The organism is Porphyrobacter sp. THAI-01a (assembly GCF_056868655.1).
In genome coordinates this window covers 1362724-1474009 of the sequence record NZ_CP180579.1, presented here as the reverse complement: position 1 = coordinate 1474009, position 111286 = coordinate 1362724, and the positions used below count along the sequence as shown (strand labels likewise).

Annotated in this window: 107 protein-coding genes (2 of these 107 running past the window's edge); 36 read left to right on the top strand and 71 right to left on the bottom strand. The window is 68.2% G+C overall.

Features of this window, described 5'->3' with window-relative positions:
• The 4 genes from ACMX37_RS07170 to ACMX37_RS07155 form a co-directional block, all read right to left on the bottom strand.
• A protein-coding gene (locus ACMX37_RS07170; RefSeq protein WP_483148170.1) for an XrtA system polysaccharide chain length determinant crosses the window boundary here: on the bottom strand, positions 1-670 show its 5' portion. 851 nt of this gene lie to the left of the window's left edge; only the first 670 of its 1521 coding nucleotides appear in the window; the start codon lies at positions 668-670; its stop codon lies beyond the left edge, outside the window.
• A 15-nt stretch (positions 671-685) separates the two neighbouring features.
• Positions 686-1327, bottom strand: coding sequence for an XrtA/PEP-CTERM system exopolysaccharide export protein (locus ACMX37_RS07165; RefSeq protein WP_483148169.1), 642 nt, complete (start codon positions 1325-1327; stop codon positions 686-688).
• Positions 1328-1516: 189 nt separating this feature from the next.
• The gene (locus ACMX37_RS07160; RefSeq protein ID WP_483148168.1) at positions 1517-2743 is read right to left on the bottom strand and encodes a pyridoxal-dependent decarboxylase, exosortase A system-associated; all 1227 of its coding nucleotides are present in this window, start codon (positions 2741-2743) and stop codon (positions 1517-1519) included.
• Positions 2740-4281 carry an acyl-CoA ligase (AMP-forming), exosortase A system-associated gene (locus ACMX37_RS07155; RefSeq protein ID WP_483148167.1) on the bottom strand — a complete coding sequence of 514 codons (1542 nt, stop codon included), beginning with the start codon at positions 4279-4281 and terminating at the stop codon, positions 2740-2742. The genes ACMX37_RS07160 and ACMX37_RS07155 overlap by 4 nt, the downstream gene beginning before the upstream one ends.
• A gap of 80 nt (positions 4282-4361) precedes the next feature.
• Between ACMX37_RS07155 and ACMX37_RS07150 the strand changes: the two genes are divergently transcribed.
• From ACMX37_RS07150 to ACMX37_RS07135, 4 genes are all read left to right on the top strand, one after another.
• Positions 4362-5276, top strand: coding sequence for a GNAT family N-acetyltransferase (locus tag ACMX37_RS07150; protein ID WP_483148166.1), 915 nt, complete (start codon positions 4362-4364; stop codon positions 5274-5276).
• Positions 5277-5368: 92 nt separating this feature from the next.
• Positions 5369-5665: an acyl carrier protein gene (locus tag ACMX37_RS07145; RefSeq protein WP_483148165.1), complete on the top strand. Its 297-nt coding sequence runs from the start codon at positions 5369-5371 to the stop codon at positions 5663-5665.
• An 87-nt stretch (positions 5666-5752) separates the two neighbouring features.
• Complete coding sequence (locus tag ACMX37_RS07140) at positions 5753-6388, top strand: alpha/beta hydrolase family protein (RefSeq protein ID WP_483148164.1); 636 nt, start codon at positions 5753-5755, stop codon at positions 6386-6388.
• Complete coding sequence (locus ACMX37_RS07135) at positions 6385-7176, top strand: hydrolase 1, exosortase A system-associated (RefSeq protein WP_483148163.1); 792 nt, start codon at positions 6385-6387, stop codon at positions 7174-7176. Before ACMX37_RS07140 ends, ACMX37_RS07135 begins: the two co-directional genes overlap by 4 nt.
• Here the strand turns inward: ACMX37_RS07135 and ACMX37_RS07130 are convergent.
• The 7 genes from ACMX37_RS07130 to ACMX37_RS07100 form a co-directional block, all read right to left on the bottom strand.
• Positions 7173-8381 carry a class I SAM-dependent RNA methyltransferase gene (locus ACMX37_RS07130; protein WP_483148162.1) on the bottom strand — a complete coding sequence of 403 codons (1209 nt, stop codon included), beginning with the start codon at positions 8379-8381 and terminating at the stop codon, positions 7173-7175. The genes ACMX37_RS07135 and ACMX37_RS07130 overlap by 4 nt on opposite strands.
• A complete protein-coding gene (locus tag ACMX37_RS07125) occupies positions 8378-9769 on the bottom strand; it encodes an NAD(P)H-hydrate epimerase (protein ID WP_483148161.1) in 1392 nt (463 codons plus the stop codon). The genes ACMX37_RS07130 and ACMX37_RS07125 overlap by 4 nt, the downstream gene beginning before the upstream one ends.
• On the bottom strand, positions 9766-10143 hold the full coding sequence (locus ACMX37_RS07120) for a hypothetical protein (protein WP_483148160.1): 378 nt from the start codon (positions 10141-10143) through the stop codon (positions 9766-9768). Before ACMX37_RS07120 ends, ACMX37_RS07125 begins: the two co-directional genes overlap by 4 nt.
• A complete protein-coding gene (gene ilvD, locus ACMX37_RS07115; RefSeq protein ID WP_483148159.1) occupies positions 10130-11851 on the bottom strand; it encodes a dihydroxy-acid dehydratase in 1722 nt (573 codons plus the stop codon). Before ilvD ends, ACMX37_RS07120 begins: the two co-directional genes overlap by 14 nt.
• Before the next feature lie 41 nt (positions 11852-11892).
• Entirely contained in the window at positions 11893-12609 is a 717-nt protein-coding gene (locus tag ACMX37_RS07110; RefSeq protein ID WP_483148158.1) for an N-formylglutamate amidohydrolase, read from the bottom strand.
• A 112-nt stretch (positions 12610-12721) separates the two neighbouring features.
• Entirely contained in the window at positions 12722-13525 is an 804-nt protein-coding gene (locus ACMX37_RS07105) for a 4-(cytidine 5'-diphospho)-2-C-methyl-D-erythritol kinase (protein ID WP_483148157.1), read from the bottom strand.
• Positions 13526-13535: 10 nt separating this feature from the next.
• A complete protein-coding gene (locus tag ACMX37_RS07100) occupies positions 13536-15185 on the bottom strand; it encodes an electron transfer flavoprotein-ubiquinone oxidoreductase (protein ID WP_483148156.1) in 1650 nt (549 codons plus the stop codon).
• A 125-nt stretch (positions 15186-15310) separates the two neighbouring features.
• Between ACMX37_RS07100 and ACMX37_RS07095 the strand changes: the two genes are divergently transcribed.
• From ACMX37_RS07095 to ACMX37_RS07080, 4 genes are all read left to right on the top strand, one after another.
• Positions 15311-16123: a hypothetical protein gene (locus ACMX37_RS07095; RefSeq protein ID WP_483148155.1), complete on the top strand. Its 813-nt coding sequence runs from the start codon at positions 15311-15313 to the stop codon at positions 16121-16123.
• The gene (locus ACMX37_RS07090; protein WP_483148154.1) at positions 16123-17877 is read left to right on the top strand and encodes a lytic transglycosylase domain-containing protein; all 1755 of its coding nucleotides are present in this window, start codon (positions 16123-16125) and stop codon (positions 17875-17877) included. The genes ACMX37_RS07095 and ACMX37_RS07090 overlap by 1 nt, the downstream gene beginning before the upstream one ends.
• Before the next feature lie 15 nt (positions 17878-17892).
• On the top strand, positions 17893-18423 hold the full coding sequence (moaB, locus tag ACMX37_RS07085) for a molybdenum cofactor biosynthesis protein B (RefSeq protein ID WP_483148153.1): 531 nt from the start codon (positions 17893-17895) through the stop codon (positions 18421-18423).
• A gap of 108 nt (positions 18424-18531) precedes the next feature.
• Positions 18532-19617 (top strand): PA0069 family radical SAM protein, encoded by a 1086-nt coding sequence (locus ACMX37_RS07080; RefSeq protein WP_483148152.1) that lies wholly within the window; start codon positions 18532-18534, stop codon positions 19615-19617.
• 1 nt (position 19618) lies between these two features.
• Here ACMX37_RS07080 and ACMX37_RS07075 read toward each other — a convergent pair whose 3' ends face one another.
• Genes ACMX37_RS07075 through ACMX37_RS07065 form a run of 3 tightly spaced genes read right to left on the bottom strand, consistent with a single transcriptional unit; the run spans position 19619 to position 22171 of the window.
• Entirely contained in the window at positions 19619-20056 is a 438-nt protein-coding gene (locus ACMX37_RS07075) for a DUF1330 domain-containing protein (RefSeq protein ID WP_483148151.1), read from the bottom strand.
• Entirely contained in the window at positions 20053-20562 is a 510-nt protein-coding gene (locus tag ACMX37_RS07070) for a GNAT family N-acetyltransferase (protein WP_483148150.1), read from the bottom strand. The genes ACMX37_RS07075 and ACMX37_RS07070 overlap by 4 nt, the downstream gene beginning before the upstream one ends.
• A gap of 1 nt (position 20563) precedes the next feature.
• Positions 20564-22171: a long-chain fatty acid--CoA ligase gene (locus ACMX37_RS07065; RefSeq protein WP_483148149.1), complete on the bottom strand. Its 1608-nt coding sequence runs from the start codon at positions 22169-22171 to the stop codon at positions 20564-20566.
• 251 nt (positions 22172-22422) lie between these two features.
• Here ACMX37_RS07065 and ACMX37_RS07060 point away from each other — a divergent pair, with 251 nt between their 5' ends.
• Together ACMX37_RS07060 and ACMX37_RS07055 are read left to right on the top strand one after the other, a co-directional pair.
• Complete coding sequence (locus ACMX37_RS07060) at positions 22423-23556, top strand: OmpA family protein (RefSeq protein ID WP_483148148.1); 1134 nt, start codon at positions 22423-22425, stop codon at positions 23554-23556.
• Positions 23557-23709: 153 nt separating this feature from the next.
• Positions 23710-24855 (top strand): OmpA family protein, encoded by a 1146-nt coding sequence (locus tag ACMX37_RS07055; RefSeq protein WP_483148147.1) that lies wholly within the window; start codon positions 23710-23712, stop codon positions 24853-24855.
• A gap of 64 nt (positions 24856-24919) precedes the next feature.
• Here ACMX37_RS07055 and dnaE read toward each other — a convergent pair whose 3' ends face one another.
• From dnaE to ACMX37_RS07030, 5 genes are read right to left on the bottom strand one after another with little or no spacing between them, the layout of a single operon-like run.
• On the bottom strand, positions 24920-28420 hold the full coding sequence (dnaE, locus tag ACMX37_RS07050) for a DNA polymerase III subunit alpha (RefSeq protein WP_483148146.1): 3501 nt from the start codon (positions 28418-28420) through the stop codon (positions 24920-24922).
• 60 nt (positions 28421-28480) lie between these two features.
• Entirely contained in the window at positions 28481-28960 is a 480-nt protein-coding gene (locus ACMX37_RS07045; RefSeq protein WP_483148145.1) for a glutathione peroxidase, read from the bottom strand.
• A 19-nt stretch (positions 28961-28979) separates the two neighbouring features.
• The gene (locus tag ACMX37_RS07040) at positions 28980-29267 is read right to left on the bottom strand and encodes a hypothetical protein (RefSeq protein WP_483148144.1); all 288 of its coding nucleotides are present in this window, start codon (positions 29265-29267) and stop codon (positions 28980-28982) included.
• 55 nt (positions 29268-29322) lie between these two features.
• Positions 29323-30000: an ABC transporter ATP-binding protein gene (locus ACMX37_RS07035; protein ID WP_483148143.1), complete on the bottom strand. Its 678-nt coding sequence runs from the start codon at positions 29998-30000 to the stop codon at positions 29323-29325.
• On the bottom strand, positions 29993-31231 hold the full coding sequence (locus ACMX37_RS07030) for a lipoprotein-releasing ABC transporter permease subunit (protein WP_483148142.1): 1239 nt from the start codon (positions 31229-31231) through the stop codon (positions 29993-29995). Before ACMX37_RS07030 ends, ACMX37_RS07035 begins: the two co-directional genes overlap by 8 nt.
• Positions 31232-31437: 206 nt before the next feature.
• Here ACMX37_RS07030 and purF point away from each other — a divergent pair, with 206 nt between their 5' ends.
• The 3 genes from purF (at position 31438) to ACMX37_RS07015 (ending at position 34143) form a co-directional block, all read left to right on the top strand.
• Positions 31438-32937 (top strand): amidophosphoribosyltransferase, encoded by a 1500-nt coding sequence (purF, locus tag ACMX37_RS07025; protein WP_483148141.1) that lies wholly within the window; start codon positions 31438-31440, stop codon positions 32935-32937.
• Positions 32938-32943: 6 nt separating this feature from the next.
• Positions 32944-33663: an SDR family NAD(P)-dependent oxidoreductase gene (locus ACMX37_RS07020; protein ID WP_483148140.1), complete on the top strand. Its 720-nt coding sequence runs from the start codon at positions 32944-32946 to the stop codon at positions 33661-33663.
• A 132-nt stretch (positions 33664-33795) separates the two neighbouring features.
• Entirely contained in the window at positions 33796-34143 is a 348-nt protein-coding gene (locus tag ACMX37_RS07015; protein WP_088914472.1) for a PilZ domain-containing protein, read from the top strand.
• A gap of 19 nt (positions 34144-34162) precedes the next feature.
• Here ACMX37_RS07015 and ACMX37_RS07010 read toward each other — a convergent pair whose 3' ends face one another.
• The 3 genes from ACMX37_RS07010 to ACMX37_RS07000 all read right to left on the bottom strand — a co-directional run bounded on the left by ACMX37_RS07010 (position 34163) and on the right by ACMX37_RS07000 (position 37907).
• Positions 34163-35350 carry a serine hydrolase domain-containing protein gene (locus ACMX37_RS07010; protein WP_483148139.1) on the bottom strand — a complete coding sequence of 396 codons (1188 nt, stop codon included), beginning with the start codon at positions 35348-35350 and terminating at the stop codon, positions 34163-34165.
• A gap of 67 nt (positions 35351-35417) precedes the next feature.
• The gene (locus tag ACMX37_RS07005; protein ID WP_483148138.1) at positions 35418-36809 is read right to left on the bottom strand and encodes a cryptochrome/photolyase family protein; all 1392 of its coding nucleotides are present in this window, start codon (positions 36807-36809) and stop codon (positions 35418-35420) included.
• A 138-nt stretch (positions 36810-36947) separates the two neighbouring features.
• Entirely contained in the window at positions 36948-37907 is a 960-nt protein-coding gene (locus ACMX37_RS07000) for a metal-dependent hydrolase (protein ID WP_483148137.1), read from the bottom strand.
• A gap of 122 nt (positions 37908-38029) precedes the next feature.
• On the opposite strand from ACMX37_RS07000, the gene ACMX37_RS06995 reads away from it, so the two are divergent.
• Positions 38030-38980, top strand: a complete 951-nt coding sequence (locus tag ACMX37_RS06995) for an alpha/beta hydrolase (protein ID WP_483148136.1) — start codon at positions 38030-38032, stop codon at positions 38978-38980.
• A complete protein-coding gene (locus tag ACMX37_RS06990) occupies positions 38977-39459 on the top strand; it encodes an RNA pyrophosphohydrolase (RefSeq protein ID WP_483148135.1) in 483 nt (160 codons plus the stop codon). The genes ACMX37_RS06995 and ACMX37_RS06990 overlap by 4 nt, the downstream gene beginning before the upstream one ends.
• A gap of 5 nt (positions 39460-39464) precedes the next feature.
• On the opposite strand, the gene ACMX37_RS06985 is transcribed toward ACMX37_RS06990, so the two are convergent.
• The 5 genes from ACMX37_RS06985 to ACMX37_RS06965 all read right to left on the bottom strand — a co-directional run bounded on the left by ACMX37_RS06985 (position 39465) and on the right by ACMX37_RS06965 (position 45148).
• Entirely contained in the window at positions 39465-39965 is a 501-nt protein-coding gene (locus tag ACMX37_RS06985; protein ID WP_483148134.1) for a tetratricopeptide repeat protein, read from the bottom strand.
• 62 nt (positions 39966-40027) lie between these two features.
• Positions 40028-41206: an RsmB/NOP family class I SAM-dependent RNA methyltransferase gene (locus tag ACMX37_RS06980; RefSeq protein ID WP_483148133.1), complete on the bottom strand. Its 1179-nt coding sequence runs from the start codon at positions 41204-41206 to the stop codon at positions 40028-40030.
• A gap of 147 nt (positions 41207-41353) precedes the next feature.
• Complete coding sequence (gene guaB / locus ACMX37_RS06975; RefSeq protein ID WP_483148132.1) at positions 41354-42808, bottom strand: IMP dehydrogenase; 1455 nt, start codon at positions 42806-42808, stop codon at positions 41354-41356.
• Between the two features lie 82 nt (positions 42809-42890).
• A complete protein-coding gene (locus ACMX37_RS06970) occupies positions 42891-44399 on the bottom strand; it encodes a M28 family peptidase (RefSeq protein WP_483148131.1) in 1509 nt (502 codons plus the stop codon).
• Positions 44396-45148 carry a 3-hydroxybutyrate dehydrogenase gene (locus ACMX37_RS06965; RefSeq protein WP_483148130.1) on the bottom strand — a complete coding sequence of 251 codons (753 nt, stop codon included), beginning with the start codon at positions 45146-45148 and terminating at the stop codon, positions 44396-44398. Before ACMX37_RS06965 ends, ACMX37_RS06970 begins: the two co-directional genes overlap by 4 nt.
• A gap of 109 nt (positions 45149-45257) precedes the next feature.
• Here ACMX37_RS06965 and ypfJ point away from each other — a divergent pair, with 109 nt between their 5' ends.
• Together ypfJ and ACMX37_RS06955 are read left to right on the top strand one after the other, a co-directional pair.
• A complete protein-coding gene (gene ypfJ / locus ACMX37_RS06960) occupies positions 45258-46142 on the top strand; it encodes a KPN_02809 family neutral zinc metallopeptidase (RefSeq protein ID WP_483148129.1) in 885 nt (294 codons plus the stop codon).
• A 4-nt stretch (positions 46143-46146) separates the two neighbouring features.
• A complete protein-coding gene (locus tag ACMX37_RS06955) occupies positions 46147-46656 on the top strand; it encodes a hypothetical protein (protein ID WP_483148128.1) in 510 nt (169 codons plus the stop codon).
• Between the two features lie 28 nt (positions 46657-46684).
• On the opposite strand, the gene ACMX37_RS06950 is transcribed toward ACMX37_RS06955, so the two are convergent.
• Together ACMX37_RS06950 and ACMX37_RS06945 are read right to left on the bottom strand one after the other, a co-directional pair.
• Positions 46685-48376: a M56 family metallopeptidase gene (locus ACMX37_RS06950; protein ID WP_483148127.1), complete on the bottom strand. Its 1692-nt coding sequence runs from the start codon at positions 48374-48376 to the stop codon at positions 46685-46687.
• Complete coding sequence (locus ACMX37_RS06945; RefSeq protein ID WP_483148126.1) at positions 48373-48774, bottom strand: BlaI/MecI/CopY family transcriptional regulator; 402 nt, start codon at positions 48772-48774, stop codon at positions 48373-48375. Before ACMX37_RS06945 ends, ACMX37_RS06950 begins: the two co-directional genes overlap by 4 nt.
• A gap of 123 nt (positions 48775-48897) precedes the next feature.
• On the opposite strand from ACMX37_RS06945, the gene ACMX37_RS06940 reads away from it, so the two are divergent.
• Positions 48898-50508, top strand: coding sequence for an esterase-like activity of phytase family protein (locus tag ACMX37_RS06940; RefSeq protein ID WP_483148125.1), 1611 nt, complete (start codon positions 48898-48900; stop codon positions 50506-50508).
• On the opposite strand, the gene ACMX37_RS06935 is transcribed toward ACMX37_RS06940, so the two are convergent.
• The 7 genes from ACMX37_RS06935 to sdhC form a co-directional block, all read right to left on the bottom strand.
• Positions 50505-50894 carry a PaaI family thioesterase gene (locus ACMX37_RS06935; protein ID WP_483148124.1) on the bottom strand — a complete coding sequence of 130 codons (390 nt, stop codon included), beginning with the start codon at positions 50892-50894 and terminating at the stop codon, positions 50505-50507. The genes ACMX37_RS06940 and ACMX37_RS06935 overlap by 4 nt on opposite strands.
• Entirely contained in the window at positions 50891-51496 is a 606-nt protein-coding gene (locus ACMX37_RS06930; RefSeq protein ID WP_483148123.1) for a TetR/AcrR family transcriptional regulator, read from the bottom strand. Before ACMX37_RS06930 ends, ACMX37_RS06935 begins: the two co-directional genes overlap by 4 nt.
• Positions 51496-51954: a YiiD C-terminal domain-containing protein gene (locus ACMX37_RS06925; protein WP_483148122.1), complete on the bottom strand. Its 459-nt coding sequence runs from the start codon at positions 51952-51954 to the stop codon at positions 51496-51498. Before ACMX37_RS06925 ends, ACMX37_RS06930 begins: the two co-directional genes overlap by 1 nt.
• A gap of 87 nt (positions 51955-52041) precedes the next feature.
• Positions 52042-53049: a C13 family peptidase gene (locus tag ACMX37_RS06920; RefSeq protein WP_483148121.1), complete on the bottom strand. Its 1008-nt coding sequence runs from the start codon at positions 53047-53049 to the stop codon at positions 52042-52044.
• 124 nt (positions 53050-53173) lie between these two features.
• Entirely contained in the window at positions 53174-55042 is a 1869-nt protein-coding gene (sdhA, locus tag ACMX37_RS06915) for a succinate dehydrogenase flavoprotein subunit (protein WP_483148120.1), read from the bottom strand.
• Positions 55042-55428 carry a succinate dehydrogenase, hydrophobic membrane anchor protein gene (gene sdhD / locus ACMX37_RS06910; protein WP_483148119.1) on the bottom strand — a complete coding sequence of 129 codons (387 nt, stop codon included), beginning with the start codon at positions 55426-55428 and terminating at the stop codon, positions 55042-55044. Before sdhD ends, sdhA begins: the two co-directional genes overlap by 1 nt.
• Positions 55429-55440: 12 nt before the next feature.
• Complete coding sequence (sdhC, locus tag ACMX37_RS06905) at positions 55441-55821, bottom strand: succinate dehydrogenase, cytochrome b556 subunit (RefSeq protein WP_483148118.1); 381 nt, start codon at positions 55819-55821, stop codon at positions 55441-55443.
• Positions 55822-55929: 108 nt separating this feature from the next.
• Here sdhC and ACMX37_RS06900 point away from each other — a divergent pair, with 108 nt between their 5' ends.
• A complete protein-coding gene (locus tag ACMX37_RS06900) occupies positions 55930-56655 on the top strand; it encodes an SDR family NAD(P)-dependent oxidoreductase (RefSeq protein WP_483148117.1) in 726 nt (241 codons plus the stop codon).
• Between the two features lie 24 nt (positions 56656-56679).
• Here the strand turns inward: ACMX37_RS06900 and ACMX37_RS06895 are convergent, their stop codons facing one another.
• Positions 56680-57501, bottom strand: coding sequence for a hypothetical protein (locus tag ACMX37_RS06895; RefSeq protein WP_483148116.1), 822 nt, complete (start codon positions 57499-57501; stop codon positions 56680-56682).
• Between the two features lie 143 nt (positions 57502-57644).
• Here ACMX37_RS06895 and ACMX37_RS06890 point away from each other — a divergent pair, with 143 nt between their 5' ends.
• Complete coding sequence (locus tag ACMX37_RS06890; protein ID WP_483148115.1) at positions 57645-58565, top strand: 50S ribosomal protein L11 methyltransferase; 921 nt, start codon at positions 57645-57647, stop codon at positions 58563-58565.
• Here ACMX37_RS06890 and ACMX37_RS06885 read toward each other — a convergent pair.
• A complete protein-coding gene (locus ACMX37_RS06885; RefSeq protein ID WP_483148114.1) occupies positions 58558-59805 on the bottom strand; it encodes an RNA polymerase sigma factor in 1248 nt (415 codons plus the stop codon). The genes ACMX37_RS06890 and ACMX37_RS06885 overlap by 8 nt on opposite strands.
• Positions 59802-60155 (bottom strand): YciI family protein, encoded by a 354-nt coding sequence (locus tag ACMX37_RS06880; protein WP_483148113.1) that lies wholly within the window; start codon positions 60153-60155, stop codon positions 59802-59804. The genes ACMX37_RS06885 and ACMX37_RS06880 overlap by 4 nt, the downstream gene beginning before the upstream one ends.
• A 209-nt stretch (positions 60156-60364) precedes the next feature.
• Here ACMX37_RS06880 and ACMX37_RS06875 point away from each other — a divergent pair, with 209 nt between their 5' ends.
• A complete protein-coding gene (locus tag ACMX37_RS06875; protein WP_483148112.1) occupies positions 60365-61438 on the top strand; it encodes a phosphoribosyltransferase in 1074 nt (357 codons plus the stop codon).
• Positions 61439-61460: 22 nt separating this feature from the next.
• On the opposite strand, the gene ACMX37_RS06870 is transcribed toward ACMX37_RS06875, so the two are convergent.
• The 8 genes from ACMX37_RS06870 to ACMX37_RS06835 all read right to left on the bottom strand — a co-directional run bounded on the left by ACMX37_RS06870 (position 61461) and on the right by ACMX37_RS06835 (position 70253).
• Positions 61461-61955, bottom strand: coding sequence for a CinA family protein (locus ACMX37_RS06870; protein WP_483148111.1), 495 nt, complete (start codon positions 61953-61955; stop codon positions 61461-61463).
• Complete coding sequence (gene ligA / locus ACMX37_RS06865; RefSeq protein WP_483148110.1) at positions 61955-64114, bottom strand: NAD-dependent DNA ligase LigA; 2160 nt, start codon at positions 64112-64114, stop codon at positions 61955-61957. The genes ACMX37_RS06870 and ligA overlap by 1 nt, the downstream gene beginning before the upstream one ends.
• Positions 64115-64122: 8 nt before the next feature.
• Positions 64123-65022, bottom strand: coding sequence for an alpha/beta fold hydrolase (locus tag ACMX37_RS06860; protein ID WP_483148109.1), 900 nt, complete (start codon positions 65020-65022; stop codon positions 64123-64125).
• A complete protein-coding gene (recN, locus tag ACMX37_RS06855; RefSeq protein WP_483148108.1) occupies positions 65019-66686 on the bottom strand; it encodes a DNA repair protein RecN in 1668 nt (555 codons plus the stop codon). The genes ACMX37_RS06860 and recN overlap by 4 nt, the downstream gene beginning before the upstream one ends.
• Positions 66687-66780: 94 nt before the next feature.
• On the bottom strand, positions 66781-67548 hold the full coding sequence (locus tag ACMX37_RS06850) for a class I SAM-dependent methyltransferase (RefSeq protein ID WP_483148107.1): 768 nt from the start codon (positions 67546-67548) through the stop codon (positions 66781-66783).
• An 89-nt stretch (positions 67549-67637) separates the two neighbouring features.
• Positions 67638-68810: an aminopeptidase gene (locus ACMX37_RS06845; RefSeq protein ID WP_483148106.1), complete on the bottom strand. Its 1173-nt coding sequence runs from the start codon at positions 68808-68810 to the stop codon at positions 67638-67640.
• A 25-nt stretch (positions 68811-68835) separates the two neighbouring features.
• Entirely contained in the window at positions 68836-69087 is a 252-nt protein-coding gene (locus tag ACMX37_RS06840) for a hypothetical protein (protein ID WP_483148105.1), read from the bottom strand.
• A 371-nt stretch (positions 69088-69458) separates the two neighbouring features.
• Positions 69459-70253, bottom strand: a complete 795-nt coding sequence (locus ACMX37_RS06835) for an outer membrane protein assembly factor BamD (protein WP_483148104.1) — start codon at positions 70251-70253, stop codon at positions 69459-69461.
• 108 nt (positions 70254-70361) lie between these two features.
• Between ACMX37_RS06835 and ACMX37_RS06830 the strand changes: the two genes are divergently transcribed.
• The gene (locus ACMX37_RS06830) at positions 70362-71270 is read left to right on the top strand and encodes a hypothetical protein (protein WP_483148103.1); all 909 of its coding nucleotides are present in this window, start codon (positions 70362-70364) and stop codon (positions 71268-71270) included.
• A gap of 282 nt (positions 71271-71552) precedes the next feature.
• On the opposite strand, the gene ACMX37_RS06825 is transcribed toward ACMX37_RS06830, so the two are convergent.
• The 5 genes from ACMX37_RS06825 to ACMX37_RS06805 form a co-directional block, all read right to left on the bottom strand.
• Positions 71553-72242: a hypothetical protein gene (locus tag ACMX37_RS06825; RefSeq protein WP_483148102.1), complete on the bottom strand. Its 690-nt coding sequence runs from the start codon at positions 72240-72242 to the stop codon at positions 71553-71555.
• Positions 72242-72802: an AlbA family DNA-binding domain-containing protein gene (locus tag ACMX37_RS06820; RefSeq protein WP_483148101.1), complete on the bottom strand. Its 561-nt coding sequence runs from the start codon at positions 72800-72802 to the stop codon at positions 72242-72244. The genes ACMX37_RS06825 and ACMX37_RS06820 overlap by 1 nt, the downstream gene beginning before the upstream one ends.
• A gap of 236 nt (positions 72803-73038) precedes the next feature.
• Complete coding sequence (gene lepA, locus ACMX37_RS06815) at positions 73039-74856, bottom strand: translation elongation factor 4 (RefSeq protein WP_483148100.1); 1818 nt, start codon at positions 74854-74856, stop codon at positions 73039-73041.
• Between the two features lie 66 nt (positions 74857-74922).
• Positions 74923-77079, bottom strand: coding sequence for a putative bifunctional diguanylate cyclase/phosphodiesterase (locus tag ACMX37_RS06810; RefSeq protein WP_483148099.1), 2157 nt, complete (start codon positions 77077-77079; stop codon positions 74923-74925).
• 150 nt (positions 77080-77229) lie between these two features.
• Positions 77230-79962: an EAL domain-containing protein gene (locus ACMX37_RS06805; protein WP_483148098.1), complete on the bottom strand. Its 2733-nt coding sequence runs from the start codon at positions 79960-79962 to the stop codon at positions 77230-77232.
• Positions 79963-80168: 206 nt separating this feature from the next.
• On the opposite strand from ACMX37_RS06805, the gene ACMX37_RS06800 reads away from it, so the two are divergent.
• Together ACMX37_RS06800 and ACMX37_RS06795 are read left to right on the top strand one after the other, a co-directional pair.
• A complete protein-coding gene (locus ACMX37_RS06800; protein ID WP_483148097.1) occupies positions 80169-81866 on the top strand; it encodes a PHA/PHB synthase family protein in 1698 nt (565 codons plus the stop codon).
• A 132-nt stretch (positions 81867-81998) separates the two neighbouring features.
• Positions 81999-82859 carry an alpha/beta fold hydrolase gene (locus ACMX37_RS06795; RefSeq protein WP_483148096.1) on the top strand — a complete coding sequence of 287 codons (861 nt, stop codon included), beginning with the start codon at positions 81999-82001 and terminating at the stop codon, positions 82857-82859.
• A 19-nt stretch (positions 82860-82878) separates the two neighbouring features.
• Here ACMX37_RS06795 and ACMX37_RS06790 read toward each other — a convergent pair whose 3' ends face one another.
• Positions 82879-83160, bottom strand: coding sequence for a DUF427 domain-containing protein (locus tag ACMX37_RS06790; RefSeq protein ID WP_483148095.1), 282 nt, complete (start codon positions 83158-83160; stop codon positions 82879-82881).
• Positions 83161-83179: 19 nt separating this feature from the next.
• Positions 83180-84133: a glycerophosphodiester phosphodiesterase family protein gene (locus tag ACMX37_RS06785; protein ID WP_483148094.1), complete on the bottom strand. Its 954-nt coding sequence runs from the start codon at positions 84131-84133 to the stop codon at positions 83180-83182.
• Between the two features lie 102 nt (positions 84134-84235).
• On the opposite strand from ACMX37_RS06785, the gene ACMX37_RS06780 reads away from it, so the two are divergent.
• Positions 84236-86002, top strand: a complete 1767-nt coding sequence (locus ACMX37_RS06780) for an N-acyl-D-amino-acid deacylase family protein (RefSeq protein ID WP_483148093.1) — start codon at positions 84236-84238, stop codon at positions 86000-86002.
• Positions 86003-86009: 7 nt separating this feature from the next.
• Here the strand turns inward: ACMX37_RS06780 and ACMX37_RS06775 are convergent, their stop codons facing one another.
• The 6 genes from ACMX37_RS06775 to ACMX37_RS06750 form a co-directional block, all read right to left on the bottom strand.
• Positions 86010-87092 (bottom strand): DUF2855 family protein, encoded by a 1083-nt coding sequence (locus ACMX37_RS06775; protein WP_483148092.1) that lies wholly within the window; start codon positions 87090-87092, stop codon positions 86010-86012.
• 33 nt (positions 87093-87125) lie between these two features.
• Positions 87126-87758, bottom strand: a complete 633-nt coding sequence (locus tag ACMX37_RS06770; RefSeq protein ID WP_483148091.1) for a glutathione S-transferase family protein — start codon at positions 87756-87758, stop codon at positions 87126-87128.
• Positions 87755-88882, bottom strand: a complete 1128-nt coding sequence (gene dnaN / locus ACMX37_RS06765) for a DNA polymerase III subunit beta (RefSeq protein ID WP_483148090.1) — start codon at positions 88880-88882, stop codon at positions 87755-87757. The genes ACMX37_RS06770 and dnaN overlap by 4 nt, the downstream gene beginning before the upstream one ends.
• A gap of 167 nt (positions 88883-89049) precedes the next feature.
• Positions 89050-89811, bottom strand: coding sequence for a 3-oxoacyl-[acyl-carrier-protein] reductase (fabG, locus tag ACMX37_RS06760; RefSeq protein WP_088914518.1), 762 nt, complete (start codon positions 89809-89811; stop codon positions 89050-89052).
• Positions 89811-90749: an ACP S-malonyltransferase gene (locus ACMX37_RS06755; RefSeq protein WP_483148089.1), complete on the bottom strand. Its 939-nt coding sequence runs from the start codon at positions 90747-90749 to the stop codon at positions 89811-89813. The genes fabG and ACMX37_RS06755 overlap by 1 nt, the downstream gene beginning before the upstream one ends.
• 38 nt (positions 90750-90787) lie before the next feature.
• Positions 90788-91618, bottom strand: a complete 831-nt coding sequence (locus tag ACMX37_RS06750) for an LD-carboxypeptidase (RefSeq protein ID WP_483148088.1) — start codon at positions 91616-91618, stop codon at positions 90788-90790.
• A 57-nt stretch (positions 91619-91675) separates the two neighbouring features.
• Here ACMX37_RS06750 and ACMX37_RS06745 point away from each other — a divergent pair, with 57 nt between their 5' ends.
• From ACMX37_RS06745 to ACMX37_RS06735, 3 genes are read left to right on the top strand one after another with little or no spacing between them, the layout of a single operon-like run.
• On the top strand, positions 91676-93103 hold the full coding sequence (locus ACMX37_RS06745) for a Mur ligase family protein (RefSeq protein ID WP_483148087.1): 1428 nt from the start codon (positions 91676-91678) through the stop codon (positions 93101-93103).
• A gap of 35 nt (positions 93104-93138) precedes the next feature.
• Positions 93139-93393 carry a hypothetical protein gene (locus ACMX37_RS06740; protein ID WP_483148086.1) on the top strand — a complete coding sequence of 85 codons (255 nt, stop codon included), beginning with the start codon at positions 93139-93141 and terminating at the stop codon, positions 93391-93393.
• 28 nt (positions 93394-93421) lie between these two features.
• Positions 93422-94963 carry a class I adenylate-forming enzyme family protein gene (locus ACMX37_RS06735; RefSeq protein WP_483148085.1) on the top strand — a complete coding sequence of 514 codons (1542 nt, stop codon included), beginning with the start codon at positions 93422-93424 and terminating at the stop codon, positions 94961-94963.
• On the opposite strand, the gene ACMX37_RS06730 is transcribed toward ACMX37_RS06735, so the two are convergent.
• Together ACMX37_RS06730 and ACMX37_RS06725 are read right to left on the bottom strand one after the other, a co-directional pair.
• Positions 94960-95604, bottom strand: coding sequence for a glutathione S-transferase family protein (locus tag ACMX37_RS06730; protein WP_483148084.1), 645 nt, complete (start codon positions 95602-95604; stop codon positions 94960-94962). The two genes, ACMX37_RS06735 and ACMX37_RS06730, sit on opposite strands and share 4 nt — an antisense overlap.
• 10 nt (positions 95605-95614) lie before the next feature.
• On the bottom strand, positions 95615-96562 hold the full coding sequence (locus ACMX37_RS06725; protein ID WP_483148083.1) for a DUF808 domain-containing protein: 948 nt from the start codon (positions 96560-96562) through the stop codon (positions 95615-95617).
• 209 nt (positions 96563-96771) lie between these two features.
• Between ACMX37_RS06725 and rpsF the strand changes: the two genes are divergently transcribed.
• The 5 genes from rpsF to ACMX37_RS06700 all read left to right on the top strand — a co-directional run bounded on the left by rpsF (position 96772) and on the right by ACMX37_RS06700 (position 100311).
• Positions 96772-97137 carry a 30S ribosomal protein S6 gene (rpsF, locus tag ACMX37_RS06720; protein WP_104943415.1) on the top strand — a complete coding sequence of 122 codons (366 nt, stop codon included), beginning with the start codon at positions 96772-96774 and terminating at the stop codon, positions 97135-97137.
• Entirely contained in the window at positions 97137-97361 is a 225-nt protein-coding gene (gene rpsR / locus ACMX37_RS06715) for a 30S ribosomal protein S18 (protein WP_017665523.1), read from the top strand. Before rpsF ends, rpsR begins: the two co-directional genes overlap by 1 nt.
• 14 nt (positions 97362-97375) lie before the next feature.
• Positions 97376-97981 (top strand): 50S ribosomal protein L9, encoded by a 606-nt coding sequence (gene rplI, locus ACMX37_RS06710; protein WP_088914529.1) that lies wholly within the window; start codon positions 97376-97378, stop codon positions 97979-97981.
• Between the two features lie 138 nt (positions 97982-98119).
• The gene (locus ACMX37_RS06705) at positions 98120-99556 is read left to right on the top strand and encodes an AMP nucleosidase (protein ID WP_483148082.1); all 1437 of its coding nucleotides are present in this window, start codon (positions 98120-98122) and stop codon (positions 99554-99556) included.
• Positions 99553-100311, top strand: a complete 759-nt coding sequence (locus tag ACMX37_RS06700; RefSeq protein ID WP_483148081.1) for an SDR family NAD(P)-dependent oxidoreductase — start codon at positions 99553-99555, stop codon at positions 100309-100311. Before ACMX37_RS06705 ends, ACMX37_RS06700 begins: the two co-directional genes overlap by 4 nt.
• Here ACMX37_RS06700 and rimK read toward each other — a convergent pair.
• From rimK to ACMX37_RS06670, 6 genes are all read right to left on the bottom strand, one after another.
• Positions 100308-101213, bottom strand: a complete 906-nt coding sequence (rimK, locus tag ACMX37_RS06695; protein ID WP_483148080.1) for a 30S ribosomal protein S6--L-glutamate ligase — start codon at positions 101211-101213, stop codon at positions 100308-100310. The two genes, ACMX37_RS06700 and rimK, sit on opposite strands and share 4 nt — an antisense overlap.
• Positions 101214-101295: 82 nt before the next feature.
• The gene (locus tag ACMX37_RS06690; protein ID WP_483148079.1) at positions 101296-101751 is read right to left on the bottom strand and encodes an ATP-dependent zinc protease family protein; all 456 of its coding nucleotides are present in this window, start codon (positions 101749-101751) and stop codon (positions 101296-101298) included.
• Entirely contained in the window at positions 101748-102764 is a 1017-nt protein-coding gene (locus tag ACMX37_RS06685) for a YVTN family beta-propeller repeat protein (RefSeq protein ID WP_483148374.1), read from the bottom strand. The genes ACMX37_RS06690 and ACMX37_RS06685 overlap by 4 nt, the downstream gene beginning before the upstream one ends.
• On the bottom strand, positions 102764-104623 hold the full coding sequence (locus tag ACMX37_RS06680) for a M2 family metallopeptidase (RefSeq protein ID WP_483148078.1): 1860 nt from the start codon (positions 104621-104623) through the stop codon (positions 102764-102766). The genes ACMX37_RS06685 and ACMX37_RS06680 overlap by 1 nt, the downstream gene beginning before the upstream one ends.
• A 63-nt stretch (positions 104624-104686) precedes the next feature.
• Positions 104687-105439 (bottom strand): alpha/beta fold hydrolase, encoded by a 753-nt coding sequence (locus tag ACMX37_RS06675; protein WP_483148077.1) that lies wholly within the window; start codon positions 105437-105439, stop codon positions 104687-104689.
• Positions 105432-106088, bottom strand: a complete 657-nt coding sequence (locus tag ACMX37_RS06670; RefSeq protein WP_483148076.1) for a DsbA family protein — start codon at positions 106086-106088, stop codon at positions 105432-105434. The genes ACMX37_RS06675 and ACMX37_RS06670 overlap by 8 nt, the downstream gene beginning before the upstream one ends.
• Positions 106089-106182: 94 nt before the next feature.
• Between ACMX37_RS06670 and ACMX37_RS06665 the strand changes: the two genes are divergently transcribed.
• Genes ACMX37_RS06665 through ACMX37_RS06655 form a run of 3 tightly spaced genes read left to right on the top strand, consistent with a single transcriptional unit; the run spans position 106183 to position 109268 of the window.
• A complete protein-coding gene (locus ACMX37_RS06665) occupies positions 106183-106626 on the top strand; it encodes a MarR family winged helix-turn-helix transcriptional regulator (RefSeq protein WP_483148075.1) in 444 nt (147 codons plus the stop codon).
• Positions 106619-107692 carry an HlyD family secretion protein gene (locus ACMX37_RS06660; RefSeq protein ID WP_483148074.1) on the top strand — a complete coding sequence of 358 codons (1074 nt, stop codon included), beginning with the start codon at positions 106619-106621 and terminating at the stop codon, positions 107690-107692. The genes ACMX37_RS06665 and ACMX37_RS06660 overlap by 8 nt, the downstream gene beginning before the upstream one ends.
• Position 107693: 1 nt before the next feature.
• The gene (locus tag ACMX37_RS06655; RefSeq protein ID WP_483148073.1) at positions 107694-109268 is read left to right on the top strand and encodes a DHA2 family efflux MFS transporter permease subunit; all 1575 of its coding nucleotides are present in this window, start codon (positions 107694-107696) and stop codon (positions 109266-109268) included.
• A gap of 3 nt (positions 109269-109271) precedes the next feature.
• On the opposite strand, the gene ACMX37_RS06650 is transcribed toward ACMX37_RS06655, so the two are convergent.
• From ACMX37_RS06650 to ACMX37_RS06640, 3 genes are all read right to left on the bottom strand, one after another.
• A complete protein-coding gene (locus tag ACMX37_RS06650) occupies positions 109272-109838 on the bottom strand; it encodes an aspartate-semialdehyde dehydrogenase (protein WP_483148072.1) in 567 nt (188 codons plus the stop codon).
• Between the two features lie 5 nt (positions 109839-109843).
• On the bottom strand, positions 109844-110869 hold the full coding sequence (locus tag ACMX37_RS06645) for an aspartate-semialdehyde dehydrogenase (protein ID WP_483148071.1): 1026 nt from the start codon (positions 110867-110869) through the stop codon (positions 109844-109846).
• Positions 110870-110946: 77 nt separating this feature from the next.
• Positions 110947-111286, bottom strand: the 3' portion of a protein-coding gene (locus ACMX37_RS06640; protein WP_483148070.1) for a S9 family peptidase. Its footprint extends 1907 nt past the window's final position; only the last 340 of its 2247 coding nucleotides appear in the window; its start codon lies off the right edge, out of view; its stop codon occupies positions 110947-110949.

The following is a 111286-nucleotide window of genomic DNA, read 5'->3' as shown; positions in this document are numbered from 1 at the left end:
CATTGCGAAGCTCGGTGCGCGCCTGCTGAACCTTGTTCGACAGGCTCTCCGAACCGCCGACGAGATCGGGATACTGCGCCTCGAAGGCAAGGCGGCGCTGTTCGGCCTGTTCGAGCTCGAGCTTGCGCTCGTCGAGCTGGCGGTCGAGATCGCCGATCGCGGTGCTGATCCCGGTGCGGTTGCCGATCACGTGCTCCTCGCGCAGGATGTCGAGCAGCTTCTGCACCACATCGCGCGCCAGCACCGCGTTCTCGGCGTCGCCAAGGTCGCCACGGCCGATCTCGGCGGTGATCTCGAACAGGTTGTCCTGCTCGCTCGTCACCTTCACCTTCTTCTCCAGCTCGGCGATCGCGGCATCGAGCGCGCCGCGCTCGGTGATGCCCTCGCCGAGGCGCGTGGAGGTGATGACCTTCTCGAGGTTCTTGGCGCTCGAGAGCGTCTGGCGCACGCGCATGATCTCTTCCTTGCCGTCACCGGCAATACCGAGCTGCTTGGAGAGCACGTCCTGCACGTCGACATAGACGCGGGCCTTGGATTCGTACTTGTTGGGGATCATCGCGATCACCAGCCAGCCCAGCAGGCACACGCCCCAGGCGGTCGCGATCGCGATCCAGCGCCGGTGCCAGACCGACCACAGCGCGGCGCGCAACTCGTCGAAGATCTCGCTCATGCCCCCGCGTGCCCCTTAGAACCGGCTTTCGGGAATGATGATGGTGTCGCCGGGCTTGAGCATGACGTTGGCGCTGGAATCGCCTTTGCGGATGAGATCGGACAGGCGCAGGCGGTATTCGATCTGCGTGCCCTTCTCGCGGTCGAGACGGATCAGCTTGGCGCGGTTTCCGGCGGCGAACTCGCCCAGACCGCCGACCGCGATCATCGCGTCGAGCGCGGTCATGTTGGCGCGGAACGGCAGCGAGGCCGGCTGCGGGGTCGCGCCGATGACGCGCACCTGCTGGGTGAAGTTGCCTTCCGGCGTGTTGACGATCACCGAGACGATCGGCTGCTCGATATACTTCGACAGCTCGCCGGCGATGTAGTCCTGCAGCTGGGTCGCGGTCTTGCCCACGGCGGGGATGTCCTGGACCAGCGGGATGGTGAGGCGCCCGTCGGGGCGCACGCGCACCTTGTCGGCGCTCAGTTCGGGGTTGCGCCAGACATGGATGGTGATCTCGTCGAGCGGGCCGATGGTGTATTCCTCGGACGGCGCGACCGAACCGTCGCCGTAGCTCGCCGGGGGCAGCTGCTTGCCCCCGCCCGCACAGGCCCCGAGCAGGGCCGAAGCGAGCCCGAGAGCCGCGAGGTGCTTGAGAGGCGGACGATGCAACATCGGTAATGGATCCTTGGCCGTTCCTGGGGGGGGCCCCGTTAACCCGCAGGAGCGACCTGCGACACGAAAGCGCCCGGATATCGGGGCTCTTGTCGCCGGAAATGGTGAACATCTGGTTAGTTATACAGCGCCAAAACCGGCCCCATCCCGGATCGGGACAGCGCCCTTTCGGGAGTTAACAACGCGGGTTCAGACGAGCATTTCCGCAGCCGGACCGTGGCCCAGAAAGGCGCTCGGGGAGGCGCTCGCGCCATAGGCCCCGGCGCAGAACACCGCGACCAGATCGCCGACCTCGGCGCGGGGCATCATGGCATTGTCGGCAAGCCGGTCGAGCGGGGTGCACAGGCAGCCGACGATGTTCACTTCCTCCGTCGGCTCCGCCCCGTAACGCGTTGCAATGGCGGAAGGATAGTTGCGGCGCACCACGGTGCCGAAATTTCCCGAAGCGGCGAGCTGGTGGTGGAGCCCCCCGTCGGTGACGAGGAAGATCGCCCCGTGGCTCTCCTTGCGGTCGATCACGCGGCAGAGATAGACCCCCGCCTCGCCCACGAGGTAGCGGCCGAGCTCCATGCACAGCTCGGTATCGGCCAGTTCGGGCGGCAGGTCCGCGACCCGCTCCGCCAGCGCCGTGCCGACCCGCGGCAGGTCGACCGGGGTGTCACCCGGGAAATAGGGTATGCCGAGCCCGCCGCCCATGTTGAGCTTGGGACAGGCATGGCCGATCGCGCCCGTCAGTTCGGCGGCGAGCGCGAGGACGTTCGCCTGCGCCTCGATGATCGCATCGGCGGAGAGGGTCTGGCTGCCGGTGAAGATGTGCAGGCCCCGCCACTCGGCCCCTGCGGCGATGAGGTGGCGGGCAAGCGCCGGAACGCGCTCGGCATCGACGCCGAACTGCTTGGCCCCGCCGCCCATCTTCATGCCGGAACCGGTCATCACGAAGGAGGGATTGACGCGGATCGCGATGCGCGGGCGCACACCCAGACGCTCGCCGATCGCCAAAGCCCGCGCGCCCTCGCCCTCGCTCTCGCAGTTGAGCGTCACGCCGGCGCGGATCGCGGCTTCCAGCTCGTCGTCGCGCTTGCCCGGGCCGGCAAAGCTGATGCGGCGCGGGTCGATGCCCACGGCGATGCACAGCGCCAGCTCGCCCGCCGAGGCGATGTCGAAGCCGTCCACGAGCGGTGCCATGTGGCCGATCACCGCGAGATGGGGGTTGGCCTTGACCGCGAAATTGACTCCGACGCGCGCCGGCAGGGCCGCACGCAGCGCCGCCACCCGGGTATCGAGATGGGCGCGCGAATAGACGAACAGCGGTGTGCGCCCGGCTTCGGCGACAAGCTGGCTTGCGCGGCGTCCGCCGATGGCGAGTTCGCCTGCGATCGTCTCGTAACCGGCAGGGATCGGGCCGACGGGCTTCATTCGCCGAATTCCTCGTTGAGTTGGCTCTGCAAGGCGGTGCGGTCGATCTTGCCGTTCGGGTTGAGCGGCATGGCCTCGCGCCAGTGGATCTGCTGGGGCTGCATGAAATTGGGCAGGTCGCGCTGGAGCCGCTTCGTCAGCTCCTCGCCCCCCGCCGCATCGCCGCGCACGACCAGATGCACCGCCTGACCCAAACGCGCGTGCGGCACGCCGAGCGCCACCGCCTCGGCGACGAGACCGGTGGCGAGCGCGGCCTCCTCGATCTCCTGCGGGCTGATGCGGTTGCCCGCGCTCTTGATCATCGCGTCGCGCCGACCGGCGAAGTAGAGCAGCCCCTGCGCGTCGCGCTTCACCCGGTCGCCCGAGAACACCGCCATTCCGCCATAGGTGGAGGCCGACGGCGCGGGCTTGAAGCGTTCCGCCGTACGCTCCGGGTCCTGCCAGTAGCCCTGCGCCACCAGCGGACCGCAGTGGACCAGCTCGCCCTCTTCGCCATCGGCGGCGATCTCGCCCGCATCGTTCACGACGAGGATCTCGGCGAAGGGGATCGCCTTGCCCATTGAGGTCGGGTGGGTGTCGACCAGCGCGGGATCGAGATAGGTCGAGCGGAAGGCCTCGGTCAGGCCATACATCGGGAACAGCTGCGCCGCGGGGAACATGCCGCGCAGGGACCGCACCAGATCGGTCGTCAGCGCCCCGCCGCTATTGGTGAGCCGTCGCAGCGGCTTGCGCGCCTCCTCGGGCCAGTCGGTCTCCGTAAGCTGCACCCACAGGGGCGGCACCGCGGCAAGGGTCGTCACCCCATGCCTGGCGCAGGCCTTGGCGACATCCTTGGGGAACAGGAAATCGAGCGGCACCACACAGCCGCCCGCATACCATGTGCTCAGAAGCTGGTTCTGCCCGTAATCGAACGACAGCGGCAGCACGGCGAGCGTCACGTCGTCGTCCGCAAGGCCGAGGTAATGCGCCACGCTCACCGCACCCAGCCACATGTTGGCATGGCTCAGCATCACCCCCTTGGGGCGGCCGGTGGAGCCGCTGGTGTAAAGGATCGCCGCAAGCTCGGAAGGATCGGCCTCGGAGGGTGGCAGTTCCACCCCCGCCGCCTCGGCCGCTGCCAACGCCTCGGTCTCGCCCAGCGCCGCGCAGCCCGGGGGCAGATCGCCCGGCTCCAGCCCGGCAAGCCGCGAGCCCGTGCCGATCAGCAGCTTCGCTCCGCTGTCGGCGAGGATATGCGCCACCTGCGCGCGCTTCAGGAGCGGATTGACCGGCACATGCACCAGCCCCGCCCGCGCCGCGGCGAGCGGAAGGAGGCAGGTCAGCTCGCCCTTCGCGGCCCAGCTCGCCACCCGCGCGCCCTTCTCCGGCACCATCCGAGCCAGCCATCCGGCGAGCAGAGCAACACGCTGTCTTAACCGGTTGTGGTTAAGCGTGCCCTCGCGCAGCACCAGTGCCGGTGCCTCGCCACGCCCCGCCGCCACCGCCAGTTCGGCGAGGCTGTCGAGCGGACGCGGGAGAGGATCGGGAAGCTGCGGCATGATCGGGAGTGTTCTTTCAGGTGATCGAAGCGCGGTATCACGATAGCGTTAACGTCTTGCAAGCGCTGACTGCGCAAGGCGTGGCCGCGCCCTTCGACCGGGCGGAGTGGTTCGCGCTGCTCGCCGAGACCGGCCTCGTTCCCCTGATCGCGATGGCGGGCGACGGGGCCGATACCGCCGCTCTCGCCCTCACGGAGGCGGACGGGCGAATCACGCCCTTGCGCAACTGGTACAGCTTCACCTGGCGCGAACTCGCCCCGGCGGGTCCGGCGGGCGAGCGCCTGCTGGTCGCGATCGCCCGGCAGCTCAAGCAGCGCGGGTGGCGGGTCACGCTCGAACCCGTGCCCGGCGAGGACGGATCGGCGACACGCCTCGCCCGCGCCTTCCGCACCGCCGGCTGGCAGGTCGCGGTCGAGCCCTGCGACATCAACCACATCCTGCCAGTCAAGGGCCGCACCTTCGCCGAATACTGGGACAGCCGCCCCGGTCCCTTGCGCACCACGCTGAAGCGCAAGGCGAAGAAGGTCGAGACCGAGGTGCTGACCCGCTTCGATCCACAGGTCTGGGCCGATTACGAGGCAATCTACGCCGCCAGCTGGAAGCCGGCCGAAGACCAGCCCGCGATGCTGCGCGCCTTCGCCGAGGCCGAGGGCGCCGCCGGGCGGCTGCGTCTGGGGGTGGCGCGCGCCGACGGCGTGGCGGTCGCGGCGCAGGTCTGGACCGTCGAGAATTCCATCGCCTACATCCACAAGCTCGCGCATCTCGAAAGCCACAAGAACCTCTCCGCCGGCACCACGCTGACCGCGGCGCTGTTCGAGCACGTGATCGACACCGACAGGGTCGCGCTGGTCGATTTCGGCACCGGCGACCAAAGCTACAAGGCCGACTGGATGGAGGAGGTGCGGGAACGTTTCCGCATCGATTGTCTTGCTCCGGCACGCCCGCAGAGCTGGCTCCCGCTCGCCAAGCGGTGGCTGCGGCGCGCGGTGGGCTGACGCCTGCTCCCGCGCGCGGGCAATGCTTGCACGCGGCCCTGCGCATGGCTAAGCCCCGCCGCCACGGCCTGCAACAGGGATTTTGGGCACTGATGACCACCTCTTCGAACCTCGACAGCGACGCCGCAGGCAGCGCAATCGACAGCGAACTCAAGGCCCTGATCGCCGACGTGCTGGGCCTCGATCCGGCGCAGGCGGCGGGCTTCGGGCCGGACTCGGGGCTGTTCGGCCACTTGCCCGAACTGGATTCGATGGCGGTCGCAGGGCTGCTCACCGAGATGGAGGACCGGCTCGGCATCGTGATCGAGGATGACGACGTCGACGGCGAGATGCTGGAAACCTATGGCGGCCTCTTCGCCTTCGCCCGCGCGAAGCTCGAGGCGCGCTGACCTGCCGCCCGCCCCCTTCCGAGATCGCTCAGCGTGATTTCCACGTGGACCATTACGGCTGCCGGGGGGGCTGATACGGCCGAGGAAATGCTCCTCGCCTTCGACCGGGGCCGGACGCAGCGTGTGCTCGTCTGCCCCGCCTGGTTCGACGAGGCGAACAAGCTCCGGCGCTTCACGGTGGAGGTGATGCGGCGGTTCGATGCGGCCGGGATCGACAGCCTGCTGCCCGACCTGCCGGGCTGCAACGAGAGCACCGTCCCGCTTCAGGATCAGACGCTTGCAGGCTGGAGCGAAGCAATGGCGACAGCGGCGCAGCACCTCGGCGCAACCCATGTGCTGGCGATCCGCGCGGGCGCCCTGATCGCGCCTGCGAACCTTCCCGGCTGGCACTATGCCGCACAATCTGGCCCGAAACTGCTGCGCGGCATGATCCGCGCGCGCACCATCGCCGCGCGCGAGGCGGGAATCGCCGAGACTTCCGAAGGCCTGATGGACGAGGGCCGTGCGCGCGGGCTGGTGCTCGGCGGCTGGGCCATAGGGCCGGCGATGTTCGCCGCGCTGGAGAGCGCCGAGCCCGCCCTCGCCCCCGGCCAGTCCGACATTGCCCAGGCGCAGGTCGGCGGCCCCGGGCTGTGGCTGCGCGCCGAGCCCGACGAGGACGCAGGCCAGGCCGATCGTCTTGCTGCCCTGATCGTCCAGAACCTCGCGGATTCAGGCGCGTGACCCGCCTTTCCCACACCTTCGGCTGCGGCAGCCTGATGCTCGCCGGCACGCTCGACACCGCGCCGGGCACCACCGGCCTTTTGATCGTCAGCGGCGGCAACGAGATCCGTAGCGGGGCCTTCGGCGGGCAGGCCGACATGGCCGCGCGTATCGCGGCAGCAGGCTTCCCCGTCTTCCGCTTCGACCGCCGCGGGATCGGCGACAGCGAGGGCGATAACCGGGGTTTCCGTCATTCGGCCAAGGACATAGGTGCCGCACTCGACGCCTTCCGGGCGATGGCCCCGCAGGTCTCGCGGGTGGTGGCCTTCGGCAATTGCGACGCCGCCTCGGCGCTAATGCTGGCCAAGGGCGCCGGGTGCGACGGGCTGGTGCTCTCGAACCCGTGGACCATCGAGAGCGACGGCGACGGCATGGCGACGAACGGTACCCCGCCCCCGGCCGCAATCCGCGCGCGCTATCTAGAGAAGCTCACGAACCCGCGCGAAATCATGCGCTTGCTCGGCGGAGGTGTGGATCTACGCAAACTCGCGCGCGGACTGGTTCACGCCGTCAGCCCGCCCCCGCCGCCCTCGAGCCTCGCGCAGGACATGGCGGCGGGTCTCGCGCAATTCGCCGGCCCGGTGCGCATCCTGCTCGCCACCGCCGACCGGACCGCGCAGGTCTTCGAGAGCGCGTGGGACCGCAGCGACGCGCGCATCCGCCGCTGCGAGGGCGCGGGCCATGCCTATGTCGAGCCCGCGCACCGCGCATGGCTCGAGGCGCAACTCGTCGAAATGCTGCGCGCCTAGCGTTCGAACAGGCTGACCAGTTCGACATGGTTCGACCAGCGGAACTGGCCGACCGGGCGCAGCTTCGCGAGCCGGAAGCCCGCTCCCGCCAGCACGGCCGCATCTCGCGCCCAGCTTGACGGATTGCAGCTGACGTAGACCACCCGCGACAGCGTGCTGGCCGCGATTTCGGCCACCTGCGCCCGCGAACCGGCGCGCGGGGGATCGAGCAGCACCGCGTCGAAGCGGTTCAGTTCGGCCGGCTGTAGCGGGGCGCGGAACAGGTCGCGGTGAAGCGCGAGCACCTGCCCGCCGCTGCGCGCGCCCGCCGCCTTGCACGCCAGGTGCGCTGCCTGATCGGCCTCGACCGCCAGCACCTTGCGAGTTTCATGGCCCTTGGCGCGCAGGCCGAAGGCGAAAGTGCCCAGCCCCGCGAAGAGATCGGCCACCATGCGGGCATCGCCCAGCCATTCCGCCGCGTCGGCGACCATGCGGCTCTCGGCGTCCTGTGTCGCCTGGAGGAAGGCGCCCGGCGGCAGGCCGACGGGCACGCCGGCGAGGGTCACCGTCACCGGCTCGGGCTCCCAGACCGTCTCGGCCCCGTAGCCCTGATCGAAGGAAAGGCGCGCAAGCCCCTGTTCGCGGGCGAAATCCAGCGCCGCCTCGGTGGGGCCAAGGCCCTCCAGCGGGAAGTGCGCAAGGCTCGCCTCCACCCCCTGATCGGCCAGCGTGAGGTCGATCCCGACCATCGCCTTGGGCCCATGCGCCGCGACGAAGGCCCGCAGCGGCGCGATCAGCGCGGCGAGCTGCGGGTGAAGCACCGGGCACTCGGCAAGATCGACGATGCGGTGCGCCCCGCCCTCGCGATAGCCGAGCACCGCCCCCTTCGCCGTCCGCAGCCCGTGCAGCCCGGCGCGGCGGCGGGTGTGCGGGGGCGAGAGGTGGACGGGCAGCACCTCGCCCGCCTCCAGCCCCTGCCCGCGCGCTGCATTGACCACCCGGTCCGTGACGAAATCGCCGAGCGCGGCATCGTCGGCATGTTGCAACTGGCACCCGCCGCAATGCGCGAAATGGCGGCAGGCCGGCGCTATGTGGTGCGGACCGGGCGTGACCTCGCCCGCCTCGTCCACCAGATCGCCCGGCACCGCGCCTGCGACATGGCGGCCGGAGGGGGTGACGCCGTCGCCCTTGGCGGCGAGGCGGAGGATCTGTTCGGTGCTGCTCACAGGGAGGCCGCTAGCGCCTCGGGCACCCTTTCGGCAAGCTGCGAGGGTGTGAAGGCGGCTCCTGCCCGCCGCGCCGCCTCGCCGTGGAGCCAGACGGCCTCGCAGGCCGCCGCGAAGGGATCGCTGCCCGCAGCCATGCGGCTCGCGGCGATCCCCGCCAGCACGTCCCCGGTGCCCGCGACCGACAGCCAGCTCGGGGCCGGCGGCGCGAGCGCAAGGCGGCCGTCTGGGGCTGCGACGCAGGTGTCGGGGCCCTTGGCGAGCACCACCATGCCGCTGACCCTTGCGAGGGCCAGCGCCCGGGCGCGGCGTCCTTCGGCGATCACCCCGAAGCTGCGGCACAGGGCCTCGAGCTCGCTATCATGGGGCGTGGCGAGGATCGGCTTGCCCTCGGGGAGCAGCGCCGGGGCCAGCAGCACCAGCGCATCGGCGTCGATCACCAGCGCTCGCGCGTGCTTCAATGCCGCCGCAAGGGCATCGCGCGCGGGATCATCCCGCCCCAGTCCCGGCCCGACCAGCACCGCCGCCATGCGGGAGTCGGCAAGCGCCTCCGCCAGCGGGGCGCTGTCGGTCACCACGTCGGGAGGCGTGCGGGGATCGGGGCTTGCGGCGAGGAGCTTCACATAGCCCGCCCCTGCATGCTGCGCCGCCATCGCCGCCAGCAGGCTCGCCCCCGGCATCGCGCCAGCCACGATGCCGAGCAACCCGCGACGATACTTGTGGCTGTCGGCCGCAGGCGGAGCGAGGTGCGGCCGCCCGATCAGCTGCGCGGCGCCCTCGACGCCCGCGATCCCGATCGGCACGAGCCGCATCTGCCCCATCAGCGCGCGGCCCGGCAGGCTCCAGTGCGCGAATTTCCATGCCCCGAGCGCGAGGGTCAGGTCGAAGGCCGGCAGCCGCTCGCCCAGCACCGCGCCACTGTCACTGGCGATGCCCGAAGGCACGTCCACCGCGACCCGGTAGCGGTGGCGCGCGGCCAGATCGCGCAGCAGCAGCGCGTGCTCGGGCACCAGCGGGCGGGCGAGCCCGGAGCCGAACAGGCAGTCGACGAAGACCTCGCCCGGCCCCTTCGTCGCCCCGCTGGCGACCGGTCCGCCCCAGCGGCGCCGCGCCTCGCGGGCGGCATCGGTCGCGGGGTCGAGCGGGGCGATCACGGTGACGGCATTGCCGCTCTCGCGCAGGCGACGGGCGATGACATAGCCGTCGCCGCCATTGTTGCCCGGGCCGCACAGCACGGTGACGCTCCGGCCTGCAGCCACGCGGCGAATCCACTCCGCCGCACCGCCCGCGGCGATCTCCATCAGCTCGGAAACGCTCGTGCCGGCATCGAACAGCGCCTGCTCGGCGGCGCGCATCTCGGAGGCGGTAAGGACTTGCGCGGCGCTCACGAGGCGTTGAGGAGCGCGAGCGGGATGCGGTAGCGATCGCCCGCGATGCTGAACTGCACCGCATCCTGCGCGCCCTGCTCCATCACCACCGGCTCGGCCCCGTCGCGGGTGGCGAGCGCGCCGCTGGCGGGATCGCGGGTCAGCCGCCGGAAACCGCCGTCGGGATGGTAGAGGATGATCTCCGAGGTCCCCGCGACGCGCTCGACGAAGCAGCCCGGGGATAGCGAGGCGCCCGCCCCGATGGCGCAGGTCATCACCGCGCCCGAGGGCGAGGCCGAGGCGGAGGCCGCCGGCGAAGGAGGCGCGTCGCTGTCGGACCCGCAGGCCGTGAGCAGCGCCGCCAGGGGCAGGACAGTCGCGCTAGATGTCCGCAAACACATGGGTCTCCGCCTTCGCGCCGGGATGCGTGATCGCCCCGTAGCGCGCCTGTCCGACGACCTGTTGATAGCGCCAAAGCGCGCCCGACTGATAGTCGTTGGTGCGGGGCTGCCACGATTCGAGACGCTTGGCGAGCACCTCTGCGGGCACTTCGAGCTCGATCCTGCCGGTCTCGGCGTCGATGGAGATGATGTCGCCGTTCTCGACCAGCGCGATCGGGCCGCCGTCGGCGGCCTCGGGGCAGACGTGGCCGATGCAGAAGCCCCGCGTCGCGCCCGAGAAGCGCCCGTCGGTGATCAGCGCCACCTTCTCGCCCATGCCCTGCCCGTAGAGCGCGGCGGTGGTGGAGAGCATTTCGCGCATCCCGGGACCGCCCTTGGGCCCTTCGTAGCGGATGACGATCACGCAGCCCTCGGCGATGTCGCGGCTCTCGACGGCGGCGAAGGCGTCCTCCTCGCAGTCGAACACCCGCGCCGGGCCGGAGAACTGGAGGCGCGCCATGCCCGCGACCTTCACGATCGCGCCATCGGGGGCGAGGCTGCCCTTGAGGCCGACGACACCGCCTGTAGGGGTGATGGGGTTCTTCACATCGTAGAAGACCTTCTGGTCGGGGTTCCAGGTGATCTCCTCGAGGTTCTCGCCGATGGTCTTGCCGGTGACGGTGATCGGGTTCGGGTCGATGAAGCCGCCGTCGAGCAGCGTCTTCATCGCCATGTAGACCCCGCCCGCCTCGTGCATGTCCTTGGCGACATACTTCCCGCCGGGCTTCAAGTCCGCGATATAGGGCGTTGATTTGAAGACCTCGGCAACGTCAAACAGATCGAAGTCGATGCCGCATTCGTTGGCCATAGCGGGCAGGTGGAGTGCGGCATTGGTCGAGCCGCCGGTGGCCGCGACCACGCGGGCGGCGTTCATGAAGGCCTCGCGGGTGCAGATGTCGCGCGGGCGCAGGTTGCGGGCGACGAGCTCCATCACCTGGCGACCGGCCGCGACCGCGATATCGTCACGCGACCTGTAAGGAGCGGGCGCCATGTTACTGTTCGGCAGGGACAATCCAATCGCCTCGCCGACGCAGGCCATGGTGTTGGCGGTGAACTGGCCGCCGCAGGCGCCATGGCCGGGGCAGGCGACTTTCTCGAGCGCGATCAACTCGGTCAGCGGGCAATTGCCGGCAGCGAACTGGCCCACGGCCTCGAACACGTCGACCACAGTCACGTCGTTGCCGCGATGGGTGCCGGGGAGGATCGAGCCGCCATAGACGAAAATGGAAGGCACGTTCAGCCGCAGCATCGCCATCATCATGCCGGGCAGGCTCTTGTCGCAGCCCGCAAAGCCGACAAGCGCATCATAACAATGGCCTCGGACCGAAACCTCGATCGAATCCGCGATGATCTCGCGGCTGATCAGCGAGGATTTCATGCCCTGGTGGCCCATCGCGATGCCGTCGGTGACGGTGATGGTGTTGAACCGGCGGGGGGTGCCGCCGCCGGCGATCACGCCCTCGCGGCAGATATCGGCCTGCGCGTTCAGCGTCGTGTTGCAGGGGGCCGAATCGTTGCCAGCGCTGACCACCCCCACGAAGGGCCGCGCGATCTCCTCCTCGGTCATGCCCATCGCGTAGTAGTAGGAGCGGTGCGGCGCGCGCTCCGGCCCGACCGAGACGTGGCGGCTGGGGAGCTTCGACTTGTCAAACTTCTGCGACATAAGATTTCCCGATGAAGGCGATTTGCGACACGCCCTTGCCCTCAGGTGAGCGCCGACGCAACCCTTTGCGCAATTTTCGCCAACAGCGCGGCCCAGCGGGCGTGGTCGGCGGGAGTGGCGGTCAGGTCCTGCCTGAGCTCGATGCCGAGATAGGCGCGGCCCTCTGCCTCGGCGTGGCGGTTCATGGTGTAGTTGAGGTCGCGCCCCGAATAGGGGAGGTTGTCGCCGACCATCAGCCCCTCGGCTTCGAGCAGCGGGATGGCGATGCGCGCGGCGCGCTCGTCCCGGTTGTAGAGCACCCCCACCTGCCACGGCCGCGCGGCGTCCGAGGTTTCGAGGCGCGGTGTGAAGGAGTGGAGCGAGAGGATCAGCGCCGGTTGCGCGGCCTCCAGCCACGCGGCCAGCGCCGTGTGGTATGGGCGGTGGAAGCGGTCGAGGCGCTCCTCGCGGGACGCGCCGATATTGCCGGGGATGAGGTGCCCGTCGCTCGCTTCGGGGACAAGGCCGGGCGCGTCCTCCTCGCGGTTGAGATCGCAGACCAGGCGGCTGACGGCGGCGATGTGGGCGGGGATGGCGTGGTCGCGGGCGAGGATTTCCGCGATGGCCTCGGTGCCGATGTCGAGGGCGATGTGCTCGTGGAGCAGGTGCGCGGGGATGCCGAGGTTGATGTCGGCGGGCACGGTATTGGAGGCATGGTCGGCGACGAGCACGATGCCGCCGGGGACGGGCGTGCCGAGCTGGCAGAAGACTTCGTTCATGCCCCCACCTCCGTTCGCCCTGAGCTTGTCGAAGGGCCGTCCTTCACTTCGGCCGCAGGAAAGAAGAAGTGCGGTGCTTCGACAAGCTCAGCACGAACGGAGATTTGCGTGCTCACCGCAGCCGCCCTGTCATGGTCCACCAGCCCTCCGGCATGGCCGCCGCCGCCGCGTCGCGGGCCTCCGGCGTGTCGTAGAGCGCAAAGCAGGTCGCGCCCGAACCGGACATGCGGGCGAGCCATGGGTCGGTGTCGGCCAGCGCGGCCAGCACCTCGGCGATCGCCGGGCACAGGGATACGGCGGGCGCTTCGAGATCATTGCGCCCTTCCCGCGCGATCCGGCTGGCGGAGCCCGACGGGAGCGCGCCCCTGTCCTCCCCGTCCCACGCCTTGAACACGGGCCCTGTGCTGAGCGGCACGCGCGGGTTGACCAGCAGGACGGGGGTGCCGGCGAGGTCGTCTTCGACCGCAAGCTGCTCGGTGCCGGTGCCGAGGCCGATATGGGTGCGGCTGAGGACGCAGGCGGGCACATCCGCGCCAAGTTTTGCCGCGCGCGCCTGCCAGTCCTCCGGCAAGCCGTACAGCGCCTCGACCATGCGAAACACCGCCCCCGCATCCGCCGACCCGCCGCCGAGGCCAGCCGCGACGGGGAGGTTCTTTTCGAGGGTCACCGCAAGGCCCTGAGAGCGCGGGAGGGCGCCCAATGCGCGGGCCACCAGATTGTCGAAGGGATTGTCGAGCACCCCCGCGAACTCGCCCAGCGTGGTGACGCTATCCTGCGCGGCAAGCGTCGCCGTCAGGACATCGCCCGCATCGACGAAAGCGAACAGGGTTTCGAGCTCGTGATACCCGTCCTCCCGCCGTCTCCTGACATGCAGCGCGAGGTTGATCTTGGCGTAGGCGGTTTCGGCGAGGGTCAAAGCCCTCGCCTCACATATTCGGATAGTTCGGTCCGCCGCCGCCTTCCGGCGTCACCCAGTTGATGTTCTGGTTGGGGTCCTTGATGTCGCAGGTCTTGCAGTGGACGCAATTCTGCGAGTTGATCTGGAACTTGGGCTCGCCGGTCTTCTCGTCCACCAGCCATTCGTAGACCCCCGCCGGGCAGTAGCGCGCCGAGGGCCCGCCGAAGACGCCGAGTTCGCTCGCCTTCTGGAGTTCCAGGTCCTTCACCTGCAGGTGGCAGGGCTGGTCCTCGGCGTGGTTGGTGTAGCTGTAGGCGACGTTGGTGAGGCGGTCGAAGGTGATGACGCCATCTGGCTTGGGGTAGTCGATCTTCGGGTAGAGATCGGCGCGGCCGGTCATCTCGTAGTCGCGGTGGTGCTTCATCGAGATGGGCAGGCCGATCTTCAGCGTGCGCATCCACATGTCGATGCCCGCGAGCGCAGTGCCGATGTCGCCGCCGTACTTGGCGACCGCGGGCTGGGCGTTCTGGACCAGCTTCAGCTCGGTCGCGATCCAGCTGGAGCGCACCGCGGCGTCATAGTCCATCAGCTCGGTCTTTTCGTGACCGGCAGCAATCGCCGCCGCGATGCTCTCGGCCGCCAGCATCCCGCTCTTCATCGCGGTGTGGCTGCCCTTGATGCGCGGCACGTTGACGAAGCCCGCCGCGCAGCCGATCAGCGCGCCTCCGGGGAAGGCGAGCTTGGGCACCGACTGCCAGCCGCCCTCGTTGATCGCGCGCGCGCCGTAGCTCACGCGCTTGCCGCCTTCGAGATATTCGCGGATCGCCGGGTGCTGCTTCCAGCGCTGAAATTCCTGATAGGGCGAGACCCAGGGGTTCTTGTAATCGAGCGCGGTCACGAAGCCCAATGCCACCTGCCCGTTCGCCTGATGGTAGAGGAAGCCCCCGCCCCAGCTCTCGCTTTCCGACAGCGGCCAGCCCTGCGTGTGGATCACGCGGCCCGGCTTGTGCTTCTTGGGATCGATGTCCCACAATTCCTTGATGCCGAGGCCGTAGACCTGCGGCTGGCAGTTCGCCTCGAGGTCGTACTTCGCCTTCATCCGCTTGGTGAGGTTCCCGCGCGCGCCTTCGGCAAAGAGCGTGTACTTGGCGTGGATCTCCATGCCGGGCTGGTAGTCGCCCTTGTGGCTGCCGTCCGCCGCCACGCCCATGTCCTGCGTGATGACGCCCGCGACCGCGCCGTTCTCGTCGATCATCACGTCCGCCGCCGGGAAGCCGGGGAAGACCATCACGCCCAGCCCCTCGGCCTGTTCGGCGAGCCAGCGGGTGAGGTTGCCGAGCGAGCCGGTGTAGCAGCCGTGGTTGCTCATCAGCGGCGGCATGATCGCGTGCGGGAGCGAGGTCTTGCCGGTCTTGGAGAGCACCCAGTGCCAGTTGTCGGTCACCGGGGTCTCGGCCATCGGGCAGCCCTGTTCGCGCCAGTCGGGCAGCAGTTCGTCGAGCGCCTTGGGATCGACCACCGCCCCCGACAGGATGTGCGCACCGATCTCCGAGCCCTTCTCGAGCACGATCACTTCCAGTTCCGGATTGATCTGCTTCAGCCGGATCGCCGCCGACAGACCCGCCGGACCGCCGCCGACGATGACGACGTCGCAGGGCATCGATTCACGTTCGCTCATGGGGATTCCTGATCCTTGTTGGTTTTTGCCGCGCGGGCCGCACAGTCTGGCGATATGCCTTGTCCGTCCACTTGCTAACGGGGACAGGGACAGTCAAGACCCGCATTGGATAGCAAGACCCCCCGATGAGTTGGCCCGACCCCTCCCTAGCGCGCGAATGCGAAGCGGCGCTCGCCTGGTGGCACTTGGCCGGGGTCGATCACGACTTCGCCGATGACGCTACGGCGTGGTTGGGAGAAGCCGCTCCCGCCGCAGCAGGACAGGCCGAGGTCGCGGGTCAGGCTGCCGCAGCGCGGGCCGCCCCGGGCGATCACCGCCCGGTTGCGGACAAGCCGGGCCGCCACGCCGCCCCCGCGCCGGAAACGCCCCCTGCGCCCGCCGCGCCGCGCCGCAACCCGCTGGGCGATTCGCCCCCCGCCGACCTCGCCGCCTTCCGCCAGTGGTGGATGGAGGCACCCGACGCGGGCCTCGCGCGCGGTGCCCCCCGCGTGCCGCCGCGCGGGCCAGCGGGCGCAGCGCTGATGGTGCTCGTCCCCCAGCCCGAGGAAGGAGACCGCGAGGTGCTGATGAACGGGCCGCAGGGGCGGTTGCTCGCCAACATCCTCGCCGCGATGGGCCTGGACGAGAGCGCAGTCTACATCGCCGCGGCCCTGCCCTCGGTCATGCCGATGGCCGATCTGGCGGCGCTGGCGGCCGGCGGCCTGGACATGGTCACCGCCCATCATGTCGGCCTCGTCGCCCCTGCCCGCGTGCTCGCCTTCGGCACCGGCCTCGCGCCGATGCTGGGATTTGTTAACCGTGATGATTCAAGCGGGAATAACCATGACAATGTTAACCGACCGGTCATCATGAGCGAAACGCTCGAAGCCCTGATGGAAAGCCCCCGGCTCAAGGCCCGGTTCTGGCGGAGATGGATCGAATGGTCGGCCACACATTGATGCGCAAGGCAGTGCTTCTGGCAGGACTGGCGCTGGCGGCGACGGCAGCGGCGTCGCCGGCTGCGGCGCAATCGGGCGATCTGGTCGCGCGCTGGAACGGCGCGGTGCCGGGCGAGCGCGCGCTCTCCGCCGTCCTCGCTCCGGAGGAGCGCGAGCATTACCGCCAGCTCTTCGCCGCGATCGACACCGAGCAATGGGGCCTCGTCGAGAGCCTGCTGGCCCAGCGGCCCGCCGGCGTGCTGACACAGATCGCCCGCGCCGAATACTACACCCACGCCAAGAGCCCCAAAATCTCCGCCGAGCAGATCGCCGCATGGTTCAGCGCCGGCACTGATCTGCCCCAGGCCGAACAGCTCGCCCGCATGGGCGCCAAGCGCGGCCTGACGACCCTGCCGCCGATCCCGGGCGAACAGGGCTTCGCGCGCCAGCCCTATGCGCCCAAGCGCATCCTGCCGCGCACCGTGAACGACGGCACCATGCCGCCCGCCACCGCGACCGCGATCCTCGCGGCGATCAAGGCCGACAATCCGGGCGAGGCCCAGCGGCTGCTCGCCGAGGTCGACTGGCAGCTTTCGGGTGATGCCCGCGCCGAATGGCGCCAGCGCGTGGCGTGGAGCCACTATATCGAGAACAACGACAACGCCGCGCTCGAACTGGCGCGCACCGTCGCCGAAGGCACCGGCGCATGGGTGGCCGAGGGCGCCTGGGTCGAGGGCCTTGCCGCATGGCGCATGGGCCACTGCTCGCTCGCGGGCGAGGCGTTCGCGCGGGTCGCCGCGATCGCCTCCAACGTCGAACTCGCCGCCGCAGGGCACTACTGGGCCGCGCGCGCGGCGGTGCGCTGCCGCGAGCCGGGGCAGGCGCAGCAGCACCTTTCCGCAGCCGCGCGGATGGACGAGACGCTCTACGGGATGCTCGCCGCCGACCAGCTCGGGATCGAGCTGCCCCAGCACGCCCCGCCCGTGCCGATGAGCCGCGAGGACTGGAGCCAGCTTCAGCAGCGCCCCAATGTCCGCGTCGCCGCCGCGCTGATCGAGATCGGCCGGCCCTCGCTCGCCGACGAGGTGCTGCGCCACGAGGCGAAGATCGGTCCGGCCTACCAGTATGGCGCCCTCGCCCGCCTTGCGCGCGAACTGGGCCTGCCCTCGACCCAGCTGTTCATGGCGCACAACGCCCCCTACGGCACCAGCAGCGACCCCTCCCTTCGCTTTCCGGTCGCCTATTGGCAGCCGGTGGGCGGGTGGCAGGTCGACCCGGCGCTGGCCTTCGCCCATGCGCTGCAGGAATCGAACTTCCGGGCGGCCGCCGTCAGCCCCGCCAATGCCCGGGGCCTGATGCAGATCATGCCGGCGGCTGCCAAGGACCATTCCGGGCGCCTCAACCTCGGGATGAGTTATGCGGACCTCAACGATCCGCAGGTCAACCTCGCCTATGGCCAGCGCCATCTCGAGATGCTGCGCGACCATCCCGCAACGGGCGGCGCGCTGCCCAAGATCATGGCGGCCTACAACGCGGGCCTCGTGCCGGTCGGGCGCTGGAATGGCGAGATCAACGACCAGGGCGATCCGCTGCTGTGGATGGAATCGATCCCCTATTGGGAAACCCGGGGCTATGTCGCGATCGTGATGCGCAATTACTGGATGTACGAGCGCGCCGCCGGGGTCCCCTCGCAGAGCCGCCGCGCGCTTGCGCAAGGGCGCTGGCCCGAATTCCCGCGGGCTGCTACGACCCGTTCGGCACGGTTGGAGCCGTAGCGGGGAGCGGGCAAAGTGGCGATTGACGAAACGCGCGAATTCAAGCCTATAAACATCGCTGTTCTCACCGTTTCCGACACTCGCACGCCCGCGACCGACACCTCGGGCGACATTCTCGCAAGCCGAGTGACCGGCGCCGGGCATCATCTAGCCGCCCGCACCATCGTGAAGGACGATGCCGCGCTCCTTGCCGCGCAGTTCGAGGCCTGGATCGAGGATCCCGCCATCGACGCGGTGGTCAGCACCGGGGGCACCGGCCTCACGGGCCGCGACGTGACCCCCGAGGCGCTCGCCCGGATCGAAGGCGCGCGCGAAATCCCCGGCTTCGGCGAGCTGTTCCGCTGGCTGAGCTTCAAGTCCATCGGCACCAGCACGGTGCAATCGCGCGCGATGGCCGTGGTGGCACGGGGAACCTACATTTTCGCCCTCCCCGGATCGAACGGTGCGGTGAAGGACGGCTGGGACGGGATCCTCGCCGAGCAGCTCGACAGCCGCAACCGGCCGTGCAACTTCGTCGAGCTGATGCCGCGGCTGCGCGAAGTCTGACCCGGGTTCATTGCGCGCCCGTCGCTATGTCTTCGTCACGTCATAGCGGTGCGCTTGCCGATCAGCGCGGTGGACATGGGACTTGGCAGACGGGCTTTTGTTCCGTAAATGTTCCACGTGAAACATTCGCCGATCAAGGGGCGCGGTGCGCAATCGGGGCAGGTCCCCACCCGCTTCGGACTGGCCGAGCGCGAGATCGACGGCGACTGGCGCGACCATGTGGCGACACTGGACGGCCCGCCGGTGAAACTGCACACCACAGTCACCGAGGAGCGCCCGAAGTCGATCCTCACCTTCAACCAGTCCCCCGACGTGCCCTTCGACCGCTCGATCAACGCCTATCGCGGCTGCGAGCACGGCTGCGTCTACTGCTTCGCGCGGCCAACCCATGCCTATCACGATCTGTCACCCGGCCTCGACTTCGAGACGAAGCTTTTCGCCAAGCCGGAAGCGGCCGCTCTGCTGCGCAAGACATTGGCGAAGAGGGGTTATTCGCCGAGGCCCATCGCGCTCGGCACCAACACCGATCCCTATCAGCCGATCGAGCGCGACTGGCGGATCACGCGCCAGATCCTCGAAGTGTGCCGCGAAACCCGCCATCCGGTGACCATCACCACCAAGTCAGACCGCGTGCTGGATGATGCCGACCTGCTGGCAGAGATGGCCCGCGAGAAACTGGTGGCCGTGTCGATCTCGGTGACGAGCCTCGATCCCGTGCTGTCGGCAAAGCTCGAGCCGCGCTGTGCCGCGCCCGCCAAGCGGTTGGCGGCGCTGGGAAAGCTGGTGGAACGGGGCGTGCCGGTACACTGCTCCTTGTCGCCCGTCATCCCCGCGATCACCGACGAGTTCATCGAAGGCATCATTGCCCGCGTGGCGGAACTCGGGGTGCAGAGCGTCGGCTGGATCCCCTTGCGCCTCCCCCACGAGGTCGCCCCGCTGTTCCGCGAATGGCTGGCGGTTCACTTCCCCGAGCGGGCGGGCAAGGTGATGGGGATCGTCCGCGAGATGCGAGGGGGCCGCGACAATGATCCCAACTTCCACAGCCGCATGAACCCGCAAGGCGTGTGGCCCGACCTGATCCGCGCGCGGTTCCGGGTGGCGTGCAAGAAGGCGGGGATCGGCAAGCACCGCTTCGAACTCGATTGCTCGCGGTTCCAGGCACCGGAGGCGGGTGGGCAGCTCAGCCTGTTCTAGATCACCCGAAGCCCTCGCCGACCTCGCCCGGGGCGAAGCGCACCAGGCGGCTGTCGACCAGCGCGGCGCTGCGGTTGACGACGGCCTTCTGGTAATCCGGGTCCTTGATCATCGCGAAGAACGCCCCGGCGTTCGGGTATTGGGCGATGAAGGCGTCGTGCCAGCGCTCGCCCTCGGGGCCGGTCACCACGGTCTCGAACCGCCCGCGCCACAGGATCTGACCGCCGAGCCGCCGGAAGATCGGGCCGCTGGTGATCCCGTATTCCTCGTAGGCGCGCCGCCCGCTCCAGCCCTTGCCGGCGTGCTCGTGGCCCTCGGGATATTCGGCGAGATCCCGATAGAGCAGCATGTTGAGCATGTTGATCGGCGTGTCGCGCGGCAGGTCCTTGAAGGCTTGGAAGTTGACTGGCGATGGGTCGATATAGGTTTCGCAGGTCATGGGTTCGGTCCTCCTCCCGTGAGGTCGCATTGCATGTAGACGGTATCGAGCAAGCGCCCGAACTTCCTCCCGACATTGCGCATCCGCCCGGCGTGGACGAAACCGCAGCGGGCGTGGAGCGCGACCGAGGCCGGCTCGCCGCCGCCGATGACCGCGATCAGCTGCTGGAACCCGCTCGCCCGTGCGGCCTCGATCAGCGCGGGCAGCAGCACGCTGCCGATCCCGCCCCCGCGCGCGTCGTGGGCGACATAGATGCTGTCCTCGCAGGTATGGGCATAGGCGGCGCGGTCGCGGAAGCGGGCGGCATAGGCATAGGCGACCACCCCGCCTGCCCGCTCGGCGACGAGGAAGGGGAAGCCGCGCGCGGCGAAATCGGCGAGCTTTTCGGCCCAGGCGCCCGCATCGGGAGCGACGGTATCAAAGGTCGCCGTGCCGTTCGCCACGTGCCAGGCATAGATTGCGGCGATGGCCCGCGCGTCTTCGCAACGCGCAGGCCGGATCGTCACATCAGGCAAGCGTGTAGTCCGCAAAGCGGTCGCGCAGGTCCTTCTTGCTGATCTTGCCGGTGGCGGTGTGGGGAATGTCGTCAACGAATTCGACGGCATCGGGCAGCCACCACTTGGCGATCTGGGGCCTCAGGTGCTCGATGATGTCCTCGGACGTCACCTCGGCCCCGGCCTTCTTGACCACGAACAGCACCGGGCGCTCGTCCCACTTGGGGTGGTATATCCCGATGCAGGCCGCCTCGGCGACGCCAGGGTGGCCGCAGGCGGCGTTTTCCAGCTCGACCGAGCTGATCCACTCGCCGCCCGACTTAATCACGTCCTTGGTGCGGTCGGTGAGCTGGAGCGTGCCGTCGGGGTGGAGGATGCCGACATCGCCGGTGTCGAACCAGCCGTCATTGCCGACCGCGTCCTGCTCCGCCTTGAAGTAGCGCCTGATGATCCACGGCCCCCGGATCTGGAGCGCGCCGGAGGTCTTCCCGTCGCGCGGCAGTTCGGTGGTCATGTCGTCGAGCGCCACGGTGCGCAGCTGCACGCCGAAGATCGGGCGGCCCTGCATCGCGGTCTTCTCGACCTTCTCCTCGAGCGTCAGCTGGTCCCAGTCCCAGGTCGGGCCGCCGACCGTGCCGATGGGCGAAGTCTCGGTCATGCCCCATGCGTGCTGGACGCGGGTGCCGTTCTTGAGCAGCCGCTCGATCATGAAGCGCGGTGCGGCCGAGCCGCCGATGGTCGCGGCCTTCAAAGGCGGCAGCTCGAGCCCGTTGGCGTCGCAATACTGGAAATGCGCCAGCCACACGGTCGGCACGCCCGCGCTGTCGGTCACGCCCTCGCGGATCATCAGGTCATGCAGCACCGCCGGATCGTTCACGGCGGAGAACACGAACTTGATCCCCGCCATTGCGCCAGCATAGGGCAGGCCCCAGCTCGCCGCGTGGAACATCGGCACGACCGGCAGCATCACCGAAGCCGCGCTGAAGTTGAAGGCCGCGGATTGCAGCCCGGCGAGCGCGTGGAGAACGGTCGAGCGGTGCTCGTACTGCACGCCCTTGGGATTGCCGGTGGTGCCCGAGGTGTAGCAGATCATGCAGGGGTCGGTTTCGCCCCCGGTCACCCACTCAAAATCGCCGTCCTCGGCCGCGATCCAGTCCTCGAAGGCCGGGGCGTGAGCGCCGCTATCGTAGCAGATGTAGTGCTCGACCGTCGGCCAGCGGCTCTTCATGCGGTCGACGATCGGCTGGAAGGCCGCGTCGTAGCACAGCACGCGGTCCTCGGCGTGGTTGACGATATATTCGAGCTGGTCGTCGAACAGGCGCGGGTTCACCGTGTGGAGCACACCGCCCATCCCCGCTACGCCATACCAGCTGACGAGGTGGCGCGAATGGTTCATCGCGAGGCTCGCGACCTTTTCGCCCGGCTTGAGGCCCAGTCGCTGCAATGCCTGCGCCATCTTCAGCGCGTCGCGGCGGATGCCCGCCCAGTCGGTGCGCGTCTCGCTGCCGTCGGCCCAGCGGCTGACGATCTCGCGTCCGCCCGCCTCGCGCGCGGCGTGATCGATCACCGCGGTGACCCGCATCGTCCAGTCCTGCATTGCCCCGAGCTTGCCTGCGGCCATGTTTCATCTCTCCTGCGATTGCGTGTGGGTCCGCCGCGGTCGGTGCCGGGCGGTTCGGCCCGTTCATGCCTCTGGCGATACCGATTGGCAATCGCTTCGCCCAACGGCGGGCACGATTCGCCGCGAGCGGTTGAACCATTTGCATCTCCGCAGGCTTGAGCCTGCCGTCAACGGACCGGACTTCCGGCCGGTCCGGCGACGCCACGGCCTGCTGACCCAGCGGGTGGACACGAATGCAGGGAAAACAAGAAATGAGAAAAGCAGCATTTCTGCTCGTCGGCGCCGCGACGATCATCGCAGTGCCTGCTCAGGCGCGCGACGGCCGGGTCTATGCCGGCATCAACGGCGGGATCGTCTTCGAGGACCAGGCGGAGATCGAGAGCGAGCCCTTCCGCAGCGACACGCCCGGCAACCGCGCCCTCGTCAACACCGGCACGGGCTGGGAGGTGGACGGCGTCCTCGGCTACGATTTCGGCTGGTTCCGGCTCGAAGGCGAAGCGGCCTTCAGGAACCAGGACCACGACACGCTGATCATCACCAGCGCCAACAGCCTTCCCGGCCTCGTTCCGGGCCGCCGGTTCGGGCCGGACAGCACCCAGAAGACCTATAGCGGGATGCTCAACCTCCTGCTCGACTTCGGCAATGACGACGGCCTCCAGTTCTTCGTCGGCGGCGGTGCCGGCATCGCCCATGTCGATTTCGAGTTGAGCACGCCGGAAACGGGCCTGCTCGCAAACGACAGCGACACGACCTTCGCCTATCAGGGCCTCGCCGGCGTGCGCTACGCGCTCAGCGACAACGTCGATCTGGGCGTGAAGTACCGCTATTTCAGGGCCGACAACGTGAATGTCGACGGCTTCGGCGGCAATCCGCTCGAGATCGCGCTGGAATCGCATTCGGTTCTCGGGAGCCTGATCTTCAATTTCGGTGGACGGGCCGAGCCAGCGCCGGTCGCGGCACCCCCGCCCCCGCCGCCTCCCCCTCCGCCCCCGCCGCCGCCCCCACCGCCTCCGCCGCCGCCGCCGCAGGCGCAGTGCAACACCGGGCCCTACATCGTCTTCTTCGACTTCGACCGGTCGGACATCGGTGCGGAGGCCGCCAGCGTCCTCAACAATGCCGTCAGCGCCTATGCCAATTGCGGCAATGCGCGGGTGATGCTCGCCGGACACACCGACAAGGCGGGCAGCGCGCAGTACAACATGGCGCTGGCTGGCCGCCGCAACGAGGCGGTGCGCAGCTACCTGACCGGGCGCGGCATTCCGGCCGGGCAGATCAGCGGCGAGGCCTTCGGCGAGAGCCAGCCGCGCGTGCCGACCGCCGATGGCGTGCGCGAGGCGCAGAACCGCCGGGTCGAAGTGACCTACGGTCCCGGATCGGGGATGTAGTCGAGGCCGCAAGCCCCGCCATCCCGGACAGGTGCCGGCATCATCCGCCGCCGATCCCCACCTAGGTTGGGGCCGGCGCGGGCCGGGCCTGTCACACGCGCGAAACAGGATGTGCCTAGCTTCATCCGGAACCCAAGAAGAGGGACAAGACCCATGAAAAGAACAACAATCTGGCTCTGCGGAGCGGCCGCGATCATCGCCGCTCCGGCGCAGGCACGCGAAGGCCAGCCCTACATCGGCATCAACGGCGGCGTCAGCCTCAAGGATCAGGTGACGCTCGACATCGATAACGACCGCGCCGACGGCCGCCTGGAAAGCGCCGCGATTGCCGATACCAAGCTCGGGATCGATGCCGATATCGTGGTCGGTTACGATTTCGGCGCTTTCCGGCTCGAGGCCGAGGGTGGCTACAAGCGCAACGGCTATGACCGCCTGACCGTGGTGAATTCCGCCATCCTCCCCGGCGGACTCACGGTTGCACCGGGCACTGTCGTCCAGAACGAGGAAGACCTCGAGATCTGGAGCGGCATGGTCAACGCCCTCGTCGAGTTCGGCAGCGATGACGGCTTCCAGGTCTTCGGCGGCGGCGGGGTCGGCATTGCCCGGCTCAATCTCCCCGTCGAGGTCGCGGGCGTCGGGACGGTGATCGACGACGGCACCACCGATTTCGCATGGCAGCTGCTCGCCGGTGCGCGGGTCGCGCTGTCCCGCAGCGTCGATCTCGGGGTGAAGTACCGCTATTTCGTGATCGACAACTTCGAGATCGAAGCCGCCAACGGCCGCGATCTGCGGGCGGACTATTCGTCCCACTCGATCCTCGCGAGCCTGACCTACAACTTCGGCGGTCAGGCGGCACCCGCACCGGTCGCGGCACCCCCGCCGCCGCCGCCGGCCCCGCCGCCGCCTCCCCCGCCGCCTCCGCCCCCGCCTCCGCCGCCGCAGGCGCAGTGCAACACCGGGCCCTACATCGTCTTCTTCGACTTCGACCGTTCGGACATCAGCCCCGAAGCGGCGAGCATCCTCAACAATGCCGTCACCGCCTATGCCAATTGCGGCACGGCGCGCGTGATGCTGGCGGGCCACACCGACAAGGCGGGGAGCGCGCAGTACAACATGGCGCTGGCCGGTCGCCGCAACGAGGCTGTTCGCGGCTACATGGTCTCGCGCGGGGTTCCGGCGGGCCAGATCAGCGGCGAGGCCTTCGGCGAGAGCCAACCGCGCGTGCCAACCGCCGATGGCGTGCGCGAGGCGCAGAACCGCCGCGTCGAAGTGACCTACGGCCCGGGTTCGGGGATGTAAGGCTTACCGCCCGATGCAATGAAACAGGAGGGGCCGGAGCGATCCGGCCCCTTTTTCGTGGGCCTCAGGCAACCAGCCTGAGATTGCCGCGCTTCTTGAGGGGCACCAGCGCAACGCGGGAGATGCCCTCGACCGCAGCGAGCCGTTCGGCGAGTTCGCCGGTCAGCACGAAGCTGCGGCCCAGCCGCATCTCGGCCTGCCCGCCATCGGCCAGCGCCAGCCGCACCACCACCTCGCCCGCTCCGGTGGGCCGCTCGCCGCGCGCCGCCGAAAGCTCGATCTCGAGTTCGCGCAGGGCCTCTGCATGGGCGATGTCGGCGGTCAGTTCCATTGCCGTCGACCCGCTGACCGCCGCCAGCGGTCGCGCGCCGCGCACCGTGAGGCGCGGCGGTTCGTCGGGATTGGGCGAATCCAGTTCCACCGTCAGCAGAAGGCACTCGCCCGCCTGCGCCCAGCGTTCGAAATCGGGCACCAGCGCCTCCTCGAAGCAGGCGGCGGAGAACTGCCCCGATGCGTCGGAGAAATCCGCTCGAACGAAGGTGCCGCCCTTGCGGGTGCGCGCCTTGGTGATGCCTTCAACCAGCACCGCCATCACCGCCGACCCGCGCCCGCCCACCGGCGCCCCGGCCTCCATCAGGCTCTGATAGGTCCGCGCGCCGTTGGCCGAGGCAACATCGCGGTATTGCGCCACCGGATGGGCGGAGAAGTAGAAGCCGAAATTCTCGCGCTCCTTGGCCATGCGGTCGGTGCGCGACCACGCTTCGCAGGGCTGAAGGCGCAGATCCTCGGCAGGTCCCGCATCGCCCCCGAACAGGCCCGCCTGCCCGCTGCTGCGTTCGCGGATCGCGGCATCCGCCACCGCCATCAGGTGCTCGGCATTGGCAAACAGGAGCGCGCGGTCGGGCTCGAGCGCATCGAGGGCGCCGGCGCAGATCAGCCCCTCGAGCTGGCGGCGGTTCATGGTGCCCTGCGGCAGCCGCTCGAACAGGTCCTTGAGGCTGGCGAAAGGCCCATTCGCCTCACGCTCGGCGACGATCGCTTCCATTGCCTTCTCGCCGACATTGCGGATGCCCGCGAGCGCGTAGCGCACGGCATAGCCGGTGTCGGTCTGCTCGACGGTGAACTCGGCCTCGGAGGCATTGATGCAGGGTGCCAGCACCTCGACCCCGCCGTGCCCGTTCGGATAGCGCCGCGCATCGTCGACAAAGACATTGAGCTTTTCCGACTGGTGCATGTCGAAGCACATCGAGGCGGCGTAGAACTCTTCCGGGTAATGCGCCTTCATCCATGCGGTCTGGTAGGCGAGCAGCGCATAGGCCGCCGCGTGCGACTTGTTGAAGCCGTAGCCGGCGAACTTGTCGATCAAGTCGAACAGCTCGTTGGCGCGCTTGGCTTCGATGTCGGAGACCGCCTTGCAGCCCTCGACAAAGCGGCCGCGCTGGGCGTCCATCTCGGCCTGCACCTTCTTGCCCATCGCGCGGCGCAGCAGGTCCGCGTCGCCGAGCGAATAACCCGCGAGCACCTGGGCGGCCTGCATCACCTGTTCCTGGTAGACGAAGATCCCGTAGGTCTCGGCGAGGATGCCTTCCAGCTTGGGATGCGGATACTCGATCGGCACCACGCCCGCCTTGCGCTGGCCGAACAGCGGGATGTTGTCCATCGGGCCGGGGCGGTAGAGCGAGACGAGCGCGATGATGTCGCCGAAATTGGTCGGCTTCACCGCCTTCAGCGTCCGCCGCATCCCTTCGGATTCCAGCTGGAACACGCCGACCGTATTGCCTGTCTGCATGAGGTGGTAGACCTGCGCGTCGTCGAGCGGCAGCGCGCCGAGGTCGATGGCGATCCCCCGCTTCTCCAGCAGGTCGACCGCCTTCCTCAGCACCGACAGGGTCTTCAGACCGAGGAAGTCGAACTTCACCAGTCCGCTTGATTCGACATATTTCATGTCGAACTGCGTCACCGGCATGTCCGAGCGCGGGTCGCGGTAGAGCGGCACCAGTTTCGCCAAGGGCCGGTCGCCGATCACCACGCCCGCCGCGTGGGTCGAGGAATTGCGCGGCAGGCCTTCGAGCTGCATCGCGAGGTCGACGAGGCGCTTCACCTCCTTGTCATTGTCGTATTCGCGCTTGAAGTCCGCCGCGCCGTTCAATGAGCGCGGCAGGGTCCAGGGGTCGGTCGGATGGTTGGGCACCATCTTGCACAGCCGGTCGACCTGCCCGTAGCTCATCTGCAGGATGCGCCCGCAGTCGCGCAGCACCGCGCGGGCCTTGAGCTTTCCGAAGGTGATGATCTGCGCGACGTGATCGCCGCCATACTTGCGCTGGACGTAGCGGATCACCTCTCCGCGCCGCGTTTCGCAGAAGTCGATATCGAAGTCGGGCATCGAGACGCGTTCTGGGTTGAGGAAGCGCTCGAACAGCAGGCCCAGTTTGATCGGATCGAGATCGGTGATGGTGAGCGCCCAGGCCACCGCCGAGCCCGCGCCGGACCCGCGCCCCGGGCCCACCGGAATGCCCTGTTCCTTGGCCCACTTGATGAAGTCGGCAACGATCAGGAAGTAGCCGGGGAAGCCCATCTTCACGATCACGTCGATCTCGAACTCGAGGCGGTCGAAATAGACCTTCCGCTCCTCCTCGGTGAGATCGGGATAGGCGGCGAGGCGCGCTTCCAGCCCGGCGCGCGAATCCTCCGCCAGCATCCGCGCCTCCCCCGCCAGATCGCCTGCAAGGCTCGGCAGGATCGGCTTGCGATAGGGCGGCGCGAAGGCGCAGCGCTGGGCGATGACGAGCGTGTTGGCCGTCGCCTCCGGAAGATCGGCGAAGGCCTCCTCCATCATGCTCGCCGACTTGACGAAAGCCTGCGGGTTGGAGCGCGGACGGTCCTCCGCCTCGATCTGGGTCGAATGGGCGATGCACAGCATGGCGTCGTGCGCCTTGTGCATGTGCGGTTCGGCGAAGTTCGCGGGGTTGGTGGCGACCAGCGGCAGATCGCGGGCATAGGCGAGATCGACCAGCGCATCCTCGGCCCGCTCGCAGACCGGATCGCCCGCGCGCGCCAGTTCGATGTAGAGGCGCCCGGGGAACAGCGCCTCCAGCCGCTCGGCGAGACGCTCGGCGGCCTCCTGCTGCCCTTCAGCGAGCAACCGGGTGAGCCCGCCCTCGCCCGCGCCGGTGAGCGCGATCAGGCCGTCGGTGCGGCCCTCCAGATCGGCGAGGGTCACATGCGGATCGCGCTCGAGCGGACGATCGAGATGGGCTGCCGAGACGAGGTGGCACAGGTTGTCGTAGCCCGCATCGTCCTGCGCGAAGAGCGGCAGGTAGTCGACCGTCCCGCGGGTCTCGTCCCGCGCGACGCCAAGCAGCGCGCCGATGATCGGCTGCACGCCCTCGCCCTTGCAGGCGGCGGCGAAGGCCATGATGCCGTAGAGCCCGTTGCGGTCGCAGATCGCGATCGCCGGAAAGCCGCGCTCCTTCGCCAGCTTGGCGATGTCCTTCGGATCGATCGCCCCTTCGAGCATCGAATAGGACGACATCACGCGCAGGGGGACGAAGGGGGCGAAGGGCATGGGCGGGAATATGCGCACATGCCCCGTCAGCGCCAAGAGGCGCTTCCACAGGAAAGTCGGCTAGAGCAGCGCCTCGATATCCCTGGCGATGGCCGCGGGGGTGTCGGTCGGGCCGTAACGCTTCACCACCTTGCCGTCGCGGCCGATCAGGAACTTGGTGAAGTTCCACTTGATCGAGGTCGAACCCATCAGCCCCTTCTTCTCCGACTTCATCCAGTCGTAGAGCGGCGAGGCATTGGCGCCATTGACGTCGATCTTGGCCATCAGCGGGAAGGTGACGCCGAAATTGACCTTGCAGAACTCGGCGATCTCGTCGGCGCTGCCCGGCTCCTGCGCGCCGAACTGGTTGCAGGGGAAGCCCAGCACCTCGAAGCCGCGATCCTTGTAGGTCTGGTAGAGTTTCTCCAGCCCGTCGTACTGCGGGGTGAAGCCGCATTTGCTGGCGGTGTTGACCACCAGCAGCACGGTACCGAGCTTGCTCGACAGGTCAAGCGGCTCGCCCCGGTTGGTGGTGACGGTGAAATCGGCAATCGTGGTCATGCAGCCCCCGCTGGTTGGATCAACCGGGGTCTTGTGCGGGAAAATCGGGGCGGCTGGCAAGCGCCATCGCTTCCTCGGCGCTGTAGATGCGGTCGCCGGCCTTCTCGATGACGTAGCCCTGCCGGTCCTCCTCGGCGAGCAGGGCGATGCGGCGGATCATCTCGGCGAAGGTCCCGCGCAGCAGCACGATGCCGCCGCCGCCGAGCCTGTCGCTCTGGTCGGCGGAGACGATCCGCGCGCGGTCGTCCCATGCGTGTTCGCCCGAAGGATTGGTTTCGCTGCCGAAAGTGCTGGGATGGTCTGACATCGATAGGGCCTCCTTGCCGGGCATCCTGCGCCGCGAGAATGCCATGCGACCTAATCTAGATCAGCACGCCGTCCTTGAGGCGCACGACGCGGTCCATCCTCGCTGCAAGGCGCTCATTGTGCGTGGCGACCAGCGCGGCGCTGCCCTCGCCCCGCACCAGCTCGAGGAACTGGGCGAGCACCGCATCGGATGTGTGCTCGTCGAGATTGCCGGTCGGCTCGTCGGCCAGCACCAGCGTCGGCCGGTTGGCGAGCGCGCGGGCGACCGCGACGCGCTGCTGCTCCCCGCCCGAGAGCTGGCTGGGACGGTGCGTCAACCGCGCCCCGAGCCCGAGGCTCGAAAGCAGGCTGTCCGCCCGCGCCTCCGCCTCGGCGCGGGGCGTGCCGAGGATCATCTGCGGCATCACCACGTTCTCGCGCGCGTCGAAGTCGGGGAGGAGATGGTGGAACTGGTAGACGAAGCCGAGATGCTCGCGGCGCAGCGCCGTGCGCTCGTCCCCGGCGAGGTGTTCGGCCTGCTGGCCGGCGATGGTGATCGAACCCTCGAACCCGCCCTCGAGTAGCCCGATGGCCTGGAGCATGGTCGACTTGCCCGAGCCCGAGGGGCCAAGCAGCGCGACGATCTCGCCCGGCATGATCGCCAGATCGACCCCGCGCAGCACGTCGATGCGCTGCCCGCCCTGTTCGAAGGAGCGCCTCAGGCCGTGAAGGCTGACGATCGGCCCGCTATTCATAACGCAGCACCTGCACGGGATCGGTATTGGCTGCCTTGAAGGCCGGGTAGAGCGTGGCGAGGAAGCTCATCGTCAGCGCCAGCATCACGATCCCGAACACCTCCCACGGATCGGTGCGAGAGGGCAGCGTGGAGAGGAAGCGCACCTGGGGATCCCAGATCTCCTGTCCGGTGGCGAAGGCGATGAAATCGACGATCGGTTCGCGGAAGAACAGCACCACCGCGCCGAGCAGAAGGCCCGCCATCGTGCCGATCGCGCCCACCGTGGTGCCGGTGGTGACGAAAATCTTGAGCAAGGACCGCCGCGTCGCGCCCATCGTGCGCATGATCGCGATGTCGCGGGTCTTGGCGCGCACCAGCATGACGAGGCTCGAGAGGATGTTGAACGCGGCGACCAGCACCATGAAGCTGAGCGCGAAGAACATCGCCACGCGCTCGACCTGCAGGGCCTCGAACAGCGCCGAGTTCATCGTCTTCCAGTCGGCGATCACCGCGCGGCCCGTGAGCCGCTCGGCGACGGGGGCGAGGATTTCGCCGACGCGGTCGGGATCGGTCACGGTGACCTCGATCTGCGCCACCGAATCGCCCATCAGCAAAAGCTGCTGCGCATCGGCGAGCGGGAGCATCACGAACTTCTCGTCGAAGGTGAAGATGCCGACCTCGAAGATCGCGCCGACCTCGTAGGGCACCTGGCGGATGGTGGTGCCGAAGGGGGTGGAGCGGCCCGCGGGATTGATGATCGTGATCGTGTCGCCGACGCGGATGCCGAGGTTCTGCGCCAGCCGGCTGCCGATCGCGACCTTGCCCGATCCCCTGCCGAGCGTGCGGATGTCGCCGAGCAGCACCTTCTCGCCCAGCCCGGCGATGTCCTTGTCGGACTGGCCGCGCAGGAAGATCGCCTCGACATTGCCGTTGAAGCTCACCAGCAGCGGCTTCTCGATCATCGGCGAGGCTTCGACGACGCCTTCGGTCTTCTCGAGATTGGCGAGAACGCTCTGCCAGTTCTCCAGCCGGCCGCCATAGGCCTGCACCACGGCATGGCCGTTGAGGCCCGTGATCTTGTCGAGCAACTCCCCGCGAAAGCCGTTCATCACGCTCATCACCACCACCAGCAAGGCGACGGAGAGCGCCACCACGCCCACCGAGATGCCGGCGACCAGCGCAATGAAGGCCTCCCCCTTGCCGGGCCAGAGGTAGCGCTTGGCGATCATCCATTCGAAGGGGGAGAGCATGGGTGCGAGGAGGTGCCCGTTGTTGGCTGAATGCCGCCTGTAGTGCGGCAATGCCGCCCCCGCAATAGCTGCACCCGCGACCGCCTGTCACACTCCGGTCGGCAAAAAGGCGGGCACGCCGGGCCTGCTTGCCCTTGTAATTGATCCGTCACATCGCCATTGGGGCGGTGCACCGCAGGGGCCAACTTTCCGGGACTAGTCTGGTGATGCCGACGACACCGCTCAATGTGACCCACCCCTTCCTCGATGCCGATGGCGACAAGCTGCGGGAGGAATGCGGAATCTTCGGCGCGATCCGCGCCAACGATGCCGCCGCCACCACCGCGCTCGGGCTCCACGCACTGCAGCACCGCGGGCAGGAAGCGGCCGGGATCGTCAGCTTCGACGGGCAGGAATTCTACGCCAGCCGCGGTCTCGGCCATGTCGCCGAGAACTTCTCCTCCTCCGAGGCGATCGCCGCCCTGCCCGGCCACATGGCCGCCGGCCACGTGCGCTATTCGACCACCGGCGGATCGGGCCTCAGGAACGTCCAGCCGCTCTATGCCGATCTCGCCAGTGGCGGCTTCGCCGTGGCGCACAACGGCAACATCTCCAACGCGATGGCCCTGCGGGCGGACCTCGTCAGCAAGGGCTCGATCTTCCAGTCGACTTCGGACACCGAGGTGATCATCCACCTCGTCGCAACCTCGCGCTATCCCACCATCGCCGACCGGCTGGTGGACGCGCTGCGGCTGGTCGAGGGCGCCTATGCGCTCATCGTCATGACACCCGAGGGCATGATCGCCTGCCGCGACCCGCTCGGCATCCGTCCGCTGGTGATGGGCCGGATGGGCCCGGAAAATGGCGGCGCGATCCTGTTCGCCTCGGAAACGGTCGCCTTCGACGTGGTCGGCGCCGAGCTGATCCGCGAGGTCGAGCCGGGCGAGCTGGTGCTGGTCGACTTTGCCGGCGATATCCGCTCGGTGCGGCCCTTCGGCAGCCCGGCCCCGCGGCCCTGCATCTTCGAACACGTCTATTTCAGCCGCCCGGATTCGGTCTTCGCCGGCCGCTCGGTCTACGAGGCGAGGAAGGCGATTGGCACCCAGCTCGCCATCGAGGCGCCGTGCGAGGCCGACCTCGTCGTGCCCGTGCCCGACAGCGGCGTCCCCGCCGCGATCGGCTTTGCCCAGCAATCGGGCCTGCCGTTCGAGCTCGGCATCATCCGCTCGCACTATGTCGGGCGCACCTTCATCCAGCCGGGCGACGGCGCGCGCCATTCCAGCGTCAAGCGCAAGCACAACGCCAACCGCGCGCTGGTGGAGGGCAAGCGCATCGTGCTGATCGACGATTCGATCGTGCGCGGCACCACCAGCCTCAAGATCGTCGAGATGATGCGCGAGGCGGGCGCCAAGGAAGTCCACTTCCGCGTCGCCAGCCCGCCGACGGCGCATTCCTGCTTCTACGGGGTCGACACGCCCGAACGCTCCAAGCTCCTCGCCGCGCGCATGGAGCTCGAACCGATGCGCGAGTTCATCAAGGCCGACAGCCTCGCCTTCATCTCGATCGACGGGCTCTACCGCGCGGTCGGCAAGGAGAAGCGCGACAAGGCCTGCCCGCAGTTCTGCGACGCCTGCTTCACGGGCGAATATCCGACCTCGCTCACCGACCTCGCGCTCGCCGAGGCCAAGAGCGCCCAGCTTCCTTTCGCTGACCCCAAGGCTGCCTGACCCGCCATGACCGAAACCACCGCCAAGCCGCTTTCCGGCCAGACCGCGCTCGTCACCGGCGCAAGCCGCGGCATCGGTGCCGCCACCGCCAAGGCGCTCGCCGCCGCGGGCGCGCACGTCATCCTCGTGGCGCGCAAGGTCAAGGCGCTGGAGGCGGTCGAGGACGAGATCCACGGCCTCGGCGGCACCTCGACCATCGCGCCGATCGACCTGACCGAGCCCGACGCCGTCACCCGCCTCGCGGGCGCGATCGCGGGGCGCTGGCAGACGCTCGACATCATGGTGCTCGCGGCCGCCTACCTGCCCGAACTGACCCCGGCCTCGCAGATGGAGCCGAAGCAGTTCAACCAGGCGCTGCTCACGAATGTCGTGGCGACCCAGGCGCTGATCGCCGGGTTCGACCCGCTGCTGCGCCGCGCCGCGGCGGGGCGGATCATCGGGCTCACCAGCTCGGTCGGTGCCACCCCGCGGCCCTACTGGGGCGCCTACGGCGCGACCAAGGCCGCCTTCGAGAACCTTCTCGCGACCTACGCCGCCGAGGTCGAGCGCCTGTCGCCCTTGCGCGTTGCCATCATCGATCCCGGCGCGACCCGCACCGAGATGCGCGCGCGCGCCTATCCGGGCGAGGATCCCGAGACGGTCAAGCCGCCCGAGGTGGTCGCCGACCGGCTCGTGGCGCTGCTCGCCCAAGGCTTCGACGGGCTGCACCGCGAACGCATCGGCTGACCGGCGCAAGGCAAGGTTACCGCGCCGTTTACCTTGATCGCACACCTGTTCTTAAGGCTCATGGGCGCAGACCTGCGCGCGGACCAATCCGCCCCCGTGAGACCGCAGGCTTCGATTCCAAGGTAGACAGCGATGCCGCTGAATTCTGATCCCTATCGCGCCGCCGCGCAGGAAGACCGTTGCAGTCCGCGCACGCGGCTGACGATCCCTGCGACGCTGCGTGCCTCGGGGGGCCGCGCCTTCCAGAGCGTGGTCCACGACCTGTCGATCTCGGGCTTCTCGGCCGCCTCGATCAACCGCATGCACGAAGGCCAGATGTGCTGGCTGACCCTGCCCGGGCTCGAATCGCTCCAGGCCGAGGTGGTGTGGTGGGACAACTGCATCGTCGGCTGCGCCTTCTCCGAGCTGCTGAGCCCGATCGTGCACGACAACATCCTGCAGCGTTACAGCAATGTCGGGGTCTACCGGCAGGTGATCTGAGGCATTCCCGCCGCCGGGTTTACCTGACCTCGGCGGCGACCTTGCGGCTCAGATCGAGGAACTGGCCCCGCATCGGGCCGCCGCTCGCCTGTGCCCAGTTGCCGACATAGGCAAAGACCACCTTCCTGTCGGGGAAGATCGTGATCCCCTGCCCGAAGATCCCCTGCGCGCCATAGGTGCCCTGCGGGTAGGTCCACCACTGGTAGCCATAGCCGAAGCCGCTGTCGCCGAAATCGACCGCACTGCCGGTCGCCTCGGCGAACCAGCCCTCGGGGACCGTGCCCCTGCCGCCTTCAAGCGCGAACTGCCCCATGCGGGCATAGTCCGCCAGCGTGATGGACAGGCAGCACCCGCCGATGTTCCCGCCGCGCGGATCGACCATCCAGAACAGGTCGCCGGCAAAGCCCGCCGGATCGACGATCTTCGCCTTGGCATATTCGGCGAGCGGCTTGCCCACCGCATTCTCGACCAGGAGGCCGATGAGGTTGGTCTCGCCTGTCTTGTAGACCCACTTCGCCCCCGGCTCCGCCTCGCGCGGCAGCGCCTTCATCTGGGCGACGATCGCCTCGGGGCCATACTCGACCACGAAGCGGTTCATCTGGGCAACGTCGGACCTGGGATCGGTGTAGTCCTCGTTCCACTTCACCCCGCTCGTCATGGTGGCGAGCTGCTTCACCGTCACGCCCTCGTAGGCCGACCCGGCAAGGCCCGGGATATACTTGGTCACCGGATCATCGAGGCTGGCGATATGCCCGTCCTTCACCGCCGCGCCGAGCAGGGTCGAGGTGAAGCTCTTGGCGACCGAGAAGCTGGTCCAGCGGTCCTTCGGCCCCAGCCCGAGACCATATTCCTCGTGCACCACCTTGCCGTCGACCAGCACCATCACCCCGGCGGTGCCGGTGGATTTCATCAGCGCCGTGATCTCGGCCTGCAATCCGGCCGACAGCGCCTTGCCCCTCGGCAGCGCGCGCGGATTGGCGGCGGCGGGGACTTCGTGGCCGGCGAACCACTGCTCCATCGCCCGGAAGCGTTCGGCCCGCTGGGCATCGGTCCAGAACAGCACCTGGAGTTCGGCCTGATCGCGCCCCGGAGGCTGCACGAGCCGCGCGACCGGAGCCTCGGGCCCCTGCTCTTTCGCGCCCGCGCCGCCTGCTGCCAGCAGCACAGCCAGCGCCAGACCCGAAACCGCGCCCTTTACCACACCCATCTCTCACCCTCCGCTTGTCTTGTGAGCGGGTGCATAGGCGCACGCGGGCGGCGCGGGCAAGCCCTCCTCAGCCCTGCTTGATCGTCCGGAGCGCCGCCAGCGCCCGCTCGCGCGCGGCCTTGTGGGGGACGATCTTGCGCGGATAGCCTGCGGGCCTGCGGCCGAACTCCTCGGGATCGTGGACGTAGGGCTCCTCCAGCCCCTTCAGTTCGGGCACCCAGGTGCGGATGTAGCGCGCCGCGTCGAATTTCTCGGACTGCGAAAGCGGGGCCATGATCCGGCTGAACATGTTGCTGTCCACCCCTGTTCCCGCCGTCCACTGCCAGTTGGTGGCGTTGGAGGCGTAGTCGGCATCGCATAGCGTGTCCCAGAACCACTTTTCCCCTTCGCGCCAGTCGATCAGCAGGTGCTTTATGAGAAAGCTCGCGGTGATCATCCGCACCCGGTTGTGCATCCACCCGGTCTGCCACAGCTGGCGCATCCCGGCATCGACGATCGGATAGCCGGTGCGGCCCTGCTGCCATGCCTTGAGATCGCGCGCAGCGGCTTCGTCGGTGGCCGGATCGCGCCAGGGGAAGCGGTCGAAATCCTCGCGGTAGTTTTTCGTGGCATAGGCGGGGAATTGCAGGACCGCATTGGCCGAATAGTCGCGCCAGATCAGCTCGCCCTCGAAGGTGCGCCAGCCGACAGACGAGCGGTCCTTGAAGCGGTGCCAGATCTGGATCGGCGAGATTTCCCCGAAATGCAGGTGCGGCGAGAGGCGCGAGACCTTGCCCACCGAGGGGAAATTGCGCTTGTCCTCGTAGTCGTCGACATCGGCTTCCCATGCGGCGAGGCGCCGGTGGGCGGCCTCCTCACCGACCTCCCAGAACTCGCGCATTCCGCTTGCCCAGTCGGGCTTGGTGGGCAGGAGGTTCCACGCGGCGAGATCGTCCGAGGCGGGCCAGTGCGAGGGGGCTTCCAGCTTTTCGGGCACAGGAAGTTCGGGGCGCGGCGGGAACTCGGCCCGCACCGCGCGGCTGAAGGGCGTGTAGATCTTGTATTGCCCGCCGGTGCCGGTGGTGATGGAGCCCGGCGGCATGAGGTAGTTGCCGTGGTGGAGCTGGAGGTCGACGCTCTTCGCCAGCTTGCGCTCGGCATTGAGCCACCAGGGTTCGTAATGGCAATTGGCGTGGATGGCTGCGGCGCCGACCTCAGCCGCTAGCTTGGTGAGCACCTCCACGGCTTCCCCGCGCCGCAGGATCAGGCGGCTGCCGTTGGCCCCAAGGCTCTTGGCGAGGCTCGCAAGCGAATGATGCAGCCACCAGCGCGAAGCCCCGCCATAGGCGTGGTGCTTCGGGCTCTCGTCGTCGAGGACATAGACAGCGATAACGGGGCCAGCCTTGGCGGCGAGGTAGAGCGCGGGATTGTCGGCCAGGCGCAGATCGCGCCGCAGCCATACGATTTGAGGGGAACTCAAAAATTACCTCCGTTCGCCCTGAGCCTGTCGAAGGGCTGCACTTCTTTCTCACCCTCGGTCCCGAAGAAAGGACGGCCCTTCGACAAGCTCAGGGCGAACGGGTGTGGGGAGGTAATGCGCCTGACCCGATGTCGGTTCCTAGTTCAAGGGCTTGCACCGCACATCCGGCAGCGCCAGACTGAACCTGTCCCCCACGCGCGGGTCGGTGAAGCGCGCATCGCGCAGCACCACCGAGCCATCGGGCGCGCGGGTGAGGAAAGGCGCACGCGACCAGAAAAGGAAGGCGTCGAGCTGCGAATTGGTGCGGCGGGCCTCGGTCAGGTCGGGGAGCGTGCACATCTGTTCGTCGATCGGATCGAGTGCGGCATCGTCTGGGCCGATTGCGCGGCGGACGAACCAGCGGCCCTCGCCACCAAACAGCACCTCGCGCGCAAGAGGATTGAGTGGCACGGGGCTGCCGATGCTAGCGGCCTCGCCCGGCGGAAAGCCTCGCATCTGCGCGTATAGCGCGCCGTTCGCTTTAGCTGTGTGAGTGATCGCCCCATTCATCCCAATGTAGCCCAGCACCGCCACAATCCCCACTCGCGCAGCCCGCACCCAATTGCCTCCCGCCTTCTCCCGCCGCCGCGACCACCACAGGCTCGCGACCAGCAGCGCCCACAGCCACGGGTCGATGATGAACAGGGTGTCGCCGTAGAACCATTGCGAGGAAAACGGCTCCAGCAGCCGGATGCCGTAGACGTTGAGCCAGTCGACGAAGGGGTGACTGAGGCAGCCGACGAAGGCCATCGCGTAGAGCCAGCCGAAGCGCACCGGCAGCCGCGCCTTGGGCCGGGTGCCGCGTTTCGTCTGCCAGCGATCCCAGCCCCACAATATCCCCGCCAAAATCAAGGGCAGCAGCACCAGCGCGGGCGGGCCGTGAGTGATGCCGCGGCGGAAGGCTAGATGCTCGGTGCCCTCCAGCCAGAAGAAGCACGCCGCGTCCACGTCCGGCAGGTTCGCGCCGATGATCAGGGCAGGCATCGCTAGCCCGGTCGTGCGCTTCAGCCCCGCCTGCCCCAGCACCGCGCCGACCAGGCTATGTGTCAGATTGTCCATATGTTTCGAGGCTAGCGCGCCGCTTTGCCCAAGGGAACCGCAAATGCGACTGGAAATCGCGCTTGGAAGTTGGGGGCGCCCTCGCCTATCGCATCGCCGCAAGACCAAGGGAGAGAACCACGATGACCGACGCGCCATTCATCCGCCCCGACATGAAGGCCTTCCTCGACATGATGGCGCAGGTGAACGGGCCCAAGCTCGTCGACATGACGCTGGAAGAGGCGCGCGCGTCATACGTGGCGATGCACAACCTCGCCGATCGCCCGGCGCGCGACCTCGCCGTGATCCGCGACCTCGCCTGCCCCGGCCCGGCGGGGGACATTCCGCTCAGGCTCTACGATGCGCGCGAAAACCGCGATGGTGCAACACCGGTGATCGTCTTCTACCACGGTGGCGGTTTCGTGATCGGCGATCTCGACACGCACCATGCGCTGTGCACCGAAATCGCGGCGCTGATGGATCTGCCGCTGGTCGCGGTCCACTATGCCCGCGCGCCCGAAGCGCCCTTCCCCGCCGCGATCCTCGACTGCGAGGCGGCTACGCGCTGGGTGGCGGGCAGCCCCGCCGAACTCGGCCTTGCCGCAAGCGGCATCGTAACCATCGGCGACAGTGCCGGGGGCAATGCCACGGTGGTCGTTAGCCAGCTTCTCGGGGCCAATCCAGCCGCCGTGCCGGTTCTCCTGCAAGTGCCAATCTTCCCGCTGGTCGAGGACGCCATCGGCTCGGCAAGCATGGCGGCCTTCTCGGAAGGCTTCCTGCTGACCGCCGACACGATGGGCTTCTTCGACGCGGCCTATGGCGCCGACCGCGCCGACCCGCGCGGGTTCCCGATCCTTGCCGATCACAGCAACGCCCCGCCCACCATCGTCGTCACCGCCAGCCTCGATCCGATCCGCGATTCAGGCCGCGCCTATGCCCGCGCGCTGGTCGATGCGGGCCGCGACGTGGTGTTCCTCGAGATGCGCGGGGTCACCCACTCCTTCACCAACCTCAGGCAGATGGTGCCGAGCACCCAGAAGGACCTCGAACGCGTGATCGCCGCGATGCGCTTCATGCTGGAGAACCCCGCATGATCGATCCCGAGACCCTCCCCTATCGCCCCTGCGCGGGCTTCATGCTGTTGAATGCCGAGGGCCTCGTCTTCGTCGGCCAGCGCATCGACCCCACGGCCCACGGCTACTGGCAGATGCCGCAGGGCGGGATCGACAAGGGCGAGGACATCCGCGCCGCCGCTCTGCGCGAGCTCGAGGAGGAGACCGGGATCGCGGAAGGCCTCGTCGAGGTGATCGCCCCCGCATCGCGGCCGCTGCTCTATGACCTGCCGCCCGAGCTGCTGGGCAAGGTGTGGAAGGGGAAATATCGCGGGCAGGCGCAGCACTGGTTCCTCGGACGGTTCCTTGGCGAGGACGCCGACGTGAACCTCGAGGCGCACGATCCGCCCGAATTCAACGCATGGCGCTGGATCGACCCGGGCCTGCTGCCCGAGGTGATCGTGCCCTTCAAGCGGGCGGTCTACGAGGCGGTGCTGGCGGAGTTCAGGGACCTGATCTGATTCGGTCAGTTCGAGGTCGGCCCGCCGTCGGCCTTGCTCTCGACCGCCAGCCGCGCCGGAACGCCACGCGCGATGGTCGATTGCAGCGCCACCGTCTCGGGGCACTGATCGCCGCACAGCGATTGCAGCTTGGCGAGGTTGCGCTTCGCCTTCTCTACCGCGCCCTTCTCGACCAGCGCCGCCCCCTCGCCCGAGATCGCGGCGAAATTGCCCGGATCGCGCTCCAGCGCCTCGCGGTAATAGCGGATCGCCTTGCCCTGCAGCCCGCTCTGGCGCGCGGCTTCGGCGAGGTCGATGAAGATCGGGGTGTAGGCCGGGTCGACTGCCAGCGCGGCCTCGAAGGCGTCCACCGCCGCCTGGGTCTCGCCCGCGCTGAGCGCCGCCTGCCCCTGCGCGATCAGCGCCGCCGCGCGCGGATCGGGCTTTCCGACGGCGCCGGCGCTGGTGATGCTCGCAGTGATCGCGAAACAGAGCGAGAGAGCGGCAGCAGCGGGCGCGAAACGCATCAGGAGCTCCTTCAGGGCGTGAGTCCGGGAACCGGGAGGCTCTTGCATATCATGCGAGGCTATCATGGTGAACGCAAGCACGCGACGAAAAAACCATCCGTGCCGTCGCGGAGCGGTTCGAGACGGGTTCCTGCGCCCCGCGGCGCGCCGAGCGGGAGCACCAGTGGCTCGGCTCTCCAGCCGGGATGGCGCGCGAGAAACGCGGCAATGCGGTCGGGCCCTTCGGCATCGAGCACCGAGCAGGTGACGAAGGCGATGCTGCCGCCGGGCCGCACGAGCTGCGCCGCCACGTCCAGCACGTGATCCTGCAAGGCATTGAGCCGGGCGAGTTCCGGCGGGTCGAGCCGCCAGCGCCCCTCGGGGCTGCGCCGCCAGGTGCCGCTGCCCGAACAGGGCGCGTCGACCAGCACGTGATCGGCTCTGCCCGCGAAGGGTTGGAGTGCGCGCATCTCGCGGCCCGGATCGAGCAGCACGGTGTGGTCAACCGCCGCCCCGGCGCGCGCGGCGCGGGGGGCGAGATTGCCGAGGCGGCGCTTGTCGGTGTCGGCGGCGACGAGGCTCCCCGCGTTGCCGAGGCGGGCCGCGAGCGCGAGCGTCTTGCCTCCGCCGCCTGCGCACAGGTCGATGATCGTGTCGCCGGGGGACACAGGCAGCGCCTCGACGATCAGCTGGCTGCCGAGGTCCTGGATCTCGACAAGGCCCTGATCATAGGCCTCCCATTGTTCGACCGGCGTGCCCGAGGCGAAGCGCAGGCCCTGTGCACTGGCGAGGGGTTCACCCGTTTCGGGGAGCGACAATCCATCGCGGTCGGCCTTGAGCGCATTGACCCGCAGATCGAGCGGCGCGCGGTCGAGCAGCGCGGCAATCTCCCGCCCACCCAACCCCGAGGCCCGCAAGGCGGCGGCGAGCCACTTGGGGGCGAGGCCCGTGTTGGCCGCTTCCTCGCCCTCCCCACGCGGTGCGGGGCCGTGGGGGGAACCGTCGAACAGCGCGGCCACGGTGTCGTCCTGTCCCGCCACCGCCAGCATCGCCGTCCGGCCGCTGGCAGGCACCGGCCCGCATAGACGGATGGCGCGATAGACCAGATCGCGCACCGCGCGGCGGTCCTTGGAACCGGCATAGCGGCGCGCGCGGAAATAGTCGGCGATCAGCCGGTCGGCAGGCGCACCCTTGCTGCGCGCGGCGGCGATGATCGCATCGAGCAGCTCGATCGCCGCCTGAACGCGGGCGGCGGGGGTCATATCCTCCCCCACCGGGGGAGGGGGACCACCCGCAGGGTGGTGGAGCGGCAAGTGCGGCTTTCGAAAAGGCGAGCGGCCGGAAAGCCGCACGTGCCCCTCCACCCCGACCCTGCGGGTCGCGGTCCCCCTCCCCGTTCCGTGGAGGATTTAGCGCGTCGGGTAATTGGGGGCCTCGCGGGTGATCGCGACATCGTGAACGTGGCTTTCGGAAAGCCCGGCATTGGTTATCCGCACGAACTGGGCGCGGGCTTGGAGGTCGCCGATCGTTTCCGAACCGGTGTAGCCCATCGCTGCCTTGATCCCGCCAACGAGCTGGTGGACGACATCCGCCGCAGGACCCTTGAACGGCACCTGACCCTCGATCCCCTCGGGGACGAGCTTCATGGCGGAAACGTCCTGCTGGAAGTAGCGGTCGGCCGAACCGCGCGCCATCGCGCCGACAGAGCCCATGCCGCGATAGGCCTTGTAGGAACGGCCCTGGTAGAGGAACACCTCGCCCGGGCTTTCGGTGGTGCCCGCGAGCATCGAGCCGATCATCACGCTCGAGGCACCCGCCGCCAGCGCCTTGGCGGCATCGCCCGAGGTGCGCAGGCCGCCATCGGCGATCACCGGCACGCCGGACTTCGCAGCCTCTGCGGCGCTTTCCATGATCGCGGTCAGCTGCGGCACGCCCACACCGGCAACGACGCGGGTGGTGCAGATCGAGCCCGGGCCGATCCCGACCTTGACCGCATCCGCCCCGGCATCGACCAGCGCGCGGGTCGCCTCGGCGGTGGCGACATTGCCCGCGACGACCTGCACCGCGTTCGAGAGCTTCTTCACGCGTTCGACCGCGCGGGCGACCTCGATGTTGTGGCCGTGGGCGGTGTCGATCACGATCACGTCGACCTCGGCATCCACCAGCGCCTCGGTGCGCGCGAAGCCGGCATCGCCGACCGTAGTCGCCGCTGCCACGCGCAGACGGCCCGCGCCGTCCTTGGTCGCGTGGGGATAGTTCACGGCCTTCTCGATGTCCTTCACCGTGATGAGGCCGATGCAGCGGTAGGCCTCGTCGACCACCAGCAGCTTCTCGATCCGGCGGGCGTGGAGCAGGCGGCGCGCCTCTTCCTGCCCGGTGCCGAGCGGCACGGTGGCGAGGTTTTCGGTGGTCATCAGCTCGCGCACGGGCTGGAGCGGGTTCTCGGCAAAGCGCACGTCACGGTTGGTCAGGATGCCGACCAGCTTGCCCGCGCTGTCCGTCACCGGGATCCCGCTGATCCGGTGCGCCTGCATCAGCGCCTGCGCCTCGCCCAGCGTGGCATCGGGCTGGATCGTGATCGGGTTGACCACCATGCCGCTCTCGTAGCGCTTCACGGCGCGCACCGCGGCGCACTGCGCCTCGATGTCGAGATTGCGGTGGAGCACGCCGATGCCGCCCAGCTGCGCCATCGCGATCGCCATGTCGGCCTCGGTCACGGTGTCCATCGCTGCCGAGAGGACGGGGATGTTGAGCCGTATGTCACGCGTCAGCCGGGTAGAGGTATCCGCCATGCTCGGCAGCACGCTGCTTTCCGCGGGGCGGAGCAGCACGTCGTCGAAGGTCAAGCCGAGCGGGATATCCATGAGCGCCACTTCCTGATCAGAGAGGGTTCTCCTCTGGCGGGAGAATCGTGGCGGCCCATGTAACCGCAGTTGCCGCGCAGCGCTAGGGCCGCGCGGGCGCAGGTGCCGGATAGCGCGCGGGGTCGGCGATCCGGCGGACCAGCGCCTCGTGCAGCAGCAGGTCCTCGACCGCCCCGCCGAGCTCGACCTTGTCCGCCTCGTCGCCCGGCTTGTGGTAGCGCGCCACGAGGAAGGGATCGAGCACCGCGCGGCTGCCGTAGGTCCCCGAAAGCAGCACCGCCGGCACCCCGGCCTGGACCAGCGCCCAGCCGTCCTGCCTTTGCAGGAAGCTGTCGGCGAGCGCCTGGTCGCCGATCCGCCGCCCGCTCGCCGCCACCACTTCGAGGATCGCGGCATCGAGCGCCGGGTTCTGCCCGCGCCCGATGAAGCCGACCGGGCTGCCCGCCGGGGCAACCGCCATCATGTCGAGGTTGAAGGCGGCGACGATGCTGGCGAGCGGCATCGGCGGGTTGCGCACGAAGGACCAGGCGCCGAGCAGACCCGGCTCCTCGGCGGTGGTGGCGAGGAAGTAGATGTCCCGCTCCATCGGCGGCCCGGCCTTGAGTCGCCGCGCCAGTTCGAGCAGCATGGCGATGCCGCTGGCATTGTCCGCCGCGCCGTTGCAGATCCGGTCCGCAGCCTCCGGCGCCCCGCATTCGCCGAGGTGGTCCCAATGCGCCAGCAGCAGCACCGCACCCGAACCCGGCGCCTTGCCCGGGATCTTGCCGATGATGTTCTGGCTCGGAAACTCGCGCCGGTCGGAGGTCGCCTCGAGGCTGACCGAGAGATTGAGCTCGATCGGGGCGAAGGCGCTGTCGTCGGCCTCGCTGCGCAGGGCCTTCCAGCGCCGCGCGCCGACGAGATCGGCAAAGGCCTTGTCGGTGATGTAGGCGGCAAGATGGTCCTTCTCGTCGCTGGCGAGCTGGAGCCGCGGGCGCTCTTCGTGGCGGCGCACCCGCGCGAGTTCCTCGGCATCGGGCAGCACGGTCAGCACCGCGGTTGCCCGCTGGCGGAACAGCGCCTCGCGCCGGGCGGCGTCGCGGCCCGGATCAGCGAGCATCACCGCCACCGCGCCGGCCAGGGCATCGCCGAGCACCGACCCGTCGCCATAGCCGACGAAGACCACTGGCACGCCCGTGCCCGGCCCGCCGATCGCCAGCGCCCGGCGGCGCGGGGTGTAGACCGCGGCATCGCTCTCGGGCACCACCACCCGCCGCCGTCCCTGCGCCAGCACCAGCTGCGCGCTCTGCGGCTCGGTCTCGAGCAGGTCGACCGGCAGGCGCCAGTAGGACCCCGGGTCGTTGGTGCCTGACACGAGACCGATCTCGCCCATCCGCCGCTCGATATAGGCGTAGGTCGCGCGCCCGCCGGCCGTGCCCGGCTTGCGGCCCATCATGGCATCGTCGGCAAGGGCCGCGATGTCCGCCTCGAGCCGCGCGGCGATTTCGGCGCTGTCGTCGACCCGCACGTTCAGCGCCGGAGCGCGGGCGCAGCCGGCCAGCATCAGGCTCGCCAGCAGCAGCGCCAGCAGGGGCCGCCCGAACAGGATCATTCGGCGGTCCAGCCCCCGTCGATCGCGTAGTTCGCGCCGGTGATGTTGCGCGCCGCCTCCGAGCACAGGAACACTGCCATCGCCGCGACATCCTCGGGCAGGACAAAGCTCTTGGTGGGCTGCTTCGCCAGCAGCACGTCGTTCATCACCTGCTCGCGCGTCATTCCTCGCGCGGCCATGGTGTCGGGGATCTGGTTCTCGACCAGCGGCGTCCAGACATAGCCGGGCGAGATGCAGTTGGCGGTGATGCCGTGGGTGGCCAGTTCCAGCGCGATGGTCTTGGTGAAGCCGGCAAGGCCGTGCTTGGCCGCGACATAAGCGCTCTTGAACGGCGAGGCGACCTGCGAATGGGCGCTCGCGGTGTTGATGATCCGCCCCCATCCGCGGGCCTTCATCCCCGGCACCGCGAGGCGCGTGGTGTGGAACGCCGCCGAGAGGTTGAGCGCGAGAATCGCGTCCCACTTCGCAGGCGGGAAATCCTCGATCGGGGCGACGTGCTGCATCCCGGCATTGTTGACGAGGATGTCGACCGGGCCGACCTCCTCCATCATCGCGGCGATAGCCGCAGGGTCCATCAGGTCGGCCCCGTTGTAGGTCGCGCCGAGCTCGTCGCACAGGGCGGCGATGGCGGCGGAATCGCCGAGCCCGTTGAGAATCACCGTCGCCCCCTCGGCCGCCAGCGCGCGCGCTATCGCAAGGCCGATGCCCGAGGTCGAACCAGTGACCAGAGCACGCTTGTCCTTGAGCATTCGCCGCATCTCCTGCACGTTCGGGCTATTGGCGTTCGCTTTTGCCGTGGCAAACGCGGCTGTCCAGCAAATTGCTTTGGGAAAAGGGACGGCAGGGGGAGAATTTTTCATGCGTCTGGGGCCGTTCGACACCTCGCGGATCAATGTCCGTTCCAGCGCCGACGGCGGCGGGGGCGGCGGCGGCCTCGGCGCGGGCGGGATCGGCTGCGGGACGCTGGTGATCGCGCTGATCGGTGCGCTCGTCTTCGGGTTCGATCCGATGCAGACTATCGGCATGGTCGAGAGCGTCCAGCAGCAGTCGGCCCCGGCAGGCGGCGCGGGCGGCGGGCGGGAGCTGTCGGAGGAGGAGATCTGCACCAGCAGCGCCTATGCGACCGAGGCCTGCAACGCGCTCACCAGCCTCGATGCGACCTGGGAGGCGAGCTTCGCACGCGCCGGAATCCCGTTCGAGCAGCCCTTCCTCAACCTATACCGCACCGGCGTGGTCCGCACCGAGGGCTGCGGCAGCGCGTCCTCGGCGGCGGGGCCGTTCTACTGCCCGGCCGACAAGGGCATCTACATCGACACCACCTTCTACGACCAGCTCGCCCAGATGGCGGGCACCGGCGGGGATTTCGCGCGGCTTTACGTGATCGCCCATGAATACGGGCACCACATCCAGAACCTCACCGGTCTCGCGCGGCAGGTGCGCAGCGCGCAGCAGCGCAACCCGTCGCAGGCCAACCGGCTGCAGGTCGCGATGGAACTTCAAGCAGATTGCTATGCCGGGATGTGGGCGGGCAAGAACCGCCAGCTTATCGAACCGGGCGATCTCGAGGAGGGTTTGCAGGCCGCCAGCGCGATCGGCGACGATACGCTGATGCGCAATGCCGGCCAGTCGATCAATCCCGAGAGCTTCACCCACGGCACCAGCCGCCAGCGCATGGCCGCGCTCAGGCTCGGGCTGGAAGCGCGCGACGACAGCGCGTGCGATGTGTTCTTCGAAGGAGGCTGACCCGATGCGAACCCTGTCTCTCGCCCTTGCAGCCCTTGCGGCAAGCACGCCTGCCGCGCCGCTCGCCGCACAGGTCATGCCCGAACCCGATGCTACGGAGGTCGCCAAGACCCCTTTGCGCGATCTCAACATCGACGGGCGCGACATTCCCGAAGTGCTCAAGGCCGCCGCCGCCGATCCCTACGCCACGGCAGGGCTCGGCCGGTGCAATGCGCTGGTCAGCGCGATCGCCGAACTCGATACGGTGCTGGGCGCCGACTACGACATTGCCGTGGACGACGGCGAGAAGCGCTTCAGCGAGGGGCGGATCGGGCAGAGCGTGGTCGGATCGGTGATCCCCTTCCGGGGCATCCTGCGCGAGGTGACGGGCGCGGCCGGTAACGACCGCGCCCTGCGCGCCGCCTATACTGCGGGGATGGTCAGACGCGCATTCCTGAAAGGCTGGGGCCTGGGGCGCGGCTGCGCCTATCCCGCGCGGCCCAAGGCGGCGACGGCGGCGGCGGGCCGGAAATAGCGCCCGGGCGCCGCGCGCCGCCTCCCGATCAACCTTCCTTGTCCTTCCAGCGGGCGATCTGGCGGTCGAGCGTCTCGAGGATCTGCTTGCGGGTATCCTCGGGAATGTCCTTGTCGCGGGCGATCTCGGCGCGGGCTTCCTCGAGACCGTTGCGCGCCGAGGCCATGATTCGGCGCTGACAGATGCGGACGACCTGGGTGCCGTCCTTGCCGGTGGTCTCGCTGACCTCCTCGCCGCCGGGCGCGCAACCATGCTTGACCACGACACGCGGATGGCCGGCAGCGCGGGCGGCCTCGGCCTCCGCCCGCGCCTCGCCGATGATGCGCGGCAGATCGGCCAGCGCAAGGTCGGCCTCGGCGAGACCTGCGCGCAGCTCGGCCAGCATCTCGGCGCGCTCGGCCCGGTCGGCCGTGCGGACGCCTTCGAACCGGCGCGAGAGCACCTTGGCATCAGGGGCGTCGCGGAACACCATGCGCACGCGACGTTCCTTGCCTTCGCCATCGCGCCAGACGTGCTCGGTGACCTCGGTGCCACCATCGCCCTTGCGCTCGAGCATCATGATCGTCGGCGGCTCGGGCGCTTCCGGGGGCTCGGGAGCCTCGGGCGCCTCGGGGGCCTCCGGCGCGAGCGGCGGCGACGGGGGGGCAGGCGGTGCGGGCGGAGCGGGCGGTGCCGGCGGCTCGGGCGCCTCCTGCACGCTCTCGCTCGCGGCATAGGTGATGCTCGCGGTCAGCGGCAGCACCAGTAGCCCTGCGCCGAGGAGCGCACGGCCCGCCAGGCGGCGGCGGGGGGACAGGTCGGACATGGAGAGACTCCTCAGGCGGTGAATGATCGACTTCTCGCCCAGCACCGGACACGCCATCGGCGCGGTGAGAGCGGCATGGTGGGCGGTCCCCGGCGCGGCGGCGAAGCGGGCGATGAGCGCGGCGTAGGCGGCGCGCTCATGGGCGCTGCGACGGGCCATGACCCGCGCATCGCAGGCCGCTTCCTGGTCGCGCCGCAGCGCCAGCCAGCCATAGCGGCCGAGCGGGTTCCACCAGTGCAGCGCGAAGAGCGGCTGCACCAGCACGTTGACCAGCAGGTCCCCGCCGCGGTGATGGGCCAGCTCGTGCGCCAGCGCGAGATCGCGCGCCTCGCGGTCATGGAGCGCAAGGAAGCCCGGCGGCAGCACGATCACCGGATCGAGCACGCCCATCGCCAGCGGGGCATTGGTCGCCGGGGTCTCGATCAGCCGCACCTTACCGAACAGGCCCGGGGTGCGCCCGACCTCGCGGCCCTCGGCCAGCAACTGGTCGCGCAAGGTGAAATAGGCGGCAAAGCGCAGCGCGAGGAACACCCCCGCCCCGCCCAGCCAGAGCAGCAGCAGGGTCTCGGCGATGGGCCATGCGGCGAGCGCAGCGAAAAGATCGAACCCGGCAGGCTCGACCGGCGCGGGCGGTATCGACGGCGCGGCGACCGCTTCCCACACGACAGCGTCGGCCGGCGGGGCGGCCTGAAGCGCAGGCAGCTCGGGCGCGGCGGCGGCCTCGACGGGAACGGGCTTGGGCGCCATCCACGCGGGCAGCACCACCGGCGGCACGATCAGGCGCAGCAGCGGCAGTGCCCAGAGGGCATAGGCCGCCTCGGGGCCGAAATGGCGCGACACGGGGCGGCGCAGCACCAGCACGGCGGCGATCAGCACGCCGGTCCAGGCCAGCGTCTGGAGCAGCACCGCGCTCATGGCCGCAACTCCTTCAGCAGGGCCTCGATTTCGGCGAGATCGTCCTCGGTCAGCGCCTCGGTCTCGGCGAGATGCGCCACCAGCGAGGCCGCGCGCCCGCCGAACAGGCGATCGACCAGCCGGCGGCTCTCGCCCTCGACATAGTCCTCGCGCGCGATCAACGGGCTGTAGAGGAACCGCCGCCCGTCGGGCTCGGCGGCGAGCGCGCCCTTCTGGACGAGGCGCGAGAGCAGGGTCTTGACCGTGGCGAGGCTCCAGCCGCGATTGCCGCAGACTTCCTCGCACACCTCGGCGGCGGTCTGGCGCGGGCGATCCCACAACACTTCCATCACCGCGTGCTCGGCATCGGTGATGCGTTCGCCGGGGCGGTCGGCCGGATTGTCGTCGGGCGGATTCACGGGGCGTCTCCCTCGCTCATGATTACACCTGTAGTCATGGCGATTACATCTGTAAACCTTGCCCGAGGCTGAACAGGCGCCACAGCGCTTGCGCTTCGTCGAAGCGGCTATACACCCGGACGAATGACATGGATGCGCGCTCCCCTTGCCTCTGGCCTCGCCATTGCCGCCCTGCTGCTCCCGGCCCCGCTCGCCGCGCAGGCCGATGATGCCTTCCTGCCGATGACCGAAACCGTGACGCTGGCCGAGGGCGAGCCGGACGTGAAGGTCGGCGAACTGGTGTTCCGCGGCGGGGTGGAGATCGCCCCCGACAAGGCCGACATCGGCGGCATATCGAGCCTCCACTGGCACGACGGCGCGCTGTTCGCGGTGGCCGACGACGGGCGCTGGCTCGAGATGAGCCTTAGCGAGGTCGGCATCAGGCTGGTCGATGTCAGCGGGGTGCGGCTCGGCCCCTTGCGCGATGCGGGCGGCAAGGCGCTCGACGCCAAGAAGCGGGGCGATGCGGAAGGCCTGACCCGGCTGGCCTCGGGCGAATGGCTGGTCGCCTTCGAGCAGGAGCACCGCATCTGGCGCTATGCCGACCTCGAAGGCCCCGCCACCGGCGCGGAAACGCGCGCCGCTGCGCTCCTCGCGGGAGCCGCGGCCAATGCCGGGATCGAGACCCTCGCCGCCTACGAGGGCGGCCTTCTCGCCTGCGGCGAATGGAGCGATCCGGCGCGGCCCAACTGCCTGCGGATCACCGATGCGGGCAGCGAAAGCTTCCACCTCGCCGCACCCGAAGGTATCGCCGCTTCCGGCGGCGTGCCGACCGATGCGGCCTGCAAGGCCGAGGGCACCTGCTTCGTCCTGTTCCGCAGCTTCACCCCCGGCCAGGGCAACCGCGCCGCCGTGGTCGAGGTTGCACCCGACGGGACAAGCCGCACCCTCGCCCTCCTCGCGCCGCCGCTCAGGCTCGACAATTTCGAGGGGCTGGCCCTGCGCGAGGAACCGGGGCGGACCTTCCTCTACCTCGCCTCGGACGACAATTTCCGCAATTGCGAGACCGTGAAGCGCGCCGATTGCCAGCGCACCTTCGTGATGAAGTTCGAGCTGCCCCGCCCGCCCGAGGCCGCCCCGCCCGCGCCGGCGGAGTTCGCCAAGGCTCCCACGGGGCGCCCCGGCATCCGCCCCTTCCCCGAGGCCGCCCACGTCGATGTCGTGCTCGAGACCGATCTCGGCCGCGTCACCATCGCGCTCGAAACCGAACGCGCGCCCGTCACCGCGGGCAATTTCCTGCGCTATGTCGACGAGAAGCGGTTCGACGGGGTGACCTTCTACCGCGCGATGGAACTGGGCGGGGAGCGCCAGCCAGCGGGTCTGGTGCAGGCCGGCGTCATCAATGATCCCAAGCGCGTCCTGCCCAAGATCACGCACGAGCCGACCACCGCCACGGGCCTCACCCACACCCACGGCGCGCTGTCGATGGCGATGCTGGCGCCGGGCGATGCCGACGGCGATTTCTTCATCCTCGTCGAGGACCAGACCGGCTTCAACGCCGATCCCGCCGCGACCGACCCGGCGTGGCAGGCAGGCTATGCTGCCTTCGGCTATGTCACCGAAGGCATGGACGTGATCGCCGCGATCCTCGCCAGTCCGCGCGATCCGCAGGGGGGCGAAGGGGTGATGAAGGGGCAGATGATCGACAAGCCGGTGAAGATCCGTTCCGCCCGCCGCCTGGAGCCGAAGCCCTAGAGCACCAGCTGGGTCTGGATCACCACCGCGACCACCTTGCCCTCGGCGGTGGTGATGGTGGTCTGCCACACCGACATGCGCCGGCCGGTCTTGAGCGGCCGTGCCACACCCCTGACCGTGCTGCCGACCGGCGCCGCGCCCAAGAAGTTGGTCTTGCTCTCGATCGTGGTCGTGCCCTTGGCGCCCTCGGGGAGGCAGGTGACGGCCCCGACCGCGCCGAGCGCGTCGGCGAAGGCCATGATCGCGCCGCCATGCATGATGCCGCCCGCGGTGCACAGGTCCTCGCGCACGGTGATCTCGCCCTCGACCGCCTCGGCCGAGGCGGCGGTGACGGTCACGCCCATGAGCTTCGAGAAGGGCATGGCATCGGCGGGATTGGTGGTCATGTCAGGTCCTCCTTGGGGCCGCGCCAGAGCGGCTGGCCGGGTTGCGGCGCATCGGGAGCGAGCCCCGCGATGCGCAGAATCTCCGCGACGAAATCAGCATCGCTGCGCAGCCGCAGCACGCCCGCGCGGTGCAGGCCGATGCCGCCGTGGGCGAGCATCCACACCCGCATCACCTCGCGGCGGCGGGTCTCCTCGTCCGCACCCGGGGTCGAGAGCACCGCGAGCGACACCGCGATCACCCGGTCCGCGGCGCGGCGCAGCGCGGGATGGCCTTCGAAGCGGTCGTAGGTGCGCGCCGTCATCACCGCGTAAAGCCCGGGATGGGCGAGCGCGAAGCGGGCATAGGCGGCGAGGAAGGCGGCCGGATCGGGAGCCGCAGCAAGCGCATCGGCGAGCTGATCGAAGCCGCGCGCGGCGATGGCGGCGAGCAGATCCTCGCGGGTGGCGAAGTGGTTGTAGAGCGCCCGGTGCGCCACGCCGAGCCGCTCGGCGAGGGCCCGGAGCGAGAACTGCGCGGCGGGATCGTCCGCAATGAGCCGCAGCGCCTCGTCCACCGCCGCCGCGGCAAGATCGCCGTGGTGATAGGTGGAACGGCCTGCCATCAGGCGGCGCGGGCCAGAGCCGCAACGTGCCAGTCGACGGTCATGCGCGCGACCTCGCGGCCCTCGGCATCTGCGATCCGCACCGTGACGGCGAAGCGCACCTTGCCCTCGGAATCGAGCGCGGCGAACAGCGTGTCCCTGCCCTCGTCGACACTCGCACGGGCGGTGACGGCGCCGCGCGCGGGCTTGAGGTAGTCGATGGTCGCGCTCGCCGCGACGGGGCGCAGGGCCGCGAGGCGTTCGAGGAACATCCCCGCCATCGCCGCACCCGAGGCGGCTTCGGCCAGCGTGAACAGGGCGCCGGCGTGGAGCGTGGCGATGTGGTTGCTGGTGCTGTGCGACTGGTCGAGCGTGGCGGTGGCGCGGCCCGCGTCGATGTCCTGCAAGGCAATGCCGACATGGGCGGCGAAGGGAACGGCGACGGAAAGCTGGGCCTTGAGAGCGTCGAAGGGGGTCATCCGGGTTCCTCGTGCGAGTCTATGTATCCACTGGATACATTGCCGGCGAACACCGTCAAGGGCCGGTGCACCGGGACCACGGGAAACCTAGTTCGCTGCTGTCCTGAGCGCCGCCTCGTCGAAGGCCGGGCGGCCCACGGAGGCGCTGGCGATGCGCGGCATCCCGGCCTCGATCTGCGGCAGCCAGCCCCGCGCGCCCGCGCCGATGCTGACCTGCGGCAGCGAGGCGAGGAAGCGCGCGCGCGTCTCCCATTCCGCGACCGAGCGCCCCGCCATCCTCGCCGCCTCCTCGAGGGCGACCGGCTGGCGCAGCGCCCGGTTGATCAGCGCGTCGCCGTAGAAGGTCCAGTCGTTCTCCGCCACGCAGCCGAAGGACGAGCGCGTGCTCGCCGCGGCGGTGAGGATCGCGGTGTCGGGACTGGCGAGCACGGGCACGAAGACTCCCGAATAGCACGCCGAGATGATCAGCACCCGCCGCGCGATCCCCGCCTCCTCCAGCGCCGCCTTGAGCCGCTGGGGGGAGAGGATGCCGTAACCCGTGTCGCCGTAGTGATAGGCCAGCCCGATGTCGCTGCCGTGGCTGGTGGTGTAGAGCACCAGCACGTCCTCGCGGCCGTCCATCAGCGTGCCGAGATGGGCGATCGCCAGCAGCAGCGCGCTGATCGAGCCGTGGGGCGCATCGTCGCGGGTCCCGTCGGGCCCGGCGAGAGTGAGGGAGCGCGCCCCTGCCCCGTAGCGCGCGCCGAGCACCCGCGCCGCCTCGCGCGCCTCGCGGGCAAAGACGGGATCGCTGTCGAGCGCGACGGTGAGGACATAGGCCTCGGCCACGCCCGGCGTATGCCCGGGCAGCGCCCCCAGCGCGGCATCGAGCCGGCGCTGCTGGGCCCGCACCTCGCCCGCGCTCACCCCGCGCCGCAGTTCGGGGGAAAGCTCGTAGCTGCGGCTGCGCTCGGCCGGGGTCTTGCCGCCGGCGAGTTCGGGCCAGGGCGCGGTGTGCGGCGGGGGCTGGAAAGGGTTGGCGGGGGCGGACTGCGAAAGCGCAGGCACGGCAAGCAGCGCCGCCAAGGCTCCAGCGATGATCCTGCCCCTGTTCATGCAGGGGGCAAGCTGCCGTGCCGCCTTGCAAGGGTCAAGCGGGCATCGCGCCGCGCCCGCCAAAAGGAAAGGCCCGGTCCCTCACGGAACCGGGCCTTCTTTTGTGTCTGGGCCAAGCGCCCGATCAGTACACCCGCGCCTTGGGCTCGATGTACTTGATGTCGTCGGTCAGCGTGTATTCGTGGACCGGGCGGTAATCGATGCGGATGTTCGAGCCGCGCCCACCCCAGCCGTCGAACCAGGCGATGGTGTGCTTCATCCATTCCTTGTCGTTGCGCTCGGGGTAGTCCTCGTGCGCGTGGGCGCCGCGGCTTTCCTTGCGGTTGGCGGCCGACGCCATGGTGACGTTGGCCTGCGCCATGAGGTTGTCGAGCTCCAGCGTCTCGATCAGGTCGCTGTTCCAGATCAGCGACTTGTCGGTGACGTGGATGTCCTCCATCCGCTTGTTCTGCTCGGCGAGCTTGGCCACGCCCTCGTCCATCAGCTTCTGGTCGCGGAACACGGCGCAGTGCTTCTGCATCGCCTTCTGCATCTCCGCCCGGATCTGCGCGGTCGGCGAGCCGCCGCTGGCGTAGCGGAAGTGGTCAAGCCGGGTCAGGGCAAAGTCCGCGCTGTCCGCCGGAAGCTCGGGCTGCTTCGCGCCGGGCTTCAGGTTGTCGCGCAGGTGATGGCCGGTCGCGCGGCCGAACACCACGAGGTCGATCAGCGAGTTGGAGCCGAGGCGGTTCGCCCCGTGCACCGACACGCAGGCCGCCTCGCCCACGGCATAGAGACCCGGGATGACCTGATCGGGGTTGCCGTCCGGCCCCAGCGTCACGACCTGCCCGTGATAGTTACAGGGGATGCCGCCCATGTTGTAATGCACCGTCGGGGTGACGGGCAGCGGCTGGCGGGTGAGATCGACGCCGGCGAAGATCTTGCCGCTCTCGGTGATGCCCGGCAGGCGCTCGGCGAGCACCTTGGGATCGATGTGGTCGAGGTGGAGGTAGATGTGATCGCCCTCCGGCCCGACACCGCGGCCCTCGCGCATCTCGAGCGCCATCGACCGCGACACGACGTCGCGGCTGGCCAAGTCCTTCGCCGACGGGGCGTAACGCTCCATGAAGCGCTCGCCTTCCGAGTTGGTGAGGTAGCCGCCCTCGCCGCGCGCGCCTTCGGTGATGAGAACGCCCGCGCCGTAGATGCCGGTCGGGTGGAACTGCACGAACTCCATGTCCTGCAGCGGCAGCCCCGCGCGCAGCACCATCCCGCCCCCGTCGCCGGTGCAGGTGTGGGCCGAGGTCGCGGTGTAGTAGCAACGCCCGTAGCCGCCCGTCGCCAGAACGACCGACTGGGCGCGGAAGCGGTGGATCTTCCCGTCGTCGAGGCACATCGCCATCACGCCGACGCACTGCTTCACCCCGTCGCGCTCGGACATGATGAGGTCCAATGCGAAGTACTCGATGAAGAAGTCCGCGTCGTACTTCAGGCTCTGCTGGTAGAGCGCGTGGAGCATGGCGTGGCCGGTGCGGTCGGCGGCGGCGCAGGTGCGCTGCACCGGCGGGCCGGCGCCCATGTTCTGCATGTGCCCACCAAAAGGCCGCTGGTAGATCGTGCCGTCGGCATTGCGGCTGAAGGGCACGCCGGCGTGCTCCAGCTCATAGACCGCCGCCGGGGCCTCGCGCGCGAGATATTCGATCGCGTCCTGGTCGCCCAGCCAGTCCGACCCCTTGACGGTGTCGTACATGTGCCAGGTCCAGTGGTCGGGCGAATTGTTGCCGAGCGAGGCGGCGATCCCGCCCTGCGCCGCGACGGTGTGCGAGCGGGTCGGGAAGACCTTGGAGATGTTGGCGGTGCGAAGGCCCGCTTCCGCGGCGCCCATCGTCGCGCGCAGGCCCGATCCGCCAGCACCGACCACGACGACGTCATAGGTGTGGTCGACGATGGTGTAGGCGCCCTTCAGGTGGGCGCCGCCGACGTCGTTGGCGGTTCCGTATGCTGCCGACGTTGCCATCAGGCGTTACCTCCGAATGCGAGCGCGGCGACGCTGAAAATCCCGAAGGCGCCGCCGCCGATGGTTGCAAGATTGAGCGCGGCGATCGCGCCGAACTTGGTGCCGGCTTCGTGGACATAGTCCTCGATCAGCACCTGCAGCCCGAGCCGCGCGTGCCAGAACAGGCTGATGACCAGCAGGATCATCGCCGTCGCCGACAGCGGATGGCTGAGCCACTTGACCACGTTGGCATGGCCGAAATCGCCGAGCATGACGAGGCTGACCAGCAGCCAGCTCATCAGCACCACGTTGCCGATCGCGGTGAAGCGCTGGAGCAGCCAGTGGTGCGGGCCCTCATGCGCGGCACCGAGCCCGCGCACGCGTCCGATGGAAGTTCCGTTACCCATTTTCCGTCCCCCTCAGCGCGTCAGGATCAGGGCCCAGAAGGCCGCGGTCAGGACGATGGCGATGATCGGCGAGGCCACCGACCACAGGCGGTTGGTGTCGAGCTCGTAGCCCGCACCGATATCGAGCACGAAGTGGCGAAGGCCGCTCATGAGGTGGGTGAAGAAGGCCCACGACAGGCCCACCAGCACCACCATCCCCAGCGGCGATCCCATCACGGACTGGAAGCTGGCATAGGCTTCCGGCCCGCTCGCCAGTGCGCCCAGCCACCAGACCAGCACGGCCAGACCCACCAGAGCCATGCCGTCGCCGGTCGCGCGGTGGAGGATCGATACGAGCATGTGCGGCCCCCAGCGCCAGATCTGGAGATGGGGAGAAAGCGGTCTTTGGTTCATGGTGATCCCGTCTGGTCCCTGTTTTGTGCCCCTCACTTAGCGCCGCTGGCGCATGAGGCAAGCGGCGAGCAGTGGACATGGCTTGCAAAGTTTCGGATAGGCGATTGCATGGGACACATTCTCGTAACCGGATCAAGCCGCGGAATTGGCAGTGCGGCGCTTGCAGCCCTCGCGGCGCGCGGGGCCAAGGTCATCGGCCATGCCTCGCGCGGGGGGCTTGAAGGCCCCGGCGGCGCGCCCGTGATCGCCGCCGATTTCGGCGATCCGCTCTCGGTGCAATCGCTGTGGGATCAGGCGCTCGACATCGCGCAGGGCGAGATCGACGTGGTGGTGAACAATGCCGGGCGGTTTGAGGCGAACCGGCTCGACCGGTCGGACATCGAATGGCTCGATGCCTGGGAAGACACCATGCGGGTGAACCTCACCAGCGCCGCCCAGCTCTCACGTTTCGCCGTGCTGCACTGGCAGGAGCGCGGCTTTGCGGGGCGACTGGTGCATGTGGCGAGCCGCGCGGCCTATCGCGGGGACAGCCCGGCGCACTGGCATTACGCGGCGGCCAAAAGCGGCATGATCGGGGTGCACAAGACGATTGCCCGCGCCTATGCGAAGGACGGCATCCTGAGCTTTGCCGTGACCCCCGGCTTCACCGACACGAGCATGGCGGGCGACTACCTCGCCAGCCGCGGGGGGCCGGGGCTGCTCGCCGACATCCCGCTCGGCCGGGTGGCGACGCCCGAGGAAATCGCCGCCATCATCGCCTTCTGCGCGCTCGATGCGCCGCCAAGCATGACCGGCGCGGTGATCGACGCCAACGGAGCGAGCTTTGTCCGCTGACGCAGCTACGATTGCATACTAGTATCACACAATCTGCTTCATCTTCTCCACGGCATTACGGAACCGTTGAGGGTCCTCAGTAGATGTCCCAGCGGCGCCAGCGACAGCCTCGTTATACAGCAATGCAATTCCCGGAAGGATTGCAAGAAGCTCGCCAAATATTGTTGCCCTTGCCTGACTATAGACACAGCTCTCTTCAGAGTAATCTCGTAATTCATCATGGAATTCGGCGAGCTGCGAAAATATGGCCGCAGCATCCTTGAGATGTCTGCCCAACTCATCCATATCATTCATGTTTTTCGCAACCGTCTCAAAATTGGCCGAAAGCAAGCCGATACTTTTTCTGACGGATTCAGAGGAGGAATGAATTTTCTTTTCAGTTTCCTCGATTCTAGAAATGTTATCCTGATTCAACAAATTTATCGCTGAGTGCAGAGCTTCTACGGTATTAGATACAGTTGCAGCGCGCTGCATGTTCTTCTGTATCTCTATTCCTTGTATCATGGCTTCATAGACACCCCGCTGGATATCAAGGTTTTCACTCATAACATCGACAGCATCTCGTTGCGTTTCGAGATTCGCCGACATTGTTTCATGCATTTTCCTCTGGATCTCCATGTTTTCTTTGATGTTTTCGATCTCATCGCGATGTCTCTTTTCTTGCTCCTGTGCATCCTCGTGTTGCCGGAGCAAAGTTACCAAGACGGCGGCGAAGGCGAGAGCCGAAAACAGGGTGCCAAGCGCCGTGTAGCCCTGGTCCTTGTACGGAAAACCGGTAAAAAATGGGACCAGCCAGACGGTAATGCACAACAAGATTGCCAGCACAAGGATCGTGAAGTGACGCATTGCTTTGCCCCATATAGCGCAGAAAAAAGGATGATTAACTCCATTTTGCTTAGGAATTTAGCTCGAATTTTGGTTCAGACAAGTCGACAGATTGGGGTCATGAGAACAGTGACCGAGACGAAAATGCTTGAGGACGCCTGATCGTGGACACAACGTGGAAACTCTCGCTCTTCGCTCCCAAGCCCGTCGTGCAGGCAGCACTGCTCGCGCATGACCTTATCGAGGACTGGGACTTCGAGCTCGTCATCGCGGGCCGCGAAGTCGCCGAGGACCGGCCCGAGGACTGGGTGCTCGAAGGCTGGTATCCGAGGAAGCCCGGCAAGGCGGAGAAAGCGGCGCTCGCAGGCCTGTTCGAGGGGACGGCACCGAAGATCACCGCCGAGGAGCTCCCGCCCGCCGACTGGGTGACGCTGAGCCAGCACAACGCGCCGCCGATCCGCGCCGGGCGCTTCCATGTCCACACGCCCGACTATCCCGCCGATCCCGACCTTATCGACTTCACCATCCCCGCCTCGCAGGCCTTCGGCACCGGCCAGCACAAGACCACCGCCGGCTGCCTCGAGATGCTGGGGCACATGAAGGCGAGCGGCGTGGTGGCGCGCAACATCGCCGACATCGGCACCGGCACCGGCCTCCTCGGCTTTGCCGCCCTCGCCCTGTGGCCGCGCGCGCTGTGCACCCTCACCGACATCGACCCGGTGTGCACCGGCGTGGTCGAGGAGAACGCCCGCCTCAACGCCGTAGCCATGGGCCCCGGCCCGGGCGCGGCGGTGATGATCGTCGCCGACGGGATGGACGACCCGCTGCTGCGCTTGCGCGGGCCCTATGACCTGCTGATCGCCAACATCCTCGCAGGGCCGCTCGTAAGCCTCGCCCCCGACTTCGCCAGGGCCGTGCCGCCCGGCGGGAACCTGCTGCTCGCGGGCCTGCTGGCGGGCGAGCAGGAGGCGGCGGTCAAGCGCGCGATGCATCTGGCCGGCTTCCGCATGGCCGCCCGCCTCCAGCGCGGCGACTGGGCGATCCTGTGGCTGCGCCGCCGGTCGATGCGCGCGCGCGTCACGTAAGCCCGGCGCGCCATTTCTCCAGCCACAGCCGCTCGGCCCGCGGCGGATCGAGCGCCAGCGCGGCATCGAGCGCGACGACGGCCTCCCCTGCCCGACCCGCCTTCGCCAGCAGATCGGCGCGCGCGACATGGAACGGCCGCGCCAGCGCCAGCCGGTCGGCGGGGAGCGCCGCGAGCGCGGCCAACCCCGACTCGGCCCCCTCGACCTGGGCCAGCGCCAGCGCCCGGTTCACCGCCACCATCGGCGAGGGGCGCAGCACGACCAGCACATCGTAAAGCCGCAGCACAGCGTGCCAGTCCACCACCCCGTCGAAGGCGCGGCGGGTATGGGTCAGCTGGATCGCGGCCATCACCTGATAGGGCCCGGACCGGCCCAGCCGCCCGGCCCGCACCATGAAGGTCTGCGCCAGTTCGATCCGGGAGCGGTTCCAGCGGTCCGTGTCCTGCTGCGAGAGCGGGACCATCGCCCCCTCCCCGTCCAGCCGCGCCCCCTTGCGCGAGCGCGCCAGCATCACCAGCGCGGCAAGGCCCAGCGCCTCGGGCTCCTGCGGCAGGAGTTCGGCGACGAGCAGGGCCAGCCGTTCGACCTCCCCGCCCAGATCCGCATCCATGTCCTCCGGCAGCGCCGCCGACAGCTCGCCGCCTGCGTCAGAATAGGCGGCCGTGAAGGCCAGTTCGAGCGCCAGCAGCACCGCCTCGAGCCGCTCGGGCCACTGCTGGCGGGGCGGAAGCTCGAAGGCGATCCCCGCCTCGCGCACCTTGGCCTTGGCGCGGGTGATGCGCTGGAACATGGCAGGTTCGCTCACCACGAAGAGCCGCGCGATCGCGGCGACCGGCAACCCGCAGATCACCTTCAGCGCCAGCGCGGCGCGCACCTCCGCCCCGAGCGCAGGGTGACAGCAGATGAACAGCAGTCGCAGCCGCTCGTCGGGGATCGCTTCTGGAAGCGGGATGACATTGGTCATGTCGGCAACCTCCGCCGCGGCCTCGGCCGTCCGCGCCTCGGAGCGGGCCTTGCGCATCCCATCGAGCGCGCGGCGGCGGGCGGCCACGAACAGCCATGCGGCGAAATCGCGCGGAGGCTCGGCCAGCGCGAGGCAGCGCGCCGCGCTATCTGCAAAGGCCTCCTCCGCCGCATCGAGATCGCGAAAGCGCGCGGCGAGCGCGGCCACCACCCGGGGCCGCGCCGCCATGATCGCCAGCGCCGTCTCGCGCGCGGCGGCGGAGGCCGGCGACGTCATCCCTCCATCGGCCAGACGGGGCGAACCTCGATCGCGCCCTTGGGCACCGGAATGCGCTTCGCCCATTCGAGCGCCTCGTCGAGCCCCGCGACATCGATGACGTAGAAACCGCCCAGTTCCTCGTGGGTCTCGGCGAAGGGACCGTCGTGGATCGTCGTCGTGCCATTGTCGAAGCGGATGGTGGTGGCTGTCGCGGCGGGCTTGAGCCGCTCGCCCGAGAACCATACGTTCGCGGCGGCAAGGTCCTCGGCGAGCTTCATGTGCCCGGCGATCACCTGCTCCATCAGCTTCGCGCCATCGGGGCCGGCATAGGCGCTCTCGTCCTCGTTGATCATCAGCATGAATTGCATGGGTGCATCTCCGTCATTGGCCCTGCCGGAATGGCAAGGCTCCGACAGGAAGACGCGCTTGCCAAGCCGGATTCGACAGGCCCTCCGCAAAAATGCGCCGCGACCCGCGCCTAACCCACGTTAATGCGGGAACGCCGCAAGCCATCACTTCATCGCACGTCGAAACGGCGGGGGGATGCGACAAGATGCGATACCGCAGCATAGCGGACATGACCGACCTGATCAGGCGCAGCCTGCATCTGGTCCCGAGCGATGTGGATCTGATCGTCGGCGTGCCGCGCAGCGGAATCCTGCCGGCGATCACCCTCGCGCTGCTGCTCAACCTGCGCTTTGCCGATTTCGACAGCCTGTGCGAGGGGCGCCTGCCGGGCGCGGGATCGACCAAGCCGGGTACGCGGCTGATCGCCAAGCTTTCCGAAGCGCGCCACGTGCTGGTGGTCGATGACAGCCTCAACCGCGGCTACGCGATGCGCGAGGTGCGCGAGAAGCTGGCGCGTGCAGGGGTCACCGCGCAGGTCTCGCTGGCCGCGATCTACGTGGTGCCCGACGGGGTCGAGGAGGTCGACATCGCCTTCGAGGTCCTGCCGCTGCCGCGCATCTTCGAATGGAACTTCTTCCACCACACCTACCTCTCGCGCGCCTGCATCAGCGTCGAGGGGGTGCTCTGCCCCGCCCCGTCCGAGACCGAGCGGCAGAGCGCGACGGACTATGCCGCCTTTCTGGAAAACGCGCCCGCGCTGTGCTGCCCGACCCAGACGGCCGCCTGCCTGCTGTCCACCCAGCCGGAATCATGCCGCCCCGCGCTCGAGGCCTGGCTCGCCCGCCACGGCATCGGCTGCGAACGGCTGGTGATGCTCGATTGCGCCGGCCAGCCAGCCGCCGCCGAGATCAAGGGCCGCTTCTACCGCGAGGCGCGCGAGATGCTGCTGGTCGAGGAAGAACCCGCGCAAAGCGCCGCGATAGCGCAGATCGCGGGCAAGCCGGTGTTCTGCACGGACCTTCAGGAGATGGTGAGCCCGGGCGCATGGACCGGCACCGCCACGCTCCAGCGGCTGCGGGGGATGCGCCGTCTCGCCGCGATGAGCGATTCGCCGCTGCTGAGCCGGCATGCCCTGAAGCGCAGGCTGCGCCGGCTGCTCCCGCAATGGGCCTATCGCGCGATGACCCGGATGGTCGCGCTGATGAAGGGCAGCGACGGCGCCGGGGCCGGGGAACGGCCAGCCGCGCCCGATCAGGTCGCGCCGCCGCAGAAGCAGGCCGCCAGCCCCCATCCCGCGGACTGATCGCGGCAAGGCCCGCCCGCACCTAGCCCGCCAGCACGTCCTCGAGCAGCGCGAGCGCGTTGCGGGTGAAGGCGGCCATGTTGGCGATCCGGTCGTCGGAGGCGGTCTCTAGCAGGCGGGTATGCTCCCCGCCCGGCCCTGCCAGCGCCGCGACACTGCGGCCCGCAGGCGCGCCGCTCGGGTGGCTGGAGCCGCCGACCGACCCGCTCTCCGCCAGCCCCCACTCGGCGCCGAAGTTCTCGCGGATCGCGCGGGCTTGCAGCAGCGCATAGTCCTCGCTCGCCCCGCGCATCCCCTTGTAGGCCTCGCGCGGGAGGGCGAACAGGACGTCGCGGGCGCGGAAGGAATAGACCACCCCGCCGCCCACGAAGAATTCGAGCGCGCCGGGCACGGTCAGCAGGCTGGCTGCGATAAGGCCGCCGGTCGCCCCGTCTGCCACGGCGACCTTCTCGCCCCGGTCGCGCAACAGAGCGGCGATGCGCAAGGCCTGTGGGTGGAGTTCATGCAGCAGGTCCATCAGCCGCCGCCTCCCAGCGCCTCCGCGACGATCGCCGCCCAGCCTGCCTCGTCGGTGGTCTCGATGCCGAGTTCGGCCGCCTTCTTGAGCTTGGACCCTGCCCCCGGCCCCGCCACAAGCAGGTCCGTCTTGGCGCTGACGCTGCCGGCCGCCTTCGCGCCGAGGCGCTCGGCCTGGGCCTTGGCCTCGTCGCGGCTCATCGTCTCGAGCTTGCCGGTGAACACCACGGTCTTGCCCGCCACCCGCGAGGCGACGGTCCTGACCTCGTAGCGCGGCGGGGTGACCTCGGCGAGGAGGTCTTCCCACACCGCGACATTGTGCGGCTCGTGGAAGAAATCGCCCAGCGCCTCGACCACCGAGGGGCCGATGCCGTCGATGGCGGTGAGTTCGGCGCGGGCCTGCGCCGCGATGTCTCCGTTCGTGTCGAGCGCAGTCGAGACACTGTGCATCTGCCTCTCGACTTCGCTCGAGGCGAACGGGAGACGATCCGCGTTGGCGAGCGTCGCCATCGCGCGCAGCGCCGGAAGCTCGTGGACATGCTTCATCAGGTCGCGCGCGGTCACCTCGCCGACATGGCGGATTCCGAGCGCGAAGAGCAGCCGCGCGGCGTCGGGCGCACGCTTGGCCTCGATCGCGGCGAGGAGGTTGTCGACCGACTTTTCCTGCCAGCCCTCCAGCGCGAGAATGTCGGCGCGGCGCCTTCTCAGGCGGTAGATGTCGGCGGGGCTTTCGAGCCAGCCGAGCGCGAAGAACTGGGCGATGGTCTTCTCCCCCAGCCCCTCGATGTCCAGGGCCTTGCGGCTGACGAAATGTTCGAGCCGCTGGGTGCGCTGCGCCGGGCAGATCAGGCCCGCGGTACAGCGCACGTCGACCTCGCCTTCCTCGGCGACGGCCTCGCTGCCGCAATCGGGGCAGTGGTCGGGGAAGGCGAAGGCGGGACGATCTTCCTCGCGGGTGAGGTTTTCGACCACCTGCGGGATGACGTCGCCGGCGCGCTGGATCACCACGCGGTCGCCGACGCGAAGCCCGAGCCGCGCGATCTCGTCGCGGTTGTGGAGCGTGACATTGGTGACCGTCACCCCGCCGACCAGCACCGGCGCAAGGCGGCCCACGGGGGTGAGCTTGCCGGTGCGCCCGACCTGGATGTCGATGCCCTGCACGATGGTTTCGGCGCGCTCGGCCGGGAACTTGTGCGCCAGCGCCCAGCGTGGGGCCTTGGCGACGAAGCCGAGGCGCTCCTGCCAGTCGAGCCGGTCGAGCTTGTAGACGACCCCGTCGATGTCATAGGCAAGGCCGGGGCGCGCGGCGCCGATGGCATCGAAATGGGCGATAAGCGCGTTGGCATCGCCCTCGATGCGGGTGAACAGCGGGGAGACCGGGAAGCCCCACTCCCGCAGCTTTGCCACCACGTCGCTCTGGGTTGCCCCCGGCACCTCGGATGCCGCACCCCAGCCATGCGCCCAGAAGCGCAAGGGGCGCTTCGCGGTGACGCCGGCATCCTTCTGGCGGAGGCTTCCGGCGGCGGCATTGCGGGGGTTGGCGAAGATCTTCCCCCCTGCCTCATGCTGCGCAGCATTGAGTGCGGTAAAAGCCTGTTTTTCCATATAGACTTCCCCGCGCACCTCGAAGATGGCGGGGACCCCCGCGGGGAGCTGCTGCGGGATATCGGGGATGTGCGCGACATTGGCCGTCACGTCCTCGCCCACCTGCCCGTCACCGCGCGTCGCGGCGCGCACCAGCCTGCCGCTCTCGTAGCGCAGCGAGCAGGACAGCCCGTCGATCTTGTCCTCGGCCGTGCAGGCCAGCGGCTCGTCGTCCGGCAGGTTAAGGAACCGCCGCATCCGCGCCAGCCACTCGGCGACCTCCTCGGGGGAGAAGGCGTTGTCGAGGCTCATCATGCGAACCTCGTGGGTGACCTTGCCGAGCGGCGAGGCGGCGATGGCGTGGCCGACCTTCCGCGAGGGGCTGTCGTCGCGCACCAGATGCGGGAAGGCCGCCTCGATCTCGGCATTGCGCCGCACCAGCGCGTCATATTCCGCGTCGCTGATCTCGGGCGAATCCTCGGCGTGATAGAGCCGGTCGTGCCGCGCGATGGCGCGCGCGAGGCGCATCAGTTCATTGGCGGCTTCTGCTTCCGAGAGGGTCTGAACGTCGGTCATGGGGTGGGTTACCGGCCCTTCAGCACCGCCAGCATGGCAGGCTCGTTCGCGTCATGGACGGGGTTGCCGGGCGTGATGATCGCGAAGTGGCTTTGCCCGATGTTCTCGCGGACGGTCACCTCGGCCCCGCCCGCACCGAGCGCCGAGAGCGTGGCGGCGGAGGGAGCGGGGAGCCTCGCCTGCACGAAGAGGATCTGCGCGAGCTGCGGTGCATGGGCTGCGGGAGATATCGCGCCGTAACGTGAAGGGTTCGCAGCCGGCGCCGCGCCCATGAAGGGCTCCACGGCCGAGAACTGGCACAACGCGTCGAAGGCGGGCTGCCCGGCGCCGACATCCCCCGGCCCGTCGAGCACGATCGCCGCGCGCGCCTTGAGGGCGGCGCGCTTGCCGACCGGGCCGCCCGCGCCGCTCGCGCGCGCCAGCCACACCGCCGGCAATCCGCCCGCCGAATGGCCGACCAGCGTGACGCGGGCGCTGTCGATGGGGTATTTCGCTGCCACCTCGTCGATCAACCGCGTCGAAGCGGCCCAGTCGGCGAAGGACCCCGGCCATCCGCCCCCGTCGCCCACCTCGCGGTAATCGACATTGAGCGTGGCGATGCCCTCCTGCTGCCAGCGGGTCGCCAGCGGGGCCATGTAGGCCTGCGAGGCGATGCCGGTTTTCCAGCACCCCCCATGATAGATCACCGCCAGCGGAAACGGGCCGTCCCCTTGCGGCAGCCGCAGTTCGGCGAACCCGCGCGGGTGATCGGCATAACGCAAGATCCCGTCCGGAGCGGAGGCGGCGAGATTGGCGTCGGTGCCGTAGGTCGAATGGTTGGGCTTCACGCTCGTCGATGCCTCCTCGGACGCGGAGATGGCCGGCGCGCAGGCGGCGGCGGCGAGCAGCAGGGGCAGGAGATGCCTCACACCCCCTCCAGCAGCCGGTCGGCTTGTGCGCGTGCCTCGGGCGTCACCTCGGCGCCGGAGAGCATCCGCGCGATCTCCTCCTGACGGCCCGCATGGTCGAGCAGCACCACGCTGGTCCGCGTCACCGTGCCGCTCGAGGCCTTGGCGATGAAATAGTGCCGCTGCCCGCGCGCCGCGACTTGGGGCGAGTGGGTGACCGCCAGCAATTGTCCCTCGTCCGCCGCCAGCCGGGCGAGGCGCTCGCCGATCGCCGAAGCGACCGCCCCGCCCACGCCGCGGTCGATCTCGTCGAAGATGATCGTCGCCGCCCCGCCCTTCTCCGCCAGCGCGACCTTCAGTGCGAGAATGAAGCGCGACAGCTCCCCGCCCGAAGCGATCTTGGCGAGGGGGGCGAAGTCCGCGCCCGGATTGGTCGAGATCAGGAACTCCACCGCGTCCATGCCCTGGGCGCCCCAGCGGTCCTCGGGCAGAGGGGTGACGGCGGTGCGGAACTTCGCGGCATCGAGCTTGAGCGGCGCAAGCTCCGCCGCCACCGCCGCATCGAGCCGCCCGGCCCCCGCCAAACGCGCCGCGCGCGCGGCCTCGGCGGCGGCGACATAGGCGACGCGGGCTTCCTTCGCCGCCGCTTCCAGCGCATCGAGCTGCGCCTCCCCGCCCTCAATCGCGTCGAGGCGAGCGCGCATCGTCCGCATCAGCTCGGGCAGATCGTCGACATCGCAGCGGTGCTTGCGCGCCGCGGCGCGAAGCTCGAACAGCCGGGTCTCGGCGCGTTCGAGCTCCATCGGGTCGTGGACCAGCGCCTCGGCGGCCTTCGCCAGCTTGTCCTCCGCCTCGCTCGCCTCGATCACCGCGCGGTCGAGCGCCGCCAGCGCCTCGACCAGCAGGGGATGCTGCTCGGCGATCCGGTCCAATCGCCGCGCCGCGACGCGCAAGGAAGCGAGCGGCGAATCCGATCCCTCCCACAGGTGGCGCAGATCCTCGAGATCGCCCGAGAGCTTCTCGCCCTTCTGCATGTCCGCACGGGCCAGCGCGAGGCGTTCCTCCTCGCCCGCCACCGGCTCGAGCGCGGACAGCTCGGCGAGATGGGCAATCAGCAGGTCCTGATCGGCCTTGGCCTGCTCCACCGCATCGCGCGCTTCGGCGAGCTGTGCCTCGGCGCGCGCCCAGTCGGCATAGGCGCGCTCCAGCCCCGCCACGTCCGTCCCGGCATAGCGGTCGAGCAGCATCCGGTGCCCGCGCGGGTTCACCAACCCTCGATCATCGTGCTGGCCGTGAAGCTCGACCAGCGCGGGCGCGAGTTCGCGCAGCAGGGCGACGCTCGCCGGCTGGTCGTTGATGAAGGCCTTGGAGCCGCCGTCGGCGCGCACCTGCCGCCGGATCATCAGCGGCTCGCCCGGCTCGATGGCGATTTCCGCCTCGCCGAGCGCGGCGGCGATAGCGCGCGGCAGGCTCGCGAATTCGAAGCTGGCGGTGACGGACGCCCGCTCCTCCCCGGCGCGCACCAGCGAGGTTTCCGCGCGGTCGCCCAGCACCAGCCCGAGCGCGTCCAGAAGGATCGACTTGCCCGCCCCCGTCTCCCCCGTCAGCACGCCCAGCCCGCGCGCGAAATCGAGATCGAGCGCTTCGATGAGGACGATGTTGCGGATCGACAGGCGGGTCAGCATGGGCGGGGGAACAGATAGCGCACGGCCTTTCGCGCGTCACCTGCGGATGAAGGGCCAATCCCCAAGCTGCGGCGGGCCGAAACGGGGCGATGGCTCAGGTGCCGGCGGTCCGTCTGCGCGGCGCGATCTTCGCATCGTCCCGGCGCGGCGGACGAAGAAGCCGCGACTTGGAAGCATCGGTCGGGCCGCGCGCGCGCGTGCGGCCGTGCCGGCACGCCACGACATGCCAGCACCGGGCAACATCGCGATAGGGGTCCATCGTCCCCGCCAGCGTCTCCACGGCGACCGCAAGCGCATGCTCCTCCTCGCTCATGGCGACCGGGCCGCGCAGGTGATCGATGAAGATGCCGAGGCCGAACCAGGCCTCGATGTCGCAACCGCGCGCCGCAAGGCCCGCGCAGCACGCCTCGCGCGCGTGGTTGTGGGTCGGCGCCTCGTCCGGCAGGGGCCGGCCCTGCAAGGCGGCGAGAGCCGAGGGCCAGCGCTGCTGCAACCCGGCCCGCATGGCCGAAGCCTGCCCGTTGAGGCTGATGAGAGAAATGGCCCCGCCCGGGCTGCACGCGGCAACGCAGGCATCGAGGATCGGTCCGGGGTCCGGCTGGTACATCAGCACCGAATGGCAGCAGACCAGGTCGAAGCCCGTCAGGCGGCAGGTCGCCGCCTCGCCCTCTATGATGGTCACATGCTGTTCGAGGCCGCGCGCCCGCAAGCTCGTATCGGCTGCGGCGAGCATCGCCGGATCGCTGTCGACCAGCGTCACCGCCATCCCCGCCTGCGCGAGCGCCGCTGCCAGCCGGCCGTCGCCTCCGCCGAGGTCGAGGACCCTGCCCTTTTCGGGGATGACGGGGGCCAGCATCCGCATGACGACAGCGAGCGTGAGGTTTCCCGAGCCCGCAAGGAAAGCCGGCCGCAGCCGTTCCGCATGGGCATGCCAGGCATTGCCGTCCCGCGTCACGCCGGCAAGGGCCCCTCGCGGCCCGGCGGCAGAACGCAGACCCCGCCGCCGCAGCAGTCCGCCTCCTCCTCGATGCGCACTTCGCCGGGGGCGAACACATCCTCGTCGTCGATCCGCAGACCATCGCCGAATTCGTGGCTGCCGCCCTCGTCGGAGAGGTTGGCGAGGTCGCACAGGAGCGTCCCTTCGGCATCGTGAACCAGCCCGTCGCTGGCGATCAGGTCAAGGTGCATCGGGCAGTAGTAATCGACCACCGCGCCATCCTGGTTGTGCTGGCCGAGGCCGAGATGGATGCCGCAGCGCCGCTCGTTGATGTGCGAGTTTGCCGCCAGCGCCTCGCGGATGAAGGGATTGGTGCCGAGGCCCAGTTCGCCGATGCGATCGCCGTTCGGCTCGGCCAGCACCTGCCGCACGAGGGCGCTGACCGTTTCCGAGGCGCAGGTGAAGCGCGTCACGCGGCCATCGAGGATGTCGAGCGTGACCGGATTGGCGCCGAGCCGGGCATCGACGTCCGTGTGGCAGTTCATGTTGTAGGCAAAGTCGGCCACGAACCGGCCCGAGACCGTTTGCGGATATGTCGCGACCTCGCCGGCGGGCAGGATGACCGCCCGTCCGGATCGCGATGCGCCGCGGTTGCTGATCCAGCGGTGCCGCCGCGAATCGAGCCCGATCTCGAGATCCGAGCCGCTCGAGGTGGTGATGCGCAGCCGGTCGTGGGGGATGATCGCGTGCAGCAGCCGCGCGTTGCGGGCCTGGAGTTCGCCGGGGGTTGCGAGCAGCGCGGTCGCGAAGAGTTCGGGGCAGGCGCTGATCATGCGGAACAGCCGGGCACAGGTTCGTCCGGCAGCGGCCAGACGGGCGGCGATCGTTTCGGAATGGGAGAAGGTCTCGCGCTCCATGGTGACGACCACGAGGCCGGGTGCGGGGTCCCCGGCACGCTCAGCGGCAAGCCCGGCGAGCGCGGCATCGAGCCGGCCACCGAGGCCGGGGTCGTGAATGGGATGCATCCAGGTCCGGACATGCCGGGTCCTGCGCAGGTGCAGCTCGACACAGAGCATCACCAGCGCCTCCTGACTTTCGGACGAATAGACGATGAGAACTTCCTCGTCGGGCCGCAAGCCCACGTAATCATCGAGAAAGCGGCGCACCCCGTCAGCTGGAGACAGCATCCCATTCACTCCCTTGTGCTCGGCGTTACTTGGGGTTCCTGTTCACCAGGTCCGCGGCGACGCTGCTGGTCTTGTAGGAGATCTCCCAGGCGACCTTGTCCTTGAGACCGGCCGCCAGGGCCTCGGCCGAGGTGGTCTTGTAGGAGATTTCCCAGAGATTGTCCTTCGGGCCGAAGCCCTTGATGCTGGACTGGAGATCGTGGACGAAATAGCCCCGCTCTGCGATTCTCGTGTCGGCAAGCACCTCGTTGCGCACCCGCGCGACAAGATCATTCATTGAATTGTCATCAGGTTTCGACGCCATAACTGCCTCCTCTATTTGGTCTTGAAGACCTGCTCGGCATTTGAGCGACTCGATATTCTCATTTTAATAATAGGTTAGTCAATAAAGGGGCATTTTAACTTATAGTTTTTGTATGTTCGCGACAATTACTTGTCATGATTCTCGTGCAGCAGTAGCGGCTGCGCGTTCACCTTCAGGGCGAACGCGCAGCGCAGCCGAAGGCGGTGCCTTCAGCGCATCGGAAATGCGGATTCAGCCGGGCGGACTTGGGGGAGGACAGAGCCGGGCTGGTCGCCGGCGATCGCCGTCCATGAGGCGGCAGGCATCGCCCGGCAGGCGGCGCGCTGCAACGCGCCCGGCAGGGCTCAGGAGGCGGTCACGCCCTCGGCGTGCTTGCCGACGAGCTTGTAGGCGCGCTCGTACCACTCGGAGCCGGGGTAGTTCGCGCCGAGCACCGCGGCATATTTCACCGCCTCTTGCGGCACGCCGAGTGCAAGGCTGCTCTCGGTCAGGCGGTAGAGCGCCTCGGGGGTGTGGCTGGTGGTGTCGAACTTCTCGACCACGTTCCTGAACCGCATGTCCGCCGCCAGCCACAGGCCCATGCGCTGGTAGTGGCGGCCGATCTCCATCTCCTTGCCCGCGAGGTGATCCGCCACCAGATCGAGCTTCAGCCGCGCGTCGGCGGCATATTCGGTCTGGGGGAAGCGCCGGTTGACCTCGCGCAGCGCGGTCTGCGCCTGCTCGGTGATCTTCTGGTCGCGGTTCACGTCGCTGATCTGCTCGTAATAGCTGAGCGCGATCAGGTAGTAGGCATAAGGCGCGTCCTTGTTCCCCGGGTGGATCGACAGGAACCGCTGCGCGTTCTGGATCGCCTTGTTGTAATCGCGCGCGATGTAGTAGCTGAAGGCGCTCATCAGCTGCGCGCGGCGGGCCCAGGGCGAATAGGGGTGCTGGCGCTCCACCTCGTCGAACAGCGCCGCGGCCTGCAGCGTGTTCCCCCGGTCCAGCCGCCGCTGCGCCTCGGCATAAAGGGTTTCGACATCGCGCGCGACATAGGCGACGTCCTTGCCCTTGGAGCTGCCGGCACAGGCCGGGAGCGTGAGCAGCGTGGCGGCGGCGAGCGCGGCGCCGAGGGTCCGAGTGGTGAGCTTTGTCGACATGGGCCGGACCTATAACGGCGCCTCCGGTGAATGGGAAGTGAAGCCGCGCGCCCCCTCCCCCGCGCCTGCGCATTTTCCTACCCGGGAAAAATGTGATCCTCTCCCCCCATGACCCGCCGCAAGGACCCCCGCACCGCCCGCCTCCCCGTCCCCGCCGGAGAGCTGCCCCCCTTCACCCCCGTCCCGCGCCAGTGCAACCGGCACGACGGCTGGACCCCCGAACGCCAGCGCGGCTTCATCGAGGCGCTCGCCGACACCGGCTCGGTCGAGGCCGCGTGCAAGGCCGTCGACATGGCCCAGCGCGGCGCCTACCACCTGCGCCGCCAGCCCGGGGCCGAGAGCTTCCGCGCCGCCTGGGAGGCCGCCCTCCAGCTCGGCGTGCAGCGGGTCGAGGACGTGGTGATGGACCGCGCCCTCAACGGCGTGGAGGAACCGCTCTACTCCTACGGCAAGCTCGTCGGCACCCGCCGCCGCTACAACGACCGGCTGCTGATGTTCATCCTCCGCAACCGCGCCCCCGAACGCTTCGCCGCCGGTGGAGGCCCGCGCGGATTGAACGCGGTCGGCCAGATGGAGCTCGAGCGGCTCAGGAAGCAGTGGCGCAAGGAATGGGAGGCCGAAATGGGCTTCGTCTCCGCCGCCGAGGTCAAGGCGAGCATCGACCGCAAGATCGAGAACATCCGCCGCACGATGGAGCCGCGCCGCATCGCCCGCTGGGCCGCCATGTCCGAGGAAACCCGCGAGGCCTTCGCCCGCTTCATCGCGCTGCGCGACCGCGACCTCGCCGCGATGAAGGCCGAAGAGGCCACCCGCGCGCTGATGGCGGTCGACTACGACACCCCCGCCACCCGCTTCGAGGCGACCGGCCCGATCTCCGAAACCCTGCTGCGCGCCGAGATGGCGGAGTACGACCCGCCCGCCCGCAACGAGATCGTGGTTCCCTTGTGGAAGAAGCCGGAGCCGGAACCGGAGCGGGAGCCGAAGACGGTGTGGACGTTGAAGGATGAGGAGTGGTGAAGGCGCCCAGCGCAGGCGTTCGCGAAGCGAAGGCCAAGCTGGAAGCCGGTGCGCGCCAGCGCATCACCCGACCCGGCCGACGGGTGGCCCCGAAGCGAAGCGAGGGGTGAACCCGTTCGACGTCATGGCCGCGGCTTTGCCGTGGCTGTGTCCAGCCATTTTTCGAACCCTAGGTCCTCGGCAGGGGATCATAACTGAGTGCCTGACCTATCTTCCGGCACCAGAAGTGCAGAACGGCGTATAAGAAGAAATTGGCCGTGCAATTGCGCTTTAAGATGTGACTTAGTACCACTCTCGGCGGTAAAAGCGATCGATGTCTGTCAGAACTTGTTCCTGGGCCGGACTCCACCCGAAATGGTCGAAAATCTCGAGAGCTATTCCGGCAGCAAGTCTTCTCTGATCATCAGATAAGTCGAACCGAGTGAGGTTTCGCTCTATCGAAATAACCTCAGCTTCAGTCGAAAAACGACCAAAGAATGGAATCCTGCCCCGGCCAGCGCGAAGATATCTTCCTCTGGTATTCCTTAACTCGATCGAAACAGAAACTCCGCTTTCGTATAAGCCATGCGAACGAAGTCGGAAAAGAAACTCCACGAATTCTGTGACAGAATAAACAGTGGAAAGCGCATCTAAAATCGGTACATTCGGATTACCGTAATCCGTACGATTTGTATCTTCATGAAGAGCAACATATGACAAAAACTGGGTGCTACGATAGAGCCGAGAAAACTCTAAGAAGCCAGACCAATTTGTCCAGTGCTCGATATAGTTCCCTACGTTTGCAGACCCACCAGTGTCATCATTGCGGTTATTCACATGCGGAAAGTCCCAACCCCGTATTGATACAGAAGACCTCTGAACAACATCTCGGCAACCAACCAAGGAAAGCGGCTCCGCACGCCGTCCGACCGGCCGAAAGTTAATTCTCCAGTGGCCAACCGCTCGAATTTTCTCAAGCAAACCTTCCTGCATCACAGGCCGCCCAACTCTGCCTCAAGTTCGTCATTTATTTGCAGGTCGGGGATGAAACCAGCCCGACGCAGACCGCGGTATCTCCTTGAAATAGAAGATTCAACGATTTCACGCATGTCTTCAGCCCGATCAACCCGGGCACTCGCCGGTTTCCGAGAACGGCTTCGAAAATAAATCGAGCCCGCACTTACGTCATGGCCATCGCGTGCACATATGACAGGTATTTCTTCAAACGGAGCGATTTCAATTACAACGTATCGCAACCCTCCACTATCGCTGATAATCTGTTTGGAGAAAATCACTCTGGGATCGGCGTAGGGATCAATCTGATCTCGCATATGATCGATATTATACGTTTCGATTTGCTGCTCTGTTAAACCCTGCCGTGTGAACGTTTTATCTTCGACCCCTACGATAATCACCCCGCCATCGATGACGTTTGCCATTGCGAGTATATCTTTTACGAAAGTCTTCGCATCCCAATCCATAGCCGCCTTGAACTCAATTGAATCCGTCTCTTGAGCCCCCACCAAGGCAGCTTCGAGAGCTTCAGGCGTCATTTCTCAGTCTTCTCCAACAACCGGAGAAACCTTTTCTAACGATCAGCGAGTTGTCAGTCGAGTGGCTAGCGACAGTTTAGGCCGCTAACGAAGAGAAAAATCAGCCGCGGCAAAGCCGCGGCCTACGTCGAACGAGTTGGCCTGCGGCCACCCGCCGGCCGGAGTTACAGCCTCTCGCTCACAAGCCTGCGGCTTGTTCGCGGGGCTTCACTCTCGCATCCTCAGAATGAGAGAGGTTACTCTTCACCCATGCGTAGAGCGGCGATGAAAGCTTCCTGAGGAATACTGACGTTGCCGTATTCTCTCATTCTGGCCTTACCCTTCTTCTGCTTCTCCAGCAGCTTCTTCTTCCGGGTAATATCCCCGCCATAGCACTTCGCGGTCACGTCCTTGCGCAAAGCCGCAATCGTCTCGCGGGCGATCACCTTGCCGCCGATCGCGGCCTGGATCGGGATCTTGAAGAGGTGGCGGGGGATCAGGTCCTTCAGCCGCTCGCACATGCCGCGGCCGCGTTCCTCGGCGTTGGCGCGGTGGACGATCAGGCTGAGGGCGTCGACCGGCTCGTTGTTCACGAGGATGTTCATCTTCACGAGGTCGCCCTCGCGGGTGCCGATCTGTTCGTAGTCGAAGCTGGCATAGCCGCGGCTGATCGACTTGAGCCTGTCGTAGAAGTCGAACACCACTTCGTTGAGCGGCAGCTCGTAGGTCACCTGGGCGCGGCCGCCGACATAGGTGAGTTCGGTCTGGATGCCGCGGCGGTCCTGGCACAGCTTCAGGATCGCGCCCAGGTATTCGTCGGGGGTGTAGATCACCGCCTTGATCCACGGCTCCTCGATCGACTCGATCCGGTTGGTGTCGGGCCAGTCGGCGGGGTTGTGGATGTCGATGGTCTTGGCGTCCTCGGTCTTCGAATGGCCGAGGTGGATGCGGTAGACCACCGAGGGCGCGGTGGTGATGAGGTCGAGGTCGTATTCGCGGCTGAGGCGTTCCTGGATGATTTCCAGATGCAGCAGGCCGAGGAAGCCGCAGCGGAAGCCGAAGCCCAAGGCCGCGGAGGATTCCATCTCGAAGGAGAAGCTCGCGTCGTTGAGGCGCAGCTTGGCAATGCTCTCGCGCAGTTTCTCGAAGTCGGCGGCGTCGACCGGGAAGAGGCCGCAGAAGACGACCGGCTGGACTTCCTTGTAGCCCGGCAGCGCCTCGGTCGCGCCGCCCTTCACGGTGGTGATGGTGTCGCCGACGCGGGCCTGTTCGACTTCCTTGATCTGCGCGGTGATGAAGCCGATCTCGCCCGGGCCGAGCTCGGTGAGGTCGGTGCGCTTGGGGGTGAAGCAGCCGACGCGGTCGACGAGGTGCTGGGTGCCGCCCTGCATGAACTTGATGTTGAGGCCCTTGGTGAGCTTGCCGTCGATCACGCGCACGAGGATGACGACGCCGAGATAGGGGTCGTACCAGGAATCGACGAGGCTGGCCTTGAGCGGCGCCTCGGTGGTGCCCTTGGGCGGCGGGATGCGGGCGACGACGGCCTCGAGCACTTCCTCGATGCCGATGCCCGACTTCGCCGAGGCGAGGACAGCGTCGGAGGCGTCGAGGCCGATGATGTCCTCGATCTCGGCCTTGACCTTGTCGGGCTCGGCGGCGGGCAGGTCGATCTTGTTGATGACGGGGACGATCTCGTGGTCGTGCTCGATCGACTGGTAGACGTTGGCGAGGGTCTGGGCCTCGACGCCCTGCGCCGCGTCAACCACCAGCAGCGCGCCCTCGCAGGCGGCGAGGCTGCGCGAGACCTCGTAGGCGAAGTCGACGTGGCCGGGGGTGTCCATCAGGTTGAGCTGATAGGTCTCGCCGTTCTTGGCCTGGTAGGTGAGGCGCACGGTCTGTGCCTTGATGGTGATGCCGCGCTCCTTCTCGATGTCCATATTATCAAGGACTTGCTCGGACATCTCGCGCGCGGAGAGGCCCCCGGTGAACTGGATCAGACGGTCCGCGAGGGTCGACTTGCCATGGTCGATATGCGCGATGATGGAGAAATTGCGGATGTGGGAGAGGTCGGTCATCGCCGCGCGATGTAGCGCCGGGTCACCGCATTGTCATTCGCCAAAATCGCAACAGCCTGAAGGCTGTCACCCCCCATCGCGAACCGGGGTTGCATAGCCGAACTTGGGCACCGCCCCGCCCTGCTCAACCCCGAGGAACTTGCCCGCTCCCAGCGGAGCGAGCGGTGCTCCCGCCGCAGCCAGCGCGTAGGGCGAGACGCGGTTGCGAGTGCACAGCCCGCCCGATCCGTCCTCGACCAGCGACTGCTCGAACTCGAGGCCCTGCACATCGCCGTTGGAGCGCGTCACCGTCGCCACAGCGAGCTGCCCTCCGCCCAGATCGACCACGAACTGCGTGCCCTTGGGCACGTCGGCCAGCCCCTGGATCAGCGCCCCTGTCTTGGAAAGGTTGCGCAGCGTGACCTCGTACGCATAGTCGTCGTGGATAACCTGGATCTTTCGGAACACCGTGCGCCGGCGGGCACGGCGCGTGCGCTCGGCGCCAGGATCGATCTTCCACGCGCCGCCGGCCATTTCCTGGTCGAGCGTGCTCTCGTCGACCGGCTCGCTGAAGATCGGCCCTTCGAGATAGCGCACGCCGCAATCGGTGAGCGCGGCCAGCAGGCCCGCACTCTCCACGCCGCCCGCCATCGTGTCCATCTGCAAGGCCCCCGCAAGCGCGACGATCGCGCGCACCAGCCCCAGTTCGCGGCTGTCGTGGCGCTCGGCCTCGGCGACCAGCTTCTGGTCGATCTTGATCGCGTCGAACGGCGCGCGGCGCAGATAGGCGAGCGAGGAATAGCCGCTGCCGAACTCGTCGAGCGTCAGGCGCACACCGAGCTTGAACAGCGCCGCAAGCGTGCGGTCGACGATGTTCGCATCGCCGAAGAACACCGCCTCGCTGATCTCCAGCTCGAGCCGTGCGGGCGCGATGCCGGCAGCCTCGACGGCAGCACCCACGACCTCGACGAAGTCGTCGGCGAGGAACAGCACGACCGGCACGTTGACCGCGATCCGGACGCTCTCCGGCCATAGCGCCGCACGGGCGCAGGCGGCGGCGATCGCCCAGCGGCCGACATCGCCGAGCAGCGCCGAGCCCTCGACGATCTGGGCGAACTCCTCCTCGTCGATCACGCCGCGGTCGGCATGGTTCCAGCACACATGCGCCTCGAGCGAGGCGACCGCGCCGCCCGTCGCCTCCACGATCGGTTCGAACCGCAGGAACAGCTGCTGCTCGCGCAGCGCGGTGCCGAGGTCCTGTTCGAGCCGACGGCGGAAGATCGTCTCGTTCTCGAGATCGCCCGAGAAGAAGCGGTACTGCGCCCGCCCGCCGTTCTTGGCGGCATAGAGCGCAAGGTCGGCCGCGCGCACGATCTGATCGCGGGTGACGCCGTCGTGCGGAGCGATGGCGATGCCGACCGATGCACCGATGACGCAGCGCCCGTCCTCGAGGCTGTAGGGCTGGCGCAGCATGGTGATGATCTTCGTCGCCAGCTCGCCCAGCACCCCGCGGTCGTCGATGTCGGGCAGCATCACCTGGAACTCGTCGCCGCCCAGTCGTCCGATCTCGCATTCGCGGTCGATCGCGCGGGTGAGGCGGGTCGCAACCTGCTTGAGCAGGGCATCGCCCGCTGCATGGCCGAGCGTGTCGTTGACGTGCTTGAAGCGGTCGAGATCGATCATCATCACCGCGCAGTTGCGCCGCGCCGCCTTGAAGGCTGTCAGCGTCGCCTCGATCTGGTGCGCCATGCGGTGGCGGTTGGAGAGGCCGGTGAGCGAATCGTATCGCGCCAGCCGCGCTGTCTCCTCCTCGCGGTGGTACTCCTCGGTGATGTCGGTCCCGGTGCCGCGGAAGCCGAGGAACTCGCCGGTCGCGCCGGTCACCGGCTGGCCCGACAGGCGCAGCACCGCGCCCTCCGGCCGCCGCGCCGCGCGCACCGCCATGCCCGCAAAGGCCTTGTGCGCGCCCAGCATCAGCGCGAGCGACTTGCCGCGCTCCTCGCGGTCGGCCGCAGCGAAGATCGCGGTGAGCGGCTGGCCGATCAGCTCGTCGAGTGGCAGATCGAGCCGTGTCGCGATCGCGCCGGAAAGGTAGGTCAGCTGGCCATTCTCATTGCTCGCCCAGAACCAGCCGAGGCCCGACTGCTCGAGCTCGTCGAGCATGGCGAGCCGCTCGCCGTCCGACAGCGCCGAGACGGCGACCGGCGCGCCCGCGCGCGGGGCGGCGGGACTGCGGGAAGACAAGAGACCCTTGAGGGACATCTCGCGGTCGAACCTCCAAACCTCGGACGACAGGCGCTGCCACGCCGCCGCGCCGTGTTTGCCAAGGCCTAAACCCCGATGGTTATTATTCCGCTAAAGCGGCTGGCTAACGCGCCGCTAACCCCGGAGGAGCTACCAGCCGCCGGTGCCGGTGGCCTGGGCCTGGCCCTTGAGCACGGCGAAGGACCCGTCGGCGCGGCGCTTAAGCGGAGCATGGAATTCGATCCCGACACGGTTCTCGCGCGACCAGCGCACCTGTGCCGTGACCGACTTCTCGGCCGAGAATTCGACCCGCACCGCGCTGCCTGCGGGCATGTTCCACAGCCCCTCGATCATCGCGCCGCTTTCGGAGATGTTGCGCAGCGTGGCGTTGAGGCGGTTGCCGTTGTGCACCACCACCACCCGGCGCAGCAGGTTCTGGCGCGGCGCGCGGGCCGACTGCGGGCCATCGGCCTCGGCGACAAGATCGCCGGAGACGAGCGCGGTCGCATCCGAGGCGTTCATCGGCTTGAAGTAGATGTAGCCCTGCACATGGCTGCACCCGAGCAGGCGCACGAGTTCGAGCTCGTCGAGCGTCTCCACGCCCTCTGCGGTCGTGTCCATGTGCAGCGCCTCGGCGAGGCTGGTGATCGAGGCGATGATCGCGCCGTTGCGGCTGCCCTCTTCGGTCGCGCCCTGCACGAAGCTGCGGTCGATCTTGATCTTGTCGAACGGCGCCTTCTTCAGATAGCCGAGCGAGGAATAGCCCGTGCCGAAATCGTCGAGCGCAAGGCGCACGCCCACCCGCTTCAGGGCCTTGAACATCGCGTCCGTGCCCTGGCTGTCGTTGAGGAACACGCTTTCGGTGATTTCCAGCTCGAGCCGCGAAGGCGCGACTCCGCTGTGCGCGAGCGCGTTGGCGACGATGGTCGGCAGGTCGGGGTTGGCGAACTGCAGCGCCGAGACGTTGACGGCGCAGCGGATCGCGCGCGGCCAGCGGGCAAGGTCGGCGCAGGCGGTGCGCAGCGCCCATTGGCCGATCCGGTCGATGAGCCCCGCATCCTCGGCGATCGGCACGAACTTGGCCGGGCTGATCCAGCCGCGCTTGGGGTGGTTCCAGCGCATCAGCGCCTCGAAGCCGACGATCTTCTCGTTCGCGGCATAGACGACCGGCTGGTAATAGAGTTCGAGCTCGCCCTTGGCGATCGCCTCGCGCAGGTCCTGTTCAAGCTCGGCGCGTTCTTCGGCGGCGGCGTGGAGGTCCTCGGCATAGAAGCGGAACACCCCGCGCCCGGCATCCTTGGCGGCGTAGAGCGCGAGGTCGACGTTGCGGATCAGCTCGTCGCTGTTGGCACCATGCTCGGGCGCGAGCGCGATGCCGACCGATGCGCCGATCACCACGCTCTGGCCCTGGATCGAATAGGGCTGCGAGAGCGAGGCGATGATCTCCTGCGCCATGTTGCCCAGCGCGTTGCGGCTCTGATGGCCGGGAACGATCACTTGGAACTCGTCGCCGCCCAGACGTCCGCAGCGCCCCGCCCCGCCGATGGCCCGCTCTAGGCGCTGGGCGACCTGCTTGAGCAGGGCATCGCCCGCCGGGTGACCGAGGGTATCGTTGACGTGCTTGAAGCGGTCGAGATCGAGCATCAGCACTGCGCAGGCGCGTTCGCGTCCGCTCGGCGCGGCGAGGATCTGTTCGAGCGCCTGGCTCATCTGCACGCGGTTGGCGAGGCCGGTGAGCGAATCGTAATGCGCGAGGCGCGAGACCTGCTGCTCGGAACGGCGCTTCTCGGTCAGGTCGGTGCCGTGGCCGCGGAAGCCGCAGAAGTTCTTGTAGCTGTCGTAGACCGGCCGGCCCGCGAGCGCCCACCAGCGTTCATCGCCCGTCGTCGCGGCGCGCACCTCGACATCGTGGAAGGCCGAACGGGCGGACAGATGGAAGGCCAGCGTGCGCTCGGCATCGGCGGCGCCCTGGGAGGGATCGACGATCTCGCTCAGCGGGCAGCCGACCACCTCGTCGGCGGTCTTGCCCAGCACCAGCGCGGCCTTGGGGGATATGTAGGTGATGAGCCCGCGGCGGTCGGTTTCCCAGAACCAGCCCTGCCCGGTCTCCTCGAAGCTGCGCAGGATGTCCTCGGCGCGGGCGGCAACGCGCTCGCGGGCCTCGCGGGCGAGGCGGCGGCGCTGTGCGGCATTCCATTCGAGCCGTGCGATCAGCGCGAGGGTCAGCGCGGCGGCGAAAACCGCGGCGAGGGTGACCGCCTCGGGCACGAGCAGCGCAAAGCCCGCCCAGCTTGCGATCTTGGCGCAGAACAGCGAGATGATCCGCATGTCGAACAAGGCGGCGGCGGCGGCGTTGATGCACACCAGCGTGCCGATCGCCCATTGCCAGGGCAGCCCCTCGCTCACCCACATCGCGAGTGCGATCCCCGCGCAGGCCATCGGCAGCACGATCCCCACCCCCACGATGGCGAGGCGCAGCGCGCTGGCCTTCTCGGCCTGCCGCTCGGTCGCAGCAAAGAGCGAGCCGCAGGCGAACAGCGCCGCCGATGCGAGCGCAAAGCTCAGCGTGATGGTGGAGGGAAGACCCTGGTGCACCACCAGCGCCATTCCGAAGGCGGCAAGCAGGAACATGGTCATGCCGCCCGCCTCGCGCGGCAGGAAGAAGTTCTGCTCGCTTGCGGGTTCGTCGATCGCCTGCTGGAGGCCGCCTGCGCGTTCGGCTTTCAGGCGCTCCGGACCGCGACGCTCCCCGCGGCCGCGCTGGTCCGAAGCTGCGGCCTCGCCCGCGGCCTGCCGCGCGGTGGCGACGGACCGCAGATCGCGTCCCGAACCAAGCGGGCGCGGATTGTGCGTTGCGAATTTGCGGATTGGTTCCCCGGCCATCACCCTCCCATGCCATGGGTTCGCCTAGAAAATCGTTAATGACGATCGATGATTCCGGGCGCTTTGGCATCTTTCCCGCGCCCCCGATCCGTGCCCTCGCCCGCTTGCAACTTGGGTCGCCGCGATGCATTCTGAGCGCCGAGACCGCGTTAACCCGGTGCCGCTCAGGACGGGTGAAACGCAAGGTCGTGAGAAAAGGGGATCCCATGGCAAGCAGCAAAGTGAAGCTCGAGAACGAGGCCGCCCAGTCCACCAATGCGCTGGGGCCGCTGATCGGGGTGGCGCGGGAGGATTTCGTCAGCGCCGTCGCCCTGCTCCTGCGCGAGACCGCCTCCGATCCTTCGCGCTTCATCCGCCATTCCACCGCGATGGCGCAGGACATGGTCAAGATCATGACCGGCAAGAGCGATCTCGCCCCCGATCCCAAGGACAAGCGGTTCATGGATCCGGCCTGGCAGTACAACCCCTTCTTCCGCGCCGGCGCGCAGTATTACCTCGCCGTGCAGAAGGGGATGAAGAACTGGCTCGAGGACCTCGAACTCGACGAGCTCGAGCGCAACCGCGCGAACTTCATCGCCAACATCATCCTCGACGGGCTTGCCCCCACCAACACGCTGGTCGGCAACCCCACGGCGCAGAAGCAGATCATCAATTCGGGCGGCCTCAGCCTCATCAAGGGCCTGCAGAACGCCTATAACGACATCGTCCACAACAAGGGGATGGTGAGCCAGGTCGACAAGCGCCCCTTCAAGCTGGGCGAGAACGTCGCGACCTCGAAGGGCGCGGTGGTCTATCGCGACGAGATGATGGAGCTGATCCAGTATGCCCCCTCCACCGAGGAGGTCTACGAGGTCCCGCAGCTGACCATCCCGCCGCAGATCAACAAGATGTACATCAATGACTTGAGCCCCGACAAATCGGTGGTCAAGTGGCAGGTCGACAACGGCATCCAGACCTTCGTGATCTCGTGGCGCAACCCCAGCAAGGATCAGGGCCACTGGGGCATGGACGCGTATATCGCCGCCTGCGAGAAGGCACTCGAGGTGGTGTCCTCGATCACGGGCTCGAAGAAGGTCAACGTCTCGGCCGGGTGCTCGGGCGGGCAGACCGCTTCGGTGCTGGCCTCCAAGCTCGCCGCGACCGGCAACCCGATCCTCGGCACGCTAACGCTGATGGTCTGCGTGCTACACCCCAAGCCGACCGACATCGAGGCCGGCTCGCTCGTGTCCGAGAACGGGATGCAGCTCGCCCGCCAGCGCGCAATGAAGCAGGGCGTGATCAAGGCCGATGACCTCGCACGCGGCTTCGCGTGGCTGCGCCCCAACGACCTCATCTGGAACTACGTGATCAACAACTACCTGCTGGGGCAGGACCCGCCGGCCTTCGACGTGCTGTTCTGGAACGCGGACGCGACCAACCTGTCCTCAAGCCTGATGGGCGATTTCCTGACCCTGTTCGAAACGCTCGCCTTCACCAAGAAGGGCGAAGTCGAGATGGCGGGGCACAAGATCGACCTCAGCAAGGTGACCGCCGACCTGTTCATCCTCGGCGGGGTGACCGATCACATCACGCCGTGGAAGGCGACCTATCGTTCGACCCAGCTGTTCGGATCGAAGGATGTGACCTACGTGCTCTCGCAGAGCGGCCACATGCAGGCGATCCTCAACCCGCCGACCAACCCCAAGGCCAAGTATTTCGTCCAGAAGAAGGCCGGCAAGCTCCCCCCCACCGCCGACGAGTGGCTGGCGGGGGTCGAGGAGGTCAAGGGCAGCTGGTGGCCGCGGTGGATGGAGTGGGTGCAGAAGCGTTCGGGCAAGAAGAAGCCTGCCCCCGCCGCTCTCGGTAACGACACGTTCCAGCCCGGCGACCCGGCCCCGGGACTCTACGTCGTCGAAGAAGTCTGATACAGGATCGGCGCGCGAGGTCCGTTCCGGCAGCGGAACGGCGGCGCGAAATTTATGGGCGCGCGCGCTATGGGATCGGTGTGCGCGCCCAACCCGCCCTCACTCTCGAGGGCGCAGAAAGGACGTGAATACGTGACCAATCCCATGGACGACGCGGTCGTCTCGATGGTGCAAGTGGGCGGCCGGACGCTACGGACTGCGGCCTGGCGGCTCGACATGCCCTCCGATCACCTGCCGGTGCTGTTCTTCAACGGCATCGGCGCGAACATCGAGGCCGTGGCCCCGTTGGCCGCCTCCCTGCCCGAGCGCGGGTTCCTGATGTTCGACATGCCGGGGACGGGCGAATCGCCCGATCCGCTGATCCCCTACAACCCCTTCACCATGAGCTGGACCGCCGCCGAACTGCTCGGCAAGTACGGGCTCGATGAGGTCGACGTGATGGGCGTCTCGTGGGGCGGCGCGATGGCGCAGCACTTCGCGCTCCAGCACCCCAAGCGCACCCGGCGGCTGACGCTGATCGCGACCACCCCGGGGATGCTGATGGTGCCGGGCAATCCGGCCGCCTTCACAAAGATGGCCGATCCGCGCCGCTATATCGACCCCGAGTTCATGAACGAGCATTTCGCCACGCTCTACGGCGGGGTGGACCGGGACGGCGCCAGCCACCAGAAGGACAGCCACATCGGGCGGCTGAAGCCCCCTTCCCCGCGCGGCTACATGTACCAGCTGATGTGCATGATGGGCTGGACCAGCCTGCCTGCCCTGCCCTTCATGAAGAAGGAAACCCTGATCATGATGGGCGAGGACGACCAGATCGTCCCCGTCATCAACGGCCGGATCCTGAAGGCGATGATCCCCAATTCGCGGCTCGTCACCTTCGCCGGCGGCGGGCACCTGTTCCTTCTGACCCATGCCGACGAGAGCGTCGCCGCGATCCGCGAATTCCTGGATGCGCCGGAGACCGCGAAGGAAGCGAAACGCGCAGCCGCCTGACGCTGCGTGCGGGCTCCCGTCAGCTCACCACCACCCCGCGCCAGAAGGCGATGCGGCCCCTGATCCCGGCAGCAGCGTCCTTCGGCTCGGGATAGTACCACGCGGCGTCGGTGTTGGTCGCCCCGTCCACGACAATGCTGTGGTAATGCGCGGTGCCCTTCCACGGGCAGACCGTCGTCTTGGCGCTGGGGGCCAGCACGGCGGGATCGACGGCTTCCCTCGGGAAGTAGTGGTTACCTTCGACCACCACGGTCTCGTCGCTCTCGGCGATGACGACGCCGTTCCATGTTGCCTTGACCACTGCCCGCTCTCCTTGCGCCCTACTCGCCCCGGTTGACCCCGCATTGCCCTGCCTTGGGCAGCCGCCCCGCCTCGGCAAGCGCCGCAGCGGCCTCGCGCGGGCGGTCGGTGGCGAGGATGTCAACGCCTTCCTTGCCGAGTTCGGCATAGCGTTCGTCCATGCCCAGCCGCGCGATCACCGCATCGATCGAACGCGGCGGGCGGCCCAAGGTGCCGAAGATCACCTCGATATCGGCCTTGTCGAGTTCGCTGTAGAGCTCCGGCCGCGGCAGGCGGGTGCCGGTGAAGGCGACCATCCGCTCCTCGGGGATGCCCGCGGCCTTCAAGGCGGCGACATCTGCCGGAGCATCGACCGACACGGAGATCAGCATCTCCGGCGCGGCGCGGTGCAAGGCGGCGGCCTGTTCGACCGAATAGGCGATCAGGATCACGCTGCGCTCCATCCCCGCCGCGCGGATCGCAGCGACGACCTTCGCGTAATCGGCGGAGCGCTTGAAATCGATCTGGAGCACGGTGCGCCCCTTCGCCCATTGCAGCGCCTCGGCCAGCGTGGGGATGGCGTAGGGCGTGACCCAGCCCCAATTGTCCTTCAGCTTCAGCTGGCTGAGCGTCGCCCAGCTTTGCGCCGCCGCCTCGCCCGTGCCGGTGGTGGTGCGATCGAGCCGGTCGTCGTGCAGCAGGAACAGCACCCCGTCGGCACTCTGGCCGACATCGACTTCCATGATCGCGGGCGCGGCCATCAGCAGCGCGTCCATCGTCGGGATGGCATTCTCGGGCAGGCCCGGCGTCGGCCCGCCGCGATGGGCGGACACCAGCGTCTGCCCGGCGGCCTCGAAGCAATCGAGCATGGCCGATAGATCGCTCTCCGGCGCCAGCCGCCATGCGCCCGTGTCCTGCGCGGCGAGGGGCGCCGAGAGTGCGGCCCATGCCGCAAGTCCTGCAAAACCGATGCGAAAAACCCCTTCGCGACCCATCTCGTCACCCTTGTCTCACGATGCACTGTGTCCGCTGGCGCGAGGCCCTCTTGCCGGGCCGCCCGCTTTGCGACATCCTCGCCCCCATAAGGGAGAGACAGAATGGCGCAATACGACCTGATCATCAGGGGCGGCACGATCGTGGACGGGACCGGGGCTGCGGCCTTCACCGGCGATGTGGCGGTGAAGGACGGGCTGATCGCCGCGGTGGGTCGCATCACGGGCAGCGCGCCCGAGGAGATCGACGCCGCCGGCATGATCGTCGCGCCCGGGTTCGTCGACATCCACACCCACTACGACGGGCAGGCGACATGGGATCAGGAGATGGCGCCCTCGAGCTGGCACGGGGTGACGACGGTCGTCATGGGCAATTGCGGCGTCGGCTTCGCCCCCGCCCGCCCCGATCGCCACGAATGGCTGATCAGCCTGATGGAAGGCGTGGAGGACATCCCCGGCACGGCGCTCGCCGAAGGGATCACCTGGGACTGGGAGACCTTCCCCGAATATCTCGATGCGCTGGAGAAGCTCCCCCGCACGGTCGATGTCGGCACCCATGTGCCCCACGGGGCGGTGCGCGCCTATGTGCTGGGGGACCGCGAGCAGCCCGGCGCCGTGCCGACGGCGGAGGACATCGCCGAGATGAGCCGGATCGTCGAGGAGGGTGTGCGCGCGGGCGCGCTCGGCTTCTCGACCTCGCGCACGGTGCTCCACAAGTCGGTCGACGGCGAACTCGTCCCCGGCACCACCGCCACCGCCGAGGAGCTGATCGCCATCGGCCGCGCGATGGGCCGCGCCAGGGCAGCGGGCGGCCATGCGGTGTTCGAGATCGCCAGCGACCTCAAGCGCGAATGGGACGAATTCGGCTGGATGGGCCAGCTTTCGCGCGAGGCAGGCATCCCCGTAACCTTCGCCGCGCTGCAATCCATCGCCAAGGAAATGTCGCTGGGCGAACAGATCGACGCCATGCGCGCCGAGAACGACAATGGTGCGAACATCGTCGCCCAGATAGCACTTCGTGGCAATGGCATTGTCATGGCATGGCAAGGCACTGTCCAACCCTTCCGCTTCCGCCCGAGCTGGATGGCGATCGCCGACCTGCCGTGGGAAGAACAGAAGGCGAAGCTCCTCGACCCCGCCTTCAAGGCGCAGATGCTCGCCGAGCCGAACGACTACGCCGATGCCCCCAAGGACATTGGCGGGGTGGTGATGGCGATCAGCATGGGCTGGACGCTGCAATACGAGATGGACCCCGATTTCGACTACGAACCGGGCCCTGAGGCGAGCATCAATGCCCGCGCCGCGGCCGCGGGGGTCTCGCCGCAGGAATATGCCTACGACCTGCTGTGCCGCGACGATGGCCGGGGCTTCATCTACCTGCCGATCCTCAACTATGCCGACGGCAATCTCGATTTCCTGCACCCGCTCCAGCATGCCGACGACACGGTGAATTCACTCTCGGACGGCGGTGCGCATTGCGGGACGATCTGCGACGCGGCCTCGCCGACCTTCATGCTCGAACACTGGGTCAAGGGCCGCAGGCGGGGCCAGCGCATTGCCCTCGAACAGGCGATCAAGCGCCAGTGCCGCGACACGGCGGTGCTCTACGGGCTGGAGGATCGCGGGCTGATCGCCCCCGGCTATCTCGCCGACATCAACGTGATCGATCTGGAGCGATTGAAGCTCGGCAAGCCGTGGCTCGCCTTCGACCTGCCGGCGGGCGGCAAGCGCCTGCTGCAGAAGGCGGAAGGCTATGTCGCCACGATCAAGAGCGGCGTCGTCACCTTCCGGGGCGGGCAATGGACCGGCGCGACCCCCGGCGGCGTGATCCGCGGGCCGCAGCGGGTGGAACTGGCCGAAGCGGCGGAGTAGGCTGCCCTCAGGGTTCGATCACGATGCCCTTGGCCGGGTCGATCTGCCCGGCCACCATCGTGGTGAACACGTCACGCGCGGCTTCGAGCCCGGCGTGCCGCTCGATCGTGATCGTGCCTTCGGTGGCCTCGAGAAATTCGCGCCAGGCGGCCGCGACCAGCCTGCCGCCTTCCTCGGCACCGTGCGCCTTGAAAAAGGCGACCGCGTGGTCGGGGGCGAAGAACAGCTGCGGCTTGGGACCGGGCAGCGGCTCGTGCTTGCCGAACACCGAGCGCGCCTCGATGTGGGTCGCGCCGACCAGCACCGACTGCGCCAGCGCGTCCTCGAAATGGCGATGGATGCGGGCGAGGAGATCGGCATTCCCCGCAAAGTCGACACTGACGCTGCGCACCACTGCAAGCTTGTCGAGATCGTCATAGGCGAGCACCTCGTCATACAGCCCGCTCGCTTCGACGAAGGCGACATTGCCTATCGAGGTCAGCCCGATCCGCCTGATCTGCGGCGAGGATTGGCGCGCGACGCTCGCCAGCCCAAACGCGGTCTTCGACGAGGCGCTGGTCACGACCAGCTGCTCCGCCCCGAACCAGCCTTCCCCGCGCAGGAAGTATTCGATCAGGAACCCGGTGCGGAACAGCGGCCCGAAGATCATCCGCTCTGCCTCGCGCGCGGGATCGTGCTCGGGATCGGCGGAAAGGCGGGTGTAGCTGTTGTAGACCGGGCTCATCGGCTGGCGATGCTCCGCGGTGTCGGAGAACCCGCCCGGCGTGACGCGGCCGGGGATCACGTCGAGGTGGCTCGCCATCGGCAGGTAGCCATAGACCCGCTCGCCCACCGCGATCTCGGGGTGGCTGCTCTCGATCACCCGGGCGTGGCCCCACATCGGGACGATACCGAAGCCCTGGGGGGCGGGGAAGAAGTCCCAGTATTTGAACCCGTCGCCGACCACCGCATAGGTGACGTTGTTGGCGGTGACCGAGAAGCTCTCGATCGCCAGCCTCACGGCACCCTCGGCGAGCGGGCCGAGCGGCACCTCGGCGAGTGCCGCCTCGGTCAGGGCGGCCTTGGGGACGTGGACTTGCGTGATGTTCATGGTGTTTCTCCCTCTGCCCCCCGCCCTAGCCGCTCAGGGCTCGCTTTCCCAGCGGGTCGCGGCGATCGACGGACGCGCGCGGCACATCTCGAGCCACGCCAGCAGCCGGTCGCATTGCGAAATCCCCGCCTGCCCCTGCGGCGTCAGCTCGACCGCACGCACCATCGGATAGAGGAACACGTCGGCAAGCGTGAAGCCGTGGCGGGTCCATGCTCCGTCCGCCGCCAGCTCGCCCTCGAGGAAGCCGAGCGCGCGGCTGATCGCGGGCAGCGCGCGCTCGATGGTCTCGCGCTCGAGCGGGAAGCCGGCGACGCGGTGCATCACCCAAGGCATGACCAGCCCTCGCTCGAACAGCGGAAAGAGGTAGTTGTTGGCGATCGCGATCCACTTGTCGGTCACCGCCCGCGCCGCGGGATCGGCGGGCTGGAGCGCGCCGCCATTATGGGCATTGTCGATGTATTGGGTGATCGCGACGCTCTCGATGAGCTCGAGGCCGTCCAGTTCGACCACCGGAACCTTGCCGAAAGGGTGGCGGTTGGCAGGCGAATGGGCGGCGGTGGCGATCACCTCATGCGACAGCCCCGCCTCCTCGCAGCCGATCTGACAGATGCGGGTATAGGTCGAGATGACCGTCCCGAAGATGCGGACCTGCGCGGGCGCCGTCACACCCGCATCGGCATCAGCACATAGAGCGCCCGGGCCTGCTCGTTCTCGCGGATCAGGGTCGGCGCGCCGGCGTCGGCAAGGTGCAGTTCCACGGTATCGCTGTCGATCTGGCCGAGGATGTCCTTGAGGTAATTGGCGTTGAAGCCGATCTCGAGTCCTTCCGCCTTGTAGTCAGCCATCAGTTCCTCGGCCGCCGTGCCGTTGTCGGGCGACGTGACCGACAGCGTGACGCGGTCATTGTCGAGCCCGATCTTGACCGCGCGGGTCTTTTCCGTGGCGATCGTGGCGACGCGGTCGACGCCCGAATAGAACAGCTTGGGATCGACCTTCAGGAGCTTGTCGTTGGCGGTCGGGATGACGCGGCTGTAATCGGGGAATGTCCCGTCGATCAGCTTGGAGGTCAGCACCACCCCGCCCTCGCCGCCCAGCGTGAAGCGGATCTTGCTCGCGGAAAGGTCGACCAGCACGTTACCGTCCAGTGCCTCTTCAAGCAGCTTGCGCAGTTCGCCGACGGCCTTTCGCGGCACGATCACGTCAGGCATCCCGGCGGCGCCCTCGGGGCGCGGCAGGGTAAAGCGCGCGAGACGGTGGCCGTCGGTCGCGGCGGCCTTCAGGAGCGGCTCGTCCTCGTCGGTGACGTGCAGGAAGATGCCGTTCAGGTAATAGCGGGTTTCCTCGGTCGAGATCGCGAAACGGGTGCGGTCGATCAGCTCGGCCAGCATCCTCGCGGGCAGTTCGAAGCTGGTCGGAAGGTCCCCCTCGACGATCACCGGGAAATCGTCACGCGGCAAGGTCGGCAGCTTGAAGTTCGAGCGGCCCGCCTTGACTTCCAGACGGTTGTCGTTGGTGGTGAGGCTGACCTGGCTCCCCTCGGGCAGCTTGCGGGCGATGTCGAACAGGAGGTGCGCCGAGACGGTGATCGCGCCGGGCTGGTCGATCGACGACGCCACCATTGTCTCGACCACTTGCAGATCGAGGTCGGTCGCCATCACACGCACGCTGCCGCCGTCGCTGGCGTCGATCAGCACGTTCGACAGGATCGGGATGGTGTTGCGGCGCTCCACCACGGATTGAACGTGGGAAAGGCACCGCAGCAGCGTCGCGCGTTCGATCGTGGCCTTCATCGCTTGTCCCTATCGGTCTACGGGTCTTGCGCGGGGGGACGAGGAATCGCCCCCAAGCGCCGGAAAGTGCGCAAAACCTTAGCGCGCGCGACAATACGGGCAAGCAGGCGCAATTGCGAGGGGCGACTCCGTTGGGGATAAGGGGCCCGGGGAGGCCCCCGCCCGGCTCAGAGCATCGCCATTCCGCCGTTCACGTGCAGGGTCTCGCCCGTCACATAGGCCGCCTCGCGGCTGGCGAGGAAGGCGACTGCGGCGCCGATCTCGGCGCCCTCGCCCATCCGGCCCATCGGGATGCGGCCATTGATCGCGGCCTGCTGCTTCTCGTCGAGCGCGGCAGTCATGGCGGTGCGGATGAAACCGGGCGCAACGCAATTGGCGGTGATTCCGCGCGAGGCGACTTCCTGCGCGAAGGCCTTGGTCATGCCGGTGAGGCCGGCCTTGGCGGCGCAGTAGTTCATCTGGCCCGGGTTGCCGGTCGCGCCCACCACCGAGGTGATGTTGACGATGCGACCGAAGCGCGCCTTCATCATCGGCTTGGCAGCAGCCCGCATGAGGCGGAAGGCGGCTTCGAGGTTGATGCGGATCACTTGGTCCCATTCCTCGTCCTTCATCCGCATCCCCAAGTTGTCGCGGGTGATGCCGGCGTTGTTCACCAGGATGTCCATGCTGCCGAGCGTGTCGAGCATCGCCGGCACGAGTTCCTCGACCTGGGTGGTGTTGCCGAGGTCGCAGGTGATCTCGACATGGCCGTCGTGATCGTGATGCGGATAGGTCTCGTTCAACTCGTCGCGGAAGGCGCGCAGCTTCGCCGCGTTCGACCCCGACAGCGCGAGGCGCGCGCCCTGCGATGCCAGCGCATGGGCGATGCTTGATCCGATCCCCCCGCTCGCGCCGGTGACCAGCGCATTCATGCCCTTCAACGAAAACATCACAGGGTCTCCTTGGCGAAGGCCTCGAGGTCCTGCATGGTCACGAGGCTGGTCACTTGCGCCTCGCGGTCGGTGCGACTGACCATCGGGCCGACCACCTTTCCGCCAAGCTCGACGAAGCTTTCTACCCCGTCCGCCCGCATGGCAAGCACGCTTTCGCGCCAGCGCACGCGGCCGGTGACCTGCTCGACCAAGAGCTTGCGCTCTTCCTCCGGGTCGGTGACGGGCGCAGCGGTCACGTTGGCGTAGAGCGGCAGGGCGAGCGGCCCGGGCGGGGTCGCGGCAAGGGCATGGGCCATGCGCTCGGCGGCGGGGGCCATCAGCGAGGAATGGAAGGGCGCAGAGACGTTGAGGATCATGCCGCGCTTGATCCCGTGCTCCTTGGTCAGCGCCACGGCGCGCTCGATCGCGCCGGTGTGGCCGGAAAGAACGACCTGCGAGGGATCATTGTCGTTGGCGACCTCGCACACCTCGCCTTGCGCGGCAGCCTCGGCCAGCGCATTGGCCTGTTCGATGTCGGCGCCCAGCAGCACCGCCATCGTGCCCTCGCCCACCGGCACCGCCGCCTGCATCGCCCAGCCGCGCAGCTTGAGGAGGCGCGCGGTGTCGGCAAGCTTGAAGGCGCCGATCGCGGCAAGCGCGGTGTATTCGCCGAGGGAATGGCCCGCGACGCAGTGCCCGTGCTCGGCCAGCTTCACGCCGAAGTCCCGCTCCAGCACCCGCAGTGTGGCGATGGCATTGGCCATGATCGCCGGCTGCGCGTTCTCGGTGAGGGTCAGGCGGTCTTCAGGCCCATCGCACATAAGGGCAAAGAGGTTCTGCTTCAGTGCCTCGTCGACCTCGCCGAAAACGTCGCGGGCGGCTGCACTCGCGGCAGCGAGCTCCGTGCCCATGCCGACCTTCTGGCTGCCCTGCCCCGGAAAAAGAAACGCGCGCATGTCTGGCCCCGTCCGTTGTCGTTTTGTGGGGCGCGCCGTTACGTCCGCGCGGGCGGGCTGGCAAGGCCGAAGGGCACAACCCTGTTGGCAGAGGTATGCCCGATCAGCGCCCGGCCGAGATAGGGAATGCCGGCGCGCGCGCACCAGTAGCGGGCGATGTCTTCCTCGCTCTGGCCGAATCCGACGTAGTTTTCCGGCACATCGGTCACCGAGCCGAGCCTGAGACCGGCGATCCGCGGGAGCGTCCCGGCGAGATGGAAGAACAGACGGTCGACCGAATAGAGATGTTCGCTCACCTCCTCGACCATCAGCACATGGCCGGTGAGATCGGGCATCATCGGCGTGCCTGTCAGCATCGCGAGGGTGATGAGGTTGAAGGCAGCCGCCGGCGTCGTCCCGTCGAGGCTGGGCTCGACCCCGCTGGTATCGCCCTCGAGCCAGCGCAGCACGCGCCTGATGGCCTCCTTCCCGCCTTCGGAGCGCGCGCTGACGGGCATGTGGCCGTGGACGCATTGTCCGATCCGATCGCGATAGAGCGCGGCGAGCAGGTAACCGGCGTCCGAGAAGCCGATATAGGTCTTGGTCCGCGCCGCGCGGTTCATCTGGCGGGTCGCGGCCTCGGCGATGCGGTTGGAGCCATAGCCACCCTTGGCGAACCACACGACATCGAATGCCGGATCGTTGGCGCATTCGAGCAGCGCGGTCAGCCGCCGCAGATCGTCGCCCGCGAAATGCCCCGCACGCTCGAAGCATTGCTCGTGGAAGGTCACGCGGTGCCCCGGAAATTCGGCAGCGACCAGAGCTTCCAGCGCGACCTGGTGCTCGCGGTCGATCGGGGTTGCCGGGGCGCAGATGGCGATATTCGTCATGGCACCGCAGCCTATGGCGCTTGTCAGGCGGGGCGCAAGCCAATAACCAAGCGGGATATGGATAACGGGGTCGAAACCGGGTCGCTGGCAGGGCGGCCGCTGTTCTTCTGCGGCATCGGCGGGTCCGGGATGCTGCCGCTCGCGCAGATCGCGCGCGGGCTCGGGCATCCCGTCGCCGGGTCCGACCGCAGCCGCGATCAGGGCCGCACGCCCGAGAAGTTCGCCTGGCTCGAGGGCAACGGCTTTGCCCTCTACCCGCAGGACGGCAGCGGGGTGACCTCGCCCGACCAGGTGCTCATTGCCTCGGCCGCAATCGAGGACACCGTGCCCGAGGTCGCCCGCGCAAAGGAGCTGGGATGCGCGCGCCTGAGCCGCGCGCAGCTGCTCTCGCGCCTGTTCAACGCTGCCGATTTCTCGATCGCGGTCGGCGGCACCTCCGGCAAGTCGACCGTCACCGGCATGATCGCTTGGATCCTGACCGAGGCAGGGCACGATCCGACGGTGATGAACGGCGCGGTGATGAAGAACTTCATCAGCCCGCAGAACCCCTTCGCCAGCGCGCGGGTCGGCGGCGGCAAGGTCTTCGTCAGCGAGGTCGACGAGAGCGACGGGTCGATTGCGCTCTACCGGCCGACCGTGGGCGTGCTGCTCAATGTCAGCCTCGACCACAAGAGCATCGAGGAACTGCGCGTCCTGTTCGGCGATTATGTCGCCACGGCAGGAACGGCGGTGATCAATCTGGACAGCCCGGAAGCGGCCTATCTCGCGCCGCGAACCGAGGGCGCGGTCACCTTCGGGATCAGGGTGCCGGAGGCCGACATCACGGTCGATCCAGAGAGTGTCGAGCAGGACGAGCGCGGGATCCGGGCGGCCGTCATCGACAACCGCGCGCGCGAGGCCTACCCGCTGATCCTGCCCATGCCGGGGATGCACAACCTCTCGAATGCGCTGGCCGCGATCGCGGCGGCGAGCGCGGCGGGGATCGGGGTCGGCCATGCCGCCTATGCGCTGCGCAGTTTCGCCGGGCTGGCGCGGCGCTTCGACGTGATCGGCACCTCGGCGAGCGGGATCACGGTGATCGACGACTTTGGCCACAATCCCGAAAAGTGCGCCGCCACCCTGCGCACCCTCAAGGCGACGCCGGGGCGGGTGATCGCCTTCTTCCAGCCCCACGGCTACGGGCCGCTGCGCCAGATGGGCACGGAGCTGGCGCAGACCTTCGCGCGGGAACTGGGACCCGAGGACATCACGATTTTCTGCGATCCGGTCTATTTCGGCGGCACCGTCGACCGCAGCGAGGGCAGCGGGCGAATCGTCGAGCTGATCAATGCCGCAGGCGGCAGCGCCGAACATATCGCCAGCCGCGAGGCCTGCGGCGAGCGGATCGCCGCCCTCGCCCGCCCCGGCGACCGGATCGCGGTGATGGGCGCCCGCGACGACACGCTCACGGAGTTCGCCCGATCGATCCTCGCCCGCCTGCCCTGACGCTCTACCGCCGCGCCGCGCGCCATGCCTGGAGGATGATGGGCGTGCTCGCGCTCGCGGTGATGCTGGTGCTGGCGGTCGACCGCTTCCACGGCCATTCGAGCTTCGCCTTCGCGGCGGCGATCATGCTGCTGATCTTCGCCAATGCGCCGATGATGCGCTTCAACTGTCCGCAATGCGGCAAGAACGCTTTTTTCCGGGGCGTGTTCGTCGTCCCCTGGCCGAACCGGACCTGCACCCGCTGCGGGACGGATCTGGACGGACCGCTTGCCAAAAACGCTGATGGCTGAGGGCCCTGTCCCGCGCTAGCCTGCCGTCATGCACCCCCGCGACTTCTCGCTCGACACGCTGCTGGCGAACTGCGCCGCGCGCCACGCCCACCGCCTTGCCACCGTCGACGGCAGCCAGCGCCTGACGTGGCAACAGCTCGACGCCCGGGTGATCAATCTCGCGCGCTGGATGCTCGCGCGCGGGATCGCCCCGGGCGACCGGATCGCGCTGCTGCTGACCGACGGCGCGCCGTTCCTCACGGTGCTGCTGGCCTGCGGCAGGATCGGGGCCATCGCCGTCCTGCTCAACTGGCGCCTTGCCCCTGCCGAGATCGCCTGGATCTGCGGCAATGCCGAACCGGCGATGACCTTCGCGAACCCCCGTTTCGCCGTCCTCCTCGCCGAGGCCGCTGCGGGCGAGGTGCACGAGGTCGACGAGGGCCACGCTGCCGACGGCATGTTCGAGACTGCCGCTACCACCGCACACGGACCGCTGCCCCACGCCTATGATCCCGGCCTCGACCTCGCCCCCGAACGCCCGCTCTACATGATGTACACCAGCGGCACGACCGGACGGCCCAAGGGCTGCCTGCAAGCGGGCAGCGCGGTCGCAGCGAGCGCGCTCGGCTTCGCCCAGCACCGGCGGTTCACCCACGAGGAGGTGCTGCTCTCGGTCAATCCGCTGTTCCATGTCGTGGGGATGCAGCAGGTCGCCGCCATGCTCGCCTGCGGGGGCGCGAGCGTTTTCGCGGGCCGCGACGACGACAGCGCGGCGATCCTCGACCTGCTCCACCGCGAGGGTTGCACCACCACCAGCGCCTTCCCGACCATCTCCTTCCCGTGGCAGGCGATGGAGCCCATCCGCAACGGGGTAATGCCGCTGACCAATTACACCGGCGGGGCGGGCATGGGCCGCCCGCAGATGTACGAATTCATCGAGAAGGAATGGAACGCCCGCGTCGTGGGCGGCTACGGCCAGACCGAGATCTGCGGCTTTGCGACCTTCATCGACTATCCCGACATGCTCGAGGCCCCGCGCTCGATCGGCTGGACGCTGCCGCATGTGACCATGACAGTGCTGGATCCCGAGGGGAACCACCTGCCCCCCGGCGAGGAAGGCGAGCTTTGCCTGCGCGGCCCATCGGTGATGCTCGGCTACTGGCGCAATCCCGAGGCGACCGAGGCGGCACTGGGCCACGGCTGGCTGCGCACCGGCGATCTCGGCACGATGGACGAACGCGGGCGCGGCTACCTGCTCGGACGCGCCAAGGAGCTGATCAAGACCGGCGGCGAGAACGTCTACCCGGCCGAGGTCGACGCGATCTTCGCCGCCATGCCCGAAGTCGCCGACGCGGGCTGCTGCGGGGTGCCGGACAAGCAGTGGGGCGAGGCGGTGAAGGCCTTCGTCGTGCTGAAGCCGGGCATGAGCCTGACCCGCGAGGAGATCACGCATCGCTTCAAGGGCCAGATCGCGGGCTACAAGCGCCCGCGCTACATCGAGTTCGTGGACAGCCTGCCGCGCGACCCCATCGGCAAGCTGCTGCGGCGGGAGCTTTCGGCGCGGCCGGTGACGCCCGACCAGGCGGCCTAGCGCGCTTCGAGCGCCTTCCTTCCCTCCTCCTCGCGCGCGAATGCCCTGCGAAAGGCCTCCCGCGCCGTCAGCCGTGCGCGGTATCGCTTGAGGCTATCCGGCACGCCCTCGTCCAGCCCGACACTCTCGGCCAGGATCAGCGCGTATCCGACGCAGATGTCCGCCACGGTGAACCTGTCGGCGCACAGATATTCGCGCGTGGCGAGGCGTTCCTCCACCTTGATCAGGCGCTTGTGGAACCACTTGGCATAGGCGTGGCCGGCCTCCTGCAATCCCTTGTCCTTCTCGAACAGGCAGAAGCGCATGTAGACCGTCTGGGGGAAGGTGATCGTCGCGTCGGCGTGGTAGGTGTAGTCCAGATACTCGCCGTAATCGCGCTCGCCGGGCGCCACAGCCAAGTCGGTGTAGCCGCCCCGCGTGGCGAGGTAGTGCGCGATGGCGCAGCTTTCGGTCAGCTTCGTCTCGCCATCGACCAGCATCGGCACCGTGCCGAGCGGATTGATCGCCATGTAGTCGGGCGCGAGGTAGCGCGGCGGGAAGGGAAGGATGCGCAGGTCGATGTCGACCCCCGCTTCCTCCGCCGCCCAGGTCGCGCGCAGGCCGCGCGAGCGGGCGCAGGTGTAGAGTATCGGCTTGGTCATCCGGAGCGGTCTAGTGCCCCTCGCCCGCGCCCACACCCAGCACTTTGTGCAGGACGAAGGCGATGATGCCGCCGAGGATCAGGCCGACGACCGCCGAAAGCGCCGCGTAGGTCGCCCAGCCCGCCACACCGCCGAGCATGCCCGCCGCCGCTGCCACCGCGCCTTCGGCACCGTGGATGAAGTCGTAGAGCCCGTGGAACCCCACCTCGTGCGAGCCGTGGACGATGATCCCGCCCCCGACCCACAGCATCGCGATCGTGCCGATGATCGACAGGGCCGTGAGCAACTTCGGCACGAAGGCGAGCAGGAAGTGGCCGAAGTTCCGCTTCCAGCTTTCCGCCTGCTTCGTGAGATGGAGGCCGATGTCGTCGATCTTCACGATGACCGCCACGGTCCCGTAGACCGCCACGGTGACGACGATGGCGACGAGCGCGAGCGCAAGGCCCCGCTCCCACCAGCTTGGCAGCTCGAGCGCGGCGAGCGTGATCGCCATGATCTCGGCCGAGAGGATGAAGTCGGTGCGGATCGCCCCGCCGACGCGCTCGTTCTCGAAGGCGACCGGATCGGTGATCACATCCTCGAGGGTCTTGCCGTGCTTGTCGCCCCCGATTTTCTCCAGGACCTTTTCCGCGCCTTCGTAGCACAGGAAGGCACCGCCCAGCATCAGCAGCCAGATGATCGCCTGCGGCAGGAACTCGGACAGCAGCAGCGCGCCGGGCAGCAGGAACAGCAGCTTGTTGCGCAAACTGCCCTTGGTGATCTTCCAGATGATCGGCAGCTCGCGCGCCGGGCTGAGACCGGTGACGTAGCTCGGGGTGACCGCCGCATCGTCAATCACCACGCCGGCGGTCTTCGTTCCGGCCTTGCCGGCGGCAACCGCGACATCGTCGATCGAGGCAGACGCCGCCTTGGCGATCACCGCAATGTCGTCGAGCAATGCGACCAGTCCTGACGGCACGTGGTTCCCCCTTCGCGATTCGTGCAACGTGAACCTGCCGCCTGCCCGTCCGGTTCCCGACGGACAAGACTTGCAATTCACCGGCAAAGCTGTAAGGGGCCGCGCTTCGCTTGGGATGCGCCCTTGCGGATATGGAAGAAAGCCGGAGGGGCCCCGGACGCATCGGCGTCGGATCAGCCAGCGATCGGCAGGTAGTGAAAGGACGCAAGATGGCGCTCTACGAGCACGTCTTTCTTGCGCGTCAGGATCTGAGCCAGGCTCAGGTCGACGCGCTGGCGGCGCAAGCCACCGAAATCGTGGAAGCCGGCAACGGCAAGGTCACCAAGACCGAGACCTGGGGTCTCAAGTCGCTCGCCTACAAGATCGAGCGCAACCGCAAAGCGCACTTCGTGCTGCTCAACATCGACGCCCCCGGCTCGGTGGTCGCCGAGCTCGAGCGCCAGACCCGCATCAACGAAGACATCATCCGCTACATGACCATCCGCGTGGACGCCCACGAGGAAGGCCCGAGCGTCATGATGCGCAAGAACGAACGCGAGCGGAAGCGCCGCGAAACCCGTGAGGAGCGTGACTGATGGCCCGCCCGTTTTTCCGCCGCCGCAAGTCCTGCCCCTTCGCGGCCAAGGACGCCCCCAAGATCGATTACAAGGACGTGCGCCTGCTTCAGGGCTTTATGTCCGAGCGTGGCAAGATCGTGCCGTCGCGCATCACCGCCGTCTCGGCGAAGAAGCAGCGTGAACTGGCCCAGGCGATCAAGCGCGCGCGCCAGATCGGCCTGCTGCCGTTCATCGTGAAGTAAGAGGAGAAAGAGACATGGACATCATTCTCCTTGAGCGCATCGAGAAGCTCGGCTCGATCGGTGACGTCGTCACCGTGAAGGACGGCTATGCGCGCAACTTCCTGCTGCCGCAGAAGAAGGCTCTCCGCGCCAACGAAGCCAACAAGAAGGTCTTCGAAGCCAACCGCGAGCGCCTCGAGAAGGAAAACGCCGAGCGTCGCACCGTGGCCGAAGGCCTCGGCGAGAAGGTCGCGGGCGCAGAAGTGGTGCTGATCCGCGCCGCCTCGAACGCCGGCCAGCTCTACGGCTCGGTCAGCGTGCGCGACATCGTCGCCGGGCTCGCCGATCAGGGCCACTCGGTCGACAAGCGCATGGTCATCATGGGCTCGCCGATCAAGACCATCGGCATGCATGACGTGACCATCGCCCTGCACCCCGAAGTGCGCGTGACCGTGAAGGCCAACGTTGCCCGTTCGGACGACGAAGCCAAGCTCCAGAGCGAAGGCGTCGACGTGCTGGCCCAGATGTTCGCCGACGAACAGCGCGAGATCGAGGAACAGGCCGAAGCGACCCGCATCGACACCAGCCTCGAGCCCGGCGAGATCCCGGCTGAGCTGCTCGAAGGCGGCGACGAGGCGTAAGCCATCCGGCCCTCACCAGCCTGAAACACAGCAGGGCGCGAAGATCACCTCGATCTTCGCGCCCTTCTTGTAAACAGCGCCCGCACACGCAAAGGTGCTGCCACACAACGATAACAACAAAGGAGCAGAGCAACTGCCATGATCGACATTCCTGCCATTCTCGCCGAGCTTCAGCAGCATTACGACGACGCGGTCCGCACCCTGCGCGACGACGTGATCGCCTTCGGGCGCGACGGCACCCTGCCCGCCCCGGCGAAGCGCGCCGACGGCTCCTATGCCTATCCGCAGATCACCCTGCGCTACAACGGCATCGGCGCGCCGCGCGATCGCAGCCGCGCCTTCGGACGGCTTGAGCTGCCGGGCACCTACACCACCACCGTCACCCGCCTGGACCGCTTCGCGCAATATCTCACCGAACAGCTCCAGCTGATCGCCGCCGAATACGAGGTCGATGTCACGGTCAGCCGGTCGCGCCAGGAAATCCCCTTCCCCTACGTGCTCGACGGCGAGGCCGGGGCGGCGATGGTCGGCATCGCGCCGCAGGACATCGCCGCGCACTTCCCCTCGACCGACCTTGCGCTGATCGGGGACGAACTCGCCGACGGGATCGAGATCGACGGCGAGCACGCCATGCCGCTCTCGCTGTTCGACGGTCTTCGCACCGATTACTCGCTGGCACGGCTCAAGCACTACACGGGGAGCGAGGTCAGCGACTTCCAGGACTTCATCCTGTTCACCAACTATCACCGCTATGTCGATGAATTCGTGAACTGGGGCGCAGGCCAGATCGGCAAGGACGGCTATGTCGCCCTGACCGGCGCGGCCGGGCTCGACATCCGCGAGCCCACCGCCCACGCGCAAGGCCAGCTCAACGACACCGCCTGGCGCCGCCACCAGATGCCCGCCTATCACCTGATCCGCGAGGACGGGCGCGGGATCACGCTGGTCAACATCGGCGTCGGCCCGTCCAACGCCAAGACGATCTGCGATCACCTCGCGGTGCTGCGGCCCCATGCCTGGCTGATGATCGGCCACTGCGGCGGCCTGCGCTCGACCCAGAAGATCGGCGACTTCGTGCTCGCCCACGCTTACTTGCGCGACGATCACGTGCTCGACCCGGTGCTGCCGCCCGAAGTGCCGATCCCGCCGATTGCCGAAGTCCAGCAGGCGATGGCGAGCGCGGCCGAGGCGGTGAGCGGCGTGCAGGGCGCGAACCTCAAGCAGCGGATGCGCACCGGCACGGTCGTCACCACCGACGACCGCAACTGGGAGCTGCGCTATTCCTCCTCGGCCAAGCGGTTCTCGCAGAGCCGCGCCATCGCCATCGACATGGAGAGCGCGACCATCGCCACCCAGGGCTACCGCTTCCGGGTGCCCTACGGCACGCTGCTGTGCGTCTCGGACAAGCCCTTGCACGGCGAGATCAAGCTGCCCGGGCAGGCCAACAAGTTCTACGAGGAGGCAATCGCCGCCCACCTCCAGATCGGCCTCGTCGCCTGCGCGATGCTGAGGGACGAAGGCGACCGGCTGCACAGCCGCAAGCTGCGCGCCTTTAACGAGCCGCCGTTCCGGTGAGCCTCTCGCGCTCCATCGCGGGCCGCGTCGCCATCGTAACCGGCGCGGCGAGCGGCATGGGCCGGGCGACGGCGCGGCTGTTTGCCGCCGAGGGCGCGCAGGTGGCGGTGATCGACCTCGATCGGACTGCCTGCGAGGCGGTGGCGGGCGAGTGCGGCTCCAGCGCGCGGGCCTATGCGCTCGATGTGGCGGACGGCGCGGCGATTGGGCGCGTGGTGGCCCAGATCGCGGAGGACTTCGGCGGCATCGATATCCTGGTGAACAATGCCGGGGTGTCGAGCTTCTGCGGGCTCGACGATCCCGCCTACGACGATGTCTGGCACCGCGCCATCGCGGTGATGCTGACCGCACACCAGCGGATGGTGCGCGCCGCCCTGCCCTGGCTCCGGCAGAGCGATGCGGCGCGGATCGTCAACATCGCCTCGACCGAAGGATTGGGCGCGACGCCGGGCGACACGCCCTATGTCGCCGCCAAGACCGGCGTGATCGGGCTGACGCGCGGCCTCGCCGTCGATCTCGGCCCTGAAGGCATCACCGTGAACTGCATCTGCCCCGGCCCGATCCGCACCGCGATGACCGACGCCGTGGCTGAGGAGCACAAGACGATCTTCGCCAAGCGCCGCACCGCACTCAAACGCTACGGCGAGCCCGAGGAGGTCGCACACGTTACCCTGTCGCTGGTGCTTCCCGCCGCGAGCTACATCACCGGCGCGGCGATCCCGGTCGACGGCGGCCTCAGCATCCGCAACGCCTAACCCCGGCCCTTGGTCTTGGTCGCCCCGCCCTTGGCGTTGGCGGCGATGAAATCGATGATCTGGCCGGCCACGTCCTTGCCGGTCGCACTCTCGATGCCTTCGAGCCCGGGAGAGGAATTGACCTCCATGATCACGGGGCCGTGATTGCTGCGCAGCATGTCGACGCCGCACACGTTCAGCCCCATGCGCCTGGCGGCGCGCACCGCAGTCGAGCGTTCCTCGGGCGTGATCTTGATCACCTGCGCACTGCCGCCGCGGTGGAGGTTCGAGCGGAACTCGTCCGGCGCCCCGGTGCGCTTCATCGCCGCGACCACCTTGCCGCCGACCACCAGCGCGCGAATATCGGTGCCGCCGGCCTCCTTGATGAATTCCTGCACGAGGATGTTGACATTGGCCCCGCGGAACGCCTCGATCACCGACTTGGCGCTCGACATCGTCTCGGCGAGCACCACGCCGATGCCCTGCGTCCCCTCGATCAGCTTGATCACCACCGGCGGGCCCTTGACCGCCTTGATGATCTCCTCGGCGGCCTTGGGATCGTTGGCATAGGCGGTCAGCGGCAGCCCCAGCCCGTGCTTGGCGAGGATCTGGAGGCTCCGCAGCTTGTCACGGCTGCGGCCAATGGCGACGCTCTCGTTGAGCGACCAGATCCCGCGCATCTCGAACTGCCTGAGGATCGCGAGGCCATAGTTGGTGATCGAGGCGCCGATACGCGGGATCACCGCGTCATAGGCGGCGATGGGGGCACCGTTGTAGAACACCTGCGGGCGGTGGCTGGCGATGTGCACCGTGCAGCGCAGCGTGTTGAGGATGTCGAGCGTGTGCCCCCGCGCCTCGGCGGCCTCCTTCAGCCGCTGGTGCGAGTAGAGGTTGGCGTTGCGCGCCAGCATCGCGATTTTCATGAAGACCCTTTCAAGACCGGCCCGGACCCTTGTTGACGCGCATTCCGGACCGCCGGGTCATGCGACCCGGCTGGAAAGCGCGCTACCGGCGGAGGCGCCCCTTATGCGACATCGCAGGTGATTGCAGCCAAGAATGGCCACTATCCACCACCATCCGCCGCCTGAGCGCGGTGCGCCCGATCAGCATCGGGAACTGCATCTGGGACCGGTCCGCCAGGCTGATTTCCGCCCGGAAGGTGAGATTACCGATGGAGAGCGGCGTCTTTATGACAAAGCGCGTCTGCTGGTCGCCGTTCGAGGAGGTGATGCCGCGCACGTCGACGTGCACCGCCTCGCAGAAGTGCCGCTCGCCGCCCCAGTCGACCGCGAAACGCACGAATCGCTCGCCCTCGCGGCGGAAATCCTCGAGCACATGAGCGTGGAGCGAGGAGGTGCGCGCGCCCGTGTCGATCTTGGCGGGAATCCCGGCGAGGCCCAGTTCGGGAAGGCTGACCATCTCGCGCCAGCCGACCACCATCGCGGGCCTCGGTTCCTTCAAGGCAGGATCGCCATCCCGTCGCCGCCCTCGCCCACCTTCAGGCGGCGCAGCACGGTGCCTGCGGCGTAATCGACCTCGGCCACGGTGTCGCTGGCGGTCTCGGCCACATAGATGCGCTTGCCGTCAGCGGACCACAGGATCGTGACCTGGAACCGCGCCTCGGCCTCGGCGGGGCCGGAGACGGCGATGGTGCGGATCACCTTGGCTGTGGCGGTGTCGATCACGCTGAGGCTGCCGTCCTGAAGATCGGAGGTCACCGCGACATCGCCCTGCGGGCGCACCGCGATGCGCAGCGGGAAGCGGCCCGTCGCAACGGTCGAGCGCACCTCCATCGTCTGCGGATCGAGCGCGAAGGCCTGATTGGACCCCCGCGCGGAGACCCACAGGGTTTGCCCGTCAGGCGAAAGTGAGATGCCTTCCGGCTCCTCGCCCACCGTCACCGACAGCGGCGCACGGCGGGTGACGAGGTCGATGCGGGTCACGGTGCGCGAGCCGAGATCAGTCGTCCATGCCGTGCGCGCATCGGGGCTGACGGCGAGCATGTGGCTACCCTGCTTGCCGGTGCCGAACTCGAACAACTGGCGGGCGGCGGCGAGGGGCGCGGCGATCCGGAAGATCGACTTACGCCCTTCCGCCGTAACGAAGAGATCGCCCTGCCCGTGCCAGACGATCCCGTGCGGACGCGCGTTCTCGCCGAGGTCGATGCTGGCGACCTTTTCGAGGCTGCCGGTCGAGAAGATGTCGACCGTCGTCCCGCCATAGCAGGCGAGCGCCACGTGCCGCCCGTCCGGCGAGGTCGCGAGCTCGTGCGGGTTGGTGCAGCTCGGCAGGCGCAGCACCTCCCTTCCCGTGGCCAGATCGACTTTGGACAGGGTGTTGCCGCGCTTAGCCGCGACGAACAGGGTCGGCGGCATCGCCGCGCCCGCAGACGCCTCCGGTGCCGTGGCCGGCGCGCAGGCGGCCAGCACCATCAGCGCCGCCGCCCCCGCCGCGATGCGCCCCGCCAGGCGCATCACCAGCCCGCCTTCTCGCCCTTGTTCTGCTGGTCGAGCCACTTCTTGAGCGGGGCGAAGTATTCGACCATCGCCTTGCCGCTCATCTGGCGCTCGCCGGTGAAGGCTTCGAGCGCGTCGGGCCAGGGCTTGGAGGCGCCCATCTCGAGCATCGCGTTCAGCTTCGCGCCGACTTCCTTGTTGCCGTAGAACGAGCAGCGGTGGAGCGGCCCCTTCCAGCCCGCCGTGTCGCAGGCGGCCTTGTAGAACTGGAACTGGAGCAGCCGCGCGAGGAAGTAGCGGGTGTAGCTGACATTGCCGGGGATGTGATACTTCGCCCCCGCGTCGAAACCGGCCGGATCGCGCGGCACCGGCGGGACGATGCCCTGATAGTCGCGGCGCAGATCGTTCCAGCCGGTGTTGATCGCACCTTCCGGGATAGAGCCGTCATAGAGGCCCCAGCGGTAGCGGTCGAGCAGCAGGCCGAAGGGCAGGAAGGCGACCTTGTCCATCGCCTGGCGCAGCAGCAGGCCGATGTCCTTGTCGGCGCTGGGCACCTGCGCGGGATCGAGCATGTCGATCTGCACCAGATATTCGGGCGTGATCGACAGGGCGATCATGTCGCCGATCGCCTCGTGGAATCCGTCATTGGCGCCGGTGAGGTGGAGCGTGTCCTGCTTGTTGTAGGCGCGCTGGTAGTAGTTGTGGCCGAGCTCGTGGTGGATAGTCACGAAGTCGTCGGCATTGGGCTTGATGCACATCTTGATGCGCAGGTCGTCGACATTGTCGATGTTCCAGGCCGAGGCGTGGCACACCACCTCGCGGTCGGCGGGCTTCACGAACTGGCTGCGCTCCCAGAAGGTTCCGGGCAGCGGCTCGAAGCCCAACGAGGAGAAGAACTGCTCGCCGACCTTGACCATGCCGACCGGATCGAGGCCCTTCTTGGCGATCAGGTCGGTGAGGTCATAGCCGATGTCGCCCGCGCCCTTCGGGGCGACCAGCGGGTAGATGTTGCCCCATTCCTGCGCCCACATGTTGCCGAGCAGGTCGGCACGGATCGGGCCGGTGCGCGGCTGGACGGCATCACCATACTTCTCGTTCAGCTTGCGGCGGACGTAGGTGTGGAGCGCGATGTAGAGCGGCTTCACCTCCTGCCACATCCGCTCGGTCTCGACGGCGAACTGTTCGGGCGGCATGTCGTAGCCCGACCGCCACATCGCGCCGTAATCGGCAAAGCCCAGTTCCTTGGCGCCCTCGTTGGCGAGCGCGGTCATGCGGGCGTAGTCCTCGCGCATCGGCGCGCCGACATTGTCGTGCCAGCTCGCCCACATTTCCTTGAGCTCGTCCGGCGTGCGTTCGAGATTGCCCATCTCGGCCTCGATGTCGCTGCCGTTGATCGGCTGGCCGTTGAGGGTGCCCTTGCCCCGCCCGTAGGCCGAATTGAGGCGCGTCGCGATTGCGTTCAGTTCCTCGGCCGCGCCGGGGCGGTTCGGGGCGGGCAGCGAGATGCCGTTGCGCAGCATGTCGAGCTTGCGGACGGTTTCCGCATCGAGCCCCGGGACCTTGGCATAGCGCGCCGCCTCGTTGGCCCAGCCGACCTGCTTCAGCGTCAGCTCTGCGCCGTATCGCGCCGCGAGCGTGTCGCTGTCGTGGTTGATGTAGGTGGCGTTGAGCCAGGAGACGTGGCCGTATTCCTTCGAGAAGGCGGCGAGTTCGGCCTCGACGGCGGCGATCCACGCCTTGGCGCCCTCGGGCGTGGCGGGATAGGCGGTGGCGCTCTCGGCAGCGGCGGGCGCGGCGTCCTGCGCCGCGAGCGGGGCGGCAACGGCGATGGCGAGGGCGGCGGCGGCACCCTTCAGAAGGGGGGCGACAAGTTTCATTGCGAGGGGTTCCCGTCAGTCATGTGACAATGTTTGCAGATTTGAACGTTGAGGCCGCGGGAATCAACCCGCGAGGAAATCGGCGATCGCCATGCCGAGTTCCGGCCGGGTCACGCTGTTCATGTGGGTGCCGGGCACCTCGATGTAGCGCGCATCGGGCAGCCGCGCTGCGAGCGCCGTCGCCGAGCCGTTGTCATCGTCCGCGTCGCCGCAGATCACCGCCGTCGGCATGGTCACGGCGGCAAGGCGGGCGAGGTCGAAATCGTCCATCGCATCGAGCAGCAGCCGTGCCGCGACCCGGTCCACGCCTTGCGAATTCAGGAAGGTGCGCGCGGTATAGGCCGGATCGCCCGGACGTATGGTGTCGAACTCGTCGATCACGCGCTTGAAGAACCCGGCCCGGCGCTCCCATCCCGCAAGCCCCTCCACCCCCATCCCGCACACGCACAGGCGGCGCGGCTCGAGGATGCCGTGGGCGACGGTGTGGATCGCGGTGCGGGCGCCCAGCGAAAAGCCGACGAGGTCGAAAGCGCCCGGCTCGAGCGCGAGGTGCGCGGCCAACGCCGCCACGTCGCGCACCAGCACGCCGGGGGGATAGGCGGCTGGGTCTTGCGGCGCCTCGCTCTGGCCGTGGACCCGGAAGTCCAGCATGATCGCCCGGAAGCCCGCCGCCGCCAGCCGCGCGCCGTGGCCCCACTTGATCCAGTTCATCTCGGCAGAGGAGAACAGCCCGTGGAGCATGATCACCGGGCGCCCCTCCCCCTCGGTGTGGACCGCAAGGCGCGTGCCGTCGAAGCTGGCAAAGTGTTCAAGCATCGCGGCGCACCAGCCCCTTCTGCTCCATCCGCCATTGCGCCATCGCGATGCGGTCCTGCCCGAAGAAGGGCTCGCCCTCGAACACGAGGGTCGGTACGCCCCAGTGACCCGCCGCTTCGAGCGCGGCCTGGTTGGCGGCGATCTCGGCGTCGAGCGCGGCGGCATCGTCCTGCGCCTCGGCATCGAGTTCGCCAAGGTCGAGCCCCGCACGGGTCGCAGCCTCGCGCAGGTGATCGCCCTCGTGCCAGTCATCGATCGTGCCGGACCAGATCACCCGGCTGACCTCGTCGGCGAAGGCAAGCCCCCTGCCCCGACGCTCGGCCGCCTGTCCCATGCGGCACAGACGATGGATGTAAGGCTGCTCCTGCGCGATCTCGCGGGTGGCGAGGTTCTGCACCACCGGATCGGGGCGCGGCCAGCGATAGGGGATGCCGAGCATCTGCGCCGAACGGGCGGCGTCGATGAAGATGTAGCGCCCGACATTGGGGCTGCCAGTGAACAGGATCGAGGGATCGCGGATCGCGATCGGCAGGACCGTGCGCAGGGCGATCGTCAGATCGTATTCCGCCGCCAGCGCGCGGTATCGCCCGACGGCGAGGTAGGAATAAGGCGAGCGGAAGCTGAAGAACAGGTCGGCATGGAGTGTCATGCCCCGGTGCTAACGCGCCCGGCGCCTTCGGGCCAGCCCCTTGCGGCACTGCGGGCGCTTGTCGATAGTAAGCCTGCTTATTATAAGTGCACGCATGAGCATCGAGACCGGCTACCGACTCGCCGACAATTCGCGCCAGCTGCGCCGCCTTTTCGACGAGCGGGTGCGCGGCCTCGGGATCACCGGGCCGCAGGCGCGGCTGCTGCTCTCGCTCGAACGCCACCCCGACCAGAACCAGGCCTTCTATGCCGAGCGGCTGGAGATCGAGCCGATCACCCTCACCCGCATCGTCGACCGTCTGGAGGATGCCGGCTGGGTCGAACGCCAGGCCGATCCCGCCGACCGGCGCGCGCGGATCCTGCACCTCACCGACAAGAGCCGCGGGATCGTCACCCGGCTGCGCGTCGGGGTCGAAGCACTGTTCGAGGACATGCTCGCCGGGTTCGACGCAGGCGAGCGCGCGCTGTTCGCCGCAATGCTGGAGCGCATCGCGCTCAATCTCGCGGCGGCGCGCCAGCCGGAGCCGGTCGATGGCTGAGGCCGACCCCGCCCTCGCCCGCCCCGAAGCTGCCGCCGACGCAGCGCCTCCGGCGCCCGCCCGCCGCGCATGGGCGCGCTGGGCGCTGATGCTCGTCGTGCCGCTGGCGCTCGCGGCGGGGGCGTGGCTCTACTGGCAGAGCCTTGCGGGCAAGGTCTCGACCGACAACGCCTATATCAAGCAGGACATGGTGGCCGTCAGCGCCGAGGTCGGCGGGCGGATCGTCGAGGTGCTGGTCGCCGACGGAACCGACGTGACGGCGGGGCAACTGCTGTTCCGCATCGACCCCGAGCCTTTCCGTCTCCAGATCGCCGAGGCCGATGCCGCGATCGCCGGGGCGCAGGCCAATGTCATCGCACTGCGAAACGATGCCGACCTCACCGGCACCGACATCGCCGCCGCCCGCAGCGACGTTGCCTTCGCCGAGGCGCGCTTCGAACGGGTGCGGGCGCTGCGCGAGAAGGGCTTTTCGACCAAGGCCGATTACGAGGCCGCAGAGCAGGCCGTGGTGCAGGCGCGCGAACGGGTGCGGCAGGCCGAGGACCGGCAGCGCGAGGCGCGGGCGCGGCTCGCCAGCGGTCCGGCCGTGCCCGGCGTCAATCCGCAGGTCGCCGCTGCCGAGGCGCGCCGCGCCAATGCCCGGCTCGCCCTCAGCCGCACCGAGGTGCGCGCCCCTGCCGCCGGTCGCATCGCGCAGGCGGAGCGGTTGCAGGTCGGCCAGCAGGCCGTCCCCAATCTCCCCGTGCTGACGCTGGTCCGCTCCGGCTCCACCTATGTCGAGGCCAATTTCAAGGAAACCGACCTTGCCGACATGGCGGTGGGCCAGCGGGCCGAAGTCCGCTTCGACGCCTATCCCGATCTGGTGCTGAAGGGCCGGGTTGCCAGCATCGGAGCGGGAACGGGGGCGGAGTTCTCGGTGCTTCCGGCCCAGAACGCCACCGGCAACTGGGTGAAGGTGACGCAGCGCGTGCCCGTGCGCATCGCGCTCGAGGGCGAAAGCCCGCGGCGGCTGATCGCCGGGCTGTCGAGCGAGGTGACGGTCTTCACCGAAACCGGCAGACGCTGAGATGGCGAGCACCGTCGCGCCCGCCGTCGCGGCCCCCTCGTCCCCGCCCCGCGATGTCGCCGAGCTCGAGACGGGCAACTACCCGCTGATGATCGTCGGGGTGATGGCCGCATCGCTCCTTCAGATCCTCGACACGACCATCGCCAACGTCGCCCTGCCGCACATGCAATCCTCGCTGGGCGCGACGGTCGACACGATCACCTGGGTGCTGACGAGCTACATCATCGCCTCGGCCGTGGCCCTGCCGATCACCGGATGGCTCGCCGACCGGATCGGCGCGCGGCTGCTGTTCATCGGCTCCGTCGCAGGGTTCATCCTCGCATCGATGCTGTGCGGGATCGCCCAGAACCTCGAGGAGATGGTCGCCTTCCGCGCGCTTCAGGGCGTCGCCGGGGCCTTCATCGCCCCGCTCAGCCAGTCCTTCCTGCTCGATGCCACACGGCCCTCGCGCCATCCGCAGATCATGGCGGTGTGGGGCATGGGGATCATGATCGGCCCGATCCTCGGACCCATTCTGGGCGGCTGGCTGACGGAGACCGCGAACTGGCGCTGGGTGTTCTTCGTCAACCTGCCCGTGGGCCTCGCCTCGCTCGCGATCCTGATCGCCTATCTGCCGGCACGCCCCCGGCGCGAGCGGCGCTTCGACCTCGCAGGCTTCATGCTGCTGGCGGTCGCACTTGCGGCGTTCCAGCTGATGCTCGACCGCGGACAGCAGGAGGACTGGCTCGCCTCGGGCGAGATCTGGGTCTACCTGCTGCTCACCCTGTCTGCGACCTGGATGGTGGTGATCCACTTCGCCACCGCGCGGGCGCCGATGTTCGAGCGCGCACTCTTCGCCGACCGCAACTTCGCCATCGCGCTCGCTTTCATGGTGGTGATCGGGATCGTGATGTTCGCGGTGATGGCGCTGCTGCCGCCGATGCTCCAGAACCTGTTCGGCTACGGCGTGATCGACACCGGGATCGTGCTAATGCCGCGCGGAGTGGGCGTTCTGGTGTCGATGCAGATTTCGGGCCTGCTGATGCGCCGCGGGGTGGATGCGCGGCCCGTGGTGGCGAGCGGCTTCCTGATCTGCGCCATCTCGCTGTGGCAGATGGCGCACTGGTCGCTCGAGGTCGACGAGATGCACGTGATCGTCAGCGGGCTGTTGCAGGGTCTCGGGATGGGCCTCGTCTTCATCCCCTTGCAGGTGAGCGCCTTCGCCACGCTCAGCCCGGCCTTGCGCACCGACGGATCGAGCCTCCTCAACCTGTTGCGCTCGCTGGGCGCCTCGGCGGGGATCGCGTGGATGACCGTGCTGCTCGCGCGCAACATCCAGACCGCGCATGCCGATCTCGCCACCCATGTCACCGCGGCAACGGCAAGCATGGTCGATTTCTCGACCATCGACCGCTTCCAGGCGCTCGGCGACACCGCGCTGACGGCGATCGACGCGGAGGTGAACCGCCAGGCGGCGATGATCGCCTATGTCGACGATTTCTGGGCGATGATGTGGATCACGCTGGCCGCCGCGCCGCTCGCGCTGCTTATGCGGAAGAACGCGCGGCCCGCGGGGCCGGTGGCGCTTTCGGAATAACCCCTAGCGGAAGAAGCACTGGGTTCCGGCGTAGAGCATGTCGACCTTGTCGCCTGCGATGAACCCGCCGATCTGGCCGCCGAGCGCGAATTCCTCGCCGAGCGTGCTGCCCTCGACCCGGGCAAAGCCGGTCGCTGCCTCGACGACGCCGCGCGCCGTGCCGAGCTGCACCTTGCCGGGCAGTGTGACGGTGCCGGTAGCGGGGGCATCACCGTCCTGCGGCGCGCGCCAGTTCCAGCCGACGAGGCGGTCGTCTTGGAAATGGACCGTGAGCCCGCCGGCAAAGTCGGTGAAGACCACCGGACCTACGTCGCATTCGGCATTCTCGCCGGTCCGCAGCACCGGACCCAGCACCCTCGTCAGGGCGGCCTCGACCTCGGCCTTGCCGGCGGCGAAGTAGAAGGCCTCGCCCCCTGCGGCGAGGCCCTCGCTGCGCAGTTCGACGCGGGTCGCGGAGACCGGCGCGGCGGGAGCCTCGCCCTGCTGGCGCTCGGCCGGGCTCGGCACTTCGCCGCTGTCGCATCCGGCGAGCGCCAAGGCGCCCGCGAGCACGAGAAGCGAAGGCCGCACCGGCATCAGCCCTTCTTCAGGTGCCGCCGGCCGAGCAGTTCGGCGATCTGCACCGCGTTCAAGGCCGCGCCCTTGCGCAGGTTGTCGGAGACGCACCACAGGGTCAGGCCGTTCTCCACGGTCGGATCCTCGCGCACGCGGCTGACGAAGGTCGCGGCATCGCCGACGCATTCGATCGGGGTGACGTATCCGCCGTCCTCGCGCTTGTCGACGAGCATCACGCCCGGCGCCTCGCGCAGGATGTCCATCGCCTGTTCGGCGCTGATTTCGTTCTCGAACTCGATGTTGACTGCCTCGGAGTGGCCGACGAACACCGGCACGCGCACGCAGGTCGCGACGAGCTTGATCTTCGGATCGAGGATCTTCTTGGTCTCGACCACCATCTTCCACTCTTCCTTGGTCGAACCGTCGTCGAGGAAGCTGTCGATGTGGGGGATGACGTTGAAGGCGATCTGCTTGGTGAACTTCTGCGGTTCGACCGGATCGCCCACGAAGATCGCGCGGCTCTGGGCGAAGAGCTCGTCCATCCCCGCCTTCCCGGCGCCCGAGGTCGACTGGTAGGTCGCCACCACCACGCGCTTGATCTTCGCGAAGTCATGGAGCGGCTTCAGCGCCACCACCAGCTGCGCGGTCGAGCAGTTGGGGTTCGCGATGATGTTGCGCTTGGTGTAGTCGTCGATCGCATCGGGGTTCACCTCCGGCACGATCAGCGGCACATCGGGGTCCATACGATAGAGCGACGAGTTGTCGATGACGATGCAACCGGCTGCCGCTGCCTTGGGGGCATATTCCTTGGCCGGACCGCTCCCGGCCGCGAACAGGGCGATGTCCCAGCCGGCGAAATCGAAATGCTCGATGTTCTTGCACTTGAGCATCTTGCCCGTGTCGCCGAACTCGACCTCGGTGCCGACCGAACGCGACGAGGCGACCGCGGCGACCTCGTCGCACGGAAACTCGCGCTCGGCGAGGACCTGCATCATCTCGCGCCCGACATTGCCGGTCGCACCGACCACCGCCACCCGGTAACCCACTTGGCATTCTCCTGTGTTTCGCAGGTGCGAAATAGCGTGCGCTGGCCCGAGCGCAACCGCTAACCGCGGCCGCAGACCTATTCCTTGGTCGGAGGCGTCACCCCGTGCGCCGCGAGGAAGCGGAAGATCGCGTTCCACATGTGCGGCCCGATCTTTTCGCCCGACACGCGGTGAGTGTAGCCCGGGTAGAGCATCATCTCGAAGGGCGTGTTGCTCTCCTGCATGACGCTGATCAGTTCCGAGGCGTTCTCGAACACCACGTTGTCGTCGGCCATGCCGTGGATGAGCAGCAGCGGATCGGCGATCTTCGGGGCATCGGGGATGGCGCTCGCTGTCTCGTAAGCCTCGGGCACCTCGCGGGGATCGCCCATGTAGCGTTCGGTATAGTGGGTGTCGTAGAGCTCCCAGCGCGTCACC

Coding starts and splice junctions, on each gene's coding strand:
- rpsF (WP_104943415.1), top strand. CDS start 96,772: ATGGCGCTCTACGAGCACGTCTTTCTTGCGCGTCAGGATCTGAGCCAG.
- ACMX37_RS06845 (WP_483148106.1), bottom strand. CDS start 68,810: ATGCTGTCTCCAGCTGACGGGGTGCGCCGCTTTCTCGATGATTACGTG.
- ligA (WP_483148110.1), bottom strand. CDS start 64,114: ATGACCGACGTTCAGACCCTCTCGGAAGCAGAAGCCGCCAATGAACTG.
- ACMX37_RS06965 (WP_483148130.1), bottom strand. CDS start 45,148: ATGCTCAAGGACAAGCGTGCTCTGGTCACTGGTTCGACCTCGGGCATC.
- ACMX37_RS06820 (WP_483148101.1), bottom strand. CDS start 72,802: ATGACGCCTGAAGCTCTCGAAGCTGCCTTGGTGGGGGCTCAAGAGACG.
- ACMX37_RS06875 (WP_483148112.1), top strand. CDS start 60,365: ATGACCGACCTGATCAGGCGCAGCCTGCATCTGGTCCCGAGCGATGTG.
- dnaN (WP_483148090.1), bottom strand. CDS start 88,882: ATGAAGGCCACGATCGAACGCGCGACGCTGCTGCGGTGCCTTTCCCAC.
- ACMX37_RS07075 (WP_483148151.1), bottom strand. CDS start 20,056: ATGACCTGCGAAACCTATATCGACCCATCGCCAGTCAACTTCCAAGCC.
- ACMX37_RS07020 (WP_483148140.1), top strand. CDS start 32,944: ATGACCGAAACCACCGCCAAGCCGCTTTCCGGCCAGACCGCGCTCGTC.
- ACMX37_RS07095 (WP_483148155.1), top strand. CDS start 15,311: ATGAGTTGGCCCGACCCCTCCCTAGCGCGCGAATGCGAAGCGGCGCTC.
- ACMX37_RS06655 (WP_483148073.1), top strand. CDS start 107,694: ATGGCGAGCACCGTCGCGCCCGCCGTCGCGGCCCCCTCGTCCCCGCCC.
- ACMX37_RS06680 (WP_483148078.1), bottom strand. CDS start 104,623: ATGAAACTTGTCGCCCCCCTTCTGAAGGGTGCCGCCGCCGCCCTCGCC.
- ACMX37_RS06835 (WP_483148104.1), bottom strand. CDS start 70,253: ATGTCGACAAAGCTCACCACTCGGACCCTCGGCGCCGCGCTCGCCGCC.
- ACMX37_RS07040 (WP_483148144.1), bottom strand. CDS start 29,267: ATGTCAGACCATCCCAGCACTTTCGGCAGCGAAACCAATCCTTCGGGC.
- fabG (WP_088914518.1), bottom strand. CDS start 89,811: ATGTTTTCGTTGAAGGGCATGAATGCGCTGGTCACCGGCGCGAGCGGG.
- ACMX37_RS07015 (WP_088914472.1), top strand. CDS start 33,796: ATGCCGCTGAATTCTGATCCCTATCGCGCCGCCGCGCAGGAAGACCGT.
- ACMX37_RS07060 (WP_483148148.1), top strand. CDS start 22,423: ATGAGAAAAGCAGCATTTCTGCTCGTCGGCGCCGCGACGATCATCGCA.
- ACMX37_RS06660 (WP_483148074.1), top strand. CDS start 106,619: ATGGCTGAGGCCGACCCCGCCCTCGCCCGCCCCGAAGCTGCCGCCGAC.
- ACMX37_RS06745 (WP_483148087.1), top strand. CDS start 91,676: ATGGATAACGGGGTCGAAACCGGGTCGCTGGCAGGGCGGCCGCTGTTC.
- ACMX37_RS06825 (WP_483148102.1), bottom strand. CDS start 72,242: ATGCAGGAAGGTTTGCTTGAGAAAATTCGAGCGGTTGGCCACTGGAGA.
- rimK (WP_483148080.1), bottom strand. CDS start 101,213: ATGAAAATCGCGATGCTGGCGCGCAACGCCAACCTCTACTCGCACCAG.
- recN (WP_483148108.1), bottom strand. CDS start 66,686: ATGCTGACCCGCCTGTCGATCCGCAACATCGTCCTCATCGAAGCGCTC.
- ACMX37_RS06990 (WP_483148135.1), top strand. CDS start 38,977: ATGATCGATCCCGAGACCCTCCCCTATCGCCCCTGCGCGGGCTTCATG.
- ACMX37_RS07035 (WP_483148143.1), bottom strand. CDS start 30,000: ATGAATAGCGGGCCGATCGTCAGCCTTCACGGCCTGAGGCGCTCCTTC.
- purF (WP_483148141.1), top strand. CDS start 31,438: ATGCCGACGACACCGCTCAATGTGACCCACCCCTTCCTCGATGCCGAT.
- ACMX37_RS06885 (WP_483148114.1), bottom strand. CDS start 59,805: ATGACGTCGCCGGCCTCCGCCGCCGCGCGCGAGACGGCGCTGGCGATC.
- ACMX37_RS06955 (WP_483148128.1), top strand. CDS start 46,147: ATGCGAACCCTGTCTCTCGCCCTTGCAGCCCTTGCGGCAAGCACGCCT.
- ACMX37_RS07100 (WP_483148156.1), bottom strand. CDS start 15,185: ATGAGCGAACGTGAATCGATGCCCTGCGACGTCGTCATCGTCGGCGGC.
- ACMX37_RS06895 (WP_483148116.1), bottom strand. CDS start 57,501: ATGCGTCACTTCACGATCCTTGTGCTGGCAATCTTGTTGTGCATTACC.
- ACMX37_RS06980 (WP_483148133.1), bottom strand. CDS start 41,206: ATGACCCCCGCCGCCCGCGTTCAGGCGGCGATCGAGCTGCTCGATGCG.
- ACMX37_RS07140 (WP_483148164.1), top strand. CDS start 5,753: ATGCTCCTCGCCTTCGACCGGGGCCGGACGCAGCGTGTGCTCGTCTGC.
- ACMX37_RS06935 (WP_483148124.1), bottom strand. CDS start 50,894: ATGACCACCAATCCCGCCGATGCCATGCCCTTCTCGAAGCTCATGGGC.
- ACMX37_RS07065 (WP_483148149.1), bottom strand. CDS start 22,171: ATGGCCGCAGGCAAGCTCGGGGCAATGCAGGACTGGACGATGCGGGTC.
- ACMX37_RS06940 (WP_483148125.1), top strand. CDS start 48,898: ATGACATGGATGCGCGCTCCCCTTGCCTCTGGCCTCGCCATTGCCGCC.
- ACMX37_RS06740 (WP_483148086.1), top strand. CDS start 93,139: ATGATGGGCGTGCTCGCGCTCGCGGTGATGCTGGTGCTGGCGGTCGAC.
- ACMX37_RS06925 (WP_483148122.1), bottom strand. CDS start 51,954: ATGACCCCCTTCGACGCTCTCAAGGCCCAGCTTTCCGTCGCCGTTCCC.
- ACMX37_RS06675 (WP_483148077.1), bottom strand. CDS start 105,439: ATGCTTGAACACTTTGCCAGCTTCGACGGCACGCGCCTTGCGGTCCAC.
- ACMX37_RS06780 (WP_483148093.1), top strand. CDS start 84,236: ATGGCGCAATACGACCTGATCATCAGGGGCGGCACGATCGTGGACGGG.
- ACMX37_RS07010 (WP_483148139.1), bottom strand. CDS start 35,350: ATGGGTGTGGTAAAGGGCGCGGTTTCGGGTCTGGCGCTGGCTGTGCTG.
- ACMX37_RS06840 (WP_483148105.1), bottom strand. CDS start 69,087: ATGAATGATCTTGTCGCGCGGGTGCGCAACGAGGTGCTTGCCGACACG.
- ACMX37_RS07055 (WP_483148147.1), top strand. CDS start 23,710: ATGAAAAGAACAACAATCTGGCTCTGCGGAGCGGCCGCGATCATCGCC.
- ACMX37_RS06685 (WP_483148374.1), bottom strand. CDS start 102,764: ATGCGCCTGGCGGGGCGCATCGCGGCGGGGGCGGCGGCGCTGATGGTG.
- ACMX37_RS06755 (WP_483148089.1), bottom strand. CDS start 90,749: ATGCGCGCGTTTCTTTTTCCGGGGCAGGGCAGCCAGAAGGTCGGCATG.
- ACMX37_RS06880 (WP_483148113.1), bottom strand. CDS start 60,155: ATGCAATTCATGCTGATGATCAACGAGGACGAGAGCGCCTATGCCGGC.
- rpsR (WP_017665523.1), top strand. CDS start 97,137: ATGGCCCGCCCGTTTTTCCGCCGCCGCAAGTCCTGCCCCTTCGCGGCC.
- ACMX37_RS07155 (WP_483148167.1), bottom strand. CDS start 4,281: ATGCCGCAGCTTCCCGATCCTCTCCCGCGTCCGCTCGACAGCCTCGCC.
- ACMX37_RS06735 (WP_483148085.1), top strand. CDS start 93,422: ATGCACCCCCGCGACTTCTCGCTCGACACGCTGCTGGCGAACTGCGCC.
- ACMX37_RS06750 (WP_483148088.1), bottom strand. CDS start 91,618: ATGACGAATATCGCCATCTGCGCCCCGGCAACCCCGATCGACCGCGAG.
- ACMX37_RS06950 (WP_483148127.1), bottom strand. CDS start 48,376: ATGAGCGCGGTGCTGCTCCAGACGCTGGCCTGGACCGGCGTGCTGATC.
- ilvD (WP_483148159.1), bottom strand. CDS start 11,851: ATGTCGCAGAAGTTTGACAAGTCGAAGCTCCCCAGCCGCCACGTCTCG.
- sdhC (WP_483148118.1), bottom strand. CDS start 55,821: ATGAACCAAAGACCGCTTTCTCCCCATCTCCAGATCTGGCGCTGGGGG.
- ACMX37_RS06995 (WP_483148136.1), top strand. CDS start 38,030: ATGACCGACGCGCCATTCATCCGCCCCGACATGAAGGCCTTCCTCGAC.
- ACMX37_RS06850 (WP_483148107.1), bottom strand. CDS start 67,548: ATGCGGATGCTGGCCCCCGTCATCCCCGAAAAGGGCAGGGTCCTCGAC.
- lepA (WP_483148100.1), bottom strand. CDS start 74,856: ATGACCGACCTCTCCCACATCCGCAATTTCTCCATCATCGCGCATATC.
- ACMX37_RS07030 (WP_483148142.1), bottom strand. CDS start 31,231: ATGCTCTCCCCCTTCGAATGGATGATCGCCAAGCGCTACCTCTGGCCC.
- ACMX37_RS06785 (WP_483148094.1), bottom strand. CDS start 84,133: ATGGGTCGCGAAGGGGTTTTTCGCATCGGTTTTGCAGGACTTGCGGCA.
- ACMX37_RS07080 (WP_483148152.1), top strand. CDS start 18,532: ATGTTCCACGTGAAACATTCGCCGATCAAGGGGCGCGGTGCGCAATCG.
- ACMX37_RS06920 (WP_483148121.1), bottom strand. CDS start 53,049: ATGAACAGGGGCAGGATCATCGCTGGAGCCTTGGCGGCGCTGCTTGCC.
- ACMX37_RS06870 (WP_483148111.1), bottom strand. CDS start 61,955: ATGGACCTGCTGCATGAACTCCACCCACAGGCCTTGCGCATCGCCGCT.
- ACMX37_RS06800 (WP_483148097.1), top strand. CDS start 80,169: ATGGCAAGCAGCAAAGTGAAGCTCGAGAACGAGGCCGCCCAGTCCACC.
- sdhD (WP_483148119.1), bottom strand. CDS start 55,428: ATGGGTAACGGAACTTCCATCGGACGCGTGCGCGGGCTCGGTGCCGCG.
- ACMX37_RS06830 (WP_483148103.1), top strand. CDS start 70,362: ATGACCCGCCGCAAGGACCCCCGCACCGCCCGCCTCCCCGTCCCCGCC.
- ACMX37_RS06970 (WP_483148131.1), bottom strand. CDS start 44,399: ATGATCCTGTTCGGGCGGCCCCTGCTGGCGCTGCTGCTGGCGAGCCTG.
- ACMX37_RS06705 (WP_483148082.1), top strand. CDS start 98,120: ATGATCGACATTCCTGCCATTCTCGCCGAGCTTCAGCAGCATTACGAC.
- sdhA (WP_483148120.1), bottom strand. CDS start 55,042: ATGGCAACGTCGGCAGCATACGGAACCGCCAACGACGTCGGCGGCGCC.
- dnaE (WP_483148146.1), bottom strand. CDS start 28,420: ATGCCCTTCGCCCCCTTCGTCCCCCTGCGCGTGATGTCGTCCTATTCG.
- ACMX37_RS07045 (WP_483148145.1), bottom strand. CDS start 28,960: ATGACCACGATTGCCGATTTCACCGTCACCACCAACCGGGGCGAGCCG.
- ACMX37_RS07145 (WP_483148165.1), top strand. CDS start 5,369: ATGACCACCTCTTCGAACCTCGACAGCGACGCCGCAGGCAGCGCAATC.
- ACMX37_RS07110 (WP_483148158.1), bottom strand. CDS start 12,609: ATGAACGAAGTCTTCTGCCAGCTCGGCACGCCCGTCCCCGGCGGCATC.
- ACMX37_RS07165 (WP_483148169.1), bottom strand. CDS start 1,327: ATGTTGCATCGTCCGCCTCTCAAGCACCTCGCGGCTCTCGGGCTCGCT.
- ACMX37_RS06665 (WP_483148075.1), top strand. CDS start 106,183: ATGAGCATCGAGACCGGCTACCGACTCGCCGACAATTCGCGCCAGCTG.
- rplI (WP_088914529.1), top strand. CDS start 97,376: ATGGACATCATTCTCCTTGAGCGCATCGAGAAGCTCGGCTCGATCGGT.
- guaB (WP_483148132.1), bottom strand. CDS start 42,808: ATGGATATCCCGCTCGGCTTGACCTTCGACGACGTGCTGCTCCGCCCC.
- ACMX37_RS06930 (WP_483148123.1), bottom strand. CDS start 51,496: ATGGCAGGCCGTTCCACCTATCACCACGGCGATCTTGCCGCGGCGGCG.
- ACMX37_RS06805 (WP_483148098.1), bottom strand. CDS start 79,962: ATGGCCGGGGAACCAATCCGCAAATTCGCAACGCACAATCCGCGCCCG.
- ACMX37_RS07090 (WP_483148154.1), top strand. CDS start 16,123: ATGCGCAAGGCAGTGCTTCTGGCAGGACTGGCGCTGGCGGCGACGGCA.
- ACMX37_RS06775 (WP_483148092.1), bottom strand. CDS start 87,092: ATGAACATCACGCAAGTCCACGTCCCCAAGGCCGCCCTGACCGAGGCG.
- ACMX37_RS07160 (WP_483148168.1), bottom strand. CDS start 2,743: ATGAAGCCCGTCGGCCCGATCCCTGCCGGTTACGAGACGATCGCAGGC.
- ACMX37_RS06730 (WP_483148084.1), bottom strand. CDS start 95,604: ATGACCAAGCCGATACTCTACACCTGCGCCCGCTCGCGCGGCCTGCGC.
- ACMX37_RS07000 (WP_483148137.1), bottom strand. CDS start 37,907: ATGGACAATCTGACACATAGCCTGGTCGGCGCGGTGCTGGGGCAGGCG.
- ACMX37_RS06985 (WP_483148134.1), bottom strand. CDS start 39,965: ATGCGTTTCGCGCCCGCTGCTGCCGCTCTCTCGCTCTGTTTCGCGATC.
- ACMX37_RS06900 (WP_483148117.1), top strand. CDS start 55,930: ATGGGACACATTCTCGTAACCGGATCAAGCCGCGGAATTGGCAGTGCG.
- ACMX37_RS06670 (WP_483148076.1), bottom strand. CDS start 106,088: ATGACACTCCATGCCGACCTGTTCTTCAGCTTCCGCTCGCCTTATTCC.
- ypfJ (WP_483148129.1), top strand. CDS start 45,258: ATGCGTCTGGGGCCGTTCGACACCTCGCGGATCAATGTCCGTTCCAGC.